This window comes from Mycoplasma sp. 5912 (genome assembly GCF_054353835.1).
This window is the reverse complement of sequence record NZ_JBTHHI010000002.1, coordinates 1-115,343: the sequence shown is the minus strand read 5'-3', so window position 1 is coordinate 115,343 and position 115,343 is coordinate 1. Positions and strand designations below refer to the sequence as shown.

70 protein-coding genes and 2 tRNA genes (1 of these 72 running past the window's edge) are annotated in these 115,343 nt (G+C 27.8%); 38 read left to right on the top strand and 34 right to left on the bottom strand.

What is annotated here, in order from left to right; genetic code table 4:
• The 9 genes from ACXYRP_RS01055 to ACXYRP_RS01015 all read left to right on the top strand — a co-directional run.
• On the top strand, nt 1-1,128 hold the 3' portion of the coding sequence (locus ACXYRP_RS01055; RefSeq protein ID WP_458615035.1) for an MHO_4530 family protein. It extends 486 nt beyond the left edge of the window; 1,128 of the gene's 1,614 nt are visible here — the last part of the coding sequence; its start codon lies off the left edge, out of view; the stop codon is at nt 1,126-1,128.
• A gap of 130 nt (nt 1,129-1,258) precedes the next feature.
• Nucleotides 1,259-4,213: a DNA polymerase III subunit alpha gene (gene dnaE, locus ACXYRP_RS01050; RefSeq protein WP_458615034.1), complete on the top strand. Its 2,955-nt coding sequence runs from the start codon at nt 1,259-1,261 to the stop codon at nt 4,211-4,213.
• Nucleotides 4,206-5,093: a 5'-3' exonuclease gene (locus ACXYRP_RS01045; RefSeq protein ID WP_458597468.1), complete on the top strand. Its 888-nt coding sequence runs from the start codon at nt 4,206-4,208 to the stop codon at nt 5,091-5,093. The genes dnaE and ACXYRP_RS01045 overlap by 8 nt, the downstream gene beginning before the upstream one ends.
• The gene (locus ACXYRP_RS01040) at nt 5,069-5,650 is read left to right on the top strand and encodes a dephospho-CoA kinase (protein ID WP_458597466.1); all 582 of its coding nucleotides are present in this window, start codon (nt 5,069-5,071) and stop codon (nt 5,648-5,650) included. Before ACXYRP_RS01045 ends, ACXYRP_RS01040 begins: the two co-directional genes overlap by 25 nt.
• Nucleotides 5,651-5,695: 45 nt before the next feature.
• Nucleotides 5,696-6,685 carry a replication initiation and membrane attachment family protein gene (locus ACXYRP_RS01035; RefSeq protein WP_458597464.1) on the top strand — a complete coding sequence of 330 codons (990 nt, stop codon included), beginning with the start codon at nt 5,696-5,698 and terminating at the stop codon, nt 6,683-6,685.
• Complete coding sequence (locus ACXYRP_RS01030; RefSeq protein ID WP_435128458.1) at nt 6,685-7,614, top strand: hypothetical protein; 930 nt, start codon at nt 6,685-6,687, stop codon at nt 7,612-7,614. The genes ACXYRP_RS01035 and ACXYRP_RS01030 overlap by 1 nt, the downstream gene beginning before the upstream one ends.
• Nucleotides 7,614-8,450: a methionyl-tRNA formyltransferase gene (fmt, locus tag ACXYRP_RS01025; protein WP_435128455.1), complete on the top strand. Its 837-nt coding sequence runs from the start codon at nt 7,614-7,616 to the stop codon at nt 8,448-8,450. The genes ACXYRP_RS01030 and fmt overlap by 1 nt, the downstream gene beginning before the upstream one ends.
• Nucleotides 8,451-8,467: 17 nt before the next feature.
• The gene (locus ACXYRP_RS01020) at nt 8,468-8,848 is read left to right on the top strand and encodes a S1 domain-containing protein (RefSeq protein WP_458607246.1); all 381 of its coding nucleotides are present in this window, start codon (nt 8,468-8,470) and stop codon (nt 8,846-8,848) included.
• On the top strand, nt 8,835-10,100 hold the full coding sequence (locus ACXYRP_RS01015; protein ID WP_458614520.1) for a hypothetical protein: 1,266 nt from the start codon (nt 8,835-8,837) through the stop codon (nt 10,098-10,100). Before ACXYRP_RS01020 ends, ACXYRP_RS01015 begins: the two co-directional genes overlap by 14 nt.
• A 26-nt stretch (nt 10,101-10,126) precedes the next feature.
• Here the strand turns inward: ACXYRP_RS01015 and pgsA are convergent, their stop codons facing one another.
• The 6 genes from pgsA to ACXYRP_RS00985 are packed head-to-tail and all read right to left on the bottom strand — an operon-like array spanning nt 10,127 to nt 14,171.
• The gene (pgsA, locus tag ACXYRP_RS01010; protein WP_458607244.1) at nt 10,127-10,777 is read right to left on the bottom strand and encodes a CDP-diacylglycerol--glycerol-3-phosphate 3-phosphatidyltransferase; all 651 of its coding nucleotides are present in this window, start codon (nt 10,775-10,777) and stop codon (nt 10,127-10,129) included.
• Nucleotides 10,764-11,408, bottom strand: a complete 645-nt coding sequence (locus tag ACXYRP_RS01005; protein WP_458614521.1) for an MHJ_0274 family protein — start codon at nt 11,406-11,408, stop codon at nt 10,764-10,766. The genes pgsA and ACXYRP_RS01005 overlap by 14 nt, the downstream gene beginning before the upstream one ends.
• A gap of 8 nt (nt 11,409-11,416) precedes the next feature.
• The gene (locus tag ACXYRP_RS01000; protein ID WP_435128440.1) at nt 11,417-11,767 is read right to left on the bottom strand and encodes a hypothetical protein; all 351 of its coding nucleotides are present in this window, start codon (nt 11,765-11,767) and stop codon (nt 11,417-11,419) included.
• A 2-nt stretch (nt 11,768-11,769) separates the two neighbouring features.
• Nucleotides 11,770-13,356 (bottom strand): magnesium transporter, encoded by a 1,587-nt coding sequence (gene mgtE, locus ACXYRP_RS00995; protein WP_458614100.1) that lies wholly within the window; start codon nt 13,354-13,356, stop codon nt 11,770-11,772.
• Between the two features lie 2 nt (nt 13,357-13,358).
• Nucleotides 13,359-13,940, bottom strand: coding sequence for a diadenylate cyclase (locus ACXYRP_RS00990; RefSeq protein WP_458614522.1), 582 nt, complete (start codon nt 13,938-13,940; stop codon nt 13,359-13,361).
• Between the two features lie 9 nt (nt 13,941-13,949).
• Entirely contained in the window at nt 13,950-14,171 is a 222-nt protein-coding gene (locus tag ACXYRP_RS00985) for a hypothetical protein (RefSeq protein ID WP_458597448.1), read from the bottom strand.
• 315 nt (nt 14,172-14,486) lie between these two features.
• Here ACXYRP_RS00985 and ACXYRP_RS00980 point away from each other — a divergent pair, with 315 nt between their 5' ends.
• The 5 genes from ACXYRP_RS00980 to ACXYRP_RS00960 all read left to right on the top strand — a co-directional run bounded on the left by ACXYRP_RS00980 (nt 14,487) and on the right by ACXYRP_RS00960 (nt 20,183).
• Nucleotides 14,487-15,695 (top strand): hypothetical protein, encoded by a 1,209-nt coding sequence (locus tag ACXYRP_RS00980; protein ID WP_458615033.1) that lies wholly within the window; start codon nt 14,487-14,489, stop codon nt 15,693-15,695.
• Entirely contained in the window at nt 15,682-16,653 is a 972-nt protein-coding gene (locus ACXYRP_RS00975) for a DHH family phosphoesterase (protein WP_458615032.1), read from the top strand. The genes ACXYRP_RS00980 and ACXYRP_RS00975 overlap by 14 nt, the downstream gene beginning before the upstream one ends.
• A complete protein-coding gene (locus tag ACXYRP_RS00970) occupies nt 16,644-17,618 on the top strand; it encodes a DHH family phosphoesterase (RefSeq protein WP_458615031.1) in 975 nt (324 codons plus the stop codon). The genes ACXYRP_RS00975 and ACXYRP_RS00970 overlap by 10 nt, the downstream gene beginning before the upstream one ends.
• 73 nt (nt 17,619-17,691) lie before the next feature.
• Complete coding sequence (gene uvrB / locus ACXYRP_RS00965) at nt 17,692-19,677, top strand: excinuclease ABC subunit UvrB (RefSeq protein ID WP_458607238.1); 1,986 nt, start codon at nt 17,692-17,694, stop codon at nt 19,675-19,677.
• Nucleotides 19,677-20,183 (top strand): hypothetical protein, encoded by a 507-nt coding sequence (locus ACXYRP_RS00960; protein ID WP_458607237.1) that lies wholly within the window; start codon nt 19,677-19,679, stop codon nt 20,181-20,183. The genes uvrB and ACXYRP_RS00960 overlap by 1 nt, the downstream gene beginning before the upstream one ends.
• Nucleotides 20,184-20,196: 13 nt before the next feature.
• Here ACXYRP_RS00960 and ACXYRP_RS00955 read toward each other — a convergent pair whose 3' ends face one another.
• Genes ACXYRP_RS00955 through trpS form a run of 3 tightly spaced genes read right to left on the bottom strand, consistent with a single transcriptional unit; the run spans nt 20,197 to nt 23,387 of the window.
• Entirely contained in the window at nt 20,197-20,646 is a 450-nt protein-coding gene (locus tag ACXYRP_RS00955) for a hypothetical protein (protein WP_458597440.1), read from the bottom strand.
• Nucleotides 20,639-22,387 carry a threonine--tRNA ligase gene (gene thrS / locus ACXYRP_RS00950; RefSeq protein ID WP_458615030.1) on the bottom strand — a complete coding sequence of 583 codons (1,749 nt, stop codon included), beginning with the start codon at nt 22,385-22,387 and terminating at the stop codon, nt 20,639-20,641. Before thrS ends, ACXYRP_RS00955 begins: the two co-directional genes overlap by 8 nt.
• Nucleotides 22,374-23,387: a tryptophan--tRNA ligase gene (gene trpS, locus ACXYRP_RS00945; protein WP_458615029.1), complete on the bottom strand. Its 1,014-nt coding sequence runs from the start codon at nt 23,385-23,387 to the stop codon at nt 22,374-22,376. Before trpS ends, thrS begins: the two co-directional genes overlap by 14 nt.
• A gap of 361 nt (nt 23,388-23,748) precedes the next feature.
• Here trpS and ACXYRP_RS00940 point away from each other — a divergent pair, with 361 nt between their 5' ends.
• A complete protein-coding gene (locus tag ACXYRP_RS00940; RefSeq protein ID WP_458615028.1) occupies nt 23,749-36,168 on the top strand; it encodes a beta-N-acetylglucosaminidase domain-containing protein in 12,420 nt (4,139 codons plus the stop codon).
• A gap of 32 nt (nt 36,169-36,200) precedes the next feature.
• On the opposite strand, the gene ACXYRP_RS00935 is transcribed toward ACXYRP_RS00940, so the two are convergent.
• A complete protein-coding gene (locus ACXYRP_RS00935) occupies nt 36,201-38,528 on the bottom strand; it encodes an HsdM family class I SAM-dependent methyltransferase (protein ID WP_458615027.1) in 2,328 nt (775 codons plus the stop codon).
• Nucleotides 38,529-38,794: 266 nt separating this feature from the next.
• Here ACXYRP_RS00935 and ACXYRP_RS00930 point away from each other — a divergent pair, with 266 nt between their 5' ends.
• The 3 genes from ACXYRP_RS00930 (at nt 38,795) to rlmD (ending at nt 43,458) form a co-directional block, all read left to right on the top strand.
• Nucleotides 38,795-41,566, top strand: coding sequence for an exonuclease/endonuclease/phosphatase family protein (locus ACXYRP_RS00930; protein WP_458597430.1), 2,772 nt, complete (start codon nt 38,795-38,797; stop codon nt 41,564-41,566).
• 67 nt (nt 41,567-41,633) lie between these two features.
• On the top strand, nt 41,634-42,179 hold the full coding sequence (rsmD, locus tag ACXYRP_RS00925; protein WP_458597428.1) for a 16S rRNA (guanine(966)-N(2))-methyltransferase RsmD: 546 nt from the start codon (nt 41,634-41,636) through the stop codon (nt 42,177-42,179).
• The gene (gene rlmD, locus ACXYRP_RS00920) at nt 42,169-43,458 is read left to right on the top strand and encodes a 23S rRNA (uracil(1939)-C(5))-methyltransferase RlmD (protein WP_458597426.1); all 1,290 of its coding nucleotides are present in this window, start codon (nt 42,169-42,171) and stop codon (nt 43,456-43,458) included. Before rsmD ends, rlmD begins: the two co-directional genes overlap by 11 nt.
• A 38-nt stretch (nt 43,459-43,496) precedes the next feature.
• On the opposite strand, the gene ACXYRP_RS00915 is transcribed toward rlmD, so the two are convergent.
• A complete protein-coding gene (locus tag ACXYRP_RS00915) occupies nt 43,497-45,827 on the bottom strand; it encodes an HsdM family class I SAM-dependent methyltransferase (protein ID WP_458615026.1) in 2,331 nt (776 codons plus the stop codon).
• Between the two features lie 199 nt (nt 45,828-46,026).
• On the opposite strand from ACXYRP_RS00915, the gene rpmG reads away from it, so the two are divergent.
• From rpmG to ACXYRP_RS00900, 3 genes are read left to right on the top strand one after another with little or no spacing between them, the layout of a single operon-like run.
• Nucleotides 46,027-46,179, top strand: coding sequence for a 50S ribosomal protein L33 (gene rpmG, locus ACXYRP_RS00910; RefSeq protein WP_458607229.1), 153 nt, complete (start codon nt 46,027-46,029; stop codon nt 46,177-46,179).
• 36 nt (nt 46,180-46,215) lie between these two features.
• Nucleotides 46,216-47,262 carry a M24 family metallopeptidase gene (locus tag ACXYRP_RS00905; protein ID WP_458615025.1) on the top strand — a complete coding sequence of 349 codons (1,047 nt, stop codon included), beginning with the start codon at nt 46,216-46,218 and terminating at the stop codon, nt 47,260-47,262.
• Complete coding sequence (locus ACXYRP_RS00900) at nt 47,262-48,272, top strand: alpha/beta fold hydrolase (RefSeq protein ID WP_458615024.1); 1,011 nt, start codon at nt 47,262-47,264, stop codon at nt 48,270-48,272. The genes ACXYRP_RS00905 and ACXYRP_RS00900 overlap by 1 nt, the downstream gene beginning before the upstream one ends.
• Before the next feature lie 8 nt (nt 48,273-48,280).
• Here the strand turns inward: ACXYRP_RS00900 and glyA are convergent, their stop codons facing one another.
• From glyA to ACXYRP_RS00875, 5 genes are read right to left on the bottom strand one after another with little or no spacing between them, the layout of a single operon-like run.
• Nucleotides 48,281-49,549: a serine hydroxymethyltransferase gene (gene glyA / locus ACXYRP_RS00895; protein ID WP_458597419.1), complete on the bottom strand. Its 1,269-nt coding sequence runs from the start codon at nt 49,547-49,549 to the stop codon at nt 48,281-48,283.
• Nucleotides 49,550-49,556: 7 nt separating this feature from the next.
• Nucleotides 49,557-51,710 carry a phenylalanine--tRNA ligase subunit beta gene (locus ACXYRP_RS00890; protein ID WP_458615023.1) on the bottom strand — a complete coding sequence of 718 codons (2,154 nt, stop codon included), beginning with the start codon at nt 51,708-51,710 and terminating at the stop codon, nt 49,557-49,559.
• Nucleotides 51,682-52,395, bottom strand: a complete 714-nt coding sequence (locus tag ACXYRP_RS00885) for a uracil-DNA glycosylase (protein ID WP_458615022.1) — start codon at nt 52,393-52,395, stop codon at nt 51,682-51,684. Before ACXYRP_RS00885 ends, ACXYRP_RS00890 begins: the two co-directional genes overlap by 29 nt.
• Nucleotides 52,385-53,335 carry a phenylalanine--tRNA ligase subunit alpha gene (pheS, locus tag ACXYRP_RS00880; protein WP_458615021.1) on the bottom strand — a complete coding sequence of 317 codons (951 nt, stop codon included), beginning with the start codon at nt 53,333-53,335 and terminating at the stop codon, nt 52,385-52,387. The genes ACXYRP_RS00885 and pheS overlap by 11 nt, the downstream gene beginning before the upstream one ends.
• A 2-nt stretch (nt 53,336-53,337) precedes the next feature.
• Nucleotides 53,338-54,573, bottom strand: coding sequence for a replication-associated recombination protein A (locus tag ACXYRP_RS00875; RefSeq protein ID WP_458615020.1), 1,236 nt, complete (start codon nt 54,571-54,573; stop codon nt 53,338-53,340).
• 234 nt (nt 54,574-54,807) lie between these two features.
• Between ACXYRP_RS00875 and asnA the strand changes: the two genes are divergently transcribed.
• Nucleotides 54,808-55,788, top strand: coding sequence for an aspartate--ammonia ligase (gene asnA, locus ACXYRP_RS00870; RefSeq protein ID WP_458615019.1), 981 nt, complete (start codon nt 54,808-54,810; stop codon nt 55,786-55,788).
• A gap of 37 nt (nt 55,789-55,825) precedes the next feature.
• Here asnA and ACXYRP_RS00865 read toward each other — a convergent pair whose 3' ends face one another.
• The 10 genes from ACXYRP_RS00865 to ptsP form a co-directional block, all read right to left on the bottom strand.
• On the bottom strand, nt 55,826-56,314 hold the full coding sequence (locus ACXYRP_RS00865) for a large conductance mechanosensitive channel protein MscL (protein WP_458615018.1): 489 nt from the start codon (nt 56,312-56,314) through the stop codon (nt 55,826-55,828).
• Nucleotides 56,315-56,320: 6 nt separating this feature from the next.
• Nucleotides 56,321-58,906: a DNA gyrase subunit A gene (gene gyrA, locus ACXYRP_RS00860; RefSeq protein ID WP_458614352.1), complete on the bottom strand. Its 2,586-nt coding sequence runs from the start codon at nt 58,904-58,906 to the stop codon at nt 56,321-56,323.
• 122 nt (nt 58,907-59,028) lie between these two features.
• Nucleotides 59,029-59,772, bottom strand: coding sequence for a pseudouridine synthase (locus ACXYRP_RS00855; RefSeq protein WP_458614353.1), 744 nt, complete (start codon nt 59,770-59,772; stop codon nt 59,029-59,031).
• A gap of 1 nt (nt 59,773) precedes the next feature.
• The gene (locus ACXYRP_RS00850) at nt 59,774-60,853 is read right to left on the bottom strand and encodes a nicotinate-nucleotide adenylyltransferase (protein ID WP_458614354.1); all 1,080 of its coding nucleotides are present in this window, start codon (nt 60,851-60,853) and stop codon (nt 59,774-59,776) included.
• Nucleotides 60,854-60,856: 3 nt separating this feature from the next.
• The gene (locus tag ACXYRP_RS00845) at nt 60,857-62,098 is read right to left on the bottom strand and encodes a Y-family DNA polymerase (RefSeq protein WP_458615017.1); all 1,242 of its coding nucleotides are present in this window, start codon (nt 62,096-62,098) and stop codon (nt 60,857-60,859) included.
• The gene (locus ACXYRP_RS00840; protein ID WP_458597406.1) at nt 62,091-62,501 is read right to left on the bottom strand and encodes an iron-sulfur cluster assembly scaffold protein; all 411 of its coding nucleotides are present in this window, start codon (nt 62,499-62,501) and stop codon (nt 62,091-62,093) included. The genes ACXYRP_RS00845 and ACXYRP_RS00840 overlap by 8 nt, the downstream gene beginning before the upstream one ends.
• Nucleotides 62,491-63,648, bottom strand: a complete 1,158-nt coding sequence (locus ACXYRP_RS00835) for an aminotransferase class V-fold PLP-dependent enzyme (RefSeq protein ID WP_458597405.1) — start codon at nt 63,646-63,648, stop codon at nt 62,491-62,493. The genes ACXYRP_RS00840 and ACXYRP_RS00835 overlap by 11 nt, the downstream gene beginning before the upstream one ends.
• Nucleotides 63,648-64,076: a hypothetical protein gene (locus tag ACXYRP_RS00830; RefSeq protein ID WP_458615016.1), complete on the bottom strand. Its 429-nt coding sequence runs from the start codon at nt 64,074-64,076 to the stop codon at nt 63,648-63,650. Before ACXYRP_RS00830 ends, ACXYRP_RS00835 begins: the two co-directional genes overlap by 1 nt.
• Complete coding sequence (locus ACXYRP_RS00825) at nt 64,066-64,521, bottom strand: transcription antitermination factor NusB (protein WP_458615015.1); 456 nt, start codon at nt 64,519-64,521, stop codon at nt 64,066-64,068. The genes ACXYRP_RS00830 and ACXYRP_RS00825 overlap by 11 nt, the downstream gene beginning before the upstream one ends.
• Nucleotides 64,522-64,626: 105 nt before the next feature.
• On the bottom strand, nt 64,627-66,330 hold the full coding sequence (gene ptsP, locus ACXYRP_RS00820; RefSeq protein ID WP_458615014.1) for a phosphoenolpyruvate--protein phosphotransferase: 1,704 nt from the start codon (nt 66,328-66,330) through the stop codon (nt 64,627-64,629).
• 223 nt (nt 66,331-66,553) lie between these two features.
• On the opposite strand from ptsP, the gene ACXYRP_RS00815 reads away from it, so the two are divergent.
• The 4 genes from ACXYRP_RS00815 (at nt 66,554) to ACXYRP_RS00800 (ending at nt 77,537) form a co-directional block, all read left to right on the top strand.
• Nucleotides 66,554-66,637, top strand: a tRNA-Leu gene (locus tag ACXYRP_RS00815).
• A 38-nt stretch (nt 66,638-66,675) separates the two neighbouring features.
• On the top strand, nt 66,676-67,758 hold the full coding sequence (locus ACXYRP_RS00810; protein ID WP_458615013.1) for a M42 family metallopeptidase: 1,083 nt from the start codon (nt 66,676-66,678) through the stop codon (nt 67,756-67,758).
• A gap of 255 nt (nt 67,759-68,013) precedes the next feature.
• Nucleotides 68,014-72,342: a hypothetical protein gene (locus tag ACXYRP_RS00805; RefSeq protein ID WP_458615012.1), complete on the top strand. Its 4,329-nt coding sequence runs from the start codon at nt 68,014-68,016 to the stop codon at nt 72,340-72,342.
• An 8-nt stretch (nt 72,343-72,350) separates the two neighbouring features.
• On the top strand, nt 72,351-77,537 hold the full coding sequence (locus ACXYRP_RS00800) for a hypothetical protein (RefSeq protein WP_458615011.1): 5,187 nt from the start codon (nt 72,351-72,353) through the stop codon (nt 77,535-77,537).
• 64 nt (nt 77,538-77,601) lie between these two features.
• Here the strand turns inward: ACXYRP_RS00800 and ACXYRP_RS00795 are convergent, their stop codons facing one another.
• Nucleotides 77,602-84,261 carry a beta-N-acetylglucosaminidase domain-containing protein gene (locus tag ACXYRP_RS00795; protein ID WP_458615010.1) on the bottom strand — a complete coding sequence of 2,220 codons (6,660 nt, stop codon included), beginning with the start codon at nt 84,259-84,261 and terminating at the stop codon, nt 77,602-77,604.
• Between the two features lie 229 nt (nt 84,262-84,490).
• Here ACXYRP_RS00795 and ACXYRP_RS00790 point away from each other — a divergent pair, with 229 nt between their 5' ends.
• From ACXYRP_RS00790 to ACXYRP_RS00770, 5 genes are all read left to right on the top strand, one after another.
• The gene (locus ACXYRP_RS00790; protein WP_458615009.1) at nt 84,491-85,570 is read left to right on the top strand and encodes a DNA cytosine methyltransferase; all 1,080 of its coding nucleotides are present in this window, start codon (nt 84,491-84,493) and stop codon (nt 85,568-85,570) included.
• Nucleotides 85,554-85,817 (top strand): hypothetical protein, encoded by a 264-nt coding sequence (locus ACXYRP_RS00785; RefSeq protein ID WP_458615008.1) that lies wholly within the window; start codon nt 85,554-85,556, stop codon nt 85,815-85,817. The genes ACXYRP_RS00790 and ACXYRP_RS00785 overlap by 17 nt, the downstream gene beginning before the upstream one ends.
• Nucleotides 85,798-86,262: a DNA-methyltransferase gene (locus tag ACXYRP_RS00780; protein WP_458615007.1), complete on the top strand. Its 465-nt coding sequence runs from the start codon at nt 85,798-85,800 to the stop codon at nt 86,260-86,262. Before ACXYRP_RS00785 ends, ACXYRP_RS00780 begins: the two co-directional genes overlap by 20 nt.
• Entirely contained in the window at nt 86,249-86,569 is a 321-nt protein-coding gene (locus ACXYRP_RS00775; RefSeq protein ID WP_458615006.1) for a hypothetical protein, read from the top strand. Before ACXYRP_RS00780 ends, ACXYRP_RS00775 begins: the two co-directional genes overlap by 14 nt.
• Before the next feature lie 425 nt (nt 86,570-86,994).
• Nucleotides 86,995-87,507, top strand: a complete 513-nt coding sequence (locus ACXYRP_RS00770) for an HNH endonuclease (RefSeq protein ID WP_458615005.1) — start codon at nt 86,995-86,997, stop codon at nt 87,505-87,507.
• 30 nt (nt 87,508-87,537) lie between these two features.
• Here ACXYRP_RS00770 and ACXYRP_RS00765 read toward each other — a convergent pair whose 3' ends face one another.
• On the bottom strand, nt 87,538-93,453 hold the full coding sequence (locus ACXYRP_RS00765) for a beta-N-acetylglucosaminidase domain-containing protein (protein ID WP_458615004.1): 5,916 nt from the start codon (nt 93,451-93,453) through the stop codon (nt 87,538-87,540).
• Nucleotides 93,453-98,654 (bottom strand): MGA_1079 family surface serine endopeptidase, encoded by a 5,202-nt coding sequence (locus tag ACXYRP_RS00760; protein ID WP_458615003.1) that lies wholly within the window; start codon nt 98,652-98,654, stop codon nt 93,453-93,455. The genes ACXYRP_RS00765 and ACXYRP_RS00760 overlap by 1 nt, the downstream gene beginning before the upstream one ends.
• Nucleotides 98,655-98,971: 317 nt before the next feature.
• Between ACXYRP_RS00760 and ACXYRP_RS00755 the strand changes: the two genes are divergently transcribed.
• A complete protein-coding gene (locus ACXYRP_RS00755; protein WP_458615002.1) occupies nt 98,972-101,416 on the top strand; it encodes an N-6 DNA methylase in 2,445 nt (814 codons plus the stop codon).
• 46 nt (nt 101,417-101,462) lie between these two features.
• Nucleotides 101,463-102,341 (top strand): DNA-methyltransferase, encoded by an 879-nt coding sequence (locus tag ACXYRP_RS00750; RefSeq protein ID WP_458614489.1) that lies wholly within the window; start codon nt 101,463-101,465, stop codon nt 102,339-102,341.
• A 1-nt stretch (nt 102,342) separates the two neighbouring features.
• Here ACXYRP_RS00750 and ACXYRP_RS00745 read toward each other — a convergent pair whose 3' ends face one another.
• The 3 genes from ACXYRP_RS00745 to ACXYRP_RS00735 all read right to left on the bottom strand — a co-directional run bounded on the left by ACXYRP_RS00745 (nt 102,343) and on the right by ACXYRP_RS00735 (nt 109,744).
• On the bottom strand, nt 102,343-102,570 hold the full coding sequence (locus tag ACXYRP_RS00745; protein WP_458614500.1) for a hypothetical protein: 228 nt from the start codon (nt 102,568-102,570) through the stop codon (nt 102,343-102,345).
• A gap of 207 nt (nt 102,571-102,777) precedes the next feature.
• A complete protein-coding gene (locus tag ACXYRP_RS00740) occupies nt 102,778-103,089 on the bottom strand; it encodes a TaqI family restriction endonuclease (protein WP_458615001.1) in 312 nt (103 codons plus the stop codon).
• Nucleotides 103,090-103,132: 43 nt separating this feature from the next.
• Nucleotides 103,133-109,744, bottom strand: a complete 6,612-nt coding sequence (locus ACXYRP_RS00735) for a beta-N-acetylglucosaminidase domain-containing protein (protein WP_458615000.1) — start codon at nt 109,742-109,744, stop codon at nt 103,133-103,135.
• A 286-nt stretch (nt 109,745-110,030) separates the two neighbouring features.
• Between ACXYRP_RS00735 and msrA the strand changes: the two genes are divergently transcribed.
• Genes msrA through prmC form a run of 3 tightly spaced genes read left to right on the top strand, consistent with a single transcriptional unit; the run spans nt 110,031 to nt 112,396 of the window.
• The gene (gene msrA / locus ACXYRP_RS00730) at nt 110,031-110,528 is read left to right on the top strand and encodes a peptide-methionine (S)-S-oxide reductase MsrA (protein ID WP_458607196.1); all 498 of its coding nucleotides are present in this window, start codon (nt 110,031-110,033) and stop codon (nt 110,526-110,528) included.
• Between the two features lie 60 nt (nt 110,529-110,588).
• The gene (gene prfA, locus ACXYRP_RS00725) at nt 110,589-111,668 is read left to right on the top strand and encodes a peptide chain release factor 1 (RefSeq protein WP_458614486.1); all 1,080 of its coding nucleotides are present in this window, start codon (nt 110,589-110,591) and stop codon (nt 111,666-111,668) included.
• A complete protein-coding gene (gene prmC / locus ACXYRP_RS00720) occupies nt 111,668-112,396 on the top strand; it encodes a peptide chain release factor N(5)-glutamine methyltransferase (RefSeq protein ID WP_458614999.1) in 729 nt (242 codons plus the stop codon). Before prfA ends, prmC begins: the two co-directional genes overlap by 1 nt.
• A 21-nt stretch (nt 112,397-112,417) precedes the next feature.
• Here the strand turns inward: prmC and ACXYRP_RS00715 are convergent.
• Together ACXYRP_RS00715 and ychF are read right to left on the bottom strand one after the other, a co-directional pair.
• A tRNA-Trp gene (locus tag ACXYRP_RS00715) sits at nt 112,418-112,491 on the bottom strand.
• Between the two features lie 9 nt (nt 112,492-112,500).
• Nucleotides 112,501-113,601, bottom strand: a complete 1,101-nt coding sequence (gene ychF / locus ACXYRP_RS00710; protein WP_458614998.1) for a redox-regulated ATPase YchF — start codon at nt 113,599-113,601, stop codon at nt 112,501-112,503.
• A gap of 101 nt (nt 113,602-113,702) precedes the next feature.
• Between ychF and ACXYRP_RS00705 the strand changes: the two genes are divergently transcribed.
• Complete coding sequence (locus tag ACXYRP_RS00705; RefSeq protein ID WP_458614997.1) at nt 113,703-114,197, top strand: MAG0490 family ComEA-like DNA-binding protein; 495 nt, start codon at nt 113,703-113,705, stop codon at nt 114,195-114,197.
• A gap of 176 nt (nt 114,198-114,373) precedes the next feature.
• A partial coding sequence (locus ACXYRP_RS00700; RefSeq protein ID WP_458614996.1) for a ComEC/Rec2 family competence protein occupies nt 114,374-115,343 on the top strand: 970 nt, incomplete at its 3' end.

The following is a 115,343-nucleotide window of genomic DNA, read 5'->3' as shown; positions in this document are numbered from 1 at the left end:
AGAGAAAACAAACCATTAAATATCATAAATAATTCATATGAAGAAAAAACAAATATAAGACTCGGTTCATATATAGTTTTGGGTTTTGCTTTAAAACCACATACCTTAATTTCAAATCATATAAATGATACAGATTTAAGTAATATTGGTTATTTATTTAATTTTAATATAAAGAAATCATACTTTTTTAATAAAGATGGAATGATTTATTTTCTTATAAAAAAGAATTTTTTAACTAAAATAGAGCATTATATTAATAAAGTAAAAAACATCAATGAATTATCATTATATACACAAATATTACTTGCAGCAACGGTATTTGAACGTAAAATTGATTCGCTAAATCAAATATCAGCAGTAGAAGAAATTTTAAAATTTTCATTATATAACATTATTGCAAAACCAGATTCATACAATGAATTTCTTAATAAAAAACTAATTGAAAAAGATAAAGAGTTTTTGAAATTTAAAACAGATTTATCGCAATATTTATTTATTAATAATAATTTAGATGAAAATTTTAATATTAGCAAACACAAAATATTAAAATATAATTCCAATGATGTCACAAGATTATCAGTAGCAGAATTAAAATGCAAAAATAATTTTGAAAACAATAAAAATTTTATATTATTTAAAAATAACCCTTACTTAAACTTTATTTTCCAACCAAAATGAAATGATTTTTTATCGCAAAAATTGACAAAAAAATCAAAAAATAAGTTATTTAAAATTTCTCAGGAAGTTTTTTTGCAAGATAATTTTTTTATAACACAAGAATCACCAATCCCACTAGTATATAGCGAAAAAAATATATTTGATGTTCCAAAACTTAAACAGAAAATATCGGAAAATTTAAAAAAGCGTATTGCAACAACATTATATGTTAATACAATTGACAAAAATTTATTTAATATAATAAACGATGTTAAATTAAAAGCTATTGTAATAGGAAAGGATATATCAAAAAAAATTCATTTAAACAATAACATCTTCTTAGAAGTGTTTTCATTAGTTACATTAGCAAAGAATCGCAACATTCTTATAATATATGAAGATGTTATTAAAAATATTGATACATATATAATGCAAAAAGCAGAAGTAGAATATTTTTATACATCTGAATAACTAATTGTAATCTACCTTTTTCTCCTTTGTAAAGGTGGGAAAAGGTATTTTTTATATATATAACTTGTGAATAAGTATGTTAATAATATTATTATATTTATTTAAAAAATAAATATAATAGAATTTAAATATGAGAAAAAAAATCTATCTACATACAAATACTGAATATTCATTTTTAAATTCTACAATTAGGGTTGCTGATTTGCTGCATTTAAGCAAACTAATGAATCAAGAATATATCACCTTAACTGACTTTCAAAATTTTTATGCTTTGCAGTATTATTGAGAATTTATGGATGAATATGATTTTAAACCTATCATAGGAGTTGAATTAGAACTTATCCAAGGTTTTAGAGTTATTGCTATAGCAAAAAATAATAATGGATTAAATTACTTATATAAAATCGTTACAAATATTTCACAAAGTCAAATCCCTGATTATTATTACCTTGATAATAATGATATTTACTTAATTGATCATGATGAATATGGACATATAGCAAAAGAAATTAATTTAGATTATTATTTAGATAATTTCTATCTTAATTCAAAAAAAGTATTACATCATCAAAGTGTTTATGCTCCAACCAAAAGGATTCTACATTTTGATGACAATGAACTATTACCTATCTTAACTTTTATAGCAGGCAAAAACGAAACAATAAGAGTATATAATGATTATTTTGATGATAATGAATTTGAAGATATTGATGAGATAGTTTATCTAAATATGCTAAAAATAGTTGAATCAATATCAATTAGTAAACCTGATTCAAAAATCAAATTAGCAAAGTTTTCCGAAAATTCCAAAGAAATATTTCAGTCAAAGGTATTAGGTAAACGCTACCAGCAACTAATTAAACATTATGATAAAGAACAAGTTATTCAAAGAATTAAACATGAAGTAAAAGTGATTGATTCGCTTGGATTTATTGATTATTTTTTAATTATTCATGATGCACTCTCTTATGCCCGCGAGCATAAGATAAATATCGGACCAGGTCGGGGTAGTTCATCAGGTTCCTTGGTAGCATATTTATTAGAAATTACATCGATTAATCCACTTGAATTTGACTTACTTTTTGAAAGATTTTTGAATGTCGATCGTGTGTCATTACCTGATATTGATATTGATATTCAAGATAACCGTCGCGACGAAGTATTAAGTTATTTAAAACAAAAATATGGAAGCGAAAATTTTGCATTAATATCGACTTTTCAGACATTGGCTAGTAAAAATTCAATTCGCGATGTTGCTCGTTATTTAATTTCAAAAAATTTAATCAATATCAGCAAAACTGAAATAGATAACATTGCATCAACACTAAGTTTAAATGATAAAAACCTTTTAGATGCTTACGAAAATAATTCAAAATATAGATTACATATTTCTAAATTTCCTTTATTACATCAACTAGCATCAAAAATTGAAGGACTACCACGACAGGTTGGTTTACATGCTGCTGGTGTAGTGGTTGCAAATCAACCAATTAATCAATTAGTAGCAACTCATTATAATGATAATAGTTTTCAACAAATAGAAATGACAATGAATTATTTAGAACGTTTCGGTTTAATTAAGATAGACTTTTTAGGACTAAAAAACCTTACTTTTATACAAGAAATTGAAAACCAACTACCTGAAGAAAACCATTTTGATAATATAATGAATCAATCTTATTCACTTTTTAATGATAAAATAACATTTGATTTATTAAACAAACAATATACTGATGGAATTTTTCAACTTGAATCTCCTAAAATGAGACAAACTATAAAACAAGTGCATGTTGATAGTTTTGATGATATTTATGCAATTATTTCACTATTTAGACCAGGACCTGCAAAATATATACCCATATACGCTAAAAATAAACAGAATATTCACTTAATCGAAAAAGTACATCCGATTTATGATGCTATTGTGAAGCAAACATATGGGATTATAGTATATCAAGAACAAATTATGCAAATAGCTCAAAAATTGACAGGGATGACTTTTTCACAAGCAGACCTTTTACGTCGTGCAATTTCTAAAAAAGATGAGCATGAGTTACATAAATTAAAAGGTTTATTCTTTGAAGGTGGACTAAAAAATAATATTCCAGAAGAAAAGCTTGAAGAAATTTATAGTAAAATAGAAAGTTTTGCAAATTACGGATTTAACAAAGCTCATGCTGTCGCATATGCATTGATAGCATATAAATTATCCTATTATAAAACACGCTATCCACAAATTTTTTATCAAGCATTATTATCAGATGCAGGGATGGATTCATCAAATATCAAAAGATATTCAGAAGAGGCTTATATGCAAGGTATTTTAGTTGTAGCTCCTGATATTAATATCTCTAGTGCCTCAGCAGTGTTTTGAAAGGATCGTATTTATCTTTCCTTGCAGATTATCAAAGGTATTGGTTCGGTTGCTGTAACTAAGATTATCAGTGAACGCAGTAATTACGGATATTATCCTGATTTTATAACTGCTATTTTAAGATTAAAAAGGGTAGGTATTGGTGAAGCAGTTATAGATATTTTAATTAAAGCAGGAGTTTTCAGAAGCTTTGGTGGAGTTAAATATTTACTTACTATGATTCCAACTATTAATGAACTTTTTGCCGCCTATCAGATGCAAGTAAAAAGAAGTTCGGAAAATTTAGATGATTTTAATTTTTTATTAACATATATATCAAATGCACAGCTCTCACAAATGATATTTCCACCAGTTACCGAAGATTTAACCGAGCAAGAAGCATATGAAATTAAATATTTAGGGGCCAAATATACAACGGATAATAAAGAATATTTAAAAAAATTAAAAGATGATCATATTCCGTGTCTGATTAATGTTAATGAAGTAGGTTTATGAATCGATGTTGAGATTTTATCAGTTAAAAACGGAAACAATCCTAGACACACAAAGGTAAAAGTTAAAGATATTTCAGCGGTTGTAGAACTGCAAGGTTGAAGTCAAAATATAAAAAATTTATTAAATCAAAAACCAAAAACACGAATTCGAGCATTTGTAAAAAAGCGCAACGGATTTTATAATCTTATCGAATACAAGGAACTAATCAATGACTAAGCAAGAAATTTCATTAGTAATAGATGGAAATTATTTAATTTTTCAATCTTTTTATGCATCATATCGAGGCGATTTAACTAATATTTTAAGAAACGATGAAGGTTTTCCAACTAATGCATTACAACTATTTTTAATGCAAATGATTAAGTTAATTAAACACATAAAACCAAAATACCTTTTCATCGCTTTTGATGCACCAGGAAAAACGAAAAGACACTTGCAATATAGTAAGTATAAATCAGGTCGTGCTTCATCTCCGAATGAGCTATATTTGCAAATTGATAAAATCAAAGAGATTTTAAGTGTGTTAAAATTACCATGATTTCAGCAATTTGGTGATGAAGCAGACGACCTTGTTGCAACTTATGTCACAAAAATACCAGGTAAAAAGTTTATTTTTTCAGCCGATAAAGATTTATTACAATTAGTTAGTTCAGATGTTGAAGTTATATTGAATAAAAAAAATGAATATCTTCATATTAATGAGCAAAATTTTGTTGAATTTTATCATATAAAACCTAATCAAATAGCTACATATAAAGGTTTAAAAGGTGATCCATCGGATAATCTACCTGGAGTATGTGGAATTGGTGATATAACAGCAATTAAGTTAATTAAGGCTTTCAATGACTTTGATAATATCTATAAAAATATCGTAAACAGCAATCTCTTTACCAAATCAATTAAAGAAAAACTTTTAGCAGGTTATAGTGATGGAAAAATGTGCTATGAACTGGCAAAATTAAACACAGATGTAAGTGATTTTGATCTGAATATCCAAAAATATCTGCTCAACATCGATTTAGATGCTGCAAATGATGTTCTTGATCAACTACAACTTAATACGGTAAAATCATGACTAATAAAACTAAAAAAATAGCAATTGTAGGTAGAATCGCCTCAGGAAAAAGTTATTTTCTTAACACATTAGCTTCCTTGGGCTATAAAACCATAAATATGGATGAATATGTATTAAATATATATCAAAATGATTTAGCCTTTATCAAACTGATACAATGCAGCATCGGAGAGTTTTTAATAAAGGATGGTAGAATATCAAAACAAGTTTTAAAAGATTGATTAGCACTTGATTATAACAATTTTGAAACTCTTGAAAGACTTTTATATCCATATTTAAAAACAAAATTACTACAAGAAACATTTGATTTTGTTGAAATACCAATTTTATTTACTCAAATAACAGATTTTAGTGACCTTTTTGATGAAATTTGAAATATGTCTATATGTCCGAAAAAGCGCAAGGAATTTGTTAATAAGCGCTTTGTGGAAAAGTCATTTTTTGAGTATTTAGATAAAAAAAATAACTATAAATGAACTAAAAACGAATTTTTTAGAAACAAAAGGGTTGTGAATATCCCTATGAGAAGTCGTGATACTAAGCAAAAAATTATGAAAATTCTGCAAAAATATAAATAAGTATTTAAAATTATTCTTACCTGATTATCTAAAAAGGAGTACCAGATGAGTTTAATGCAACATTTGGAATATAATAATTTTGTTATTTCTAAAAATTTTAATATCTCTACAGATGATTTACATAACCTAAGACAATTTTATGGAAGTTTTTTAGGCCCTGAAGGAGTATGTTTATACGAGTATTTACTGGATTTAGCAGGTGGGCAAGATTATAGTGTGGTTGAATATGATTTTTCAACATTAGCAATTTTTATAAATATACACGAATCACAACTTCAATCGGCTCGTGTCCGTTTAGAAGGAGCTGGTTTGATTAATACATATAAAGATAATAAAAAAGCCTTAACAATTTTTGAAATTCAAAAACCACTTACACCTGAAAATATCCAGCGAAATACCTTTTTGACTAATTTAATTGTAAGTAAAATAGGGAAGATAAATTTTGATAAGTTCATAAAATCCAGAAGGCAAAAAATTGTGTCTTCATATGAATTTAATTATGAAGATATTACATCAGATTTTTTTAGTGTTTTTTCAACTGTAAATCAAACAGAATCAGAGCAAATTGAAAGAAAATTAATTATGAATCAAGGTGCTACTTTAATAAGTGATCAAGAAATTAAGGTTTATACTAAAAAACATAACCTTCCTATTCCATTAGAAATAGGAAATGTACAATATTCTAATGCATATGAAGCAATTTTAAAACTTACACCACAGGCTTTTTTTAAACAACTAAGTAATGAAGAAATTTCATCAGCTGATGAAATTTCATTAAAAACATGAACAGATAGAATTCCAGAAAGCAAATGTTTAAACTTAATTATGTATATAGCACGTTTAAAATATAAAAGCGATAAGTGACATAAACACATCTGAACAATGATTTTAGAAATAAGTTCACAAAACTTGTTTAAATTTGAAGATATTGAAAAATATTTAGATGGTAAATTAAAAATTGATAAGAGATACACCCATATTTTTGAGCAAAAAACTGTATTAAAACAAGATTTTCTCACTAGAAAGACTAGTTAATGTTTGATTTTTCAAAACCCAGATCTAATTTTCAAAACCCACATCTTTCTTTAACAAATTTACCATCAAAACAACAAGTTATTAATGAAATTAAACAAAATCCAATATTATCACCTATTTTTAAAACATTAGCATTTACAGAGAATGATATTATTAATTCATATGCCAATTTAATTGACTATGTTCAAGAACAAAATGACCCGAATCGTTTATTTATTACAAATATTAAACGTGGGTATAATGGTCAAATAAATTTTACCAAGACACTTAATCACAAATCACCTTATATAACTGACTATAAATTATTGAATAACATAAAATTTAAATACATTTCTTCACCGATGACATCTGAAAGTTTGTCACATTTACAAATTACCTCAGAATCAGAAAGTGGATTTAAACATATGATGGAAATAAATTCACCATGATTAATTAATGAAAATAAATTTCGTGGGTTTTTCTTATACGGTGATGCAGAAAGTTCACGAAATCTAATGTTATCAGCTTTGACTAACGAATTTGCTTTAATGAATAAAAAAGTTGCCTATTTAAATATTAATAATTTAGATTCATATTCAAAAACTTTCATAAGACGTAATAGCGAAGATATAGTAAGTGAAATTAATGATTTTTTAACCAGTATTTTGTACTTAGATGTAATTATTTTTGACGAACTTGGACTAAAAAAGTTTTCAAATTGATTTTTAGAAACTTTTTTAGAACCTTTATTAACAGAATGTGTAGCGAATAAAAAAATAGTTATTTTCGGTTCTTATTATACCCCTGAATTACTGGATAAACAGTTTTTCAAAGACGGGTATAAAGATGATCGAAACGGATTAACACCGATGGCTAAAAAAATACTAATGCTTATAAATAAACTATCAAACTATCGTTCCTTATGAATTGGTAATAAAAAGGATAAATAATGAAAATTATCTTAGCAGGAACACCTGAATTTGCTGTTAAACCCTTTGAACAAGTGATAAATAACTTTGATGTAGTTGCCATTGTCAGTCAGCCAGATCGTCCAGCATCACGTGGATATAAAGTAAATCCTACACCAGTGAAATTACTTGCAAAAAAATATAATATTCCTTTATATCAACCCCAGAAAATATCGCAAATCTATGAGCAGTTAGCATCATATCAAGTTGATATATTTTTAACTTGTGCTTTCGGTCAATATATCCCAACAAAAATTCTTGATTTACCAAAAATAGCATCTATAAATATTCATGGTTCTTTACTTCCTAAATATCGTGGAGCAGCACCGATTCAATATAGTTTGTTAAATAACGATTCAGAAACAGGAATTTCACTAATATATATGACCAAAGAATTTGATGCAGGAGACATTCTGTTTACATCAAAAATTGCTATCTTACCAAGAGATACATCACAAACAATGTTTGAAAAACTTTCAAATTTAGCTTCTGAAAATATAGTAAAATGACTAAAAGATATAGAGTTGAATAAAATAAATCCTATAAAACAAGATGTATCCAAAGTAGTTTTGTCTCCTAAGTTAAGTAAAGATGATGCACTTTTAACTAGTTATATGAGTAAACAACAAGCATTTAATATCATACGTTGTTTTTCAAGCAATCCGGGTGCATATATAATTTATCAAAATAAACGCTTGAAAGTATATTATGCTTATTTTGAGCCAATTAAGAATGCAATAAAGTTAGATTTTAGTGACGGTTCATTATATGCTAGTGATTATCAATTCGAATCTAAAAGACGGGTAATTTTAAAATAATAAGATATAATTATATAATGAAATACAAGGTCGGTGATATTGTTATAGCAAAAGTGTTTAAAGTAGGTCCACAATATGTTTCATTGCAAACCAAGGATTTTACTAAGTTTTTTATTTATCGCGAAGATATTAGCGATTATAAACCTTGCAAAATTTACGATATATTCAAAATAGGAGATATCGTAAATTTTGTCTGTTTATATTTTAATATAAACAAAAACTATGGATATGGAAGTTATAAAAAAAATCATCCTAATGAATTAAGAACATATGGAAATTATTGATTAAAAGAAACTTCAAAAGGTTTTAGAAACTTAATTAATTATATGAACATACGCATCAAGGAATTTGCAAAACGAGAAAATAACCAGGATGTAAATAAAGATGTCAAAGGTTAAAATAAATACTTTATATAAAGCAAAATATCTACAAAAAGAATTATACATTTTTAACACTAATATTATCAGTAAACTTAAAAGTTTAAATTTTAAAGGTTCACAACACCTAGGATTTGATGATATAGCAATAAATTATAGTGTTAAAGGATTTAATAATATTATTAATTTTTGTAATTTATTATATAAAAATAATATTAAATATTTGCTAGTAATAGCATCAAAACAGACACAATTGATGCTTCAATCAGCACTTGAATTTATTTTTGGTAAATATGATTTTTATTCTGATGTAAAGATAAAATTAATTTTTATTAATAACGAAGATACAAAAGTTAACATTGAATCTAAGATTTATACATATTTTCATCACTGTGATATAAAACATACAGGAATAATGTTTTTAGATGTATTTGATAACATCAATAAATTAAAAAGTAAATGGTTGATTGAATTAGTTCTATCAAAATTTAACCAGCATGCAAGTGAATTTTTTGTGCAAAAACTTATTTATTTTATTGGTAAAAAAGAATGGTTTGCTAATTTAGCAAAATATAATATCCCTGATTCTAATATATTGTTTGTCTCATCATCAGTTCATAACCAATTTTCTTTTTTCTCAGAGTTATATTTAGTATTATTAGCTACACAAGGAGTAAATTTAAATAAATTAATTCACGGGTATAAAAACATTTCTGAAAGCATTTATGCAAACGATTCATATTTTAACAAAGCACTAGGTTTGTTTTTACATTTAGTTAATTTTTATAAAGCAAACAACACAAAAAAAGATATTTCATTAAATATCTTTGTTGGTTATGATGATTTTTTAGAAAATTTATCAAAGGTGTTTGCTTACCATTTTAATATGCTTACAGTAAGAAAAAAAGTTTTTAATGATAGTTGTGTTTTTTCTCGGGATATTTCTAGCATAGGTCAATCTATTTTATCAAACGGTTTACCAAAAACTTTATTTTATTTTGTATTTAAACGTAAATATTTTGATTATCAATTATCTTCGAATATTGATTTTGATGATTTATTATCAAATCTTTCTAATTTTACCTTACATGCCTTTAAAAATACCAGTCTTAATTCTTTTAATAACTATTTTATTTCATATATTGATGATTCTAAATCTGTTGAGATAGAAATAGCTAATAACGATGAAGAAGCATTTGGAGAACTAATTGGTTTGTTATATTGAAGCAAAATATTATATGCAATTTATTATGATTTAGATTTATTTACATAAAAAGTTGGTAACACCAACTTTTTGTCTTAAAAGAAAAATTTTGTTGCTAATTTTATATAAATATATCCAGAAAATAACGAGAATAATTGTGCTATAAATAAAGGAATGTTTATTATATAAATTCAGTAATATAAATAACTATGATAATATGAAATATTAGGTATAAATTGCATAATAATTACAAATAAAAGTAATATAGGTATAGCAAAACTCATTAATAAAGTCTTTAGTTTACCTCAAAAGTTTGCTGAAATTTCCTGATTATTTTTTATCAATAACCCACGACATCCATCAACAATTATGTCACGTAATATGAATAATACTGTTGACCAAATTGGCGTATAAGAAATAACAGAAAGATAAATTAAAACAGAAGTTGTCATTATTTTATCAGCCAGAGGATCTCATAACTTACCAAAAGCAGTAATAATACGGTTTTTACGTGCTATTTTACCATCATAATAATCAGTAATCATCGCAGTGATAAAGATAATAAAAATAAGGATGTTAAAAATTAAATACATAATAGCTAAAAGCGAATTAGTTTGATTTAAAATATCTTTATTTGCAAAGAAAATCGTTGCATTAATACTAATAAGGATAATAATTGGTATAACTAAAATAATTCTTATTAAAGTAAGTTTATTAGGAACATTTAATGATTTAATTCATTGCATTACGTTTTTCTAACAATCTTTCTTTATATTTTTCTTCAAAAGCAGATTCGATTTGTTCAGGTGTTTTTAAATCATCTACATTTGTTCGTGCAGCTTCCGTTGCTATTTTTTGTGCTTCTGGTACATATTTTTTAAAGTCAGCAAGCAGAATACTAAATTTCTTTTCTCAAAGATTAGAATTTAAATCTCTTAGCATCTGTATTTCTTGCACTTCTTTTTGAAATTTAGGATTTTGAATAATAAAATTTTTAAATTCATATTCATCTAAGATATCATTAAGAAGGCTTTTTGTAGCCATATTGATATGTGACATTTTGTATTCACCAATACTTACAACAAAATTTTCATGTGTTTGGTGATTTAAATCAATCAATTTATTTAACTTAACAGTAGTCTCATACCAATATAACTTCGAATTTCATTCATATTCAGCAGCAGCAGCCTTTGTTCTTTTGTTTTCAACCTTAGTTTTAATTGATTGATAAACAAAATAACCTATTAGTGCAAGAATAACTACACCAAAAATAACTCATATAATAATCCCACTACCACCAAACGGAGAAGCAGTGGTATTAGTTGTAACTGAGCCTTGGTTTGCAGTCGGGGTTTCTTCAAACCTAATAATATTCATATATCTCCTTATTTTCTTTTAATTTGTAATCTTCATTTAAATGTTTTTTCAAGTCGACAACCTAAAGCGATTTGAGTTTTCAATTCTTCAATGTTTGGAGCTTTCTCTAGCTCACCTTTACTTAAGCGCATAATTATATCGATAAGCATTGCATTTATTAAGTTTTTACTAATCACTTCTTTGTTTTCAGGTTTTTCATATATTACGAATCCACCATCAGAAAGTCTTTCGTGAATAGCAACTTGAGTACCAGATACAAGTTGATTCATCTCCTTTTTTATTTCTTTTAATTCATCATTAATTTCGTTATAGCGTTCTGCTAATAACTTTAATTTTTCAATATCTACTGTATTATCCATAATTAAACTCCTAGATTTGGTAAGTTAATAGGTGTATAAATATTCATATTTTGAATTATCGGGATGCCGATGTCTAATAATTCTTTGCTATGATGTTCGTTGTGTGATTTTGATGATATGATACCAACTTTTCAGGCAAATCATAAAACAAATAAATTCAGTCCAAAGAAAACCAAGGTTGATAAAGCATCAGAAAGAGTGGTTAAAATAGGTGCTGACATAACAGCAGGATCTTTTTTGAAACGTATTGCTAAAAGTGGAATAGTAGTTCCTAAAAACTTAGCAAAAATTACTACAAATCATAAAGATAAAGAACTAGCAATAATGATAAATGATAATGTTGCTCAGTCACCAATTTCATCTTTAAATTTTGGTGAAGCACTGTAAATACCATAATAAACATATAGACGCATAACATTTACCGTAAACATTATTGCACCAATTATCAAACCTACATTAAGTTCTTTGAAAATTACCTTTCGATATTCTTTTTTAGTAAAGTCACCTAATGCAGCAGCTCTGGTAATTGTTGTTGACGATTGTGAACCGGCATTTCCGGCGGCACCTGAGATAATAGGAATAAGTGAAACTATAATCGCTGTTGATACTGTAATACCAAGTCCTTTTATGACATTTTCAGAAAGATTTGTAAATTCTTGAATAATAAATTGTGATGCAGTTGCAGATAGCATAAGGATAATAAGTCATAAAACACGGGATTTGATAATTTTCAAAATTGATGTTTTTAAATAACTTTCTTCTGCTGCATCAGCATTAATACCAGCCATTTTATAAATATCCTCAGTTGCTTCATCTTGAATAATATCGATAACATCATCGGAAGTGATCATCCCGATAAGTCGGTTATCACTCGTTACAACTGGTAAAGTTGCTTTATCATGGTTTGAAAAAACCTGTGCTGCAAATTCTTTATCATCAGTAGGTTTAACACTTGCAACAGCATTATATATATCTTCAAGCAAGACATCTTCATCGGAAAAAACAAGTTCTTCTAATGTTACATCACCTAATAAAAAACCATGTGGATCAGTTATGTAAAAATTATAACCCATTAAAATATTTTGATTATAATCTCTTTTAATTTTAGCAATCGCTTTTTTACAAGTTCAATTGGATTTAAGGATTGAAATATCCACGCTCATGTAACTTCCGACTTGATCATCATTGAAAGAAAGAATTTGATTAATTTTTTCTCTTTTTTCCTTAGGTGTCTGTGAAAGAATTTTGCGAGTTAAATTTGCTGGTAATTCTTCTAAAATGTCTGCTAATTCATCAGTCTCGATTTCTTGCAAAACTTTCTGTCCTAAGTCATCAGTAAATAAATTAACAAGTTTAATTTTTACATCATCATCTAAGTATGAAAAAACTTCAGCAGCTTCTTCAGTTTTTAAAATACGCAAAATATAAATTTGATGTTCGTCAGGAAGTGATTCAACCGCCTTAGCGAAGTCAGCATGTGGTGTATCTTCTTCAAGATCCCGAATTTTCTTAACACTTTTCTCTTTTGTTAAAATTCGAAGTTTACCAATAAGAGTCGCAAGGGTAATTTCAACTGTGTTGTTTTCCATAATTACTCCTTAAGATAGTTAATCAATTGTTCTTGAAATTCATTCATTTTAATTATTTCAATGCTACTACGTTTCATAAATCTTATCGAACCATTTTCTTCAGAAACAACAATTGTAACTGCATCAGATTGTTCAGAAATACCAATTGCAGCACGATGACGCGAACCGTAATCTGCACTTACTGATTTACTTGTAATTTTATAAAATGTAGCAGCATAATATATCCGATTTTCACGTATTACTACTGCCCCATCATGTAAAGGAGATTCTTTGTTAAAAATTGAAATAAGCAGAGAACTAGAAATATTTGCATCTAAAACAACACCATCAGTTCTCAAATTATCAATATTTTCTGTGTTCTCAATGGTAATTAATGCACCTATTTTATGTTTTGATAAATATTCAACTGTTTCTCGCAACTGATTGATTAAACGGATTTGACTACTTTTACCGAGTTTATCATATTTATTCTTTTTTAATTTTGAACTAAAAAATGTGTGTATGGTAGGTCATAAAATTATTATTATAATTACAGTTAATAAAATTAAAATAATTATTAATAATACTAAAATTGCATCATCCAAGATAACTTCCTATAAGGTTTTACCGATAAAGAATGCTATTAATAATAAACCAATAATCAAAATTAAAACTAAAAATGAGATAAATAAGTTTTTTGTTAAATCACGTTTAATTCAAGGGAGTTGTTTTTGTTGTTCTTTATAGATTTGTTTTTGTTGTTTCTGTTTTGCTTTTGCTATTGCATATGCAATTTCTTCTTGTCTAAATTGCACAAATTTATCTTTTTTATCCATAAATCCCCCTAATTTTTATAATCATATAGTTTTATAATTATATATTTTTTTCTTTCTTTTGTTATTAAAAAATAAGCGAAAATAGTCACCTTAGATAATAACTTGCTATATATTATGTTGGAATGACATATATAAATATATATCAAAACTTATCAAAGTATAATTAATAATTAAATAACAAAAAGGAAAATTTAGCAGAAGTTATATAAATTTCACAGTTAATAAGATATAAGTACTAGAAGTATTCATATTCTAGTTTGTTAATTTAGACAAATTCTTAATTAAAAAAACCAAAAAATGATAGAATTAATATATATGTTTAAAAAGAAATTTAAACTGCTTTTATGATTTTCACTCCCATCAATTTTTTTAACTACTGTTTCATGTAGTTCGATTAGTGTTGATTCTGAACTAAAGGATTTTCATAATTTTTATCTTAATACAAGAAAAGAAAATAATCCGAGATATAAATATTTACTTGCCTTAGTTGCCTATTTTGATAATTCTTTTAAGCAAACATTTGAGCAATTAAGACAAGGAAGCGGAGAAGTTGCAGCAAAAGATTTAACAAAATTTGCAGCATCGATACAGGCAAAACATAAATTATTTAATCTTTTAAAGAACGAATTATCTATAATCCCACTAGAGAAAATAAATGATTCAAAACAAGGTATTGCTTCATTAACTTTTTTAGAAAAATATAAGTTTATACACGGAGAAAACGAGAATCGTTTTCGTTCTTTAAAAGACACAACCAATGATTTTTTATATCTTGGGGATTTTAATTTATTATCACAAGGATTATTGTATAATCATTTTATATATATAAATTCACAATATTTTCCAAGAGATATTAATTCTGATATATATATTTTTTATAATCAATTCCAAGGTTTTATCGCACTTGCAGACCAAGGAAAAAAGAATTTATTTTATAATTTAGCAAAGGATGTAAATTCTAATAATCACCTTGATAAAAGATTGCAAAAATATCAGCAATTGATTAATCAAAATGTTAAAGAAAAATCTAATGTGACTAATATACAGTCAAATTGAGAAAAACTGTTAAAAGTTCAAAAAGAACTTATAGCATATTTTGGACCATTTTTTGATGATATGAGACAAATATTCCAGGCAATTGATACATCGTTTTTTAAAACATTATCATTTGAACCGATTTTGGATGAATCAGATTTTCTAAAAATAAAAAATTATTTTAACTTTTTAACTACATTTTCAGATGTGTATTATATAACTATGAGTGATTTAATGCTTTTAAAACAGGATATAAATGATAAAATTAATAACTTGATTTTAAATATGCAAAATTCAGATGTTTTTAATAACACCGAATTAAATAAATTTAAAAACAACTTAAATAATCTATCGAATGAACAAATTTATAAGAAATTATTAAATATATTTAATGATGGATATAATACTAATGAATTTAAAAAACAGATGATGCAGAAAATAAATAATTACATAAAAAAGCACAGTAAGGAGTTATATGAAGATAGGTAATTCAAAAGTAGCAATTGATGCAATTAATAAATATGAAAATATAATTATTTTTCACCATATTCGTCCTGATGGTGACTGTTTAGGTTCTCAATTTGGTTTAAAAGAACTTATTAAAACAAACTTTCCAAATAAAAAAGTTTATACGGTAGGTGATAATGTAGGCGTTTTTGATTTTATGAACTATGATTTTGATAAAATTGAAGACATCGATTTTAACAATTCATTAGCAATAGTTGTTGATGCATCAAGTGGAGATCGGATTCAGTGTGCTGAACTTTTATATCAAAAATTAACTACTGCAAGATTAAGAATTGATCATCATCCAAATGAAGCAGATATTGATTATGAATATAATTGAATTGATGAGCATTATGTAGCGGCTGCTGAGATGATTGCGCAATTAGCTTATGATACAGGTTGAAAAGTATCAAAGAGTGCATCAGAACATATTTATTTAGGTATTAATACAGATTCAGGACGCTTTTTATTTCCTGACACATCGCAGCGAACATATCAACTTGTAGCATTTTTAATGCAAAATGGGTTCCATCCACAAAACATTTTGAGACAACTAAGTAAGAGAAGTTTAAAAGATATAAAAATAATTGGTAAAATTCTTTCAGAATTCAAACAATCAAACAGAGTTTTATATTATGAAATCAAACAAGATTTTTTAAATGAATTTGAAATCAATTCCTTACAGGCAGCATTATATGTCAATGAGTTAGCAAATATTGAAAATAATTTATGTTGAGCATTATTTATCCAACTTGAAGATGGTAGAATACGTGGTAGATTACGTTCAAGTGGACCGTTAGTAAATGTTGTTGCAAACAAATATAATGGTGGTGGACACGATAATGCAGCAGGAATTACATTAGAAAACTGAAGCCAAGTTAATGATGTTTTAAAGGACTTGAATCAAAGCATAAGTGATTGAGAGGAAAAATGCGAGTAGGTAATTTAACAGATATTAAAAATGCAATTGAAAAATATGATAATATAGTTATTTTTCATCACATTCGTCCCGATGGAGATTGTCTAGGTTCACAATTTGCACTAAAAGAGTTAATTCAAGATAACTTCCCACATAAGATGGTTTATGCAATTGGTGACCATCAAGATGCTTTTAAGTTTATGAATTTTGAACACGATTTGATCCCTAATGATGAAATCTTGGCAAAATCACTTGGGATTGTTGTGGATGCTAATTTCAAAGAGAGAATTGAATTTAGTGATGTTTTAGATAAAAACTTGTTTGCTCAAGTTATTAGGATAGATCACCATCCTAATGAAGATGATTTAGCGGAAAATGCTATTAGATGGGTTGATTCAACATATGTAGCCGCTGATGAAATGGTAACTGAATTAGCAGTTGAAAGCAATTGAAAAATAACACCAAAGGCTGCTAATTATTTATATTTAGGGATTTATACCGATTCAGGACGCTTTTTATATAATAACACTTGTGCAAGGACTTTTAATTTAGTTGCACATTTATATCAAGCAGGATTAGATGCAGATTTTATTCATAAGAATTTATCTCAAACAACCTTGGAAGACTTAAAATTTAATGCCTGATTGATGTCTACTTTAAAAACTCGCGAAGGGGTAGCATACATTCAAAATGACTTGCTTACCACAAAAAAATATGGAAAAACTTCTCAAGGTTCATTGCGTGTAAATTCGATTGCGAATATCAAAGGGTTTCCGATTTGAGTGCAATTTTTAGAAGAAGAAGATGGTAGGGTGCGTGTTGAATTTCGTTCAAATGGTCCAATAGTTCGTAATGTAGCCTTAAAATGAGGCGGTGGTGGTCATGAACGCGCCGCTGGTTGCATTATTGATAGTTTTGATCAAGTTGAATTAGTGATTGATGATTGTGCTTATGAAGTTGAAAGATATACAAGTGAGCAAGAATAGCAAAAAAGTGCATTTTTATGCATTTTTTCTATGCTAATTATAGTTTTTAGCAAATGTGATATAATAAAATCATATGAGTATCTTCAAATTAAATGCACAGTATCAACCATCTGGTGATCAACCACAGGCTATATCATTTCTTGTGAACGGCATAAACAAGCACCATAAACATCAAGTGCTTCACGGTGTCACTGGTTCTGGAAAAACCTTTACAATAGCAAATGTGATTAAAGAGTTTGATAAACCTGTTTTAGTTTTATCGCACAATAAAACCTTAGCTAGTCAACTTTATTCTGAATTAAAAAACTTCTTTCCTGATAATGCTGTTGAATACTATATATCATATTTTGATTACTTTAGACCTGAAGCTTACAAACCTAATACAGATACTTATATAGAAAAAGATTCGCGTACAAATGAGCAAATTGAAGTAATGCGATTGAGTTCAATAAACTCATTGATTACTCGCAAAGATGTAATTGTAGTAGCATCAGTTAGTGCGATTTATGGTGCATTAAATCCAGATGTATACCGCGAATCTTTTTATCGTTTCTATGTAGGATTGCAAATAAGCAAAAAAGATTTTATTTATAAACTTATTAAAATTTTATACAACCGAAACGATGTTGAAGCAAAGCCTGGTGAATTTTCTGTTAAAGGTGATGAAGTTATCATCAGACCATCAGATAATGAAGAAGTTGCTGTGCGAGTTAGTTTTTTTGATGACATTATTGAAGAAATAGCTATTATTCATGCTTTAAATAAACATGTAATTGAAAAAAAGAAAATCTTTGTGCTAGTTCCCGGAGATGCTTATGCAACCGATGATAGCATATATGATCAAATTATCCCTAAAATCCGTTCTGAATTACATCAACGGCTTGCTGACTTTTATAAAGAAAACAAACTGCTGGAAGCGCAAAGACTGAATCAAAGAATTAGCAATGATTTAGATGAGTTATCTGAATTTAAGATGTGCAAAGGGATAGAAAATTATTCAATGTATTTAGATGGTAGAACTTTTGGTGAGCGACCATACACACTTTTAGATTATTTCCCCCCTGAATCGTTGGTTTTCATCGATGAATCGCATATGTCTATTCCACAACTTAATGCAATGTATAAAGGGGATCATTCGCGAAAGCAAACCTTGGTAGATTATGGTTTTAGACTTCCATCTGCATTAGAAAATCGCCCTTTGAAGTTTGAAGAAACTGAAAATAATTTTGATTTTTTTAAAATCTATATTTCAGCAACTCCTGCTGAATACGAGCTAAATAAGGCACAAAATAATGTAACTAAGATGTTTATTAGACCAACAGGTTTAACTGACCCAGAGGTGGTGATTAAATCCACCGTAAACCAAATTCAGGACATTCATGATACTATTATTCAGCAACGACAAAGTGGTGGTAAAACTGTTGTAATTACTATTACTAAAGAAAGTTCAGAAAAGATTACGGAATATCTTATTTCACTTGGTATAAAGGCGGCATATATTCATTCGGAATTCAATACCTTTGAACGAAACGAACTGATTCGTAAATTACGTATCGGACAAATCGAGGTTTTAATCGGAATTAACTTACTACGTGAAGGAATTGATATTCCAGAAGTATCAAAAGTTTTAATTTTAGATGCTGGTTCACAAGGTTTTATGCGAACTGCCTCATCATTAATCCAAATTATCGGACGCGCATCACGGAATGCAAATGGACAGGCTGTTTTATATACGGATAATATTACCGAAGCAATCCAAATTACTTTGGATGACAACAAGTTAAAAAGACAAAAACAACTTGAATATAATAAAATTCATAATATAACTCCTAAAACAATCACAAAAGCAATACCACCTTCTATTTATGCTGACGGGATGCAAGGAGCAATAGATTTAATTTTAAGAAAGAAAAAACAAACCAAAGAAAATCAATTTGCTAAAAAAGATGATGTGATTAAAGAATTAAGAAAACAAATGGAAGCAGCAGCAAAGCAACAAGATTATGAGCGTGCTATTCAGTTGCGAGATATGATGTTTGAGCTGCAAAAAGGAGAATAATGTATACATATCAAGATATTTTAGATGACATTGATGTCATCCAAATCCGCTCTGTGGATGTTGTTTCAGTATACAATGCTTTTTTAAAAGTGTTTGCTATCGAAGTTGATAAAAATAATCCAGTTTATCACGAAGTAACTTGAAATAATTACCGTTCAAATGCAGGTTTTTCAAAACCGTTATATCGTTTCATTTTTTATATGTTTTATTATTTGAAAGACTTTAATTATATTGGTAAAAATCTCACAAGAGAACAAGCATTCGTAAAGATAAAAGAGTTGTTTGAACTCGATGCTACCTTTGAGTATCAAGCAAATTCACAAGCAGAAAACATTCTAGAGCAAGCAAAACAGATTTTTAGACTTGCTTATGTTGATGGTTCAACAAAAGATTTGTTAGTGCTAGTAGAAGAATTTGATATATTAAAGGATACTGATAAAAAACAAGCATTAAAGAAGATTTATTTTGATTTTGAACCATTTAATGGGTGTGATATCCCAGATTAAAAACATCGTAATATTACGATGTTTTCTTTTGTTTATTCAAGTATTTATTACGAAGTTTTTCAATGTTTTTAGGATTTATATAATAAGAAGCTAAAAAGTAAAATAAAACATAAATAAAGAATACAGGAATAGTATCATATTGGTATAACGATCACTGCAAATCCTTATTTTCATTATAAGCACTTGGAACTCATGCTATTGTTAGAGAAAGACCTAAAACCATAACTAAATACTGAAAATGATATGCTTTATATTTTTTATAAAAAATAAGTAAAAATACAGGAATTAAGGTAAAAATAGTTACCAATGTAGAAAGTACAATTAATGCTCATCCTGGAACGACAAAATTAGTTATTATCCTTCAAGGAACCACTTTACCACTAAAAATAACTATAAAAATAATTATTGCAACAAAATAAATGTTAAAACCTAATACTCATCAATTACGAGTCTTTTTATTCACGGTTTTCCTTTAGTTTAAAAAGCATTTGCATAAATTCTTTTAAACCTATTGTAATAGTTTGTTCGCTTGCATAAGCACGATAAGAAATTTGGTTGGTGATTCTTTCTTTTTCACCTACTATTACTTGGAATTTCGATTTAGACATTTGTGCTTCGCGTACTTTTTTAGCTAATCTTTCATCTCTTAAATCTACTTTTGATCTGATGAAGTTAGCAAAAAGTTTATCATTTATATCTTTTGCATATTCAATGTCATCATTATGGTTTGTTGCAGGGATTACAGTAACTTGCTTAGGTGCCAGTCAAAAAGGTAAAACTCCTTTTGTTTGCTCGATTAAAATAGCAACAAATCTTTCATAGGTTCCGATTAAACCACGGTGAATTAAAACAGGTCTTTCTTCTTGATTGTTTGAATTAGTAAATGTGATATCAAAACGTTGTGGTAGTAAAAAGTCTAATTGTAAGGTAGAAACTGTTATTTCGTGTCCTAGTGCTGTAAAAATTTGAATATCCATTTTTGGTCCATAAAAAGCAGCCTCACCAACTTTTTCGACATAATTTACACCTAAATCATTGAGCACATCCCGTAATTGTGCTTCTGCTTCATCTCACATGTGATCATCATTATAATATTTTTGAGTATCAGTTTTATCACGAAGTGATAATGAAACATAACTAATTTGGATTTTAAATGCTTGTAATGTTTCTTTAATCAATGAATACATTGCCTTAAATTCTGATGCTATTTGATCTTTTCTTACAAAAAGATGTCCTTCAGTAAGTAGCATTCCACGAACTCTTTCTAATCCTGTTAAAGCACCTGATTTTTCATAACGATAAAGTTGTGATTGTTCACTATAACGAATTGGTAAATCGCGATATGAGCGTTTTTCACTGCTATAGCATATGATATGATGTGGACAAGTCATCGGACGAGCAATAAGTTGCTCATTTTCATCCATATTAATAGGTTTAAACATATCATCTTGGTAGTGTTCTAAATGACCAGAAATTTGGTAAAGTTGTTTTTCTCCAAAATGTGGTGTTAAAACTTCGGTAAATCCATATTTTCGATCATTTTGTAATACTAAATTTCTTATTTCATTATGAATATACATTCCATCTTCCAATCAAAATGGTAATCCTTGTCCACCGAGTTTATTAAACATAAATAACTTTAATTCTTTACCTATTTTACGGTGATCTCTTTCCTTGCGATCTTGTAAAAGGGCTAAATAATCACTAAGTTGTTCAGCATTTTCTCACGATGTACCATAAATTCTAGTGAGCTGGATGTTATCGGAATTACCTCTTCAATATGCACCAGCAAGGTTTAAAAGTTTAAAATGTTTGATATTTTTAGTATTTTCAATATGTCCACCAGCACAAAGATCCACAAAAATAGTTTCATTATTTTGTGGGTCCTTTAATGCATAAAAAGTAATATCTTTTCCTGCTGTTTTTAATTCATTATATAATTCTTTTTTATATGGTTTATCGATAAAATCATATTCATCAATAGATACTTGCTGCATAATTAAATTTCTTGCTGCAAGCTTTTTCATCATTTTTTCAACTTTAGCTAATTGTGTATCTGAAAAAGGTTCAAAAAATTCAAAATCATAATAAAAACCTTCATCAGTTGCAGGACCAAAACCTAATTTAGTATTTGGATATAATTTTAAAATTGCTGCTGCTAATAGATGCGATGTAGTGTGGTTTAAATGTTTATCTGCTTTCATCGTTTTCTCCGTTAAATCCCATATTTTGCATTAGTTTGTTTATGATTGGTTTTGCTATTTCTTTAGCTTGAATTGCTCCTTGCTCTGCTACTAAATCAACTTTCAACAAAGCATCGTGATAATTTGCTTGAATTTTAATTAATAGATTTTTCACATCTAAAGCCACAGCAGATTTAAATTCTTTGTAATTTGCATTTTCAAACATTTTTGCACTTTCTTGTAAAGTAATGTTATTTAATGCTGCATGGATGTTTAATAAGTTTAATATCCCAGGTTTGTCATCAGAAATATATACTTTGTTTTCTGAATCAGTTACCGCTTTTAGAATTTTATTATAAGCACTTTGTGGGTTTTCAAGTAGGTAAATAATACCTTTATCACTTTCACTTTCAGATTTAGACATTTTTACATTAGGATTACTTAAGGATTTAATTCTTGCACCAACTTTTGCGACATATGCATTAGGGATTTTAAAATTCATTTTATAGTTTTTATTAAGTCTTTCAGCGATTTTGCGTGTTAGTTCAAGATGTTGTGTTTGATCTTCACCAATGGGAACCAAATCAGGATTATAAAGCAAAATATCGGCAGCCATTAACGTCGGATACATTAAAAGTCCTGATGGGATTTTTTCAGTACCATTACCTTGTTTAAGTTTTTGTGACTTATCTTTAAATTGTGTCATACGAGATAGTTCTCCAATTGTGGTTTTAGAAGTACAAAGTCATTGCAATAAGGTGTGTTCATAAACATCTGATTGATAAAATATAATTGTTTTATCAGCATTTAATCCACATGCTAAATACATCGCAATAATACTTTTTCGTGCTTGTCGTAGTTCTTTTGGATCGACTCTACCGGTTGTTAAAGCATGTAAATCCGCAACAAAAACGAGTGATTGAAATTCATTTTGTAGATTAATAAAATTTTTTATTGCACCAATATAGTTTCCTAATGTTAAATTACCTGTTGGTTTAATCCCGCTTAAAAATCGCTTCATCATTCTCCTGAAATAATATTATATTTTATATGTTTTAAATAAAAAGTTGATTATATTGTAAATTTTCTTAGCTTAAAATCTTATTTTTAAATGAAGAAATTTAATAATTATTTATCTATAAAAAAGTATAAAAATACAAAAATATTTAACTAGTTTTTATGATAAAAGTTGATATTTTTTTCATAAAAAATTAATTTTTTTGTTCTTATTATATAAATAAATTAAAAATTGTATCTTATGAATTTAAATTATTATATAATATTACATATTATATACAATGAAAATTTTGATAATAATTAAACACCTTAATTTAACCAGAAAATAATTTTGGTGTTTTAATTATCTAACAAAGAGGTAATTAATGCGATTAAAGAAATCTAAACTTGTTTTAACAGCAACAGCTGCTGCGGCAGTAGGATTAACTATATCTGCTACTAGTGCAACAAATCAACAACCAAATAATTCAAGCAATCATAAAATATATCAAATTTATCCGACTGTTAAATCTATAACATATGCAGATAATAAAAAATATTTATTATCTAAAGAAGTTAATTTAGTTTTTGAAAAAGGAATTGATGAGGCAGTTAAATCAAGAATTAAAGAAGCTTTACAAATAAGAAATTTAACTGTTACAGAAAGTCATTCATTTGAAGATAGTGATGGTAAAACAAACATTTTAGTTGGAACAACCGACAACACCGATACATATATTGATAAAAAAGCAAGTTTATTAGGGCTTGATTTTAATGCATCTTTGAAATCACGTAATGATTCATATATTTTATCTTCAAAACATAATTACATTACTTTGTTAGCAAAAAACAACACAGCAGCATTTTACGGTGCTACAACTTTTTGACATATTCTTAATCAACTTGATGGCGATCAAATCGAGACATTTAATATTCAAGATTATTCAGATGTAAAACTTCGTGGAGTGTTTAGCTATAATAACGGAACCCCTTGAGATTTGAATGCAAAAATAGATTTTATGAAATGAGGTAGTTATTATAAACTTAACTCATATCTATATTTTGATAAAGATGATCAAAAAACAAGAGATCAATGAAAAACAGAATATACATCTGATGAACTTACAAATAAATTTTCAAAGTTAATCCAAGAATCCAAGAAAACTAAAATAAATTTAGTTTATATGCTTGATCCTTTTGATTCAAATGATAAAATAACAGTTGCTAATTACGATGAAAATTTATCAAAGATTAAAACTAAATTTGAACAACTTATTACAGCAGGGATAAGAAAATTTGGTTTATTTGCAGAAAACCAACCCTTTTCTGAAAATACTTCGCAACAAGTACATTATGAAACAAAAATACTAAATGATTTAATTACTTGATTAAAAGAAAAACAACAAATTACGAGTGACTTAAGTACTAATTTAATTTATGCACCTGCTAATAGAAATACAACTATAACATCAAACTCTTATGCTAATTTTACTTCTGAAGTTGAAATAATTAATTCAGCAACTGGCACTTATGCAGGGGTTCATAATACATCTTTAACAACATTTAAAACTACAACCAACAAAACCCCTGTTGCATGAGTTAATTGACCAAATAATTCAGATGCACCTGCACAACTGATATTAGGTGGTTATAAAGAATTTTTTGGAACTGATGTAACAGCAGACAACTTGCAAGGTGTATTAATTAATCCGATGCAACAAGCACAAGCATCAAAAATTGCTGCATTTGCTGCTGCGAATTTTGGATGAAAGATCTGAAGAAATGATACTGAAATAAATAATATTTATCAAGCAGCATTTTCTAACGCACTTAATAAAAGCAATATTTTTGATATTGAAACTCAATCATACTTAAAACTTGCTAAACATATTAAAAAACCAGATATTAGTAATTATCCAAGTATTGATGAGTCTGAAGAAATCCAAACTAAAATAGATGCTTTTAAAACAAATTTAGCATCGAATCATTTTGATAAAATAAAAGCAGAAGCATTGATTACAGATTTTCATGATTTTGAAAAAGCAGCAAGTATTCTTAAAACATCACAAAATGCTGAATTTAACAAGGAAATGTCGGTTTATCTTGATACATTTATAAATCTTTCACAAACAGCAAAAGCGCTGCTTTTATCAGTAATTAAAAAGCAGGAAAATAGCAGCAATGACTTTATCAGTTATTATAATCGTGGAATAGAATTACTTAATGAGTTAAAAACAACTCATAAAATCACCTACAATGGACAATCATATGATGCTATTGTTGGTAGTTCACATTTGATGCCATTTTTAGATTGATTAGTTTCTTGATTGAAACCAAGAATTGAATCATCACTTTTTATCCCGCCTATAAAATTGACACAAACATTTATAACTAATTTGCAACGTCAAGATAGTCTGGGTAAAGGCGGAACCGACACAGTTTTTTACAAAGGAAACCCGTATCAAGTTATTTTAAAAAATAGTAGTGGACAATTACATCAAAATGATTATTTTGGTGTTGAATTTAATCAACCAATCACCCTTAAATCATTACAAGTGAAATATTTAGGACTGCGTGAAGATTACTTTATAAATGCAAAAGTTCAATATCAAACATCTACAAATAGCAGTTGAACCGATGTAAATGGTTGAAATGTTAATGTTACATCTGCAAATCAATATAATCCGATTGTTTTAAATAATCAAAATATAGCAAATGTAACAAAAGTAAGATTAATAAACAATGATACTACTCCTAGACAAAAATGAGTTCGTTTACAAGAATTCGTTATTAATTCAGGTGAATTAACATCAAATAAAACATGAGAAAGATATTCACATGTTAGTTATAATGCTGATAATACTACTAATTTAATGTATCTTGTTTATCAAAACAAAAGCACTGATAAAATGTTTGATGATTTAGATTCAACAGGTGCTGCATTTACCAAGGTGGTTCAAGGTAAACAAGGAAGCAGTGATGTTAATGTTGGTGCAAACATTCCAAGGGATGCTACAGTAGGTTTTAGTTTAGATAAAAAGCAATGAGTTTCACATATTTATATCAACCAATCATTCGATTCTGCAACTGATTTACCACAAGATGCAATCATCGAATATAAAGATGAAGATGAAAAAGATACCAGCAGACAATGAAAACAATTTGGTTCAACTCATTTAAAATGAGGTGAAAATTCAACAGTTGTAACAGGATATGCACATGCAAAAGATTTTAGAATTAAAAACACATCAGAGGTTCAGCATTGATGACGTATAGATGAAATAAGAGTATTTTTAACTAATAATGATAGATACAACTATACTACTGCTGATATTAATCGTTTGTTAATACACGATAATAAAGGTCCTAATTTAATGTTTGATGGTGATGATCACACATTCGCTTGATTAAAAGCGACATCAACAGGTGGTTCATTAAGTCAAAATGATGGTTTTGATATTAATTTTTCAAATCCAAAAAATCTTAAATCAATTCGTCTGTTATATAAATATGTCAATGATCAAAATCCAGGAGCAGGAGATCGCACCAGCCAAATAAGTATAGAAAAGAAAATCAATAATGTTTATATTCCTTGAAAAACATATGATTTATCTGGTGATGATATTACAATTAATATTTCAAAAGCAGATAATTTTGGAACCGTTACAGGACTTCGTTTAAGAACCTTAAAAGCAGAAAATTTTGGATTTAATATTAATACCATTGCATTCACAGAAAATAAACAAGACAGTACTGATTATGTTTATAGTGAAAATGCAGCAGTTAATGATTTGCTTGCTAAATATGATGGATACGATACATTTGAGTTATACCATCAAAAAAGTCCTGAAGAAAAGCAAGATATTACCTTAAAAGCAAACGAGAGAATCGGTTTAGATTTAAGTAAAATTCAAAATATTCAGACATTTAATAAAGAATATGACAATTCAACCGCTAATTCTAATGCATTAAAATTACAATATTCTGATAATGGTTATGAATGAGTTGATGCTGCATCAGATACTATTGCTGCAAACACTAAAGCCCGCTATATTGCTTTATTTAACTCAGGAAGTTCGGATTTAACTTTAAGTTTTAAAAAGATAACTGTTACAGTAGAAAACCTTGCTTTAAATCCAAAATTTGATTCAACAGATATCACACAAAATCCACAAACAGAACGAAATAATGAACTAGATGGTTCGGTTTTTACATACGATCAATTTGGTCCAAATATTAATGCAAATAATTATATTATTTACGATTTAGGTCGTCAAACAGATATAAAATCTCTACGTTTATATACTCAAGATGATACATCTGATTATCCAAGGGATATGGATGTACAAGTTTCATCTGATAAAAGTTCTTGACACACTGTTTTTAGTATCGGAGATACTACTACCGATGCTGATTCAACAACAATATTAAAAAATGTCGCTACTGGTTCTTACGATTCTAAATATGCTGTGAATCCTAAACTTATCAATGACCATCGTTATCCAGGGTTTAAATATTGAGGAAACGATTCGATTTCAAATCAAAAAGCTAGATATATCAAGATTTTAATAAAAGCTAATTATCCAAGCAATAAAAAACTTAAAATCAATGAAATAGTCGTAAATCATAATAAAATCCAACAACCTAACTATACTAGTAACTATTTTTTAGGAACTAAATATGAACCAACCGATGATAGTAAATTAGATTTTCTTCATGATAAGGATTTAAGTACTTATTATCAACCAAAACAAGAAAACGGTGAATTAATTTATACCATCGATGATAAGTCACTTATTAATAAACATTTACGTATTTTAACCATTGAAAGTAATTCGCTTGCAAAGGTATATTATCGTAAAGAAAATGAAACAAACACCTTCCATCTCTTAGGAACATTAACTAACAACCTTAATGAATTTATCCTACCTCAAAATCAAAAAGTTGTGCAAATTAAAATTGCTTGAGAAACTAAAAGACCTAAGATACTAGAAGTTTATGACTTTGATCCAGTGCAAGTTGCATCGGTATCTACAGATAAAACAGCTTTACAAAATGAAGTTAATAAAGTTGATCCGAGTGATTATAATTTATGAACTGAAGCATCTAGAAATGAATTTTTACATTGAAAAACTACTGCTACTAATGCTTTAAAACAAATTACCGAAGCAAATCAAAGTAAAGATCAATCATATACACAAGCAAGTTTAGATGCTATTAAAGATGCATTAATTTATGCAAGAGATCACTATAATAAAAAGGTTGATCTTACTTTAGTGCAACACGAAATTACCAATAAAGCATTAAATAACCCGATTGTATATACATCTGAATCATATCAAGAATATGAAAATAAAATATCAAGTGTGCAAAGTCAAATTACACACCCAGAAAATCTAAGTCAACACCAAGTTGATGCATTTTATCGTGATATTTTAAATAAAAAAGCAGCATTAATAAAACAAACTTGATTAACTGATTTGAATAAACAAAATGAATTGATAAAGAAGATTAAAGAAGAATTGGCAAAATTAGAAGATATCCCTGAGTTAGTTAAGTTACATAATAAATTTGATGAATTTGCAGATACAAATGTCTTACAATCTTTATATAATGAAATTAATGCTCAATATACAAGAGAAAATAATCAGAAGACACAACTAAAACAACAAATTGAACATAATAAAACATTATTTGAAGATCCTGAACATATTAATACATTAACTGAAAAATTACCTAAAACAACTTTATTATATAGTCTACAGCATCTTAAAACTCAATCTGATGAGATGTTAGCTCAAGAACAGAGAGAAAAAACTGATTTACAAACACAAATAAAAGATCTTTTAAGTCATTTTTATGATAGCGAAAACTCAAAACCATTATCAGAAGAATTAAAAACAACAACTAATTTAGTGCAACTTCGCTCTTTAAAAACCAAAGTAGAGCAGCAAAAACAAATCGATGAACAAGAAAATAATTTAAGAACTTTAATCAGACAAAATATTACTAACCTAGAAGATTTTTCAAATTTAATTTTATATAATGAAAAAACCTTAAAGAAAACTCGTGGTGTGTCGGCACTTGAAAAAATGTATACTAATTCATCTGCTGCTGTAAATAATGAAAGTCATTTAAAACAAGAGTTAAAAGTTCAAATAGATGAAAAAATTAGACAACTTACCAAACAAGAAAACATTACTTTATATACTGATAAATTTAATAAGTTAAAAACCACTGATAACCTTAACTTCTTTATCGGATTAGAAAAGAAAATTCAAGAAACTATTGAACAAGAACAAAAAGAAAAGCTAAAAGCACAAATTAATGCTGTTTTAACAAATTTAGAACTAGAAACTCATAAAAATGAAATTAATACAGGCTTAACTAGTTCAGATACTGTTGCAGCACTAGAGCAATTATTACAAAAAGCTAATGAATTTAAAACTAGTGAAGATAATCAAAAAGCTCAACTTCGTTCAGATATAACTCATACAGCAGGTTTATTGGAAATTCAAAATAACCAAGATACCATTAATAATTCTTTACCTACTTCACAAACAATTGCACAATTGCAAAGTTTAAAAATACAAGCTGATAATCTAAAAGCACAAGAAGATGCTAAAAAAGTAGCATTAAATACTGAATTAGATAATTTAGTTTCAAGATTACAACTTGATAATCATATCAATCCTATTACTAATCAAAGACAAAATGCAACTATTCCTACATTAGAAACACTAAAACAAACTGCTGAACAATATCTTCGTGACGAAGAGCAACAAACTCAACAATTAAAAAATGATATTGATGTTTTAATTGATCAATTAGGAAAAGATTCAAACAAGGAATTAATTAGAAATAATTTATCATCTACTTCTCAAATTAATGCTCTTGAAAACTTGAAAACACAAGCAGAAAATTTAGTTAATACAGAAAAAACTGAATTAAGAAACCAAATTAATTCAACACTTGCATTATTAGAATTACAAAATCATAAATCAGATGTTCAAAATGAATTGAATAATGCTGATTTATCTGTTGCTCAGTTAACTGCATTAAAAAACAAAGCACAAGGATTTTTAAATAATGAAAATCTACAAAAAGCACTTTTAACTAATCAAATTCAAGCAATTAAATCTAAATTAGAGCAAACAAACCATATCCAAGAAGTTGATAATGATTTAAATTCATCACATACTATTAATTCTTTAGAAACACTTAAAACTAAGATAAATAACTTTAAACAAGAAGAAGATAATCTAAAATCCGATTTAAAGAAACAAATTCTTAATGTAATCACTAAATTAACTTACTCAGAAAATCAAAGTAATTTTCAAAATAAACTTAATACCACTAGCAGCATTGCTAATTTACAAACTTTATTAAATGATGTAAATTCTGCTGTTGCAACTGAAGCTGAAGAACTCGCTTTAAAAGCACAAATTAAGCAAGTTGTAGCGACTTTAGAAGATCCGACAAACAAAAATCAAAGCAAATATCAAAATAAAGCAATCGATGATCTACGCGGCAGATCAACAATTGAAAGTATTTTACAGCAAGCACAAGAAGCGAAAGCTTCCGAAATACATCGTCGCGATCAAGCAAATAATAATATTAAAAAACTACTTGCTAATATGCATAATCGAAAGATTGCTGATGAGCAAGAAGCAAAATATCATCCGATAACTGATTTATTAAAACTCGAAGAATTTAATAACCAATTAATTGAAATTGCAGATGAAGATCAAAAACGTTATGATATTACACAACTACTTAATTCGCTTCAAGATTATAATAATGTTGTCAAATATAATGACAAGTTATTAGCAGCAACTCAAAAAGTCGGACTTGATCAATTAAAAATAAAAGTTCAAGCTGCAGTGGATAGCGAAGAAAATGCTCGTGCCACATACACTTCTACAAAACTTCCTAACTTACTAGCACAAATTCAAGATGTAAATAAACATTCTTATTTAGATGCTAAGTTGCAAAAACTTAAGAATTTATATAATACCAAGAATTTAAATGTTAACTCTGTTTATGCATTAGAATCAGAGATGAATGATCAAATAGCAGCAGAAAATCACGAAAAACAAGACACTGAAAACAAAATAAGAAGCATTCTTTCAAAATTAGAGAAATCTGAAAATCAAAGCTTTGTTAATGAGTTTTTAAATAATTTATCAAGCAAAAACTTAAATGATTATCGCAATTTTTTACCTCAGGTAGAAGCTCGCTTAGATGCTGAAAATGCCGAAAAAGCACAACTTCGTAGCGAAATAGAGCAAAGTGTATCGCAACTTGATTTATCAGAGCATCAATTACAAGTTAATAATATGTATAATCAAAATAGCACAATTGAACAACTTAATAATGCTAAAAATCAAGCACAACTTCTAATAAATAAAGAAACACAAGAAAAACCTGAATTGAGAGCAGAGATTGCTAAACTTAAAAATCAACTTGAAGATCCTGAAAATCAAAATCAAGTTGATACTGATTTAGCAAACACATCTAATAATTTAATTAAATTAAGAGAAACCAAAAGTGCTACTGAACAAAGAATAAAAGATGAGACATTCGAAAAGAATTCATTAACAAACCAAATTGATCAGTTATATAACAAGTTAGAATTAGATAATAACCGTCAAGAAATAGAAAACAAAAAAACAACTGATACAAAACTTCCACACATGCGTGTTTTAAGAGAAAGAGCACAAGAACTTTTAGATCAAGAACACGCTAAAAAAGAACAATTAAAGCAAGAAATAAAAGATAAAATTAATCATTTAATGTATCCTGATAATCAATTATCAAATCGTGCATCATTAGCAAATTCAAACACCATTGCTGAATTAGAAAAACTAAGCAAACATATTGATGCAGTTAAGGCAGAAGAAGAACGACTTGAATCGGTGCGTGCAAAAGCACTAGAAGAGGCAAAAAAACTTGAGGACCCGATTAATCGTTCATTGTTAAGTGATGATTTTATTAAAACTACACAGCCAAAAGATCTCGATGAGTTATTTGTTAATGTTAAATCACAAGTTGCAAAAGAAGAACAAGAAAAAGAGCGGCTAAAAGCAAAGATTAAAGAAGATTATGATAAATTAACAAATGCAACAGAAAAGCAAAAGTTGAAAGCAAAAATGGATTCGGCTAAAAAACTTGTTGAATTGCGTAATTTAGACAAAGAAGTTTATGCACAATTTGCTGAAGAAACATTACAACAACACTTAATTTCTGAAATTAAAACAATTGAAGTTCCAAAACTTAATGATCAAAATACTATAAATAGCATTTATGATCAATTAAACGAATATAAAAATTCAACTAGTTTGAAAATACTCTTAGATCAAGTTAAACAGGAAATAAAAGAAGAAGCAGCACAAAAAGAAGCTCTTAAAAAAGAAATAGAAGAAAAAATAAAGAAATTACAAGATAAAAACAATTTAGATACTTATAAACACCAATTTGATTATGCTAAGAAAACAAATAATTTAAACGATTTTAGAGCATTAAAAACTGATCTTGATCAAGCATTGCAACAAGAAGAACAAATGCGTCAGCAGTTATCAAATAATATTGATACACTTGCTAACCAACTTAAAGATGCAACTAATAAAACGACTATAACAACCAAAAAACCCAATGTTACATCTGATTTAAATAAATTGCGTGAATTAAATAACGAAGCACAAGATTTAATTAAAAAAGAAGATGAAGAAAAGGATAAGTTACACAAGGAAATAATAGATGAGTTGTTAAAATTCCATGATTTTAATAATGCGATTAATTTAGCATTAAAACGTAAGAATACAACTGAGTTAAATGCTTTAAGAGCATTGAAAACCCAGGTAGATAATGCTAAAGCAGAAGATCAAAAAGAGTATGATTTAAGAGAAAAAATCAAAAAGATTGTTGAATCACTAGAAGACTTTGATCATATTAGTAAATATAATATGGATGTTTTATCGCGAACAAACGGACAAAGCAACTTACAACAATTATTAAATAAAGTAACAGCAGCTCAAACTAAGGAGAATTCAGAAAAAGAAAAATATAAAAATAACATAAAGACTAATTTAACAAAATTAGAAGATCCTGATAATATCAAGAGCTTCAATGATTTAAATACAAAAGTTGAAAAAAATCCTAATTTAAATAGTTATTTTGGTTTAGATTATAAAATAGATCAAGCATTAAAAACTGAAGAGACTGAAAGAAAACAGTTAAAAGCAAAAATTAATGAGATTTTAGCAAAATTGCAAGATCAAGGTAATATCAAGAAAGTTAAAGATAAATTGCAAACTGCTACCACTTTAACCCAACTTCGTGAATTATTAAAAGAAACAGATAATATGTATGCTGAAGAAACACATGAAAAACAAAAACTTCAAGATCACATTGAAACTGTATTAAGTAAGTTAAGATTATTTGATCAAATTGCTACATTAAACACTGAATATCGCAGCATTAAAAACTCTAAGGAATTAAATGATTTAAGATCGTTTAAAACCAAAATTGATGCTGAATCAGCAGTTGAAGAAAGTGAATTTAGCAAGTTATTTGGACAAACAGCAGACAAAATTGCTAAATTACACGATTTTGACACCTTTGTCAAATGAACTCATAAATTAAATCAAAATACACATATTGATTCGTTGCATGCTCTTAATAAAGCCTTAGTTGATGTTATCAACGAAGATACAATTAAGTTTAACATCCGTGAAGAAATTAAAGAAAAATTACCACACTTAGAAGAAGCGCAGCATATTATTAAATTAAATGCTAAACGATTGTTTACAACTACCAGTAAGATAGATTTACAAAACTTCTTAGATGAATTAAATACAGCACTTGCACAGGAAGCAGCAGAAAAAGCAAGAATTAAAGCACAGATTGATTCACAATTAGCAAAGCTAGAAGATTCGCAAAATATACAAACATATACAGAAAAATATGCTAATTCGCAAAACAGCGATTTACTCATAAATTACACTCCACTTAGTGCTAAACTTTCTGATGTTTTAAAACAAGAAGAACAAGAAAGAGAGCAATTACGAATTAAAATTACATCATTATATCCACAATTAGAAGACTTTAATCATATAGTTGTTTATAATGAAAACAATTTATTGAAACTAACTAATTTAAATGATTTAAGAGAGTATTATACAGATACCTCTAATGCTTTACAAAGTGAAAAACAACGAAAAACAGAATTAAAAACCTTAATTGAAAATAAACTAAGAGGTTTAGAAGATAACTATAACATTATTTTATATAACAAAAAATACCATCACAGCAACCAAATCAATCAACTTAACTACTATGAAGCATTGTATGCAAAAATTTCTGAAGTATATGATTCTGAACACAGTGAAGTTCGTTTGTTAAAAGAACAAATCAGTGATTTATTAAATTCATTAGAAGACTTTGAGCATATTTTTACCTATAATACCAAGAATTTCGCTAACATCGATAATCTAGAAGATCTAAGAGTTTATAAAGCAAAAGTTGCAGCAGCAAAACATAGTGAAGATGTGCAAAAGGAAAATCTAAGAAAACAAATTGCTGCTAAGGTTGCTTTATTAGAAGAACCAAAAAACATCAAAATATATTCTGATAAGTTTTATAAAACAACAAATTTAAATTCTTTAATCGCTTTAAATGATAAATTAGATGAAATATTAAGCAAAGAATCGGTTGAAAAGACAAAATTACAAACTCAGATTCATAACTATATGCCACTTTTAGAAAACCTTGATCACATCAGTTTATATAATGAAGTAAGTCTTTTGAAAGCAAACAGCATACCAAAATTAAGAGTATTCTTAGCAGATGTTACAGATGCATATACATCCGAATCAGAACGTAAAGAATCGTTAAAAGAATTAATCCCAAATATGCTAAAAAAACTTACTACACCTGCATATATTAAAACATATACAAGTTTATATAATAAAATCGAGAATTTAAATGACTATGAAGCTTTATATCGTTTGCTTAACATCGCTCTAAGCATCGAATCCGATGAAATAATTTCATTAACAAATCAAATAAAATCAACTGTTAAACAACTTGAGCAACCGCAAAATATTGTTAAATATGATAATAATGAATATGTAGAAATTAAAAATGTTATCGATTTAAGAAAATATAAAAATGAAGTAGTTCAAGCAAAAGCATCAGAAGATAAATTAAAAAATGAATATCGTTCTAAAATCGAAGAAAGTATTAGTAAATTAAGTGATCACAAAAACATTGATACATATACAGACAAACTGGATTCAACATCTTATTTAGATTCATACCAAAAGTTATATGATGATGTCTTAGAAACCTTAAAACAAGAAGCAAGTGAAAAATCAGTTTTAAATAAAGCATTAGAAGATGTTGCTGCAAGATTACAAGCAGTTACTCATATTTCTGAATTAAATTCAGTAAAATACGATGCAAATGATTTAGATACATTAAGAGAAAAACTCTCATATGCAAATAATGCATATCAAACAGAAACACAACGTAAATCATACTTACAAACTTTAATAGAAAGCAAGTTTGATAAACTTAAACCAACAAATGAAGTAGCAGCATTAAAAGAACAATTTAATTCCAATGATAATTTAAATGGTTATGAGTTAATTAATAGCAAACTAGATTCATTGATTGATTCTCAATCAATTGTTTCAGCAAAACTAAAACCATATATCCCCCTTGCAAGTATTTTGACCTTAGGACTTATTTGAATTATCATCCTTGTTGTTTTAAGACACAGAAGAAGAAAACAAACTAGCTAATGCTAGTTTATTTTTATTCCTATGATGCAGTGTTATCCACGTACTTTAATGCATTCATCGAATACTTTTATCATTTGTTTTACTTGGTTGATTTCTTCTTTATCAAGTAATTTAAAACGAAAGTCTAATATCCGTTCTTCGATAATATTGGTTTGAATGTGACCAGTAGCAAAAGCTTGAAATTGGATTTGATAACTTTGATCAAATAAAAATTTAAAAAATGAATACCTTACCTTTTCGTCATTGATATAAATTCGATAAAAACCATTTGAGATAATGACATCTGAATTATCCAAATTAAAATAAAAGAATTTATCATATGAACCATATAAATAAGGTAAATAAATGCTGTCTTTGTGACCTATTTGCTTCGCTCTTGAAATATTTTGAATTTGTCATCCACGTAGCTTGTTTGAAAGTGTATATAAACCTTTGCTATGTGTTTGAGCAATCGGGATGTATGAATAAATTTTGCTTTTTATAATTGATTTTTCAAAGTTTTTTGTCTTTTTTTCAATAATTAATCCGTTTTGATTATTTTGTTTATATTCTCGCAGAGAATATAAACTTTTATCATTTAAAATTAAAGAAATTTTTGTGTTTGATAATTCTGGTTTTAACTTTAATGAACTGTCTAAGTCTTGCATATAGGTATATCCGTAATTTATCGAGTGATTAACCTGTGACAATCCAATGATTTTTTCATCATAAGCAAACTGCTGCATTCTTTTTAGAATTTCAGGTAAATCAGTGTTTAAAATTGCTTCATTATTCGCATCTTTTAGAATTTCACCATTTTCTTCATTTATTTTATAAATAGGAGGTAAATTTTTTGTATTAAAGTCAAAACCGATGTTTTTGACTACATCTGTAAAAATTTTATAATTGTGTATTCGTTTAGTTTTCTTTACAAATAATACATCAGTTTTTACTCCTGTTTCAGCACCCTTAAATACCCCTTCTGGAAAAGAGATATCTGCTAAGATATGAAAATTATCAATTAAGTATTTTCTGATATAACTTTGTTGTTGATTATTTAAATAACCACTAGGCAGCACAATTGCTAAAATTCCATTCTCCTTAAGCAGATTCATTGCTCTTTCGATAAATAAAACCCCTAATTGTCCGTTACAATGTTCATTAAGTTTGTAATGTTTTAGAATACTTTGATTCCCCATAAATTTAACTTTGCTACCAAAAGGTGGATTTGTAATGACAAAATCAAAAAAGCTGTTATTTTTATTTCAATTTGCAATGCTATCGATTTGATGAATTTTAGTTCTACCATCACCGTTTAATACCATATTAAAGAATGCAACAGAACAAGCGCCTTTTGAAATATCTCAATAATATAAATTGTCTTTCATATCTTTATAATCTGGATTATTTTTGTATTTTTGGATAACCCCAGTTAAAAAATCTGCACTACCACCAGCTGGATCAATGACAGCTTGATAGGGTTTAATATCTAAAATATTAACTATAAAATCAATTATAGCAACAGGTGTATAATATTGTGCCATATTAATTTTATCTAAAATTTTTGAACTAAACTTCATAAAGAAATCTTGTGGTACGCTGGATTTACTTTTAATAAATGAATATGGTTGTAAAAGTTTTATTACTTTTTGCAAGTCATCATATTTAAAAATAAGTTCTTTTTGTACTTGCTGTCCTTGCACAAAATTTCTTTGATAATAATCATATGCATCTGCTCATAATTTTTCAAATACTGCAATATTTGTAGTTAATGCAGTAAATTTTAAATCATGTTTATGAAATTGTTCATCATAATATTTCGCTAATATCACCTGAAAAAGACCTTTATATCGTTCATTTTTTCCATAACCAAGTGAATGAATAATCAAATCTAACTTATCAAATAACACTTTTGCATTTTGTATTGGGACTAATTCATCAAATTTAAATAAAGCAGTTTTAAACTCTTCGCCATAATTAGGTAGCATTGATAAATTGTATTCATTGCCTTTATAAAAAAGTTTTTGATGACTACCATTATAAAAAATACCGTATTTGGCTTTCTTTAGATCTATTGCAGTTTGCAACTGATATAAGATTGCTTCTTTTATTTCTTTTTCACTGATATCATCTCTTTTAACTTCTGCTACTAATAAATATGAATCACCATCCTTAATCGCTAAATCAATTAGTTTTGGATGTGAACCTTTGCTACCTACTTGCATTTTTTCTTCTAAGTATATAGCATCTTTGTTATAATTTTTTGAAAGCAATATGTTTATTAAATCAATTCTTAATTTTTCTTCAGTTGATGTTTTACCATCTTTTGCTTTTTCATTGATATTTAATTGACCTCGGATTGGACATATTAATTTAGACATTTTTCTCCTATATTTAAATATTACTATAATAAATTGTATTTATAAATTTATTAGTTACTTTATTGAAATTTTTGCAATTTTTGTTTTATAAATGTAATAGATAAAACAAAAAAGCAGTGATTTGTCATTAAAAATCTTATAAATGGGAATTTTATTCCATATAAATGAAAACTATGTTATCAAAAATACAATTTTTGCAAAAAGTGATGTGATTTGTTAAAGTTTTAGTTATAAAAATTTATAATTATTATGATAAAGGAGTTGTAATGTCAAAGTATAAAAAATGATGATTTTCTGCTGTTATTTTAGCTTCTACATCGGTTGTAGTTGCTGTCGCTTGCAATGGTGAAAATAGCACTCAAAAAAGTGATGGATTTGATAAATCCACACCTAATAAAGATAAAAATCCTAATAAAGGTAGTACATCACCTGTTATAAATCCAAAAGAGCAATCAAAACCCCCTACTTCAACAAATCCAAGTGAAACTAATCCGATTAAAAATACACCACAGCAATCTAATCCAACTAAACCTACTAACAATCCAGAAGATGGTAAACTATCAGAAGATAAAAAAAAGGAGAAGTCACCTGAAAAAACAGATCAATTTGGAGAGAATAATAATCAACAAAAACAAGAAGATACAAAACCTATTGATAAATGGGCAAAAGATAATGCAAACAATCTTTTTAAACTCGTCTCAGTTGATAATCTTAAAGAATTAATTTCAAAGAATGAAAAACTTTTTTATAACTACGAAACAAGAAAATTAGTTAAACAACCAGTTGAAACAAAATATTTGAAAGTGAAAGAACTAGGCAGTGATTCAATTTTTGATGTTTTTAGTTTAAAAACCGATTCAGAATATCAGCCTGCAAATGCAAATGAACCAACAACAAATAATGGAACTAAAACATTTATCAATGGACAAATATATTATGTGATAAAAGGTAATGTTATTGCATTTTCTTATAAAATTGCACAATATATACCTAAACAAGAACCAATTATTTCAAATGATATTTATTGATCAAGTTTTAATATTGAAAATGGTCAACAAGTTGATACACCTGATTCGTTGAAACAAGAGCAAATTAATAAATCAGAGCAATTACAAACTATCAGCGAGCCTTTTAAAGTTTATTCTGATAATGCTGATGAATTTATGAATATGTTAGATGATTTAACTTCTGATAATAAACAACTTCCGGATTTAGTATATTCAGATGGTAGTTTTAGCTTTGATAAGCACAACGAAGACTTAGGAGATTATATTACTTTTAATAAAGATGATTATGCTAAATATATAATTGGTTCAGATGCATCAAAACCAACTCATTTTAAGATGAATTGAGATACAGATACCGAAAAAATTACCATAACATATAAAAATAAAAATAATCCAGATAAAATAGAGACTCAAGTTATTAACCTTGATAGTGATGATGAAAATAATCCAGTCGATAATTCAAAACAACAAACTCCTAATAAGCAAAAAGATAATAAGAATCCAGAACAAACAAGTGGAGTGTTTGTTTTAAATGTCAAAGAATTTAACAAAATAGCAGAAAAATATGATAAATCACAAGGTTCAAAATATAAACATAAACTTTATTTGTATAAAGGTAATTTCTTAGGTTTTTTTGGACAATCAAACGAATCAAGCAACCAAATATTGAATTTTAATAAAGGTTTTGATCAAACAAACATTGCTGGTGATCAAAATGATTCAAAATATTTTGCAACATCATTAGATAAAGATAAAAAAACCTTTACAGTAACTTACTTTAACAAAAGAACAAATCAAGAAGAAAGTCAAACATTTACATTAACAACAGATTCAAAAGATGATTATTCTGATAACTCACAAAGAAACTTAAATACTAGTAGCACTAAATTAGATAAAAATCAAACTGTTTTTGTAAGACCACCGTTTGGAGTAAAGTTTGAAATAAAAAATAACACCCAAATGCCACCGATAATAACTGTTTTTGATCACCTTGATTCACCTGGAGCGAAACTTAAAAACTCTAGCAAATATAGCGAATCGTTTGTTAAAACAACATCAGAATTATATAAAAGTCGTTTTAACAATTTGGTAGTTAAAAAGAACGGAGCTCAAGAATTTTCTGAATTTGTTGCTATCCCGCAGTTATTGAATTATTATAAAAACTTAGATAGCAACAATGAATCACTTGTAATTTTTGGAGGAGATACAAATATTGATTCATCCAACTTTAAAGTAGATAAATATTTCTCATCTGATGTTCATCGAGTACTTGTTTCAGATTCACCAAAAAACCCGGATTGATACACATCTTTAAACACAAAAAGTGGTTATGCAAATCCGTATGATAAAATGTATTATTTAAACGGCGAAGATTCATATTATGATACTATTACAACATCTGATGATGCTAATTTAAAATTTAAAGTTGACACTTATAAAGCATTTAAAGAATATATAAAAAATACTAATCAATACGCAGGTTATGATAAAGACAAAAATTTTAATTGAAATATAAGATATAGAATTTCTGATCATGCACCTGTTTTTACAGATGTAAAAGTAAAAAATATTACAGTAAATACAGCAAAATCAACTGATTCAAATTATCCAAAACCAGCAAATACTATAAGAATAGCACACTGAAATATCGAAAATTATGGTAAAAAAACTACTGATTACAAAAGTACTGCTGACTTTAAAATAGATGCTATTGCCACCTTGATTAAAAAAGTTGGTTTTGATGTTATAGGTTTAACTGAAATAAACGATAAACAAGGAAATTCGGTTAACTACATCTTAGATGAGTTAAATAAAAATGGAGGTAATTATAAATTAATTTTACAACCCCGTGAACAAACATTGTGACAGGACACAAAATATGCTTTTTTTCAAGGTGGAGCAACTGAGCAAATTGCTATTATATATAATGCGAATGTATTACAGCCAACAAATTTTACTAAAACAAATCAAAATAGTGCTTCATTTCGTGAAAGCATAAATTTATACGGAGAAGTGATACCTAAAAATTAATATTCAACATTTTTCAAGTTTTAAATTATGATAAAATAACTATAATGTAGTTATTTTTGGAGGGGTAATGTTACGGATAATAAGTGGTTTATATCGTAGTAGAAAGATTAGTCAGCCTGATTTAAAAGATACAAGGCCTACAACAGATAAAGTTCGTGAGGCCGTTTTTGCTTCATTGCAGTTTAAAATAGAAAATAAAAGTTTTTTAGATCTTTTTTCTGGTTCGGGTGCGATTGCGATAGAAGCATTAAGTAGGGGTGCTTTGAAAGTATATGCAGTGGAAAAAAATATAAAGGTCTTTAGAGTGCTACAAGAAAATTTGCAGAGTCTAAAAATAGATACAATTAATGCTGTAGCATCGGATGCTTTGAATTTTTTGCAAGGTAATACAATGAAATTTGACTTCATCTATCTTGATGCTCCATATTTAGATTACAAATTACTTAATGATACTTTGCAATTAATTTCACAAGCAAAAACATTAAATATTGATGGAGAAATAATTATTGAAACAAATAAAGTTTCTGAAGTAGTTATTCCAGATGACTTTATAGTTTATAAAAGCAAAAGATATGGAAAGGTAGATATTTTATATCTTGCTTATGCTCAATAAAATCATCACAGTTACTTGTACAGAGTTAAGTTATCAAGGATTAGGTGTATGTCGCGAGCATGCTAAACCTATTTTTGTGCATGATCTTTTTGTCGGTGAAAAGGCGAAAGTTCAAATTTATAAAGAAACTACTAAATTTGCTTTTGCAAAAGTGGTTGAATTAATCACTAAATCTGAACATCGTGATAAATCATATTCTTGCATCAACAGTGCTCCTCTGATTAATTTAGCATATAACCAACAAGTTGCTTTTAAAGAGAATTATCTTAAATCACATCTGATTCGTAATTTAAATATTAACGAATCAGTAATTGATACATTTGAACCAGCAATCCAACAAACTCATTACCGTAACAAAATTAAGGTTCCGTTAAAGTTGATTGATAATATTTTGTATTATGGAGAATATGACAGTAATTCGAATAATATTATAGTAACTAATGATATAAAAATCCAAAATAATGTTTCTTTAAATGAAACATTAGATAAAATAATTAATGCATTAAATCAATATTCACAAAAAAGTCGTCGTTATAAAGTTTTAGAAGCATTTCGAGAAATAACTTTAAGAATAAATCATATAAACGAAGCGCAAGTGTTATTCAATCTTTCTAATGAACAAAATGTTTATAGTGAAATAATCAATACTTTAAAATCTATTGAAAATATTATTCAATTGTATTTTTATCAAAATCAAAAATTAAAATTAATTTTTGAGAAAAAACCTTTTTCAATTTTGATAAATAAAAAATCCTTTGATGTGCATATAAATTCGTTTTTTCAAATAAATATTGAGATGGCTACCAAAATTTTTAATGATATGCATAAAAAAGTATCAGAAAACTTTAAACGAAATTTCATCGATTTATATTGTGGTGTTGGAATTATCTCACAATTAGTTGCTTATAAAAGACATAAAATCTTAGGTGTAGATATTTCAAGAGAAGCAATTGCTGCAGCAAAAGATAATGCATATGTAAATGGATTTAGATCGGCTAAATATATAAATGGCGATGTTTATCAAGTTATAGATTTGTATAATTTAGATATTAATGATACTATTGTCGTTTTAGACCCACCCAGAGCTGGTTTAGATGCAAAATTGACCAAATGATTGAATAATATAAATTCATTTATTTATATGTCATGTGAACCAAGAAGTTTTATACGTGATTTACAAAACTTACAACAACAAGGTTTTAAAATTAATTACATCAAAGGTTATGATATGTTTCCAAACACCCCACATTTTGAAATAGTCGCTTATCTTAGTAAGTAAACAAAGCAAGTAGGCGGAAGCACTACTACTTGCTTTTTTTACTTAAAGATTTTTAAAGATGAAATGTAATCATTCATATAATCGATATCCAATTGATTATAAGAATTAACGGGTAGTTTAATTTCTACATTCGGAATTTCACTTCGTAAGGTTCGACCATGGCCGATTGATTTAAAGAGTCTTTCACTGATAACGGTAGCAAGGTAAAACTTAGCTAATGGTTTATTATCAAATTCAGATTTGTATTTAGGAACAATATCACAAATATTCACAAAAGAAGTGGCACCAAATTCGAAATCACAATAATAGGTTTTCCCACCACCACCATCTCCTCCGTTAATGATGCAAATTTTATCACTGAATGTCTGAGATACTTTTTCTTTTATAAGTAAACCACCAATACCGTTATTGTCTTTTTTTGCTACTATTATTGGGATTCCGTTCTCATATTTATTTTCTAATTTACGATCAATTGATTTCTTTTGCATTCCTTTTGAAATAAATTCAATTACATCAGATATTTTAAAATATTTAAATTTAATATTTTGATATTTTTGCATATCTACAGGTGAGAAAATTAATTTATTACTGATGCCGCATAAAATTTTGGCAGATAAATTTTCTCTTATATATTTTATAAAAGTGTTTTTATTTACTTCAAAAGGGCGATTTGTTGTAAATTTTTCAAATGCAAGTTCTTCATCATATTTTAAATTTTGCATTACAGCTTGAAATTCTGTGTATTTACCCTTAAGAACTTCTTTAAGTCTTGCTACTTTTTCTTCATATAATTTAGTTTTCAATCGTTTTTCATTAGTATAGATAAATCCATCATTAGTAAAATCTACTAACAAAATATCTTGATTATGTCAGTGTGCTAATAATGCATCTGCATTTTGTCTTAGTGCATCTATTTTCTTGAGTGTTCGTGAATCATATTTTTTTAAAACTATCACTGATGTATTGACACCTGCATTAGGTTGAAATAAATCCCTAGGAAGTGAAATAATTTGTGTAATTTTAGACATTTCAAATATTTTTTTGAGATATGCAACATTTTTTGCATCTCTACCGTTTAGGTTTGTTTTAGGTATAATACATGCAATTAACCCATCTGGTTTTAAATATTTTAAAGTTGTATATAAAAACTTTAATTCATTATCACTTTGACTAAAGGGTGGATTCATTAAAACCTTAGAATACTCATATTTTAATCTTTCAAGTCTTTTAAAGCAGTCATCTTGATAAATTCGCGAACTTCCATCACCGTGTAATAGCATATTAATTCCTGCTAATGTCGAATTAAATTCGTCATATTCGATTCCAATGATTCTTTTTTCCTTTACTTCGATGCAAGCTTTATCAATTTGATATTCTTTTTCTTTTGCATTTATATTTGTTTGCTTTAAATAAAAATCATTTATGCTAGAAAACATATTAAACATTGCATTTACTAAAAAGGTACCACTCCCACATGTTGGGTCCATTATAACATCGTTAAATGGATCAACATCAATTAATTCGTACATTATTTGAGCGATGTGATCGGGTGTAAAAACTTCTCCTTTTTCATTTGAATTAGCTGAATTTCATTTACGAAAAACTTTTAAAAAAGCATTCATTATATCGTGGCCTTTATAGTCTTTGTGACTGATATTAATAAGGTTATAAATATTACGAATCGAATCAACTATTTCAATTAAGTCAGAAATTTTAGCCATTTTCAATGTCTTATCATCAAGGTATTTATAGATATTATTTTTCTTTTCTTGTTTTGATATATCTTCAGTAAGTGGAGTATCTTTTAGAGCATCCAAAATACTAGAAAGCAGCAAGCTTGTTGATTCACGATTTAACTTATCATCTCCTTGAAATTTATAACAAAGCATCACAGCACCAATAAATGGAACAGTCATTTGCTTGTTTATTTTAGCATTACGAAAAGAATTTGCAAGCTGCATTGCATAATTACTGATTAAAACTTCATTATTTTCTTTGATATCTTTAAAGTAGGTGTCTTTGTAGTATTTATGGTTTTTTACTTCAGATTCATTATCTAATAATTTTATTTCACCTTTATCATTCTTAATAAAAACATTTAAGTTTATACCGTTATATTGAAAACCGATGGTATTCTTATGTTTTTCAAACTTCATATAGTCATAAATTTGCTTTTCAAATTTTACCCCTTCTGCTTTAGCATCTAAGATAAAAATTACACCATCATAGAAATAATACCCATCTGGTTTTGTTGCTTCATATTTAGTATCAGATGTTTTTTTATAAAGAGGAATGGTACCATAAGTATTATTTTTTAGTCCTAATATATTAGTAAATGATTCTACAATTTTAAACTCACTGCGCGTCATAAAACCTCTAAAATATTTTGTATTTTAATTCTACCATTTTTTTCTTATTGATTTTTAAAACATCTCATAATTTCAAATTATTAACAAATTTATTCACAAATTATGTTTGAAATAGATATTTAGTAAAATATTTGTAAATTTAAGTAAGCAAAAAAAATATTTTGGTAAAATTGTAATACTAAATAAATAAAGGAGTTATATGCCAAGAGAAGGTTATACATTAGCATGTACAAAGTGCAAAATGGAAAATTATATTTCAAAGAAAAATAAAAAAACTCATCCTGAAAAAGTAGAGTTAGCAAAACACTGTCATAAATGTAATGCGCATACAGCACATAAAGAAAAGAAATAATGCAGCAATAACTGCGTTTTTTAATTTAGGAGTTTTATGAATCGTAAAAAATTAGATGAAATGTTCGCTAAAACTGGTGTAGAAGTTTTAATTTCTGAAGCACCACAAACAAGACTTTGATATGCCGGAGTTCAAACAACTGATGGATTCATCGCTATTGAAAAAGATAAAGCAACCTTATTTGTTGATGGAAGATATATTGAGTATGCACAAAAAAATGCAAAGAATGTAGAAATTGTTTTAATTAAAGGCGATGCAGTTAAAAATTGATTTGCAGCAAAGAACTTTAAGAAAATAGCACTTGAAAAAGAATATTTAGTAAAACAAGTTCAAGATCAAATTTTATCTTGAGTAAATCCGGATCATATTGAGTGAGTTTCAGCGCAACATCTTAGAATATTAAAAGATGATGGAGAAATTGAGTTAATACAAAAAGCTGTAGATATTTCTATGCAGGCACTCAATGAACTTAAAGAGTGAATCAAACCTGGTATGAGTGAAAAAGAAGTTGCTTTTAAACTGAATTATTTATTAAAGTTAAAAGGTGCAGAAAAAGAAGGATTTGAGGAAATTGTCGCAACTGCTGAAGCTTCTGCGGAACCTCATCATCATCCAACTGATAAAAAACTTGTTTATAACAATTTACTAAAAATAGATTTTGGAGCTCAATACAAAGGATATACAGCAGATATTACACGTACCTTTATTTTAGGTGATGAAAAACTAGCAAATCCAAAGCAACTTGAAATCTTAGAAATCGTTAAAGAAGCAGCAGCAGCAGGGAGAAAAGCGGTTCGTCCTGGTATCAAAGCATCACAAATTGATAAAGTATGCCGTGATTATATTGAAGCAAAAGGTTATGGACAATACTTTGTGCATTCTACTGGACATGGGTTAGGTATTGATGTTCATGAGTTTCCTAACGTTTCAAAATTTTCTAATTATGTTTTAGAACCTGGTATGATAATAACAGTTGAACCCGGAATATATATCGAAGGTTTAGGTGGTGCTAGAATCGAGGATGATGTTCTAGTTACAGAAAATGGTTATTATGTCTTTTCTAGACCTAATGAAAACAAATAATGAATCAATGAAATGATAAAAATATCTTAACTTTGAGTGATTATCTTGATGTTGGAGATGGATATAAATTGTATTATCGTGTTAGTGGAAACCGCTTTAGTGGATATCCTGTAATTATTTTACATGGAGGACCAGGTGCTTTTAATCCAAATCCATATTTAAAAATTTTTGATAAAAGTAAGTTTTATTTAATTTCTTTTGATCAAAGGGGATGTGGTTCTAGCAAACCAAAATGAATTCCTGATTCAAACACGATAGATGATCAAATTGAAGATATTGAGCGAATTAGAAAACATTTTAAGTTAAATAAAGTAACCTTATTTGCAGGAAGTTGGGGGACTACATTAGCATTACTTTATGCTATTAGATACCCAGAAAATGTTGCTTCTATGTTGCTGCGTGGAATTTTCTTAGCACGTCAAGAGGACATTGATTTTCTATATGAACCTAATGGAGCGGCAACCTTTTATCCAGAAGCATATAAGAAATTTTATAATGCAGTTGCTAAATATGATGGTGCAAAAGTTTTGGAAAAATACTATAATGCTTGAACTAAAATCTTAAAATCTAAGAACGCAAAAGAAAAAGAGATTAAATTGATTCAAAACTTTTGCGAGTGAGAAGAATCAATTGTTACAATTGAACCACAAGAAAGGTATTTAAGCCGAAAACAAATTCGCCAAGTACCTGTTCTTCAAGAAGAACACAAAGATTTATTTTACAATCAATTACATTTCTTTTTAAATAAATCACTTTTACCTTCGGATAATTATATTCTTGAAAATGCACATAAAATAAAAGATATTAGAACATATATTGTGCATGGTCGTCAAGATGTAGATACCAGACCAATAGGTGCATATTTATTAGCTAAAGAACTAAATAATGTTAAATTAACTTTTATTAATGGTGCGGCACATTCAATCAATGAACCTGGTATCAATCATAAGTTAAAAGTATTTGCTGATAATATATATGATTATCTTACAGAAAATCACATCCAAAAATAGATGTGATTTTATAAATACGATTTTTTAATCGGATGCTCACTAGTAATTTTGACAACCTTGTTTTTTAATGAACTAAGTAGTCTTTGTCCTGCTTTGGTATCTGAATTAATAAGGTGTATATTTTTTAAAGCTGTATCAATAATGTCTGCTAATAATGCTCATTGTTTAAAACCACGACTAGTCATAGCAGCAGTACCAAGGCGGATTCCACTTGCTAAAAAAGGTGATAGAGTATCAAATGGAATAGTATTCTTATTTGCTGTAATATTAATTTTATGTAATACTTTTTCGGCTTCTAAACCGTTTATTTGATAGGTTTTTAATACATTAATCATAAATAAATGATTATCAGTTCCTCCACTAATAATTACTGCTCCACGACGCTTGAATGCATCGCAAAAACGCTTCGAGTTATTAATGATATCTTTAGCATATTGCTTAAATTGTGGTTGTAATGCTTCGTAGAAAGCAACTGCTTTACCAGCAATAGCATGAAACAATGGACCACCTTGATAACCAGGAAACACTCAACGATCAATTTTTTTAGCCAATTCAGCATCATTAGTCATAATTATTCCCCCACGACCACCTCGTAAAGTTTTATGAGTTGTAGATGTAATAATATGTGCATAATTAACCGGAGATGGAAATACTCCACCAGCTATCAATCCTGCTAAATGCGCAATATCTGCAAGCAACTTGGCACCGACTTTATCAGCAATTTGCCGAAAACGTTTAAAGTCTATTAATCTTGAATATGATGAATATCCACAAATAATCAAATCCGGTTTTTCTTTAATAGCTAATTCTTCGATTGCATCATAATCTAATAATTCATCTTTGGATAAATCATATGAAACTGATTGATAAAAAATCCCACTAAAAGAAATTTTATATCCGTGAGTTAAGTGCCCACCGCTATTTAAGGATAATCCCATAATTTTCCCACCTGAAGGTACACATGCAGCAATAGCAGCAGCATTAGCAACTGAACCAGAATATGGTTGCACATTTGCATATTTAACACCATATAATAGTTTTAAACGATCAATAGCAGCTTGTTCGATCACATCTACATTTTCACATCCACCATAATAGCGTTTGTTAGGATATCCTTCTCCGTATTTGTTTGTTAACACACTTCCTTGTGCCTTTAAGACATCTTCAGAAACATAGTTTTCGCTTGCAATTAATTCGATGTGGTCCTCTTGTCTTTGTAGTTCGTTATTGATCGCATCGGAAACAACTTTATCATGTAGTTTAATTTTTGAATACATTTTTTACCTACTTATTAAATTTTTCATTTAATCTTTGTATAACTTCATCATTTGCACTAATTCTTAATGTAACATTGCGAGTATTTGTTTGTTGATAATTATCAATTTGTTGGATGTCATAAATTTGACCAAGACATCTTAAATTTGAAACAATATTACCTATATAATCGGTATTTTTAAGTGTAAAAGTTAAATCAAGAGTTTTTAATGGGCTTAAATCTACTGGGATATATTTAATCTTATTATTTGCTTTTATATCCATAAATTCTGCATAAAAAGCATTTGTTTGATCATATTTGGGATGGATTTTTCCAATTCATCCGATAATCGTATTATTGTATTTTATATAAGCAGAAACATTTGGATGAATATAATCATTATCCTTTAGTGCAGTAAATTTAACATCAAAACCTAAGAAATTAATAACATCTTGTTTTAGTTGTTCAAAAGTCTTTGTTGTGCTCGCAAGTCCTCAAACCATTATATTTTCTGAAATCATTCCATATTCAAAAATGTTAATATTGCTCATTTTACGCTTTTGATTGTATGCTACAACTTCTGAAAGTGATGTAATAATCGAATTACGAATACATTCGCGTTCTTTTGAAACAAAAGTCATTAAATTGATTTGTTTTTCAAATGAAAAAGGATTTAATTTATTTTTTTCTTTTGAAACAAGAGTAAAGGTTCGTACTTCATTATATCCTTGGTGCTGAAAATATGATTTAGAATTATTAATTTTTTGTATATGAGCAGGAACAGTTTTAATTGGTTGTGGTTTGAATTTTGCATATGAATAAAATCTAAAAATTTCTTCGATTATATCTTCAAAAACTTCTATATCATAACGATATTCAGGGGGAGTTATTTTATTATTTTCAAATCTAAATCCAAGCAAAGTTAGTTTTTTTAAAGCATTATCAAAAACATTTATTTCATTTATACCTGCATATTTCTTTAAAAGTTCTGCATTATATATAATGCTTGGTTGCTTATGATAAATAATAGGGTTAATTATTTGTGAAATCTGTAAATTTTTGCAATAAAAACGAATAAATTCCATCGCAACTGAAGCAAGATAAGCAGTTATAACCCTTGAACCTTGACTTGATGCAGTTGTGCTTATCCTTATTTCTTTTGTGCTGTGACGAATGTATTTAGGATCAAAAACACCTACTTCAAATAAATAGTTTTCTGTATCTAAATCAGTTTTTGTGGTTTCTAGACCGATAACAGAAGCAAGTGAAATAATATTGCTGTCATCTGAAATAGCTAAAACATTATCAACAGCAACTTTTTTACCACCTAATATCTCAATCTCACCAGAATACAATTTTGCAGTAATATTTTTTTGTAGTTTTGCAGCATTATAAACGTGTACTGGAACACCGATATTTATTAATGTTAAATTTGTCAGGTTAACACTTCAATCAAATAAAGAAGAAATATCGTGTTTTGCTAATAAAGTTTTTTCGTAAATACTTGTTTTTAATTTTCCTTTTATTTCAGTAAAACTAAGATTTTTTGCTATTCCATTGGCTGCTTTAAAATCACTTATAAAATTTGGTTCTTGTTCTTTTGATTCAAAAACAAATTTAGTGTTAAAATATGCAGCAAGTTCTTTAGCAAGAATAAAATATGAATTTGCATCATTGCGGTTTGCATTGATTGCTATTTCGATTAGATAATCATCGATACTTAAAAGTTGCATTGGATCATCGTTTATGCTTGCAAAATCATTTGGTAAGACTAACAACTCATCTTTTTTTGACAGTAAGTCTCATTTATAACCTAATTCTGATCAAGATGCTAACATCCCTTGTGATGGATAACCTTTAAGTGTTTTTTCACCAAAGATAATTTCACCTCTTTTTGCACCAACAGGAAAACAAACAACTAAATCACCTACCTTTAAGATTCGATTAGTTGTTTGGATTGTAATTTGTCCTTTTTTAGTTTTTAATTCAACAACATCTAAACGATCAGAATTTGGATTTTTGAAGACATTAATAACTTTTGCAAATAAAATACCTTCTATATTAGCAAATTTTCTCACATCCTCAACTTCAAAACCTATTTCATTTAATGCATTTGTAGTTTCTTCTGCAGTAAGTTTGATATCTGGTAAATAACTATTTAGATGTTTTAGTGAAACGAGCATTAAAAACCTCCTCATGTGGTAAATTTCAATCAATTTCTGTTTTATTTTGTGTTTTTAAAAGATGATTAATTTTTATAAATATTTGTGAATTATTAAATCCTTTATTAAATGACAACGGTGAAGGATGTGAGGATTTGATGATATTTTGTTGTTTAATTTTATCGAAGTTAGATAAATTATATACAGTTTCTTTTGCTTGTTTGCCTAGTATAACAAAAATTATATCACTATTTGCCTCGATGATTTTATCTAGGATTACTGATGTAAATTTTTGTCATCCGATATATTTATGTGAATTAGGTTTACCTTTTATAACTGTTAAAACTGTATTCATCAATAATACACCTTGCTTAGCTCAATTAACTAGTGAATTAGTTTTTATGACAATATCTGGATAATCTTGTTTAAGGACTTTAAAAATGTTTGCTAAACTCTTTGGTGTTTCGTCTTTTCAACTAGAAAAAGCCAATCCGTCTGCGCTATCATCATTATAATAAGGATCTTGACCTAGAATAACAACTTTAGTTTCATTAACTTGAAAAAATTCAAAAGGCTTAAATATGTCGATTTGGTGTGGGTATATGGTTTGGTTATTTAATTCTGCTTCTTTTAAAGAATGAAAAATATTATCAAAATAACTTTCTTTACCTTCTTTTTGTAAGATTTGTAAAAAACTATCTTTCATTGCTAAATTGCTCCAAAATTCTTAAATCATTACGATATAAATCCCTAATATCATTAAATCCATATTTAATCATCGCAAGTCTTTCGATTCCTACACCAGCAGCAAAAGCATTAAATTTAGCATCAAATCCTGCCATTTGTAGCACTTTCGGATGCAGCATTCCAGCACCTAAAACTTCTATTCAATGATTTTTATAAAACATATCTACCTCCACACTAGGCTCGGTAAATGGAAAATAACTAGGACGCAACCTTATATCAATTTCTTCTTCCAAAACATAGGATAGAAAGGATTTTAAAGTTCATATGAGATTTGGAAAACTAACGTTACCAACACAAACAAAGTCGAGTTGAGTAAACTGATGTGAATGAGTAGCATCATCTTCATCATTTCGATACACCTTACCTAATGCAAATGTTGAAATTTCGATATTTTTATTTTCGTGTAGAACTTTTGCAGTAATTCCAGTATTATGAGTTCTTAATAATGTTGTAGCATTTAAATAAAGTGAATCATGCATTGCTCGAGCCGGATGATCGATGGGGATATTAAGTTTCTCAAAATTATATAAATCAGAAACTATTTCACCACTTTCTTGCTGATAATAACCATGCTGAATAAACCAAGTCTTAATGCGTTCTTCGATTAATGTTATCGGATGCAAACTACCAGGTTTGTATACAGGTTTGCTAATATCAATAAATTCTGAGTTTATTTTACGATCTATTTCTATTTTTTCCAATCTTTCTTCAGCATTTTTAAAAAACTCTTCATATGTTTTCTTTAATTCATTAATTTGTTTACCGATTTGTTTTTTTTGTTCAACTGGTGCAGTTTTTAGACTTTGTTGTAGTTGATATATTTGTCCATCTGATGAATAAATTTTAGCTTTTGCTTGTTTAAGATCTTCGAGTGTATTTATATCTTCAAGTTTTAACATTATTACTCCTTTTTATAGTGTTTTTTTCATTCTGCTTTTAAATTGTTTCAATATTCTAAAATGTTTTGTTCATTTTTGTTGCTGCTTGGAATGTAAAATTTAGTGTTTTGTAGTTGTTTTGGTAAATATTGTTGATTATTTCAATGTTTAAAATAGTCATGTGGGTATTGATAACCAATTCCATCACCTAATTTTACTGCAGATTTATAATGTGAGTCTTTTAAATAAGATGGTATTTGGTAAATGTTACCATTTAAAATGGTTTGCTTAACTTTATCACGTGCTAAAACAACGGAATTACTTTTAGGAGACGAAGCAAGTTCGATTATTGCTGATGTAATAGCAAGTTCCCCCTCGGGGATACCTAGTCTTTCAAAAACTCTTATGGCTGCTTCAGTTTTTGCACCTACCATTGGATTTGCTAATCCAATATCTTCGTATGCAACAGCAAGCATCCTTCGAAACAAACCATCATTATCACCACTTTGTAAAATTAAAAAACCATAATATAATGCAGCATCAATATCACTACCACGAAGTGATTTGTGAAATGCTGAAAGGTTATTATAGTGAGCACTTTGTTTATTATCGCTATAAAAATTGATATTTGGTATTATAGTTTTTAAGTCATTTTTACTAACTTCTTTTCCATCTTTTTTTAATAGTGCAAGTAATTGTAAGTTATTTATACTTGCTCTTAAATCACCACTTGAAAAAGCTGCTAAATTGACTAAATTTTCCTTGCTTATTTTTAAATAAGGATAATTTTCTTTTATAATTTTCTCTAGCGTTAAAGCGATATCTTGAACATCTATTTTATTAAACTGCAAAATCTGCATTCTGCTACGAACAGCAGGAACAACTTTAAAATAAGGATTTTCTGTTGTTGTAGCATAAACAATTATTTTATCAAACTCTAAATAAGATAGTAATATATCTTGCTTATCACGATTCAAACGATGGATTTCATCGATTATTATAACATCGCAATCATCTAAAATTTTTATTAAATCTGCTTTATTATCAATCGATGCATTAAAATACCCCGCTTTTAAATTTAACTCATTTGTTAAAATAAAAGCAGTTGTTGTTTTACCTGTTCCACTTTCACCGAAAAACAAAAAACTAGAAGTAATTTTGTTTTCAATTACCTCCTTAAGCAATTTTTTAATATGATTTTGACCGACAATATCATCTAATTTCTGTGGTCTCAATAAATTTGCTAAATTTTTGTTCATATATTATTTTATAATTATAACGATTTTTTGATTTTTATAGGTGTTAAAGAACAAAATTATTTTTCTTGTGTATAAACTTGTGGATAATTTAATAAAACGAATGTATAAATAGAACTTATTATTGCCATACTATGTATATTTTTAGTTTTTTTTAAAAAAACGATGGATGTAAAATTGTTCATAAATAAAGAAAAAATTATCAACAAAAATAAATTAGTTTAAAATTAAATTGCTATGTATAAATCAAAATTAGACATTAAAGAAACACAAATAGCTATTCAAGATCTTAAACAAATTTTTCAAGCAAATATTAAGGTAGCATTAAACTTGACTAGAGCAACTGCACCGTTATTTTTAGATGCAAAAACAGGACTAAATGATGGTTTATCAGGTGAAAAGGCAGTCTGATTTAATCCAAAAGATTCTAATGTTCGCTTAGAAGTTGTGCATTCGTTAGCAAAATGAAAGCGTCATGCATTAAAACAATATCAATATTTAGATGGTGAAGGTATTTATACTGATATGAATGCAATCCGTCGTGAAGAAGAACTTGATTCGACACATTCATATTATGTAGATCAATGAGACTGAGAAAGAATTATTTCGCGTGATGATCGTAATTTAGGTTTTCTAAAAAAGATTGTAAGTAAAATTTATGATGCTGTTAAAGCTACTAAGTATGCATTGCAAGAAGAATTTCCAAAACTTACTGATAAACTTGCTGAAAACTTATTTTTTATTAGTGCTCAAGATTTAGAAGATTTATATCCAAATTTATCACCTGAACAACGTGAAGATGTAATTGTAAAGGAAAAGGGAGCTGTTTTCGTTTATAGCATAGGTGAAAATCTTAAATCAGGTATAGTTCATTCAAAACGTGCATTTGACTATGATGATTGAAAATTAAATGGTGATTTGTTGGTGTATTCTTATGTTTTAGATAAAGCAATCGAGTTATCATCGATGGGAATACGCGTGGATGCTGAATCGATGTTAAGACAATCGAAAAAGGATAAAGAAGACTTGTTAAACCTGTCACCGTTTCATTATAAAATTCTTAACGATCAATTACCATTAACTATTGGTGGTGGAATCGGTCAAAGTCGTTTAAGTATGTTCTTACTTGAAAAAGCACATATCGGTGAAGTTCAGTCAAGTTATTGACCAAAAGAACACATCGAAGAAATGAAAGATAAAGGTATTGAATTGTTATAAAAATAAGTTTTTACCTATGATATAGGTAAAAACATTTTTATTCTGATTGATAGTCGACATCTGATTGTTGATTTTGTGGTTCTTTGTTTAAGTTTTGATTAATTAATTTCAGTTGCTCTAAAATTAATTCATCTGTGGTAGGTTTAACTACTTCAGGTTCGATTGCAACAGGTGGATTTTTCTTTAATCTATACCTTTTGATACCAGCTTTTATTATAAAATATGACATTAACATAATAAATAAGGTGAATGAAATGATTACAAAATTAATAATTGCACCTAGAAATTTCCCGTATTTAATACCTTTTCACACTAAACTTTCTATGTCTTTAAATTTATCACCAAGGATATTATGTGCAATTGCAGACATAATAACATCGTTTGCTAATGAAGAAACTACTGCATTAAATACTGTCCCAGCCAAAAAACCAACGGCAAGTATAATTAAGTTACCTTTTTTAAAGAATTTCGATGCTTCTGTAAATGATTCATAAAGTAAAGACTTCTTATTATCTTTTTTATTCATTGCTTCCTATCTTAATTTAATTACATCAACTGCAACTATTTCATCATTGTCTTTTAAATTAATAATACGAGAACCTTTAGTTTGACGTGATGATTTAGGTATTTGTGTAATTTGTGTTCTAATAGTTATCCCTTGTGAAGTAATTATCAATAATTCATCTTGTAAACTTACAAATCCTGCATAAATAAGATTTCCAGCTTTTATATTATCAATTCCTACAAGACCTTTAACATTACGTTTAGTTAAATTATATTCACCTTCATCAGTAAGTTTTCCATAACCTTTTGAACCAAGAGAAAGCACTAAATTGCCATCACGATTCGATGAAGCAGATACAACATATTGATTTTCTTCAAGTTTTATTGCTCTTACACCGATGCTATTACGACCTAATGCTCGAATATCATCATTTTTAAAGATTGCAATATTACGATAGTTATTTGCAACTAAAATATGATCTTCATCAGATGATAAGAATGCACATACTAATTCATCTGCATCAGCTAGTTTGAAGGCAATAAGTCCATTGCGACGAACAACTTTAAAAGAAGCTATATCAGTTTTCTTAAAGATACCAAACTTTGTTACAGTAGTTAAATATTGATTTTGCTCATAATCATCAACACTAATAATAGAAATAATCTTCTCTCCATTATTAACATCTAAGGTTTCTAAAACATTAATGAAAGGAACACCTTTACTTTGTTTGGTTCCTTCAGGAATTTGGTGTCCACGAAGTTTATATGCTCTACCGAAATTTGAAAATAACAATAAATCAGTATGGGTTTTTGTTTGAATAATCATCGCGATATCATCGTCTTTATATGTTTTCATAGCAACCGAACCAACTCCACCACGTTTTTGTGTGTTATATTCATCTAAGTTAATACGTTTCACATAACCATTTACTGACGTTGTGATTACAATATCATTTTCAGGGATTAAATCTTCTTCAGTTATTTTACCAGCACCAGAAATATCAATTTGTGTGCGACGAGCATCATTAAATTTTGCTTTAATTTCCTGTAGTTCACTAATAATTAAATCAATTAATTTATCTTCGTGTGCTAATATATTTTTATAATGAGCAATTTCAGTTAATAAATTTTTTAATTCTTCTTGCATCTTTTCGATACTTAATCCTGTTAAACGACGCAAATTCATATCTAAAATTGCTTTAGTTTGTTTTTCGCTTAACTCAAAACGCATACTAAGCTTTTCTTGTGCAATTAAATCAGTTTTGGATGATTTAATGATTGCAATAACTTCATCAATATTAAAAATAGCAATTTTTAAACCTTCTAAGATATGTGCACGTTCTTCGGCACGGGTTAAATCAAATTTTAATCTACGGGTAACAACATCTTTTTGATGTTTTAAATATTCGTTAAGAGCAGTTTTTAATGTAAGTAGTTTCGGTTCACCATTGACTAAAGCAACTAAATTAGCACTGTATGCAGTCTGTAAATAAGTTTTTTGATATAACTTATTTAAAATAATATGTGGGTTGAAGCCACGCTTAATATCAATCACAATGCGAATTCCATCGCGATTTGATTCATCGCGTAAATCAGCAATTCCTTCAATTTCTTTATTTTTATGTTGTTCAACAATTTTTTGAATTAAAGTGGTTTTTTTAATCGCATATGGTATTTGCGAAACTATAATTTGTGATTTACCATTCGCTTTTTCTATAATATTAGTTTTAGAGCGAACTATAATGCTGCCACGTCCTGTTTCATAAGTATCAATAATCCCACGAGTACCTAAAATTATTGCTCCCGTAGGAAAATCAGGGCCTTTTATATGTTGCATTAACTCTTTGGTGCTAATATTAGGATTTTTGGCTAAAGCAACTGTAGCATCAATAGTTTCACCTAAATTATGTGGAGGGATTTCGGTTGCCATACCAACAGCAATACCAGATGAACCAGATACAAGTAGGTTTGGAAAGCGAGAAGGAAGTACAGCAGGCTCTTTTTCGCTTGCATCATAGTTATCCACAAAATCAACTGTTTCTTTTTTTATTCCTTCTAGCATTTCAGCAGATAACTTAGACATACGAGCTTCGGTATAACGCATCGCAGCAGCTTGGTCACCATCGATTGATCCAAAGTTTCCGTGTCCATCAACTAACGGATAACGCATTGAAAAATCCTGTGCCATACGAACCATTGCTTCATAAACCGATGAATCACCATGAGGGTGATATTTTCCAAGTACATCTCCTACGATACGGGCTGATTTGCGGTGTTGTGAACCAGGAGTAATACCTAATTCAGACATATCATATAAAATTCTACGGTGTACTGGTTTTAGTCCATCACGAACATCAGGGAGCGCTCTAGAAACAATAACACTCATTGCATATTCTAAAAAGGATGTTTTCATTTCATCATCGACTAGAATTGGATGCAAACCGTCTTTTGATTCACTAATGATTTGTGATGAAACTTGATATTCTGCATTATTTTGCGGAATTTCTTCTTCGTCTTCTTCTATTATTGGTTCTTTTTTCTTAAAGACGATGTGGTTATCTTCTTCATAGTCATATTCTTTAATTTTTGTTTTTTTCTCTTGATCTTCTGCCATATCCTCTCCAATTTAATAAATTATAAATTTATTAAATTATACACAATTTTTTGTTTAAAGTTATTATAAACAGGTAAAATTAAGCATTTTTTTGTCCCTATGAACAAGCAAAAAAGAGAAAATTACGAATTATTTTCTCTTTTTTGCAATTTTTCTTCTTGTAATCTTACTAAATTTTTCAAATCCTTAACTTCTTTTAAGCTAAGTGGTCGATAGGTTCCAATTGGCATTTTTTCTACTGTGATTCCTGCATATTCAAGTCTTTTTAGATTGATAACTAACTTATCTACCAATTTAAATAATTCTTTAACATGATGATATGTTCCTTGTGTTAAAACAACAAAATAACTTTTCGGTGAATCGCTTCCGCAAGGGATAACATCCTGCACACTTTTTACTCCATTAACTTTAACTATTGAATTAAGTTTTTTTAACTCTTTTATACTAAGTTTTTCATTTATTCTAGCTCGATACACTCTTGGGATTTGATATTTTGGATGCATTAATTTATTTGCTAAATCACCATCATTTGTCATTATTAGTGCTCCAGTAGTATCATAATCAAGACGCCCTACTGGGAACACTTTATAAGGAACATTCATTAAATCTATCACAGAAGGTCTATTGAAATTATCTTTTAAAGTTGTAATAGTTTTTGTTGGTTTGTTTAAAACATAATAAACTTTTTGTTGCTGAAATATAGGTTTATTTTTCACAAACACATTATCGCCAAAATCTGCTTTATCACCTAATTTAGCTACCATACCATTTACTGTTACATAACCTTTTTCAATTAATGTTTCTGCTTCACGTCTTGATGCGATTCCAGCTTGTGAAAGTAGTTTTTGTAATCTAATTTTTTCCATTTTAATCTTTCATATATAAGTTGTATAAATTTAGTGATTCATTAGAGAATTTTACACCTTTTGAAATATTAAAATCATAGGTTTGTTTTACAACTTCTTTAAAGCCAGCATCTAAATTAGTTAACGCAAGATCTCGTATTTTTTGAATTCCAGTAAAACGTCGTCCTTGACAAATTTTATCGGCGACAAAAATAATTTTATCTAACTTGCTCATATTCGGATGTAATTGGGTATGATAACGAACAGCTTGTAAAATGGCTTGATTTTGCAGCATATATCCATGCTTTAATCATATATATGAACAGATTTGGTGTAAAAATGCCGGATTTTCTTCTTTAATATCTGGTTCAAACTCTTTAATTGCTTGCAGCGATCTTTTAACATCCCATTCTTTTGCAATATCATGTGTTAATCCTGCAATATAAGCATCCTTAGCAGGATAATTATGAGCTTTAGCAAGTTTGACAGCAAAATCAGCTGTTGCTACAGAATGCTTGGCACGCAAAGCAGAAAGACTATTATGAATAATTTGTTCTAAATATAAACCATCTTTTTGAATGTAGTTTAAAACTTTTTTATCTACATGCGAGAGCATTCCGTTTTTAAAATCACTTGATGCAAAATCATAAAAGGGGTTATTTAACAAAATTCCATTATATTTTTTTAGGTTAATTTTATTAATGTTTTTATCACGACGAAATACTGTTATTTGTGTGAGTTGAGAGATAATATCAATGTCTTTTCATTTATTTAATTTTGGTAAATTATCACTACCAATTAATAAAAAAAGTTGATCATTAGGATATTTTTGCCTTAGATATTTTACTGTATCGATGGTATATGAGACATTATTTCGCTTAATTTCAAAGTCACATAATTGCATTTTCTCTTCTAAAACCAGCTGAATCATTTCTGCTTTTTGATATGGTTTAACTAATTTTGTTTTAGACTTAAATGGTGATGTAAAAGTCGGAACAAATAGTAGTTTATCTAAATTGAGTTCTTTAATTGCATATTTTGCAAGTTTTATATGACCAATGTGAATTGGATCAAATGAACCACCATATATACCTATTTTCATAATTTACCTCTTAAAGACACCTACTTCAATTGAATCAGATTGTCCCCTTCTTTTTTTAATTCGTTCGATGTTATAGTCCGCCAAAGTTTTTAAACTCTTCATTTTCATTTTTGTATTCACTTTATTAATAATTTGATCTACAATGTAGTTAGATTTACATGCTTTTGGTGTTTCTAAAATACTTAAACTACGGTAGTTTTCAAAGGAATTGATTAAGTTTGATACACGGATGCTGATTCCGATGATTTTGGTATCTAAAAAATTATCATAAAAAAGTTGCTTACAATATTTAATAATTTCATCTGCTTCATTGATAAATTTTTCAACTACCATATGTTTTGCGATTCAACCATCACTAAATGTTCGTACACCAAAGCTAATTTGATTACCTAGTTTATATAATTTTTGCAACCTTCTTGATACTTTTTGTGCTTGTATTGTTATATTTTGCAAAATATCTTCAGTGTTTATGTCTTTTTTGTTAAAGGTGATATCGTGACTAATCCCTTTGACTTCAGGAATTTCATCACTAACATCTGAATCAGCAAAATAATTTAAAGCATCTATGAATTTAAATCCGGATGTTTTAAAAATTGATGTCAGTCTTATATCATTATAAGTTAATGTTGCTAAATCCCCAATGGTATTTATTTCAAGGTTTTTAAAGTGATCACCAAGTTTTTCTCCGATACCGTGAAATTTAGTAATCGGTAGACTAAAGAAGCGTTCTTGATAGTTTTTGCTATTAGTTACAGCAATTCCTTTTGGTTTAAATAAATTAGTTGTCATTTTCGCATAAAACTTAGTTTTAGAAATTCCAATACTAATAGGGATTTTAAAGTTGTTTTCGATATCATCTTGCAATCTTTTAGCAAGTTGTAAAGCTTTTTCATCGCTATCAATGCTGCTATGAACTTGGATGTAGCATTCGTCAATTGACCCGATTTCAAATTTATCAGCATAGAACTTTTTAATATATCTAAAAATCGCATTTGAAGTTGCAATATATAAATCAAAACGAGGTTGTTCAATGATTGCTTTTGGTTCTTTTTTTAATATTTCTGATATTTTTGCCCCCGCTTTGATACCAAGTTGTCTAAGTTCATAACTCACTGAAACAGCAACTGAATGGATTCCTTTATTTGCAATCGCTACTGGTTTATTAAGCAAATTAGGTTTTAAAGTTCTAATAGCAGAAACAAAATATGAATCAAAATCAATGTGAAAAATATAAGGTCTAGACATCTTTAAATGCTTTAGTTATCATTAAGGTGCAATGAATGCGATTTGGTTGACTTTTGATGTTATAAAAAACTCATAAATCACCTAATAAATCCATATGTTCATCACTGATATTTTCACCATTAACAAATTTGGTGAAAATATCTACTAGTAAGTCGATTTGTTCTTTTGTTTTGCCTTTAACAGCATCTAAAAACATATCAGCACCTGCTAAAAAAGGTGCACATCCGTGCCCATCAAAACTTGCATCTATTAGGATGTTTTGATCCCATTTTAAATCAACTAATAACTTATCCGAACAACTAGTGCTATAAAAAACATTTGATGTATCAAGTTTTGTTTTATTCTTTGGTTTAAGATAGTGATTCATTATCGTTTCGCGTGCTATATTCGGATTAAAATGCATAAAAATCACCTCCATTTGCTAAAGCATCAATTAATTTATCAATATCTGAATAATTATTATAAATACCTAAAGAAATTCTTAAAAACGAGTGTTCTTTGATGATATTTCTTATATAAGGAGCACAAAAGATTCCAGCAATTGTATAAATATTTTTGCTTCCCAAATATCCTGCAACATCTTGTGCATTAATTCCTTTAACATTAATTAATGCGATAAAATCACCTGGTTTACTTGAAACAGTTATATTAGGTAAATTCATCAGTTTTCTATGTAAATAAAAAGATAGATCTTTTAAAATTTCTTGAGTTTTTTGATAACCTACTTTGTCAAAAAACTCAAGTGCTTTATCAAACATAAAAAAACCTGCAATATCAGGGGTTCCTGGTTCAAATGCATTGATGGTATCTTTTAAAACCCATGATGCATCTTTATGAACTTCTGTAACACTACCACCACCAAATTTTACTGGTTTTAACTTCTTTAAAAGTGTTTCCTTAATCGCTAAAACCCCCATACCGGTAGGACCATAAAACTTATTTGTGCTAAAAACAATGATATCTGAATCGTTTAATGAAACTTTTTGATGACTAATTGATTGTGCAGCATCGTTAAAGACATAAATATTCTTTGAATGTGCTATTTGTGATATTTTTTTGATATCAAAATTTTGATTAAATGTGTTATTTTCTTGAGCGAATGCTAGAATTTTAACATTTTTAAAGGTTTGCAAATCTTCAAGTAAATTATTACTAATATGGATTTTGCATCCTATTTTTTTTGACATTTCAATTCACGGAATAAGGTTTGAAGAATGATTAAAAGCATTTAATAAAATTACATCATTTGGTTTTAATATATGCGAAAACATATTCACAAATAAATTAATAGATTCAGTTGTTCCACTGGTAAAGATTATTTCATGATCCTTACTATCAATTAGTTTCGCCACTTTATTTCTAACAGATGCAATTTTTGAATTCACTAAATTTCCAAGTGGTGTGTCAGCTGTTCTTGAAGAAATTGAGATATTTTTATAATAGTTATAAATTGCATTTGTTGCAGAAATCGGTTTTAAAACCAATGCAGCACTGTCAAAATAAGTAATTTTATTAAGGATTGGGAATTGCTTACGAATCCAGTCATTCATTATAACAACCTCCTTAATATCTTAATCAAAAATATATTATAGTTAGGTATTTTTTTAAATTCATCTAAAAAATCATAGTAATAACTGCGTTTTTTATTATTAAAAGTTATCTCATTTTGAATTTCATCAAAAAACGGACATGTTTTAATAAATTTATGCTTTTTGTTTTTATAAATAAGTTGCAAAAACATATAGATAAAAAAGTTTTTAAGCATTAATTTATTTGTGTTTTTAACTATAAAACCTTGTAAAAAGTTATTTATAGTTGCATTAAAACCATTAAAATTATTTTTAATTTCAATTCATTGTATTTTCGATAAATCATATTTTTCAATAACATCTAAATCAATAAAAGTTTTGAATATAAAGTTAAATAAACTTTGATGCTTTAAAAAAATATATTTTAATAAAGTTTCATTAGTTTGCATTTCTGCTTTCAGAATCGAGTACAATGACCGCTTTATAAAAATTCTCTAAAATAGCATTGACAAATTGATATAAAAGTTCGTCATTAGAGGTTTTGTATGACTTAGATGGCTGTCCAAAATATTCTTTAGTAATAATCACGGCTTCATTTATTACAATTTTTGGTTGTATAGAATAAAGTTCTACACACGCATTTATTAATATTGCACGAATAAGTGGACTAAGTCGTTGTCACGGTCAATCCTCGTTTAATAACTTCTGCAGTATTTTTTTAACAAAAACAACTGAATTTTTGACCTTGATAAAGAAAAGTTTTTGTTCAAAATTTATTTGAAATTCATTAATAATAGCTTCAAGGTTATAAGTAATATCAAGTAATTCATGTTTATAAATAATTTCGATGTTTTTTATTCTTAATGCATGCCTAGAAATATTTTTTACTGCCATCTTTACCTCGGATGATTTTATTTTGCTATTATATCATAATTTACTTGATTTTTGGTATAAAAGGATGAAAACAAGCACCTTATGTGCTTGATTTTAACTTTTAAATTATGATAAAGATTCTGCTAATAATTTCTGAACTTGTTCTTGGTTTTCACATTCAATTGCTTTTTGAGCAAGTTGTTGCATTTGTTTATAAGAAAGTTGATTTACTAATTCTCTACTTGCTAAGATATTATTTGCTGACATAGAGAATTCATCTAAGCCTAAACCTAATAAAATAGGTAAAGCATTACGATCACCAGCCATTTCTCCACACATACCAACTCATTTTCCGTGCTTATGTCCACCGTCGATGATATGTTTAATTAATCTCAAAATCGATGGATTAAGTGGTTGATATAAATAAGAAATATTTTCATTCATCCGATCTGCAGCCATTGAGTATTGAATTAAATCATTTGTTCCAATTGATAAAAAGTCAGCATATTTTGAAAACATATCAGAAAGTACTGCTGCAGCAGGTGTTTCCATCATCATACCTACTTCAATTTTATCCTTTGCAGCAATGTTTTTATTAGTTACATAAACTTCATCATATGCTTGGTTATAAAGTTCTTTTGCTGCTAAAAACTCATCAACATTAGTTATCATAGGAAACATTATTGCAACTTTACCAAACTCACTTGCACGAACTAATGCACGAAGTTGAGTTTTGAAAATATCTGGATTTTGTAGACAAAAACGAATTGCACGATATCCTAAGAAAGGATTCATTTCTTTTGGGAAAGCAAAGTATTTTAAAGTTTTATCCCCACCGATATCTAGTGTTCTAATCACTACTCTTTTACCATTCATTTTTTGTACTGCTTCTTTATAAGCTAAAAATTGTTCTTCTTCAGTTGGTCAGTGATCATTATCCATATATAAAAATTCTGATCTAAACAATCCAATTGCTTCAGCATCGTTATCTAAAACGTCTTGTAAATCTTTTGGAGAACCAATATTTGCAGCAAGTTCAACTTGGTGAAAATCAGTTGTTTGTGAAGTTTTTCCTTTTAAGTTTTTAAGTTTGTTTAAATATTCTTGATATTCTGTTTGTGCTTTTAAATATACCTTTTGTTCTTGTTCAGTAGGGTTAATAATAACAGTTCCTTTTGATCCATCTAAAGCAATTACATCACCGTTTTTAGTATATTCCATTACTGAATTTGTTCCAACAACTGAAGGAATCGCTAAACTACGAGCCATAATTGCTGTATGCGATGTAGGTCCACCAATATTTGTAACAAATCCCTTAACGAATTTTTTGTTTAATTGTACAGTTTGTGATGGGCTTAAATCTTCGGCAACAATTACAACTTCAGAATTAATTGATGTTAAATCTGGTTCTTCGATATTGTTTAAAGCAAATAATAACTTTTTAAGCACATCCTTGATGTCTGCAACACGCTCACGCATATATTCATCATCGATGCCTGCAAACATATTCGCAAAATCTGTATATACTTCATTTACAGCATATTCAGCAGTTAATGATTCGTTTTTGATTTTATTTTCAATACTTTCTTTAGCAGCCGGATCCATTACAAATCCAATATGTGCATCAAAAATTGCCACATGTTCTGGATCGCTTGCTAAACTTTTAGTATGCTCAAGTTTTACAATCACTTTATCAGTTGCATTAGCATATGCTTTTAATTCTAAATCTATATTATTTGTATTTTTAGTAATTTCAACAGGTAATTCTTCGATTTTGAATACCTTAGCGATAGCAACTCCACGAGATGCTCCGATTCCTGTAAGTTTCATATTATCTCCTTTTTGCTTGATATATGATGTTGATATTTTATACTTTTAAAAAAAAGATTATATTAAATTAATTTGTAGTTTTAAAAAAGTATGTAAATAATTCCAATATTAATATAAATATATTTATTTAATATTCTAAATATTATATTTACTAAATGATAAAAATGAAAAATCATCACTTTTGTTTTAAAATTTGCTAAAAAAGTGTATTATTTAGTTAGTTGCCTTAGTGGTGGAATGGCAGACACTGCGGACTCAAAATCCGCCGGAGAAATCTATGCAGGTTCAAGTCCTGTCTAAGGCACCATATAATCAGCATTGCTGATTTTTTTATTAGGAGAATAAATGCAAGCAAAATATCAAGAATTATCTACCAGACTAAAAAAATATGTGTCAATTGAAGCGATGTCTCGATTTGAAGAGCCGGTAGTAGATGAACTCAAAAGTAATATAAAGGGTTTTGAAGTTTCTAGAGATAAATTAGGTTCAGTGATTTTTTACAAAAAATCAAAAGTAGAAAATGCTCCAAAAGTAATGATTGCTGCACATATGGATGAAGTAGGATATATGGTTCGCTTAATTGCTGATAATGGTAATTTAATGGTAACAGCAATTGGTGGACTATGACCTTCTGTTGTAATTGGAACTAAAGCAATTGTGGTGAATTCGCAAAATCAAAGATTTACAGGTGTTTTTGGACACACCAGCATCCATATCCAAACAAACGAATCACTTAAAAATGCAGTTAAGACTGATGATCTATATGTAGATTTAGGTTTTAAAAGTAAGCAAGAAGTTTTGGATGCAAAAATCGATATTGGAGATAAAATTTTCATTAGTGGTGAATATGTAGAACTTGCAAATGATTTAGTTGGTGGTAAAGCAATGGATAATCGTGCTGGAGTTACAGCATTAGAATTTATAGCTAAAAATATCGCTGATTTACAATTAGAATGTGATGTCTATTTAGTCGGAACAGTTCAAGAAGAGGTTGGAACTCGTGGAGCTAGAACATCCGTATCAATTATTAATCCAGATGTAGCATTTGCAGTCGATACAGGTGCTGCACACGATACAACTGGTGCTAAATCTGGTACACCAGTTTGTGGAAACGGAGTATCAATTTTAGTAAAAGATTCTGGAACCTTACCAGATGCTAAATTAATTGAATATCTCTTTGAAGTTGCAAAAAATAAACAAATACCTGCATATAAATATGTAGCAGGTGGTGGTGGAACCGATGCAGCAGAATTACAATTTGCACTAGGTGGATCTGCTGTAATGACTATTTCAATTCCACAAAGATATTTACATAGTCCTATTGGTGTTGCATCTTTGGTAGATATCCAAGCAACAATTGATTTAATGACAGAATTCTTAAAATCTTATTCACCAAAAATACACTCAGAAAAATTAGCATATAAATAGTCGGTTAATATCCGACTTTTTATATGCATATCAAATAAAATTCAACCATTTTTATAAAAAAGTATTATACTATACAAAATTTCAATATTTGTTTTTAGATATTAAGTTATCACTTATATATCTAAAATAAAAGCAAATAAAAAATGATATTTTAACTAAATATTTGCACATAATTGTTATTAAAATATCTATATATGCTATAAAAACAAAAAAATTATAAGGATTTTGATATCATTAAATTATAAAGGAATCATTATGCGAAAAAAGAAATTTAGAAAATATATAGTTCCTACTTTTTTAGGTTTTACAACAGTTTCTGCTGTAGCTTGCACTAATGCAAACACAGAAGTATATGAAAAAAAACAGGTATATCTTAATAGTGTACAAACTCAAAGTACATCAAATTCGGCTACAATTAAAGCATTTTTAGATCATCCAGTTTCTTCAAATGGTTATTTTTCGTTAGTTTATAATAATCAAAATGTTAACGGAACCTTATCAGTCGATAAAAAATCCGTTACTTTTATCATAAACGGTTTATTTTCTAATAAAATATATACCTTTGATATTAAATACAATGGTAAATCATTGAAAACAGCAAAGTTACAAAACCAATTTTTATTTAAAACTAAACCACAAAATAATGTAGAACAACCACAAACACCTAAAGATAATGAACAAACTCCCCCCCCGACATCAGGTGAGAAAGCACAACCAGGGAACCAACCATCAACACCTAATCCATCAGAACCTGAAAAACATAATCCAGAAAATCCTGACGGTTCACAAGAAACAAATCCTAATCCAGGTGGTGATGAACAAACCACACCACCAGGTAACTCAAATTTAGAAGGTAATCAAAAACTAAATAATTCATCAGAAAAAGAAAATAACCCAAATCCCAAAAAAGATAATTTTAGCATCTCAAATGTATCGTGAAGTAATGTTAATGCAACCGATGCTACATTAAATTTGAATTTTTCTAATCATTCACTTGCTGATGCAAAAAAAAACAATCTTTTAATAACCATTTCAGATGGACAAAATCACACTCAAAATCTTTTAATAACTGAATCTAGTACTTTATCTACAACTTTTTATTCTCTTAAACCGAATACAACTTATACCTTAACATCCGTATCATTAAATGGGAATTCTTTAGCTCTACCAAGTAGTAATTTATCATTTACAACATCGCAACAACAAATTGAACCAAATACACCAACAAAAGAACAAAAAATATATCATGTGCAAAATTCTAGTATTTCTAATATCCAAAGCGATAAAGCGCGCATCAATGTTTCATTAGATACATCACTTGATGCATCAGATAATGTCACATTATCACTACAGGATGCAAACGGACGTCGTTTAGATTTTAGCAATCCAGCTGTAAATAATACTAATCTAATTTTTGATGTTTACAATCTTGCATCACATACAACATATTATCTTGATAACATCCAAATTGGAAGTCAAAATATATCTTTGAATAATCAAACTTTTACTACTAGTGATAACAGTGTGCAATTTAATGCATTGAACTATAGTCTTTTAGATTCATTTACTAAATACGATGAACAGGTAAGTAAATTTAATGCTAAGGATAACTTACATATTAAAGAAATATCATTGATTAATAATAAAATGTTGTGGTTTGCTTTTGACCATTTACCAACTTCTAAAAACAATGATTTCAAATTTACCTTTAACGGACAAAATTACACAACTAAATATAATGGAACATCACAAAATATTTTAGTTGATGTAAGTAATGGTAATTCAAACAATACTATTTCTAACATAATGTATGCAAATCAAGCAGTAGAGTTTAGTGGTAGTGTTAAAGTTATAAATAAAACAGGAACAACTGCTACATCTAATGTAAGTTCATTTAGTATTAACAATAACAAAGTTAATGTTAATGTAAGTTATTTACCTAATCAAAGCAATGATAAATATCTTATTACTATCAAACCTGATGTAAATGTTTATGATGCAGATATAGCAGTTGTTGGAACTTATAAAAACGGACATATTGAATCTGAAGGCATTATTAACTTTAATCAAGGATACAATAAATACATTATTACTGATGTCACAGCATTAAATAACAATTATTCTTTTAATGTTCCCGAAGAAGTTGCTTGAAGTTCAAATCAAACCTTTAATCCAACTATTACAAAAATACAATTTGCTCTTTCAGATGCTTCTACTAATACATATGTAGGAGCAATCAACCTTAATGCTACCGATTCAGAAGTCGAGCAATTTAAAAACAAATATGTTAAACTTACTTTTGTAGACTTAGTGCAAAAGAATACTCCGGCTGATACAGACGATCAAAAACGCAGTTATGGGTATTCATCAGACGGTGGAGATTGATTTCAACGTCAATTTCGCCAAGAAAACACTAAATCAGTGTTTTTAAACTTTGATGAACTTAAAAAGTTTTCTTTCACTGGACTAACCGAAGGAATTACTTGAAAACTAAATCAAGTACAAATTGTTAATAAATATGATTTATCATCTGTTATAGATTATGATGATGAAGGAAAAGATGGTGATAGCAAACATCGTAAATTATCTTTAATTCAGCAAAGTGGAACAACTGAGTTAAAACCAAGTTTAGATGTTTCTAAAAATGCTTATTCAGATGCTTTGGGAACATCTTTTAGTCAAACTAATTTAAATATAACTAATAATTCGCAATATCAAGAATCACAGTTAACAGATAATACAAATGGAAATGTACCAAAATCTATCCCTTTTAATTGACATAACTATATAACATTAAATAATGCTTATTTAAAGAACACATTGTTTTTAACACATTATAGTAGTGATATTAATACTTATGTAGCAACAGCTTATACACAATACAATAATCCATTACCTGTTATAGAATTTGATAATCATAAAGAATATAATTTTGCTGCAATGAAAGAAAATGTTCTAGATAAAGAAATGAATGAAAATTCTAATAGAACTGAAGTTTATGTTGAAAAAGACATCCGAAATTTCAAAAATTTAGATAGCAATAAAGAAGCAATTATTAATTTTTCTTTTGTGGCAAGTCCAAAACAAGTTAATTTTAGACAATTTTCTTTTGGTAGTTTTGATTGAGCAGTATCTTTTAGTTGAAATAAACTTAATGCAGCAGCTAACAAAACTATTTCTGATATCAAAATAAAATTCTTAGGAAAAACCGAAGATTTATTAAAGAAGATTGGTAGAAAAATTGATTCAAATGACAGTTATCATTTAACATTGACTGACCAACAACTTGAAGATTTGATGAATAAACATCTTAAAGCACAAGTATCATTAAGTGGCGATAAATTAAAAATCTCGTTAATAGCTCGCGAAGGGCATATTAATAAAGATATGTATATACATAATCTTTCTTCAAGTTATTCAACATTTGTTGATAAAACTTGAAATTATTTGTCGATTATGTATTTAAAAAATGGACAACCACTTTCATTTACAAATGAACACACAAAGGCAAAAAATCAATTAAAAATAGATGGATTTGAATTTGATAAAGAGACAAAATTTAAAAGTATTGGTTATAATGATGATTCTTCTGGACCTGTTAATATCGAAGTTACAACATGATATACAAATTCTTCACCTCGAAATACAGTTCAAGATGATGTTATAACACGTTCTTTTGGAACTTGATGGGGGACAGCTTGGATGATTGGTAAAGTAGATCCAGATAATGAAAATGATAATCGATATTATTTTGGAACAAATATCCATGTACCTGTATTAAATCCTGGATATATATCTGCTCCAAAACCACATACTTCTAAAGAAGATGTTAGTTTATTTTTAGGTGGTTATTGATCTAATACTGGTAATTCGATTTTTTGGACATCTGATAATAACAACAATAAGAGTATGGATGGTAGTTTATCAAATGTCCCTGCTAAAAACAGAACTGATTTTAAAATTCACATCATTGATATTACTGAATTGATAAATTATTATAATCAACATAAAAGTGATGCAAATAAAGAAAATGATCCGAAATTTAAAACAGCTGAACATATCTACAAATGAAAGAGTCTAAAACATAATAAAGTATCTAAAATGGGCCGTTATATCCACCCATATATGTATTATACAATGTATATGTCTTCTTTCCCAGGTTCTACTACATATAATACTAAAAAGAATATCCAAGTTCGTCAAAATTTTATTGGTGACATCTTGTTTTATCCAGGTGATAAAGTTCCAAATGCTAAAACAGAAAAAGTTGGATTTATTAAACGTTTTAAAAATTCTAGTGGTGAGATTATTAATGTTAATGCTAATTATCAACTAACAGGTGGTTCATCAGGGACAGGGTTATATGATCATGAAGGAAACTTTTTAGGAATTCATGCTAATGAAGAAAATGGTGAAGCATCTTCATATTTACTATCTTCACAAAGAATTAATTTCTTTGGTGAATTAAATGATTATAATAATGGTTCATTTGCTTATAAAGTGCAACGATTGAATCGTTTGTATCCTAAGAAGCATAAAATGCTTGATATCTTCAATGAATTTGAAAATCCAATTAAAAAATAGGAGTAATGATGAAAAAGATAAAAAAACTACTTATTTCCAGTGTATTTGTTAGTGCAGGTGTATCTGCTATAACAATCGCTTGTGGAAATCCTGAAACTAAAAATCAGCAAAGTTTTGATGGAAAAGTTGAAACAGTTAATGTTAATAACAACTCAGCAGTAATAAAAATAAAGTTATTTAAAACTTATAAAGCTACTGATATTTCATTACATTTAAGTAAACCAACCCAATATGATATGCCTAATATCAGCATCTTATCTAATATCTTAACTGTAACTTTTGAAAACATAAAAGCAGATACACAATATCAAATTGACCAAATTTTTGCTAACGGAAATGAATTAAAATTCTCTGATTCTGATAAAGTTAAATTGCAATTTAAAACACCTAAAAATCCATATGATGTAAAAACCGATGCAAACATCATAAGTGTTGATTCAGATTCTACAACTGCAACAATCACATTAAAGCTAACAAACAAAAATTTAGATGCAAGTAAATTATCTGCTACCTTAAACCCTACTGCACCTGCATCGATTACATCAAAAGATGATGTAATTACTATTAAATATACCAACCTTACTCCTAATACTGATTATAATTTATCCCAACTTAATATTAATGACACAGTTTTAAAATTATCAAATAATGATCAAAATAAATTGTTCTTTCATACAGCATCTATAAGTACTGATCCACAGATTACTCAATTATCTCTTTCTGATGATAATAGCAAATTATATGTAAAACTTGCTAATGTTGATGCATCAATGTTTGCAAATGAAGCAAAAATTAAATTTAAAAATATTGCTCGCACTCTTACATCGAAACTATATGATGTAAATACACATTTACTTACTTTTGATATTTCAAGCATTACAAAACCTGATAATAATAAATTAGGTATTTCATATTTAGAAATTGCATCAACTCAATATCACAGTAATTTAACCGTTACATTTAATACCTCGAATAATCAAGAAACCAAACCATCAAATCCTATAACACCACCAGATAATCAACCAGGTGGTGAAAATCAAGGGGGACAAGATAATTCACAAACAAGTCAAGGTGGTTCGAATAGTGAACCACAAAATCCAAGTAATCCTAGTGAACAAAACCCATCTGATGAAAATGCTCCAGGTAATCAAAATCCATCAACTACTAACCCTGATGAAAACAGTAAACCTGTCGAAAAACCAAGACCAACCAAAGATGAATTTACCATTAATTCTATTGATGTAACTGATATTTCAAAAACATCAGCATCGTTGCGAATTTCATTTACATCAAATAGTAGATTACATGATGCGAATGTGCATACCTTTGATGCATCATTATCTAATTCTAAAAGTTTACAAGTTACAAATTATACCGAAGGTAATAATTTGTATTTGAATTTTGCTAATTTATCAGCCAATACAACTTATCAACTTATATCCTTAAAATTAAATAATGTTGCTTTGAATTTACCAAGCATCAATCCAACATTTAAAACATTAGATATTAATGCTAAAGCATTCGTAAGTGATAACTTTAAAAAAGTTTTTAACGATTCACATATCTTTGGGATGTATAGCAAAGATTTAATAAATGTAAATACATATACAAACACAACTGATTCAGAAATTAAAGCAGATAATTCATTAACTAAATATTTTTCATTCATCGATGGTAGTGATTACAAACATGTTGATAAAGATGTTTTAACTCCACCACAAACAACTCAAATAATTAAGTCTACTATTGCTGATAATACCATTAAATTAGAAATCAAGACTGTTAATTTAGTAAATAATACATCACTTACTTTAAAATATAAAAAAGCAAGCAAGGATTCTCTTGATTCAGCAAGTGAATCAACTGTTAGTGGAACTGTTAATAATAATTTAGTTACTTTTACAATATCAAATTTAACTACAAATGATTTTGTAAAAATAACAGGTTTAAGCAATGGTTCAACTGCTATTAACCATTTTAGTGGATTAAATACTGTTTATGAAAATAAAAACTATACAAGCGAATCAAGTGCTTTTAGTTTTAGTAGTGAGAATGATTTTCAAGCAAAAAGATATTCTAATGGTGGTGTTTTGCTCAAATTTACTGCAGCAAAAAAATCTGATAGTTCAAATGTAGATTTTCCGCAATATTTTATTAAATATAAATATAATAATACATTTAACTACAAACAATTCGGAAGATCTGCAATCGTTGGTTTACCAAATGTTAAAAAATACAATGTATATTTACTACCAAATGAAGCACATATTTTTGATAATTATGTTGACTTAGTTTTACAAAAAAACACTGATAGTGATAGCAAATACTACGATGTCCAAGGTTTTCCTGGATTTAATAATTCATCAGGAACACTTACAAATAACTATAAAAACCCTATTTTAGATATTTTATCTTCTAAAGTAGAAAATAATAAAGTTGTTATCACATATTCACAAACTTTAAATGATACTATAAGTTCAATTAAGTTCTTGGTAAAAAACTTGAACCCTTTTGATCCATATTCAAAACTTATCGAAGCAACAGTAGATAAAAACAACAAAACTGCATCATTTGATACATCAGTGTTACCTAAAAACATCTCTAAATATATCATTACTGCTGCACAAGTAGGAGATGAACAAACAGGATTTTCATTTTTAGATAAATATAAATTTAGCACCAGTGTTTCAACTAAAACCTTTAATTTATCTAAATTTACAACATATTTAGATGAAAGTAATAAAAAATTATACGGATCAGCAAAATTTGATTTTGCTGATGAGGATCTAAAGTTGTTCAAAAACAAATGAATTGTTTTTGAACTAAATCCCGAGATTAAAACAGGAAGTACTGAAGCATACGGGTATGTTTTACCGCCGACATTAAAATTGATTGTTCCATTTGAAAAATTATGAAAATTCCAAATTTCTGGATACTTTGAGAATGCTAAATATACTATTTCAAAAATTTATGCAACCGAGAAACAAAGAATGGATATGTATTATGATAAATTTAGTATTCCTGCTAATGTCGAAAAATCATTTAGATATCATTTTAATTATTCATCAAACGGAAGCAGTCCTTATTTATTAACTGATAATTCTGAAAATACTATGACAACAACATATTCAGATAATGATTTAATCACTCAAAATAAAAACTTAACCGTTGATGACTTAATTGGTTATTGAATGAAAGATGAAACAAAGAGCAAAATCCCTTATTCATTACAAAATCATTTTGCTTTGGTTGAATATGAGCGAATGTGAAAATATCGTAAATTAGAAGATGATAGTACAAAAGCAAAAAAGGACTTTATTTTAGTTGATGATAGTGGTAAGCAACTTGACTTTTTCTTCTTTACTCCACGTGAAATTCTTTCTCATACTATTTTTAATTTTGGTAATAACCATTATTCTATTTGAATTGAAAAAGACTTAGATGAATATAAAAACTGAGAAAACTTTAAAGATGATGTATATTTTACCTTTAGGTTTGAATTAGAAAATACCAAAATCATTATGAGTAAAACTAACCGTAATTCATCTGTTCCAGTTCCAAGAGGACTGCTTTCGTTTGTTAATGTTTCAGTTTCTTTTAAAGAACTTTTAGCAAAACATACTATTAATGATGCTACTTTTACAATTACTCCAAGAAATGAAGATGCATTGTTTAATCAAACTTTATTTGCAATGATGAAAGATCGTTATTCATTTAAAGTAACTTATGATGAATCAAGTAAGAAGTTAAAATTAGAAGTTATACCAAAACGTTCAGATATTTATTTTACCGATATTTTATCAGAACATATTTTGGCTAATAAGTCATCTGCTTTTGTTGGAAATGTCTTTTTAACAATGAATTATGTTGATGATAAAAATAACCCAACTAAAAATCCAACTTATCAAGGAAAACCACTTAAAGATTCAATGTCGGTATCATTAACTGAAACTATTCAATCACGTCCACAACCACAAGAAGAGGCAAAAACTGTTGCTTCATACGATAAATTCCAACAAACAACTAAACTTAAAAGTGAAGATGGCATAGTTAAACGTTTATATTCTGATGATACCTTTAATGTATTAACTGATGTACGTCGAAGAACTTTTGCTTTTGATTATCATGGTCGTGGAACATGAGGATTATTTAACAAGGTAAAACCTGATGATGCAAGTGATCATCGCTACTATATTGTATCCAACTCACATAATATCGATTTATTAGACGATGCTAATGCATCATGAGCGCGAAATGGACAGAGTTTAGATGGATTAGATATTGAACGTAGAACTAGAAATAATATATTATCACCAATCTTTATAAAAAAACCGACTGATACAGCAGATGCGACGCAAAAAAAACAACCAATTTTAGAAGGTCATGGTTTAGGACAAAATATGATCAGCAATTTAAGTATAGAAATTGTTTCACACTTTTTTGCTAATGGTAAAGATATTCAAGATTCATACAAAGATCCATATTTTAAAGACTTTCGAGATAATTATGGTAATGAACTTAAAAGAGAAGAAAAATATTCCGATGTTGATGTAGCTATTATCGATATTTCATGATTTGAAAATAACTTTGCAGAGAAAAATATCGATGATACTAATTTTACTTTCCAAGGACAAAAACTTACCGAGGATCAAAAGCGAATTATCAAATTCTTTTTAGATTGAAAGAATGCTAAACCAATTAAAATCTCAAATGAATTATTACATCAAAATGCTTATAATAATTTAAACTGAATCGTCGGTTCGATGCCCGGACAAAATTCTAAAAACCCTGATTCATCAACAGGAACAGGTCAAGCACGCTTTCGTGAGTATTTATTAGGTAATTTTAGATACCAAGGAAAAATTAGCAGTGTCGGTTCTTTAAACCATCAAAATGATACCATTGTGTATGGATGAAACAGTGTGGATTTAGCCGCTGGTTCATCTGGATCAAATGTTTTTGATAGTCAAGGTAATTTAGCTGGTTTAGTTACCCAAGATCAATATGGTGCTACTGCTAAGGAAGGAACTGCATCAATTATGCTACTTGATGGTCAAAGAATTGGATATATCGGAAACGGACATCATCCACAAAACCCATATTCATTTTACGAAAAAATACGTTTACTTTCTTACTTATTCCCTGAACGCTATGGAGCAAAAAACTTCTCTGAGCAACCTGCTGATTTATTCTAAAAAAACACCACAACTGATGTGGTGTTTTTATAATCAAAAAGCAGCCTATACGGCTACTTAGAGATTATTTCTTGCGCTTTTTCAAAATAATTCATACAAAGATACCAACAATACTTAAAACAACTAATGAAGCAACAACAGCACCTATAATAGCACCGCTATTACTTGATTTACCAACAGGTTTTTTATTTTCTTCTTCTTTTGCTTTATCTTTTTGCGTTTGTTCTTGCTCAGTTTTTGTTTTTAGATCATTTTCAAACTTAGTAAGTTCTGCTTTAAAGTCGCTAAGTGATTGTAAGGTTTTGGTAAGATTTTGATATTTAGTTTTCAAATCTTGAGCTTGTGCATTATTTGTAGGAAGTTTTGCAAGCATATCTTGCACTTGTTTATCAAGAGCATCAAGTTCCTTTTGCTCTTTTTCAGCTTGTGCATCACGATCTTGTTTTTCTTGGGCTAATTGTTTATTAATTGCATCTTTAACTGCTTTAAAATCATTAATATCAGTGATTGAATTAATTTTGAAATTAAAGGCTTCTTGTTTATTTGTGTCAGTTACTTGTTTATTTAAATCAACTACTTCTGCCTTAGCAGCATCGAATGCTTTTTGGTTTTGAACTTCAAGATCATAAGCATTATTTGCATTGGCTGTAACAGTATTAAACTCTGAAACTTCCTTAGCAGTTTCTAGTTGCTTAATTAGATTATTACGTGTATTAACATCTTTAATTTTAGTTACGGCTTCAGAAGCATCTGCGTAAGCTTTTGCTCGCTTATCTGCTAGTTGTTTAGCTAAATTACTACGGATTTGTTTGATAATATTGCTAATATCGTCTTTGGTTGCAGATGATATTTTGCTTGCAAAATCAGCTTTATCATCTAAATTAGCAAGCAATGAATTAGCAAAGGTTTTAGCAGCTTCTAATTGATTTTCTGAAATTACCAAACTTTCTTGTGCTAATTCCATTCGCGCTTGTGCATCTTTGATATCTTGTTCACTAACACGGTTAATATCTTGTTGTGAGTTTTTAATTTGATTAAAGACTCTTAGGTAGTTATCATATGAATCAGGTGTATAAAGATTGTTAGTATTTTCAATTTGCTTTTGAGTTAGTTGTTCATAGTAGTAGATCAAACGATTACGTTCTGAAATTGATTTTTGAGTTAATGCTTTTAGATTAGTTAAAGCATTATTTACTTGATCTGCTGTTACATTAGGATTTGCAATAGTATAATGTTGCGAATCAACTAAGTCATTTAATGCTGAAGCAAGTGAACTAAAGCGATGTTGGTAGAGATCGGTAAATGCATAGGTGTTATTTTCTAAATAATCATTGTATGCTTTTAGCATCTTAGAACGATTCGAAGCAACTAGTTCTGTGAATTTAGTTTTATATTGGTTATTTAAATCGCGGTATCCAAGTGGATCAAGATCATCAGTTGCTAACTTAGTATTAATTTGATCTACAATTGCTTTTAAAGATTGATAAGATTCATTAGTATAGTTAATTTTATTTAAGGTTCCAAAATTATTAACATTAAGCAATGCTTGTTGATATGGAAGATCAGATTTTACTAATTCATTTTTAGCAGTATCGTATGCACTTGAAAGATTAGTTACATCAGTAGCAGAAATATTACCTTTATTTTTAAGAGCATTTTGGATATTTGATAATGCTACATCATATTGAGCAAATGAATCTGGAGTATATAAAATATTATCAGTATTTGTTACAGGTTCTTTTATTTTGGTTTCTAAATCAGATGTATTAGTTGCTTTTGTAACAGCTGAATTTTTAATACTATCTGCCATTGCTTTAATTTCATTAACAGTTTGTTGGGTTAATAATTCATCAGTTGCAGCAGCAGTTGTAGCTAATGCTTTAACTTTATCATAACTTGCTTTAGTTGCATCGGTTCAACTATCATATTCTGCAGGATTGGTTTTGATAGTATCTAAATCAGTTTTAGATGTATTGCTAGATTGATTTTTGAAGAATCCAATAATTTCAGCTATCTTAGGTTTATTAGTAGTTCATTTAATTTCAATGAATGTGATTGCTTTATTACTTTCTCTTGGTACTTTAAATTCAACTACATTATTAAATAAAGTTCCTAATTTAGTTTGTGTCGCAGCAGCAGATGTATTAGAAGTATCAATGATATTTGCATATACTTCAGCATTTGAAGGAACGCCTTCGCTTACTATTCTTAGATCACGACGGTTGAAATAATCTTTTTCCACATATCATTTAATATTTCCACTATCTGATTTAGGTTCGTAGTAGCTATGGATGTCTGCATCTAACATCTTATCTGGTGTGGTATTTTGTGAAGTTTCTGAATATGATGTTCCGGTAAATCTTGGATCATTATCTGCTGCTACATATTCACCATCATTAACTAAAATTTGATTAAAGGTTAATTTTCGATCAGTTGGATAATTTGCTTTAATAGTAAATTTAATGTATCTAGCTTTAGTATTAGCGGTTATATTAGATGATGCTCAATATTTTACATCTGGATGGTTTGGATCATCTGTTGCATTATTAGTTTCACCTAATCTCGAATTTGAATCGGTATCAGCAGTAGAATCACCGATGGTTAACACATCAGTTCATGAAGAAGAAGAAGAAGTAGCTACACTAACAACCAAATCTCTCGGATAGTCTTTGGTGTATTTATCAGCAAAAAGTTTTAATGATTTTAAAGTTACTTCGCGACCCAAATCAAAGATTAGATTATCATCTTTAACTGGTGGTTTAGCAAAAATAACTTTGCTATTATAATCTCCATCAAAAGCATTTTTTAAGGTTCCAAAATCAGCATTTAAGGTTCCTGAAAAAAAACTTCCATATGGTTTATATTCCACAATATGTGCTTTTAAATCTTTAAATTGCATTGATATAGCACTACTTGATTCATCGGTTTTGGTGTTCTTAATACGAACATAACGCATTTGTGTTGGCGATGCTAAAGTATCGGATGTCATATCGGTTCAGATGTATCCATCGGTTGAGTATTGTGTTTTTAAGGCTGAATCTGGCGATGTTCCGATGTCTTTATTAATAGTATCAACAGTATAAACATTTCCTAGATCTAATCCCACACTTTCATCTTTATTTAAATTAACAGCAGTTGCGGTTTGTGGTGTTGTTTTATTAAATAATTCAAAGGTATCACCATTTCTTTTGGTTAAGAAGTTATCATTTGATGCTGGATGTGATCCAAGATACTTATCAGTAGATTGTTCGATTTCAGTATAACTAATATCACGAATTCTCCAAGGAGCATCGATAGTTTTATTTGCTTTAATACGTACACCGGTAACAAGTCCTCATTCAGATGGAATTGATACTTGTTGGTCTTCAGATACTGATGTTAATTCAACTTTATTAGTATCTGGTGTTTGATTATTTATCTTAGGAAGAATAATAAGATTTGGAACTAAACCATTTGGATCTTGTTTAATATTCAATGTAGATAGTTGCACCGGACGAGTGAATTCGATATCAAAATAATCATTTGCTTGGATGTTTTTATCACTAGCAGCATGATCGATAATTGCTACAGTATTTGGATTTGAATCAAGTGCATTATTAAAACTACTTGAACGATCTGGTGTTAAGGTTGAAGAAATTGATAATTGTGGTTTAGCTTTATAATTTGGTCCATAAACAGCGATATCATTAATTCTTCATCAATGATTTGTAGTTGAATTTACTTTAAATCTAAAATCTTGTGCATTTGCATAACCACTGATTGCTAGGATATTAGAGTTGTTATTATTAGTATTTAATGTAGTTGAACCAAATTGTTTTCATTGAGTAGAAGTATTAGAATCAGATGGATCTTTATACTCAACAGTGATTGATGATACGACATCGGTATTAGTAGTTCATCCTTGTTGTAGTTGGATTTCAGTTACTACTTGTTGTGCATTTAAAGAGAAACCTAAGGTTTTACCTTCAGAAATTCTATTATCATTTGAACCAGAAGTAGTTTGTGGATTTGAAAATTGTGATTCAGTATTTTTATTTCCATCAGCTAAATTAGTAGTATTATTATTTTTATTAATTAAAGTGGTATTGGTAGAATTATATGTTACATTAGAATATTTTTGTGGGTTTTGTGGGTTTGGACGAAATTCTAATAAACGCATCCATTTTTTTCGTCCATTACCTGTTTCTTTATTAACTAATTTCACTGCAATTACATTATCAATTGGACTAAAAATAAAATCTTTTCCATATACATCATTATTTGTATAAGAAATATTAGTAGTTTGATTATTAGGTGAAGTATATGATGTTATATCATTTCAATCAGTAGAACCTGCTAATTGATATTGTAAATTTGAAGTTAGAAAATAATCTTGATTATTTGCTCAGAATCTTAGATGAACCCCTCATAATGTAGTTGGTTCACTAAACTTAGCACCGATGTAATCACCGGTTTTAAGAGTAGATATTGTTCCATCATGTGAATTTTGATAAATAATTTGGTTAGTATTAAATGGTTTGAAAGCATCTTGTAGGTTTGTAGAACCTGATGGATATTGCATATTAGTTATAAATGTAGTGGTATGTGTAGTTGGTTGTAAAGTATATCCATCAATTTTACTGTCTGCTCAGTTCATTAATACATCAGCAAGTGGTTGGATGTATTGAACAGCAGGTTCTACTTGGATTAATTGTCCAGATAACACTACTTTGTAATGATTACGAGCATCATAAATTACATCTTTTGCAGCTTGCACTAGTTGTACAAATTCATCTTTGTTATTATTTTTAAATTCAATAACGGCTTGTAATAATGAAGAAACTCCTTTAGTAAGTTGTTGGAAAGATTGTAATCATGGTTTGATTTCAACTAAAAGTTGCGGGATATCTTTTGATGTTAATAAAGTGTTTAAAGAACCTAAAATAGTTTGAAAAGGTTGAATCAGTGGATTTACATCTGTTGCTGTCACAGTATCATTATTTAGTTTTTGAACTAATGTATTTATAGGTTGTTGGATATTTGCTGATTCATCTAAATCTGGTTCTGGACTAAAAACTTGTCCTTTGTTAACAAGGTGTTTAGCTACTTCTTTATATGCTAAAGAAACTGGTGAATCTTGCTCTGAGTTATTAATTGAATGTTTAAATGCTGCAGATAATACCTTATTAATTTCATCATCAGTTTTTCATTTCTTTCATCCATAGTTTGCTCCACCAAACATTGCAATCTTTGAAGCTTGTTCATGTGGAGATGCATTTAAAAATAATCCTGTAAATTTAGTAGTATCTGGATTTGGTTTTAAAAATGCTTTATAACCACCTAATATTAATTTAGATTGTGTAGTTTCTGTATACGGTCAATTAACTCAAAGAATCGGACTGTTCAATGTATATGATTTAGATGAATCTGAAGAATTAGTATGGTTGATATATGAGTTAGTAAATGTATCATCTACAGTTCGTTCACTTCCACCACCCATAATTACTTGAACTTCTGATGGGAAGTCTTTAAAATATTCTTCTCCAGTACCAGAATATTCATTAGCTAAATATGGAAGAGTAACATTTAAATCTGGATAAACTTGTTTTTCTAATTTCAATCAAGCAACTAAATCACTTAGCAATTTCTTTTGCTGTGTTTGACTATCGTTGTTTTCTGGTGTTGCTACAGCACCAGATGCAGCTTGCCCTGAACTGTTTTCAGAAACAGAGTCTGTTGCTTGTGCAGCAGGAGCAGGATTATGAGTAATATTAGTACTTCGGGTGCTTTCAAACGGTTTATTAGGTCCATCGGCAACTAATCCAACTTGACGTACACCAGCATCGATAACTTGTTTAAATTTAGCTTTAAGTTTTTCAAATTTCTCTGCATAGTTTGCTTTGGTAAATGCATCAGTTCCTACAAATGGATTTAATGTATAAATAAAACTTACCTTTGTTGCAGCAGATGTAGAAGCTAAATCCTTAATTTTAGTTAATTCATCTACTGTGTTTAATGTAGATCATTGAGTATTTGTTTTTAAATCATCTTTTGGTGCATAAAAGTATGCATTAAGTTTATAGTAACTTCCTCACTTCATATAATCTTTAGAAGCATCTAATGATCATCCATCACCATAGTATCCTTGGATAATTCCACGAGTTGCTACATCAGCTCAGTCCTTAATTTCAAAGTCTCTGATTTTGCTTCCATCAAGTTGTTTAAAGATATGTCACAAAGTGGTAGCACCATCAAAGGCTGCCTCGGTATTTTTAGCAACTAATGTAATGTAATTAGTTGTATAGTTGCTATCTTTTACTGATTTGGTATCTAATTGATATGATTCAATTTTTGAATCTAATACAGTATCAAAGGTGATTCCAAGTGATTTAACTTGGTTATCAACCAAGTTATCAGAATCATTTCTGATTCCTACTAAAATATTTGTTTTACCAGGGATAACTCTACGAGTTTGACTATAAGTAAGATTTTTGAGTTTTAAAACTTCCTTGAAGCGATTTATGGTTGCATTATCAATACCGTCTTCAAAAACGATATTTACATCATTAGAGATTAAAAAATTTGAATTTTGATATGTAATGCTTTGTACTCCAGGGTAAATTTCATATGTAGTATTATTTGATGTTGCTGGTGAACCAGCTGACACACCAACTGAGATACTTGCTATCAAACCGACACTACCGGCAGCAGCAAGTAAAGTTTTAACTTTCTTTTTTAAATTCATATTACCTCGAATAAATATTAAAGGTATATAAATATATTGAGACTATATATAAGTAAAATCATTCAACTTATATATATATATATATATACGGAGTAATTATAGCATTTTCGAAAAAATATCTATATTAGCAGCAAAATATTTATCATAAAAAATGATAAATTTTAGCAATTTATCTTATTTATAAGAATCAATGATTAAAATAAGATATAATTAAAAATAAAGGAAAAAAATGAAGTATAGAATCTTAGATTTATTTTGTGGAGCAGGTGGATTTTCATTGGGATTTGAACAAAATACTAATTTTAAAACATTAATAGCAGTAGATTTTGATCAAAATGCTACTAATACTTTTAAAAATAATTTTCCTGATTCAGAAGTTATTTGTGGTGATATATCTAATATAGATATCAAAAAACAGATAATCAAAAAATCAAAAGATGTTAATATTAATATGATTATCGGTGGCCCTCCATGTCAAGGATATAGTCTCAAAGGAAAAAATTTAGGATTTGATGATCCAAGAAATTTCTTATTTTTAGAATATTTTGATATTGTAAAGAATATAAGTCCTCAGATTTTTATCATTGAAAATGTTAAAAATCTACTGAATGCACAGAAAGGATATTTTATTAAGCAAATTTATCAAATGTTTACTGATTTAGGTTATTATGTTTCTTATGGAGTTTTAAATGCAAAGAATTTTGGGATTCCACAAAATCGTGAACGTGCAATTATTATTGGATGCAAAGATAAAGAGATTTTGCTCCCCAAATCTAATATTGATAAACACATAAGTGTTTATGATGCTATTTCTGATTTAAATTATCTGAATTCTGGTGAAGGCAGTTTTCAAAGTGAGTATCTATATAAACCACTAAGTAGTTACCAAAAAAATCTAAGAGGAGATAAGTTGTATAATCATATTGCAACTAAACATTCAAATATCGCTTTAGAAAAACTTGCTATGATACCAGAGCAAGGGGATAAAAGTTTTTTACCTAAACACCTATGAGGTAAACAACAATTCAACACTACATGAGCAAGATTAAAATGAAATGATGTATCCCCCACAATTGATACCCGTTTTGATACTCCATCAAATGGAAGAAATTCACATCCGGTATTAAATCGTGCTATTACTCCAAGAGAAGCAGCCAGAATCCAAAGTTTTCCAGATACTTTTATTTTTTATGGTCCTAAAACAAGTATCTGCAGACAAATAGGTAATGCAGTTCCTCCAATGCTAGCTAAAGCGATAGCAGATTATATTGATTTAGAAATGGAAGAAATTAATGCAAGAAAAAATTAGAATCTATCATGCTGATGCATATGAGATGATAAATCAGCTTAAAAAAGAGAATATTAAAGTTAATCACATTATCTGTGATCCCCCTTATAATATATCAACAAACCATAATTTCAATACCTTGAATAACCAGCGACAAGGGGTATATTTTGGATCATGAGATATCGATTTTGATTTGTTTTCTTGGATTAAACCTTATTCAAAGCTAATTAATAAAAATGGAAGTTTTATTGTTTTTTTGTTCGTATAAATATATAAGTTTCATCATAAAAGAATTAGAAGAGGTAGGATTTATAACTAAAGATGTTTTAATTTGACAAAAGAATAACCCGATGCCCAGAAACATCAAGCGTCGCTATGTGCAAGATATGGAGTTTGCCATCTGAGCCGTTAAAAAAGGTTCAAAATGGGTTTTTAATAAACCAGATGATAAAGTCTATTTAAGATCCTTGTTTTCTTTCCCGATTGTATCAGGAAATGAAAGAAGTAAACATCCGACACAAAAAAGTTTAGCATTGATGCAAGAAATTATAAATATTCATACAAATACAGATGATGTTGTTTTAGATCCATTTATGGGGAGTGGAAGTACAGGAGTTGCGGCGATAAAAAATAATAGAAAATTTATTGGAATAGAAATTGATGAAAAATACTATAAGATAGCAGAAAAGAGATTATTTGATGATAAAGGTTAGCAAGTTATTAGATCAAGATATTCATCCTTTTTTATACGGGATGTTAATGAGTAGAATTTTAGTTTCAAAAGATAATAAATACTTTGCTGCTGTTAGTTCATATCAAGAATCCAAGAAAGTTAATTCATCAAAGCAAGAATTTTTAATGTATTCTAATCAATATCTACAATTTATCAAAAACCTTGATACTAGATACAACTGAATTGATTATCATAAATATATACAAAACTATAAATATACTAATTTTGCTTTCAATGGAAAAGAAAAAGCTATTTTGTTAATACAAAACGATCTAAATTTAACTTAAAATAATCTTTTTAATCGTTTATATTCTAAGATTTTTCAAACATCAGATTTTAATGAAAGCGAAAGTATAACAGGACCTAAAAAATGATTTATTAGAGGATTTTTTGAAAGTAGAGGTAGCATAGATACATCGCTGAATTTTTTAAGTATTGATTTATTTTATAACAGTAAATTTCAGCTCAATAAGATCAAATTATTAACTGATGTATTTAATATTCCAATATCAGTTTTGAATATCAATTTTAGACAACTACAAAACAGTTTGTTGAAAATATTAATCGACGAAACACACAATTAAGAATTAATTTAAAGTGATATATAAATCAGATCGGAATTATAAATAACTATAAATTTAAAATCATTTTAAGTAATTATTCGTTTGGTAAAGCTATAAAAATAGATGAATTAAATTTCATTGAATGTCAGTTGTCATATCAGAATAAACCTAATAAATTAAATTCTGTAATTGATTTCTCTATTTCACTGGTTTTAGATAAAGATCTATCATCATATGATGTTAAAAAACTAAGAAATGAATTATTTAAAACTGAATCACTAGATATAAAAGTAAACCGTAACAGACAATTAGTATCTTACATTTTGTTGAATACTCCTGATGTTTGCTATGGGTGCATCAATCGATATCCACTTGAACATAGAACTTTTATGCACAGAAAAACAAGCAGAAATTATTTTGAAATTCATCATAATATTTCACTTTCTAATAATCAGATGCTAGATAACATAGATAATCTGGTGAAATTATGTCCTGTTTGTCACAGTTGCTTAAAGAAAAATGTCGGAACTGAGTTAGAACAAAAAAATATAATCAAGAGTATTCTTAAAAATGCTGAAAATTTAAAAGAATTTGCAATTAATTTCTTTGATACAAGCAATATAGACAAGGTAATCGACTACATTTATCAAAACCTTTGCTAATACACAAGACAATTACACAAAATCAACATCCTAGGATGTTGATTTTCTAGATTTTGAATTATTTTTCTTTGAAAAATATCTATAAGCAAAGTAGTAGGTAAATAAAATAGTTGGTGTAATTATTAGAGCAAGAATAATCGGTAAACCAATATTCAAGAAATTATTAGGTTTTTCTCTGATAATTTGGCTATTTACATCATCTAAAAGATTATTTCATTGTAATTCAGTATGTATATTAGCTTTTTTGTTTAAAAATTCTGATTTTTTCTTTGAATCATTTACTTTATTGATTAGAGTAACTAAATCATTCATCATTTTATTGTCGGTATTTATTACCCTTTTAATAGCATCTATTATCCCGAGTAATTGTTCTGATGAATTTCTAGTTTTTACAATGTTATAATAAAGTTTTTTCTCATCCGAAAAAGTAATTTCTTCCACTAATTTATTTATACCATCTTTGTCTATTTTACTTTTATAAACATCTAATTGTTTTAGTATCTTTTCGATATCATCATATTTTAAGGTATTATTTTTAATTTTATTCTCAGTATCTTTTGATAAAGCATCCATTTGTTTTATTACATCATTTGAAAAAATATATTTATAGTTCGGATTGATAAATAACTTTTGCTGCAATGAATGAATTTGATTACTTTTATCTAGTGTAAATTTGTTAAACAAGTTATTTAGATAATTGATATTAATATCTCTTGCAGTTTGTGATGTATTTGGATCAGTTATTATTGCATCTTTAACTATAAATTCATTATTTAAATCTTTTGATAACTGCATTCAATTTGGTCACTGATTTTTTAAAATATCAATAAATTTATTTTTAATACTGTTTTGATATGTTTGAATACTATTACCATTTTGGTTATATTTAAGTTGTTGATATTTATCGATAAACGTATTATTTAACTCTTTATACTCTTGTTCACTTGTATTTAAACTTAATTGTTGATTAATATTATCAACAACATCCTTAAGTTCATTTAAACTTTCTTTTGTATAAATATTGGTATTTAAATTTTTAAATTCCCTTAAATCTAAACGAACATTTTCTTGATTATAAATGGAGTTTTTTAAATTATCTTTTGCTTGATTATAAAGATTGATCAAATCATTTGCTGCATTTATTGATATTTCAGTTTTGCTATTAATAATATCCAAAATTTTGTTATAGATAGTTAAATATTGCTCATATGATAAGTTTGTATATTGATGCTGGCTATTATCAACTTTATTAGAAATTAATGTTGATAATTGGCTTAAATCCACTTTTGTATGAGCATTTGAAATAATATTATTAAGTTTCAAAATCATATAATTAATAGTATCTTGATTTAGGTATTCCGAAGCATTTGCCAATTGTGCTTTAGCAAATATTTCATCATATGCTTGCATATCTACATTAGTTCATTTTGGATAATTAACATCTTTTGCTGCAAGTAATTTTTCTAACTTGGATTTATCAACATTGATTGGTGTATCGGGTTTATCGACAAAGACAATTTGAGAAATTTGTGGTATTAAATTGCTTCAACTTATCTTGATTGAAATTATTTTATGATGTTCATTAGTAGGTAAAATAAATCCGGTGCTATAAGCAAGTAAATTGCCTAAAATAACGGTATTTTTAGTTTTATTTTGCTCATCATAAATGGTTGCTGATACTTGTGCATTTGCAGGGGTTAAAGCAAAAATTTCAAGATTTTTGTTTGTGTATGTATCATAACTAAAATCGTATGTTAAGCTGCCATTTTCAGAAATAGGTTTATAAAAAGTATCTAAATTTTGGTCAAGTAGATTTAAAACACCATAATCTTTTTGTGAATCTATATTTGTTCCAGAAAAACCCTCGATTTTATTATTTAAAATATTTTTACCATCATTAATAACTATTTCGTTAAAGTTTAATCCGTGATTTTCTGGATAGTTATCATTAATAAAGATTTTGATATAACGGGCATTTATATTTAATTTATCTACACCTCAATAACGATAATTTGGATATTTAGCATCATAGAACCCATAATCTGTATCAGATAACTTATTAAAGGTAAATTTAGTATCATAAGTTGGTGTTGAATAGATTGTAGTTCAATTTATATTATCGTTTGACACTTGGATATCTGCATTTCTTAATCAGTTGATATTATTCAAATCTGAAAAGATTTTTATTGAATGTAAATTAATATTTGAACCTAAATCATAGGTTAAAAAGTCGCGTCTGCGTAAGTTTTTGCTAATTTTAACAACAGAATTAAAATCAGAATCAAAGGCAGCATTAGTTTTGAAAGTATCGGTTGAATTATTGCTAATGTTAGTGTCAATTAATCTGCCAAAAGGTTCTTGGTTTTGTGTGTAAATAACCATATGATTAAATGCTGCAGTTGCAATTTTATCGCTATTGTTAAATAAAATTATGTATCTAGCAGCAGTATTTGGGTTATATTCAGTTCAATCAATACCGTTAACCGATGTAAGCAAACTGATATTCTTGTTTTCAGATCAATATAAGTCGATATTTGCTATTTGATAATTTTTCTTTAAGTCAATTCCAATATAATCGCCCTTATTAAGTTGATAATTATGATTTTGACTTTGAGTATCTAAAGAAAATAATCTAAATGTTCCATTATATTCAGAAGTTGTAATATTATTAGAATTTTTTAATGATGTATATAAATACTTATTGGTATTATCACCATTAAATTCGACATCAAAAGATTTTATTTCTCAATAACTCTGTGTATTTTGAGTTGATAAAACTTTGATTCCGGTCAAAATACCTGTATTTATAGGTAAATTTATTTTTGTCAAATCATCATTTAAAGATACATTATCTAAAATATTAACAGTTTCTCCATTTAAAATCCCTTGAACTTTAACATTTGAAAGTTTATTATTAGGATTTTGTAAGATACTTATTGAAGCAACTTTACTTGGATATTTAAAATCTACTTTAAAACCTTGATTTGCATTTATATAACCGTTATTTGTATCATTTGCTAAAACAGCTGAAGTAAATTCAGTTTTATCAGTAATAAAACCAATAGAATTGTTTTGATTTGAACTTCTAACATTTTCTCGGCCTAAAATTCTAGTTCCTTCGAATCCTGGTGTTAAAACTTGTTTTTGATTTGGGTTATCATAACCTACCCTTAATCTAGTAATTCTTCATCAAGAATTATTAACAGTAGTGTTATTTACAAATCTAAATTTGTTAGTTATTGCATATCCATGAGCTTGGATGTTAAATGAATTACCATAATCATTTTTTGAACTAAAAAGTTTTCATGAATGCGATGCATCATCATAATATTCTATTTTAAAGTTACTTAGACGATCTCTACCGTTAGGTTGTCCTTGGATTAAATCGATTCTGGTTATTAATCTTTTTTCTGGAAGCATAAATGCAACAGATTGATTTTGTAAGAATGCCGATGTATTACTATGTGCCGAAAATGCTCAGTTGGTATTAAAATCATCATCCTTAATTGAATCGATGCTTCCTTCGCGTTTTCATAAATCGCTTGATTCATCGGTTGTATCTTCGGTATAATCATTGTGATTGTTTTTATTTGCATCAAGTTGCTCTTGGTTAATTAATAAGTTTGTTATACCTAATCAAGCCTCTTCGGGGTTATTTTGTGTTGCAATAAGTCTTACAGCACTAACATTTTTGATATTTAAGTTATTTAACTGAATAGGTTCGATGTTATCATGAAATCTTTGATAAATTTGATTATTAACATCTGTTCAGATACCATTAATTGATCGATATTGTAATTTAGAATAAAAGAAATGATTGCGCCCATCTTTCATTTGTATATAAATAGAATTTAAAGTTAATGGTTTAGAGAACTCAACACCAAAATAGTCATTTTTATTAATTCTATTAGGGTTAGTAAATAACATTTGATCTTTGTTTTGTGGATCAAAAATATTTCCAGCACCAGTATTTGGCATATCAGTTCGACTAGTTATAAATGTTTGTTGTACATCATTTATAGTTGTTTGATGAAAATGAAGTTTTTGATTTTGGATATCATCTAAGGTAGATAAAAGATAATTTATAAAAGGTTGTAAAATTTTAGGACTAATCTGAGGATTAATTGTTGTTTGATTTACATTAATTTGATGTTTAGTATTTGCTTTAATAAGGTTTTTATGTGCTAAAAATAGGTTATTAGCAAACTGGTTATCTGAATTAGTTTTAAGATTAATTAATGCATTCAAAGAATTTATAAGAGCATTATTTAAGTCGATAAATGCATTAATTCAAGGAGAAAAAGTTGTGATAAATGAATTTTGAAAATAGTAATCTACAAGTTTGTTTAAATTATCATTTAATGAATTAAAATAATTTTGGATATCTAAAACATCTTCAATATTGTATTTTTGAGAAGATAATAAACTTTGTAAATTTGTTAGTTTACTTTCTATATCTGTATTATTGCTTCGATCCTTTATAAAGATATTGGAAGCAAAATCTTTGAATAATTTGATAAGTTCTTTGTTTTCTAATTTATTACCGATGATATCATCAAGAGCAGTGTTATAAAGTTGTTTAAAATCAGCATTATTAGCATTTCACAAGTAGTTGCTTAACATGTATAAAGGAATTTGTGCATTTTCAAAAAATAATGATGGATTTAATAAAATCCCATTAATATTTTTATATTTATCTATATTAGTTGTAAATCCACTGAGATCAAAGTTATTTTGAGCAGATGTTGAATTTAGAGAATTGTTTCATAAAATAATATTTTTGTTATTTATTAAATTAGCAAGATTATCAATAAAATCTTTATCATATGAATCTTTTGTGGTCGTTATAATCTTAAAATCATTCGGAATATTTGCAAAAAAGTTTGTTACATCAGCTGCAGAATTTGCAACATTATTAGCAAAGTTATCGATGATATTAAGGTTATCAAGTAAGATATAAATATCTTTATTATCTATCTGTAAGCCTTGATATCAATTGTTAAATCTACTAAAGAACTCTTGGTATATGTTTAAATTTATCTCGCTGCTGTTATTAATAATAAATCCGAATTTAGTGATTTTATTAGCAATTAGTTGCTGTATTTTTGCTTTGAAGTTCTCAAAATCACTACTTAATGATTCACTAGTCATCTTATTGTTTTTAAATATATTGAAAATAAAAACAGGTTGTATGTTAGATTTTAAACTCTTATTAACAAAAGGAATTAAAAATTCATTAAGTTGTTTATCATCATATAATTGTTTTCAATCAGAATTAAGGTATTGATCGTAATAATTACCATAAAAATACATATTAAGTTTGTGTTTTTGAGCATAATCAAGGTATTTAAAGCGTTCATTATTGCTTCAGTTGTTATTTTCTGTAGCTTCAATGATTCCGCGATCCTTGTAATCTGAATAATCTTTAATGATAAAACTTTCAATGGTGCGGTTTTGTAGTTGGTTAAAGATTTGAGTAAATGTTGCGGCTGCATAAAATTCTGATCCTTGTTTAAAACCAAAAGCAGTTATGATATTATCTCTACTTGTTAATAAATACGCATCATTTTTAAATTGAATATCATTGTTAAAATCAATATCATTTGCAATCATATTATCTACTAATTTATCAGAATTACCTGAATTTCCGATAAGAATATTAGTTTTGCCAACTTCAATTTGTTTGTCTAAGGAAACTTGAAAATTCTTAGTTTTAAAAGAATTTTGCAATAAATCAATAGCACCATTAGAAATACCATCTTCAACAACCAAGTTGATTTGGTTGTTTAAAACATAATTTTTGTATAAATAATTAATTTCTTTAACTTCTGGATCAATGTTATAACTAACATGCGATGTATGATTTTGTGTATACGAAGCAGAAACAAAAAATAAAGAAGAAAGTCCTAGAAATGGAAATAGTTTTTTAAATTTACGAATTTTCATTATTTCTCCTTTATTTGCTTCATAAACCAAGGCAAAGCATATTTGTTTGGATTCACTGCATTTGCACGAATAATTTGAGAAGCAAATGAGTGTTTGTTTTTAAGTTCAAATGGGTGTTCACCGTTTCAGTTAACTCCAAAATAGTTGTAATTTAATGCATCATAGTTTCAACTTACCGAGTAGAGAAAACCAACACCAGAATTTCATAAGGTAGCAAATGAATCATCACCGATATATCTACCAGTTCCGGATGCTCCAGCACCTGAGTAAAATGGAGCATAATTTTGTTGGTATCCAACATCCATCCCTAATGTTGAATCAACATAGTATCGAGCCGGACGGTGATCAAAAATAGCTGTTTGATTTGCTCTTGGATAACTAATTGATGCAACATCTTTTGTTACAGGTGAATTCATATTGTTATATTTTCAGGTGTAATTAATTTTTGCATTATTTAATTTAAATCAGTTTTCTAAATATAAGGCTAAATCAAATTTGCCTTCGTTTCTTGCTTTTGCAATTTGTTTATTAATATCTACAATAATAATAGTAGCATCGAGTCGTTCAGGGGTACGATTAGTGTTTAATAGTGGATCACCATTATTGTTATATTGTTGAATCCCGATTCATATGGTGGTTGCCTCATTACCACCTGCACTTGTATAATCGGTTCATCCATAGCGACCACGTGTTGCATATGTAACTTCTTGTAAAAATGGAGCAGATATTGTGATATCACTAGTTCTAAAGAATAAGTTTTTACCTGATATTAGCGAAAAATCTCAAATCCCACTTGATTGGGCATGATGGTTAGTGATTACATAAAATCTTCCATCGTTTGGATCGTTATTAACCTTACCAAGCATTGATGCAGTAGCAATTGCTCCTCCAGGGCTATAAGCAATTGATCTACCGATAATTGCACGAACTAATTCACTGTATTTACCATATTCTTTTAATCGAATTGATTCAAGTTGCATTTTATACCCATCATGAAATTTAAAGGTAACATTTTGGTTTGGATTATAGATATTATGATCAAAAAGATATTCAGGTTTGTTATAGAATAAATAAGGTTGATTAAAAGTATTAGCCATTATTTTTGAATAATCAAATGCATTAGTATTTCAATGAAAATCTTCTATTTGTTGTGTTGAATCATATTTGACTTTTAAAGTAGCAGCACCATTAGCAAATAAAAACTTATATCCAGATAGCTCTTTTGTTACCGATGATGTTGCATTTCTGGGATCAATTATAATTTTATTTGCTGGATTCTTGGTTCATAAGGCAAAATCGATATTATTATTATTTCAACTTGCTTGTACCATAAATGTAAATTTCTTTTTATTTTTAGTTACATCTACAGCAACATTTACAATTTGCTTTTCTTTAATTTCATCATAATCAAATTCAACATCAAAAGCAGGATTTTCTGTAATACTAATATTATATCCATTTTGTATTATTGCTCCACCGTTGAAACTAAGAATTAATTTACGATTCGATGTGTTTTGTGTAAACATCGGATCAAGAATTTTGTGTTGTAGTGTTCAAAAAATTGTATTTGTTTCTTTGTTTATACTTCACAATGCATCTTTTCAATAAAGTTCAAGAACCCTTTCGCGATGAACATTATTAGGTGCATTAAAAATTGTTCTTAATGAATTTGCATCGTTGTTTGAATAAACAGGATTTTGATGTGGCATTCTTGGATTTTCTGTTTTAAAACCATTTATTTTAAATCAACTTAATGATTTTACATGACCAGAAGCATTGCTTCCATCGAATGTATTAACACCAAAGCGAATATAAGCAGATGTTGCATCAATTGCTTGAATTTCATCGATTCTTATTTCTGAGGCTGGTAAATCAAAGTTGCGATAGGTTAAAATTCCGTTATTACTTTTAATCTTGATAATTTGATTTAAATCATCTAGGTGTGATTGATAGTATGAAATAGTGTGTTTTACAAGTTTATTATTATCAACCGATATATCATCATAAGTAAGGTTATTAAGCATTATTTGTGGATAATGCAGTTGTTGATAATCATTGACAAAGTTTATTAAGGTAAAAGTTTGATTTGGTGAATATCTGCGATCTTGATGTTGCTTATCAATAAAACCGATTCTAAAACTTAAACCTCTTTTTCCAACTAATTTAAAGTCATAATAATAAGTAAAATATCTATTTCTAATACGGTTGATATCATTATTGTTAATCGGATATATAACTACATCTTTGTCATAATTACCTGTTCCAAATGGAATATATGTCGATAAATCCTTATTATCTGTTTTATTTGAAGCACTTCCTGATTCAATTTTAAAGAAATAACTAGCTGTAAAAAAGTGTCTTTGTTGTATAAAATCTCTTGCATTGATGATACTAAAATAATTACTTACATTACCATTACCTCATACTTGTCCATTGACTCTTACTTGCTGAATGTTGGCTTCATTTAAGTTATCAAAGATTCTGGCATCATTTGCATCAATTGCTTTATATCCATCAAAATCACTTTCTGTAAAATTGTCACCATTTTTGGGTTTTATATCAAAAAAGTCTTGTAGTTTAAAGTTAATCATATGAATCGGATTTGCATATAAATCACCTAAAAACTTAATTGGCGCTTCTTTACCATTAATTTTATATCATAAAATTAAATCAGCAGTTGCATTATAATTATCTATATTGATTACATCCTTGATAAAAATCTGATATTTACCAAATTTTGGTAAATCATAAACATCATCAAAAGCTTTTATTGCATCTGAAGCTAAATATTGTGCATGTGTATAATATGCATTATGTTTAAATTTCAAGATGCTATAAAAGTATTCTTTGCTTCCTTTTAATATCTTTTGAATTTCTGCTAAATCCTTAGCATCTTGTTGAGATGTAGGTGCATTATTTTCAAGAAAATCAACAGTATTCAATGTTGGGATAATAGCAGTCTTAATGATTTGTTTATTAAAAAGTACATTAAATTTAAAGTATAGATGCTTGTCTTGATATTTTTGATAACTTTCTATATCAAAGTTAAAGAAGTTTTCGATCCCATTGATTCTGGGTTTAAAAAACACCTTTTTATCAGTAAGTTTGATAAATTCATCCAAGGATAATTTTGATAATGATTCATAATCGACACTGTAAAATTGATCGAGATTGTTTAATATAATTTTGTTTATAAAAGGTTTAATATCATTAGAAAAAGGTATTTCTTTTTTAATTTCTGCTTTAATAAAACGATTGCTTTTTAAAAATACATTTAATGTAACTACAAGGATATTCGGATTATTTTGTTTTAATTCTAAATTACTTACATCAAAATCAAAAACATCATCATCGCCTTCGTTTAAGAAGACACGATAGTTATTTAAGTTTATTGAACCTGAATGTAAATATTGATTAACATCATATCCATTTGGATCTTTAGCAAGCGAAACAGTGTTATGTTTTGCTATTTGTTCTAATAATAATGAAGATAAATTATCATATGTTTTATTTATATCTATATTTTTTTCATTAAACCTTTTTAAAGTGTAATAAAAATCATTTAATCTCAAAACATTTGTATCTATGTTTTCAACATCAAAGTCTTCTAAGGTATTTAATTCACTGTTATAAATTTTGCTAAATAATATCGCAGAATCAGATAAAAAGAGATCTAATAATTTTTTAGCATTTGCATGTTTAGCAGAAATAGCATCATCGGTTTTTTGTAGTTCATTTTTAAGATTTTCTAAGAGCAATATAAATTGCAATGGATAATCTTTGAATTCATTAAATTCTTGCAAACTGTCTTTGCTATATGCTCGAGTTTTAAAATAGGTTTTTATTGATGTACTAAATTGATTATTTGCATTTATTTGCCGAATAAAATCTTTCTTTAGTTGAGCAAAATTACTTTCTTGTGCTTTTATTTCATTTGTTAAATATTGAACTTGTAAGGTATTAGCAAGGTTTTTCGATTGATCTAATAAAACATCTTTTTGTTTTGTTGTTAGAAATTTACTTGAATTTATTTTTTGACTTAATGCTTCAGCATATCTAATAATATCTTTTGAACGATAGTTATTTAAGATAATAAAGGATGTAATTAATTTGTTAACTTTTTTGACTTCATCTTTTAGTTCATTTAATGTAGCTAATGAATCAAAATTAGTATTCTTTAAATGAAGATATTTATTAACAACTACTTTTATTACATCACTAAAAATAATGGAATTTTGTTTTCTAAATTCTTCTATTTCTTTGATCTGCTGATTAATATAATTAACAGTTGATAAAAATTGTTCATCTTGGGCATTGACAAATAAAGAATTAGATTTAGTTTTTAAATAATTGATTAAATTTGCATCAAATTTATAATCAATATTCATTGATTTAATTTCGTTGTGATAATTTTTTAATTTATCGTCTAATATCTTCTGTTTTCGTGTTAATTCATCGCTTAGAATTTGATTTAGTTCACTGAATTTTTGATTAAGAGAATTAAAATCCATACTTTTAGAATTTATAAAATTATTAATATTAAAATCAGATTGACTTATTTGTACTTCATTATTAAAACTATATTTACTTAAATTTTGTAAATTCTTATAATTGGAATTAAAAGTTTTTAAATTTTCATTGAGTTTATTTTGAAATTCATTATTTGAAAAAAGGTTAATATTTTTAGGTATTGATTCAAAAATTTGTTGTTTGATATTATTAAAAGAATCATTATTATTTTGATTAAAAATTTTAGTAATTTGCTTTCTTAATTCTGATTGAGCATTATCTTTATTAATTTTCTTAATTAAATTGTCTAAATCATGAAGCAAATTACTAAAATAATTATTTATGTTTTTATAATCAAAAGAAGAAGAATTAAGGAATTTGATAATTTCTTGATACTTATCTTTAACATCATTACTATCTCTTAACTTCTCATCATCTTTTTGCGATTTTAGTTCATTAAAATAAATAACATTTTTTGACAAACTATCGATAAAATTTCTATTTGTTATTAATTCTTTATTTGCTTGATAATCATTTTGTAGTTTATTCTTTAGATTCATAAAATCATCTGGATCTAAAAAATAAAATTTTTGCTTTGGGAAATCATCATTATTATTTGTATTTGCACATGCAGCAATAAAGATAACAGGCGAAGAAGTGGGAACTAAAATAGAAAATAATTTCTTTTTCATTGATATCTCCGATTAAAATATTTTTAGGTGAGAAATAAACATAAATTCATAAAAAATTTATGTAGTTATTTATGGTTATTTTTCATTCATAATATAACATTAGCAAACTAAATATAGTACATTTTATTTTATCAAATTTTGATAAAATTTTATTCCTTTTTTAGTTTATTTTTTTTATTATCTTTATTAAATATATGATGTAAATTTGAATATCTTCATCTTCTAAATAACAATAAATTATAAGAATATGAAAATATCCTTGTTAGATAATGTATAATTAATATCTAAATTGTATATGAGACTTATATGAGGTAATAATGCGAAAAGATAAAAATATAACACCATCAGTTACTGATAAATTACAGCAACTTGGATACAATCTTTCTGATTGAGATGATAGTCAGACTAACAAAAAATTAGATCAAAACATTCTTTTTGTTCTTAATACTGCTTCAAAAAACAAAAATAATCAACCAGGTTATCCGGATAGAATTTATTTTAATAAGAAAACAAATTTATTAATTTTAGTTGAAGAAAAAACAAATATCAAAGATCATTATGATGCTGATATTAAAAAAGGTGCTATTTCAGGGATAAAATGATATTTATCTAAGTTCTTGAATAACTCATTATTTGACAATTACAAAATTTTAGGTATTGCAGCAAGTGGTGATTTATCAACTCAAAATTCTTATTATTTTGATTGTTTTAAAATAGCAAATAATGAAATTTTACATCAAAAGCAAATTAATAATTTTGTTAGTGAAGAAAAATTCTTATCATTATTTTATGATTTTGATGAAGAAGTTGCTATTGCAAATATTACAAAATCAAGTAAGAAAATAAATAAATTATTAAGAAATCTCGATAGTCAACAACGCCCTGTAATTTTATCAATGTTAATGATATCTTTATATAAACCTAAAAACTATCTTAATAATTTTCCTATCACATATAAATATGCACAGCAAGGGATAGATATTTTAAATAGTTTATTTTACACTATACAAGCTATTTTGGAATCACAAGGAATTTCTAAAGAAAAAATAGAAATTTTTAAAACTTATATACAAACATATAAACAAATTAAAGAACTTTCACAAACTAATATCTTAATAAAAATACTTGAAGAAATTGAACATAATATTATCCCTTTGTTTAACAATCAATTTGCTTCTAAATCAAACTATGATATTATTGGTAGGTTTTATGAAGAATTTTTAAAATATGCAGGTGTATCTAATGTTAAAAAAGGAATCGTTTTAACCCCAAAACATATCACATCATTATTTACAAAACTTGTTGATATAAAAGCAAACGATGTGATTATGGATTTATGTTGTGGTACAGGTGCATTTTTAATTGCAGCAATGAATAAATTAATTGATTTAATTGAAAATAGTAATATACCAGACAAAGAAGCAAAAATAAATAACATAAAAGAAAATCAACTTTTGGGTTTTGAAATTAATCCGACAATGTTTATTTGTTCTATTTCTAATATGTTATTCCGTGGTGATGGTAAATCTAGAATTTATAACATTGATTCTATAAATGATAAAAAAAGTGATCAAATTATTGCACAAGTTAAACCAACTATTGGTTTTATAAATCCACCTTATTCAGGCGAAGAAAGTTCAAGTAATCCTACACCAAAAGAGATTACATTTTTAACTAAGATGTTAGATAACTGCAGCAGATATGGAATAATTATTGCTCCATTATCAATGTATTTTAAAGATCCTCATCGTAGACAAATGATTTTAAATAAACATACTTTAAAATATGTTATTAATATGCCATCTGATTTATTTAAACCAAATGCATCAACATATACTGCTATTGCAGTTTTTCAAACACATCTACCACATGATTATAAAAAAGATGTAAAGTTTTATAACTTTGATGATGGCTTAGTTGTCACTGCAAAAGGAAGAATTGATTTATTTGATAAATATGCAGAAAATGAAGCAAAATTATTAGATTTTTTATTCAATAATAATTTTGACACATCCAAAGCTATCAGTGTATCTATTAAACCTGATTCAGAATGAAATGTGCATTCGCATCTAAAAACAAATTATTCAAATTTAACTAAATTCTCTTTTGAAAAAACTATAAAAGAATTTTTGATATTTCAAATCAAAAAAGAAATGGATATAGTTGAAAAAGAAATATCAGATTTTGATTTAATTTGATATATATCTAAATCACAAAAATTTGATAAGCTGTTAAATTATTTGAAAAATAATCCAAAAGATGAAAAAATTGATATAAGTAGTTGAAAAGAGTTTAATATCAAAGAAGTTTTTGATAACCTATATAAACTTGAAAAAGGTAGATTAAAAACAACTCATCAATTAATAAAAGGCGATGATATTTATTATGTTGCTGCTAAAAAGACAAATAACGGAGTTTTAGAAAAAGTTGAATACGATGAAGAATTAGTTACCAAAGGAAATTGCATTGGATTTATCACCGGGGGCGATGGTTCAGGTGGATATAGTTTATATCATCCTGATGATTTTATTGCTAATTCATTTATTACAATTGGAAGATCTAAACACTTAAATATCTATACTGCAATGTTTTTGATCACAATTTTAGATCAGCACCGTTATAAGTTTTCTTATGGTAGAACTTGACAATCAAAGCGATTTGATCAAACATTATTGCTGCTACCACAAACAACCGATGGTAAAATAGATTGAGAATATATTCAAAGTTTTATAGAAGGAATGAAAATTTCAGAATTATTATAATAAATATACAAATGTTAATTTATATATTTATCCAAAGAAAGTAAATATGCACAAAATTTATGAATTTAATAATCGAATTATAAATAAAGATTGTTTAGATGGTTTAAAAAATATCCCAGATGAATCAGCTGACATAATTATTATTGATCCACCATATAATATAGGTAAAGACTTTGGTAATAATAAAGATTCAATGGATATTAATGAATATATCACTTGAGCAAAGCAGTGATTTAGTGAGTGTTATCGAATATTAAAGCCAAATGGTTTAGGTTATATTTATGGTTTTAGCGAAATATTAGCACATATTTCAACACAAATAGATCTAAAAAAGCAACGATGACTAATTTGACATTATACTAACAAAGTTACTCCAGGTTTAAAATTTTGACAGCGTTCACATGAAAGTATAATTTGTTTTTGAAAAGATAAACCTCACTTTAATACTGATGATGTTCGCGTTCCATATACAGAAAATTTTATAAAAAACTCTGCTGGTAAAAAGCGAACTTCAACTAAGTGTCGTTTTAACAGTGATTCAAATTATCAATCCTATTACACCCCACATGAAAAAGGAGCATTACCTAAGGATGTTTTTGAAATATCCACTCTGGCAGGCGGAAAAGCATTGCAAGAGCGTTATTTTTACTGTAAAACACATAATATTTTTTGCAATCCGAAGCAACGTAGAAGCCATGATGAATGTGATATTATTATCCATCCTACTCAAAAACCTATGGATTTAACTCGTAAATTAATTATGGCATCAAGACCAAAAGATTGTAAATTTAATGTTTTAATTCCGTTTTGTGGTTCGGGTAGCGAATGTTATGTTACCAAAGAAATGGGCGGAAATTATTTATCATTTGAAATAAATCCTGATTATATAAAACTTGCTGAAAATATTGTAAATTTAATTAAATAAACTAAATATACAATATTTGAATTTTATTATCAATCAAATCTTTAATTTCTTGAAAATATTTAAGTGTAAAAATTACAAATCCGTTGCTTAGTTTTTTTAAATACGGACTATCTCCATTTAATCCATACAAATATGCATAATCTTTATAATCACCTTGATTATGTTCTTTGGTTTTCTTTACATACTTACATTTTTCAACTTGTTCATCAGTTATCACAGTATAATAAATATCAATAACTTTATTAGCAATGCTTTATTTTCTAGCTAATGAAATCCTGTTTCTGATTTCTTTTCTACCAGTTTCCTTTTTAATTTGTATCCCGATTTTGACAGCTTTATAATCTATTAGAATATCGATACCATCTCGATCTAAGTCACTTGATTGAAATACATTTTCTTTACCAAAAACTCTTTGACAACAATAACCTGCTTGAATTTATGTAATAATTGATGCTCAGGTTCGATATATCCTTGCTTCTATACCTTTAAATAAACAACATTCGCATAATCCAATGTGATTTTTATTGAAATTTAGAATTTTTGCTTTCATATCGTCGGTTAAATAATAATTTAAATATCAATCATCAAAATCAAGTATGTTATTATTATGTCAATAAACTTGATATATAGTATCAAGTGCTTGGATTTCTTTTGGCATATCTGCTTCCATAATTTTGATATTTTTATATCTAGTGCGATATAAATCTAAGTTTATTGATTCTAGAAATTCATTGAATGCATTATCCATATTGTTATTTTAACACAAAAATAAGCATCCATAGATGCTTATTTTATTTACGTTTTTTCTTTATAAAATAGTATGTTAACCCACTAATGATACCTAAACTTAAAATTCCTACTATAACTCCTACAGCTATTTTTCAACCATTAGATGCTTTGATTTGTTGTTTAGGTTTCTCTGCTGGTTTTTCAGTTGGTATAGGATTTTTAGGTGTTTTAGGTTTAGATTCTTGATTTTTGTTAATTTCATCAATTTTCTTTTGAACTTCATCTTTTAATGCATTAACATCATTAATGTTATTTTTAACTTGCTCATGTTTATTAAGATATGCTACTTGCAGATTATCAGGAAGTTTTTTGATTAATGCATCAACATCTGAATTCGCTTGATCTAATTGCTCCTTAGCTTTTTCATCTTTTGCATGCTGTGCTTGCTTTTCATCATTAATTTCTTTATCTATTAAAGTTTTTAGTGAATCTAGCTGTTGTTTAGTAGTAGCAGCATCAATTTGACCGATGAATTGACCTTTCTTGGTTGAATCTAAGATTTGATTTGCAATTCCTTTGATATTTTCTTTATATATATCAAAGTCCGTTTGTGCTTTTGCTTCTGCTTTTATTTGTGCATCTGCTGTAAGATAGATTTTTTGTAAATCAATAATATTATCTGCATCTGACATTTGATTAGTTAAATCAGATTTTATCTTTAAGTCTTTTATTTTATCAATTAAGGCTTTTGTTTTATTTCTTTGATCTTGTAATTTTTTGGTTTCTTGTGCATTATATAAATCATTAATTTGCTTTAAAATTTCACTTAATTTATCAGCTGTTAAATCGGAAGCATTAATTTTGTTTGCAAAATCTTGTTTATCATCTAATTTTTCTAATTGAGCTAGAGCATATTTTTTTGCATCATTTAAATTAGATGGATTAATTTTCAGCATATCTTGTGCATTTGTTATCTGACTTTGTGCATCATTGATTTGTTTTTCAGTAATTCTTTGAACATCGATTAGATTATTTTTAATTTGATTAAAAACTCGACTGTAATCAGCATATGAATCTGTTGTATAGATATTGTTGGTATTAGGAATTTGTGTTTTGGTAAGAAGTTGATATTTTGAAATCAAATGATTTCTTTGCTCAATTGCTTTATTAGTAGTTGTTTTCAACGATGCTAAAGCTTCATCAATTTGGTCAGAAGTAGCATCAGGGTTACTTATTACCACACTCTGTTGATTAATTAAATCAGCAATATTTTTAGATAAGCTAGGAAAGCGAAGTTGATATTTATCTGTAAATCCATAAGCATCATTTTCTAAATACTCATTATATGCTAGTAATTTAGCACCTTTGACTGATGCTACTAAGGATTTGTATGCATGGATATATGCATCATTAAGTTTTTTTAACTCAACTGCAGATGGATTAGTTTTTCTTAACTCTGCTTTTAATGCATCTGATTTCTCTTTTAACAAATTATAAGAAGATTCAGTATATTCTAACTTATTAATAGTATCGAAATTTTTGATGTTAAGTTGTGCTATTTGTTGTTGAACATCAGAAACAACCAGTGATTCTTTTGCTTTTTGATATGCTTGTTTTAGTGATGTTACAGTAGAATCGGTCAAATCATTTGTATTTTTCAGTGCTGCTTTAATATCATCAATAGTGTTTTGATATTTACTATATGAATCAAGAGTATAGACTACATTATCAGTGTTTTCTAATACAGAATTTAAAATATCTTGTAATTGTTGTTGTTTAGTTGTTTTAGTTAAAGCAGAAGATTTAGCATTTTCTAGTCTGGTTTTAATATCATCAATAGTTTTTTGTGTTAAGAGTTCATCATCCTTAATTGCTTCATGAGCAATAGCTTTAATTGCATCATAATTTGCTTTTGATTCTTTTGTTCAATTGTTATAAGTTGATTCAATGTTTTCTTGAACTAAGGTTTTTAAAGCATTTTTATCAGTCTCAGCAGTTTGGATAATATCATAACCAATTAACTCAGTAATTTTTGGCTTAGGTTTACTTGCATCTCAATCAATTTCTACAGATATAATTGCTTTATTTGTTTGATGTGGTAGTTTGAATGCAACAATATTTGTAAATAATTTACCTACCAACTTCTTTTCTACTGCATTTGTAGATGTATCAAGAATATTTACATAAACTGATGCATATGAATCGCCATCTGAAACAACCCTTAAATTACGGTTATCAAAATAACCTTTTTCGATGTACCAAATTAACTTACCAGCAGCATTTTTAGGTTCATAATATGTATTTAAATTTGAATCTAATGTATTAGCAGGTTTGGTATCTTTTGAAATTTCTGAGTAATTTTCTCCTCCAAACCTTGGATCGTTATCGGCAGGGATATAGACACCTTTGTTAACTAAAATTTCATTAATTGTTAATGATGTATTTGCTGGATAATCTTTGGTTATCTTTAGTTTTATATATCTAGCTTTTGTAGAGATATCATCTTTTCCTCAATATTTAGCATTTGGATATTTTGGATCTTCTGTTCCTGCTTGCACATTTGCTAAGTTATTAGTTGAATCGACGGTATCATTGATACTAAAAAGCGATGTTCAATGAGCAGATGTTTCATTAGTTGCCGATGCTAAAACTTCTATATTTCTTGGATAATTTGAAGTTGATTTACTTGCATAAATCCGTAAAGATTTTAAATCAATTTGCTGACCTAAATCATAGATAATTTCATTATCTTTTTTAGGTGTTGATGTAAAGCTAACTGATGTGTTAATGTCACCATCAAAAGCATAATTTGAATTTCTTGTATCTGTGTTGTTATGATTGTTTGCTATGGTTGAAGAAACTAAATATCCAAATGTTTTAAAATCTATAATATGAACTTGTAAATTTTTAAAAGTAACTGATAAATTAGTATCCGAATTGCCTGTCTTTTTGTTTATTAATCTCACAAATTGCATTCTTACTGGAGCACTAAGTGTGTTTTCAACATCTGTTCATTGATATCCGTCTGATGAATATTGTAGTTTTAGATTTGTATCTGGATTTGTTATATCTTTTGTTATTGAATCTACATTATATACATCACCTAAATCAATACCGATGAATTTGTCCTTTGCAACAGTGATATTCGAGGTTGCATCGGGGTTATTTTGGTTAAATAATTTAAATGTATTATCAATTTTATCTGTAACAAGATTTGGACTTTGGATATCGGTGAATAAGTATTTATTTGATGGCTGCGGTTTTTCAACAAATGACACATCATGTAATTTTCATCAAGTTTGCAAATTATCTTTTGATTTAATTCTAATCCCGGTTATAATACCCCACGAATCGGGGATATTGATATTTTGATCATTTTTTGCATCAGTGATATTTTCAACATCTGAATCAATTGGTAAGTTATTTCTTTTTGCTTGAATAACGATATTATGTACTTTATCAGCATTCTCTTGCAAAATCCTTAAGGATGCAACTTGCATCGGACGCTTGAAATCAATATCAACATAATCACTATTTTGCACATTTCCATTATCAGAATGTGACAGTCATGCGAAACTTTGATCATTTGCATCCAAAACATGGTCTAAGTTATAATCTTGATAAACTTTCATGTTTGAAGAAATACGATATTTTTGCTTACTGGTATAATTTGGTCCATATACTGAAATATCAGCTAATCTTCATCATACATGTTGTTGTGCTACTACTTTAAATCTAAAATCCTTAGCATTAGCATAACCTGAAATATATTGAATTTGTTGATTATTAAGATGAAATGCTCCAAATTGTTTTCATTGCTTACTTGGGTCTGTTTCATTTTCATCTTTATATTCTACAATAAAATCATTTAATGCATCAGCAGGTTTTGATCAAGCTTGTTCTACTCGGATTGATGTAACAAGTTGCTTGCTTGGTAAACTGAATCCTAGTGTGTCACCGACGAAAACAGTATCATTTTGACCGTTTTTAGCATTAGAATATCATCCTTCTGTTGATAATTTATTATCAGTTAAATAAGCAGGTCCACTATGTGCATCAGGTTGATAAGCATCTTTTGATTGCATAGTAGTATTTTCTTGATTAAATTGTAGCCCTGTATATGCAATATCACTTGCAGCTACATCTGGATTAGCACGAAATTCTAATAAACGTAAATTTTTATTATTTCTTGGTGCTTCTTCTGTATCATATAGTCTTATTGCAATTACATTATATATAGTATTAAAACTTATATCTTTACCTGTTGATTCATTATCAGAATAATTTATTGATGTTTGATTTGGAACATCTACTCATTGGTCACTGTTATTTATTTGATATTGTAATTTAGACGTTAAAAAGTGATTTCCTTCTGCCCCTACAAATTTAACAAAAACAGAATGTAGCGAAATAGGATGATTAAATCTTGCTCCAAATCAATCACCTGCTTTGATGCCAGCACTAGCGTCGTTAGATTGAGTATAAATAAGTTGTGTTGTATTATCTTTATTAAAAACAACTGATGGATCGATGTTTCCTTGTTTACCTTTCATTTCAGTGATAAAAGTACTGGTAAAACTGCTAGGTTGCAATGTTTGATTATTAATTTTATTTAAGGTTCAATCAATTAATTTTTGTGCAAGTGGTTGGATGTATTGTGAACCAGGAATAGCATTTAACTGATTACCTAAGTAATCGAAACTATGTTTTTTAGATGCATCGATCAAATTTTTACCTACATTAGCAAATTCAATAAAGTTATCTGGCTCACCATTTTTATAACTTTTTAACCCATTTAATAACATAGTAATTCCAGCAGATAATTCTTTAAAAGAATCAAGTCATGGTTTCATTTGAGCAATTAACTGTGGATTTAAAGTAGAAGATGAAAAGATTTTTAAAGAGTTTGAAATTGTATTAAATGCATCGATTAATGAATTGATATCTGAATCAGTAAATGAATCATTAGATAATTTGTTTTGCAGTGTTGTAATTATATCCTTGATATTTTGTGATTCTTGTAGTTGTGGGGGAGATAAATTACTCTGATCTTGATGAATCATATGTTTTGCAATTTCTCTAAATGCAATTGAAACTGCGTTATCAAATTCGGAATTATTTAGTACATGTTTAAAGGAGTTTTCTCAGATTTTATCTGCTTCTGCATCGGATTTTCAAACTTTTCAAGCATAGTTTGCTCCACCAAAAATAGCAACTTTTGATGGTTGTTCTTGTTGCATCGGATTTAGCAGTAATCCTGAAAACTTAGAAGCATCCACATCTGGTTTTAAAAAGTTTTTGTATCCACCTAAAATCAGTTTGGTTTTGGCTTGATCACTAACTGGTCAATTTATCCATAATAATGGTGGATTCACCATATTTGCAGTTGTTTTTGAATCTGTATTTTGAGTTTGTATTTGATTTGATAATGTTTGATCATATTTTTTTAATCAATCATTATTTACGGTTCCGAAAATTGCCCCTGAAGTCATAACAACTGATACTTCTGGTGGAAAACTTGCAAAATATTTTTGACCATCACCCATATACTCATCAACTACATAAGGTATGGTTAGAACTAAATCAGGATAATCTTTTTTAAGTTCTTTTAATCAAGAAACTAAATCTTCCAGAAATTTCTTTTGTTGATTTTCAGATTGGGTTTCAGCATTTTGATCATTACCTGATTTAAATGGTTTACCAAAATCATCACCTAACACCCCGATTTGACGAACACCTGCATCGATAACTTGCTTAAATTTCGCTTTCAATACTTTCAAATCGCTATCATAGTTTGCAATAGTCATTCTGCTATCTGAAAATGGATGTAAGGTATAAATAAACCTTACTTTGGTTTGATTACCAAGTTTTGCAAGCGGTTTGATCAAACGATCAAGTTCATCTTGTGTATATAACTCTCTTCATTTGATGCGATGTTTTGGATCATCTTTTGGAGAATACATATATGCATTAAGTTTATAGTAACTTCCTCACTTCATATAATCTTGGCGATCTTGTAAACTCCAAGGATTTCCATAATATCCTTCAACAACTCCGCGAGTTTTAACATCTGCTCAATCTTTGATTTCAAAACTTGCAATTTTGTTCCCATCAAGTTGTTTAAAGATATGTCACAAGGTGGTTGCTCCATAAAAAGCAGCATCGGAATTTTTAGCCATAACTGTTATATAATCAGTTTCTTGTCCGTCGATATCAACTTTTTTAGAATCCAATTGATATGAATCGATTTTAGTATTTAAACTATCATCTAAATTGATTCCTATTTCTTTAACTTTTTTATCAACTAAATCATCTGTGCTATCACCTTTGATTCCGACTAAAATATTAGTTTTACCTGCTATAAACCTGCGTGTTGCTTTATAATGCAGTTTTTTTAGTTTTAATACTTCATCAAAACGTGCAATTGTTGCATCATCAATTCCTTCTTCAAAAATGATATTTACATCATTTGTGATTAAAAAGTCTTTATCTTTTTGATATTGTGATTGTTGTACACCTGGAAAAATTTGATAAAGAGAATCGTTATTTGTGTTATCAACTGATTTAGAACTATCTTTATTAGTTGCTGGTTGTGAATCAGTTGCTGAAATACTTGCTAGTAATCCAACTGCTGATGCAGATACTAGCAAGGTTTTGAGTTTTTTTAAATTCATATAAACCTCTATTATGTTTTAAAAGGTATATAAATATATTTCTTCCTATATACAAGTGGTTTTAGTGAAAGCACAACCTATATATATATATATATATATATACGGAGCAATTATAACAAACAAGGAATCAACATCATAATAGATGAAAAAATTTTACATTGTTTTGTTTTATTGTACAAGATAAACCAAAAATTTGAAAATTTTTTTTATTTTCATAACAAAGAAAGAAATAAATGAAATTTATTTATTAAAGAATTTATATATAATTTTATACAGAAAGGAAATTATGAACAAAGAAGTATATTTAGCTGGTGGTTGCTTTTGAGGAGTAGAAGCATTCTTCCAAAAAGTCAAAGGTGTTTTAAGCACAAGTGTTCATTATATTAATGGTGGTAGCGAAGGTGTTTCATATCGACAAGTATGTAATGGTTCATCGCATGCTGAAGCTGTAAAAATTATTTATGATGCAGATGTTTTAACACCTAATGATATTTTTAAACTATTTTTATTAATTATTAATCCTTATTCATTAAACAAACAAGGAAATGACCGTGGCGTACAATACCGTGTTGGGATATATACTAATGAAACTGCACTAAGAGCTGAATTTGAAAAGCTAAATCAAGCATTTAAAGAAACTGAAGGTAAAGATAATTATATTGAGATTTTACCTGTTAGTGATGATACAAAGGCAGAAGAATACCATCAAAATTACTTAAACAAAAATCCATTTGGATATTGTCATATCAACTTAGATGGTGTTCCAGCGAAATATCGTAAATAAATTTACCAAAGCGAACGCTTTGGTTCTTTTATATTTAAATTATGATAAAATAAAAATACTATGGAACAAACAATGTATAAATCACTTTATCAAATCAAGGAAAAATATCAAGAACTTGAAAAGTCGCTTGAAAAACCTGAAATTATTTCGGATATAAAAAAATATAACAAAATCAGCAAAGAAATTAATTCAATTAAAGATATTGTTATAGTTTTTAACAAATACCTTGATGCTCAAGAAAATCATACACAAGCAAAAGAAATGTTATCAATAGAAAAAGATGAAGAAATTTTGGCATTTGCTAAACTTGAAATTCAAACAACCGAAGAATTAATGAACAAATTAACTGAAGAATTAAAAATTTTAATTCTTCCACAGGATGAAAATGATAACAGAGATATAATAGTTGAAATTCGTGGAGCAGCTGGGGGCGATGAAGCAAATATTTTTGCAGGTGATTTATACCGTATGTATTCAAAATGATGTACACAAAATAATATGAAAATTACATTATTAGATTCAATTGGAGCTGAAGCAGGTGGTTTTACATTAGTTACCTTTGCTGTGAAAGGTGAAAAACCTTATTCTAAATTAAAATTTGAATCAGGAGTACACCGTGTGCAAAGAATTCCTGTAACCGAAGCAAAAGGACGTGTTCATACATCTACAGCTACTGTTACAGTAATGCCAGAAATTGATGATGATGTAGAAATAGAAGTGAAAACCGAAGATATCCGTGTTGATGTGTTCCGTTCAAGTGGTAATGGTGGTCAATCAGTTAATACAACTGATTCAGCAGTTAGAATTACACACTTTCCAAGTGGAATTGTAGTATCTTGTCAAGAAGGAAAATCACAAATCCAAAATAAAGAGATTGCAATGCGAATTTTAAAATCTAAACTTTATGATTTGGAAATTCAAAAAAAGCATGCCGAAGAATCAGCATTTAGAAAACTTGCTGGTTCAGGAGCGCGTGCTGAAAAAATACGAACTTATAACTACCCACAAGATCGTGTTACTGACCATCGCATCAGTTATTCAACATCCTTAGCGCCTATTATGGAAGGTAGGTTGAATGCGATTATTGATGCATTATTAGCAGAAGAACAAAATGAAAAAATAAAAGAAGCAGGGATCTAATGTCAACAAAAGCAGATTTATTGCTTGAAAAAAGAAGATATGGTTTGGATCAAAACATATCTTCTTTTGAAGATCAACAACTTATGAAAGGTATGCCAGTTCAAAAAATAATCGGATATATTGAAATGGCTGATGTAAAAATTGATCTGAGATATAATGTTTTAATACCTAGATATGAAACCGAAGAATTAATTTTATATGTGAAAAAGATGTATCCTAAAAATGCTAAATTAAGAATTTTAGATTTATGCTGTGGTTCAGGTTTTATCGGACTAGCATTAAAAAAATATTTTGTTAATTCAGAAGTAATTTTATCTGATATTTCTGATGAAGCAATTATGCAAAGTAACTTAAATAAGAAGATAAATAATTTAGAAGTCAAGATTATCAATTGCGACTTATTTGATAGCATCACAGGTAAATTCGATGTTATCGTAAGTAATCCACCTTATTTATCAACAAACGAAAAACTTGATAAATCAGTTCTTAATTTTGAACCACATAATGCTTTATTTGCTGATAATAATGGTTTATATTTTTATCAGCAAATTATTAAAAAAGCTGATAAATATTTAAAAAATGAAGCAAAAATATTTTTTGAAATCAACCCGTTACATTTAAACTGATGAAATCATCAAAAATGAAAATATGACATCAAAATTATTAATGATATTGCTAATAAACCAAGAATTGTGGAATTTGCATATAAAAAACCTAGCAACAACTAGGTTTTTTTGATCATTTTGATATGGCAGGGGTTAAAGGAATCGAACCCTTATCATCAGTTTTGGAGACTGCTATAATACCATTATACAAAACCCCCATAAAGAAGTTACTTACCAAATTTAAAGTGACAAACATCACCATCTTGCATTATATATGATTTTCCTTCCGATCTCATTTTTCCAGCATTCTTAGCACCTAATTCACCTTGATAATTTATATAATCATTATAAGAAATTACTTCTGCTTTAATAAATTTTTTTTCAAAATCACTATGAATTACTCCGGCACATTTAGGAGCATTTCATCCTTTATGAAACACTCAAGCCCTTGCTTCTAATTCTCCGGCTGTAAAATAAGTTTGTAAATTTAATAAATCGAATGCATGTTTGGTAAGTAAATCTAATCCACTAGTTTTTATTCTATAAAGTGATAAAAATTCTTGTTTTTCATTTTCATCTTCGATTTCGGTTAATTCTGATTCAACTTTTACCGAAATCGGTAAAAGTTTTTCATAATCTTTTAAAGATTTTTTTAGTTTCACATAAACTGCATCATTATTATAATCCAAAAATTGTTCAGATGATAAATTAGCAACATAAATAATTGGTTTATAAGTTAATAGATGATACCCTTTAATAAATTTACTTTCATATTCATCTAAGTCAACTTCCCTAGCAGGTATTTCAGATTCGAGTGCTTTTTTTATTTTCATTGCGGCATTTTGCTCGATAATAGCATCTTTGTCCCCTGATTTAGCTTTCTTTGCAACACGGTTTAACACATTATTAATTGTTTCTAAATCAGCTAAAATTAATTCAATATTAATTATTTCTTTATCGCGAACTGGATCAACTGAATTAGAAACATGCATAATATTTTTATCTAAAAAACAACGAACCACATGAATAATTGCATCTACTTCACGAATGTTAGCTAAAAACTTATTTCCCAATCCTTCACCTTTTGAAGCACCTTGGACTAATCCGGCAATATCAACAAAATCAAAAGTTGCTCATACTATTCTTTTTGGATTAACTAAATTAGCTATATTTTTTAATCTTACATCGATTAAAGGAACCGATGAAATATTAGGTTCAATAGTTGTAAATGCATAATTGCTTGCTTCAACTTGTTTTTTAGTTATCGCACTAAACAATGTGCTTTTTCCGACATTCGGAAGTCCAACAATACCTGCTTTTAATGACATAAATCTCCTTGTTCTTTATATTTTACTAAATTTCAAGTTCTTAAAAAGTTCTTTTTTTGTTCTTTTTGCTTTCTTTTTTTAAAATAATCTATATATAAAATATGAAAGCAAAAATTTTTAAATATATAATAAGCATAATTTTGATAGCAGCTACACTTGGAACACTTAGTTATTTTACTTTTTTTGCTACACCACAGCAAAATACAGTAAAAAAAGAAATGATAAAAAGATATATCTTAAAAGGTGCAGTAAAACAAACAGGTATTCACGAAAGTTCTAGTCCACTAACATATCGGCAGTTATTCTTTATTACAAAACTATTACCAGATGGAGATGTATCTGCATTTAAATTAGATGATTTAGCAATTGAAAATAAAGAAATATATGTTCCATTTAAAAACCATCAACTTAATTGAGAAGATTTGCATTCAATCAATCAATTAACAAGTTATGGAATAAGTAAATCATATGCACAAAAGATAATAGATTATAAAGAGAGTAAAGGATACACAACAACTTGAGACGAGCTTTCAAAAATTTCTGGTATTGGCCAGAAAACAATTGAAAAATTAAGAACTTTCTTGATTCTAGAATAGCATCATTTAATGCATTTTTGGTTTTAACATTCTTTTATCTTGTTTTATCATCATTTAGTATTTTGATTTTACTTTTTTGGATAATTATTTCACTAATTCAGATTTATATTTTTAGAAAATACTTAATTCGGCTGCTTATTTTCATAGTAATTTTATCTGTAATTTTATTATCTAAAATGCTTATATATAGATATTTTTATGCATTAGGTGTAAATAACACATTCCAAGTAATTGGTGTTTATAAAAGCTATATAGCAATACGAAATTTTTGAAATTTAAAGTATTATATTTCAAATTATAATGATAATTATTCAATTTATCAATTTATCAATGTGCAAGGAAACATTGCTGAAACAAGTTATCAAAAAATCCTATCAACAAATATTTCATCTGCTACAAACTGAGATTTTCGCTACTATATTTTTAATTTTTACTCAAAATTTGATGGTTACCAGCAAACCTTGATCCCAATGACATTTGGATATACATATAAAACATCATCGTTAATTGATAATGCATCAAAAATTGGTATTATGCATCTGCTTATTATTAGTGGACTACATTTTGGGATAATTGATAAAATATTAAAGAAAATAACAAAAAGAAAATGAATTAGAATTTTTGTTATAGGAATTTATTGATTTTTGTGTAACTGAAGTTTTTCAACTAACCGTGCTTTTGTTTTTAAAATACTCCCTAGAAATAAAAAATATTTCAAGGATAAGTCTGATAAATATCTTTTTGCTGCATTTATATGTATTGCTTTAAACAATCAAATTAATTTATCTGTTGGATTATTTATCACCTTTATTTTAACTTATCTACTACTTTTTACAAAAAAGTTAACTAGAATTAAAACAAAAATTATTACTTCATTAGCATTATGATTTATATCAATTTTGTTCATAATTTATATGAATAAAAATATAAATTTGCTTTCTTTTTTAATCATACCTATTTTTGCTATATTATATGAGATAATTTTAATAGTATCGTTAGTTTTATTTTGATTTCCTTTTGCATCTTTTTTAGTTATATACAGTGTAAACTCAATTATTTCAATGATGCTATATTTTGTAGTAAATATCAAAATTGAATTTTTATATGTTAAAGAAATTATGGTAGTTTTAATTTATGTTTGCTCTA